At 63.9% G+C, this 112,737-nt stretch carries 107 protein-coding genes and 2 pseudogenes (2 of these 109 cut by a window edge); 65 read left to right on the top strand and 44 right to left on the bottom strand.

Translation table 11 applies throughout. The annotated features are described in order from the left end of the window. A protein-coding gene (ltrA, locus tag ACVJGD_RS04275) for a group II intron reverse transcriptase/maturase (protein WP_456632680.1) crosses the window boundary here: on the top strand, positions 1-710 show its 3' portion. It extends 784 nt beyond the left edge of the window; the window shows 710 of its 1,494 coding nt (coding positions 785-1,494); its start codon lies off the left edge, out of view; the stop codon is at positions 708-710. A gap of 140 nt (positions 711-850) precedes the next feature. Here the strand turns inward: ltrA and ACVJGD_RS04280 are convergent, their stop codons facing one another. The 4 genes from ACVJGD_RS04280 to ACVJGD_RS04295 form a co-directional block, all read right to left on the bottom strand. Further along, positions 851-2,134 (bottom strand): IS701 family transposase, encoded by a 1,284-nt coding sequence (locus ACVJGD_RS04280; RefSeq protein ID WP_456633191.1) that lies wholly within the window; start codon positions 2,132-2,134, stop codon positions 851-853. 82 nt (positions 2,135-2,216) lie between these two features. Continuing rightward, entirely contained in the window at positions 2,217-3,512 is a 1,296-nt protein-coding gene (locus ACVJGD_RS04285; RefSeq protein WP_456633192.1) for an MFS transporter, read from the bottom strand. A gap of 118 nt (positions 3,513-3,630) precedes the next feature. Continuing rightward, the gene (locus ACVJGD_RS04290; protein ID WP_456633193.1) at positions 3,631-4,827 is read right to left on the bottom strand and encodes an acetyl-CoA C-acyltransferase; all 1,197 of its coding nucleotides are present in this window, start codon (positions 4,825-4,827) and stop codon (positions 3,631-3,633) included. Positions 4,828-5,076: 249 nt separating this feature from the next. Beyond that, positions 5,077-5,847, bottom strand: coding sequence for an enoyl-CoA hydratase (locus tag ACVJGD_RS04295; RefSeq protein ID WP_456633194.1), 771 nt, complete (start codon positions 5,845-5,847; stop codon positions 5,077-5,079). 224 nt (positions 5,848-6,071) lie between these two features. On the opposite strand from ACVJGD_RS04295, the gene ACVJGD_RS04300 reads away from it, so the two are divergent. Further along, positions 6,072-6,689: a TetR/AcrR family transcriptional regulator gene (locus ACVJGD_RS04300; protein WP_456633195.1), complete on the top strand. Its 618-nt coding sequence runs from the start codon at positions 6,072-6,074 to the stop codon at positions 6,687-6,689. Between the two features lie 80 nt (positions 6,690-6,769). On the opposite strand, the gene ACVJGD_RS04305 is transcribed toward ACVJGD_RS04300, so the two are convergent. Beyond that, complete coding sequence (locus ACVJGD_RS04305) at positions 6,770-7,696, bottom strand: LysR family transcriptional regulator (RefSeq protein WP_456633196.1); 927 nt, start codon at positions 7,694-7,696, stop codon at positions 6,770-6,772. A 176-nt stretch (positions 7,697-7,872) separates the two neighbouring features. On the opposite strand from ACVJGD_RS04305, the gene ACVJGD_RS04310 reads away from it, so the two are divergent. The 9 genes and pseudogenes from ACVJGD_RS04310 to ACVJGD_RS04350 all read left to right on the top strand — a co-directional run bounded on the left by ACVJGD_RS04310 (position 7,873) and on the right by ACVJGD_RS04350 (position 17,568). Next, a complete protein-coding gene (locus tag ACVJGD_RS04310; protein WP_456633197.1) occupies positions 7,873-9,369 on the top strand; it encodes a CoA-acylating methylmalonate-semialdehyde dehydrogenase in 1,497 nt (498 codons plus the stop codon). A gap of 118 nt (positions 9,370-9,487) precedes the next feature. Then, entirely contained in the window at positions 9,488-10,633 is a 1,146-nt protein-coding gene (locus ACVJGD_RS04315; protein ID WP_456633198.1) for an isobutyryl-CoA dehydrogenase, read from the top strand. Next, on the top strand, positions 10,630-11,706 hold the full coding sequence (locus ACVJGD_RS04320; RefSeq protein WP_456633199.1) for an enoyl-CoA hydratase/isomerase family protein: 1,077 nt from the start codon (positions 10,630-10,632) through the stop codon (positions 11,704-11,706). The genes ACVJGD_RS04315 and ACVJGD_RS04320 overlap by 4 nt, the downstream gene beginning before the upstream one ends. A 30-nt stretch (positions 11,707-11,736) precedes the next feature. After that, on the top strand, positions 11,737-12,624 hold the full coding sequence (gene mmsB, locus ACVJGD_RS04325; RefSeq protein ID WP_456633200.1) for a 3-hydroxyisobutyrate dehydrogenase: 888 nt from the start codon (positions 11,737-11,739) through the stop codon (positions 12,622-12,624). Positions 12,625-12,674: 50 nt separating this feature from the next. Continuing rightward, positions 12,675-14,408: an AMP-binding protein gene (locus ACVJGD_RS04330; RefSeq protein ID WP_456633201.1), complete on the top strand. Its 1,734-nt coding sequence runs from the start codon at positions 12,675-12,677 to the stop codon at positions 14,406-14,408. A 3-nt stretch (positions 14,409-14,411) separates the two neighbouring features. Beyond that, on the top strand, positions 14,412-14,888 hold the full coding sequence (locus ACVJGD_RS04335) for a MaoC family dehydratase (protein ID WP_456633202.1): 477 nt from the start codon (positions 14,412-14,414) through the stop codon (positions 14,886-14,888). Positions 14,889-15,006: 118 nt separating this feature from the next. After that, the gene (locus ACVJGD_RS04340; protein WP_456633203.1) at positions 15,007-15,924 is read left to right on the top strand and encodes an SDR family NAD(P)-dependent oxidoreductase; all 918 of its coding nucleotides are present in this window, start codon (positions 15,007-15,009) and stop codon (positions 15,922-15,924) included. A gap of 2 nt (positions 15,925-15,926) precedes the next feature. Continuing rightward, positions 15,927-17,142 (top strand): annotated as a pseudogene (locus ACVJGD_RS04345) (NAD(P)/FAD-dependent oxidoreductase). Positions 17,143-17,349: 207 nt separating this feature from the next. Continuing rightward, a complete protein-coding gene (locus ACVJGD_RS04350; RefSeq protein WP_456633204.1) occupies positions 17,350-17,568 on the top strand; it encodes a hypothetical protein in 219 nt (72 codons plus the stop codon). Positions 17,569-17,817: 249 nt separating this feature from the next. Here ACVJGD_RS04350 and ACVJGD_RS04355 read toward each other — a convergent pair whose 3' ends face one another. The 3 genes from ACVJGD_RS04355 to ACVJGD_RS04365 form a co-directional block, all read right to left on the bottom strand. Next, positions 17,818-18,900: a D-TA family PLP-dependent enzyme gene (locus tag ACVJGD_RS04355; RefSeq protein ID WP_456633205.1), complete on the bottom strand. Its 1,083-nt coding sequence runs from the start codon at positions 18,898-18,900 to the stop codon at positions 17,818-17,820. A 134-nt stretch (positions 18,901-19,034) separates the two neighbouring features. Beyond that, positions 19,035-20,846, bottom strand: a complete 1,812-nt coding sequence (locus ACVJGD_RS04360; RefSeq protein ID WP_456633206.1) for an ABC-F family ATP-binding cassette domain-containing protein — start codon at positions 20,844-20,846, stop codon at positions 19,035-19,037. Next, positions 20,846-21,358 (bottom strand): YaiI/YqxD family protein, encoded by a 513-nt coding sequence (locus ACVJGD_RS04365; RefSeq protein WP_456633207.1) that lies wholly within the window; start codon positions 21,356-21,358, stop codon positions 20,846-20,848. The genes ACVJGD_RS04360 and ACVJGD_RS04365 overlap by 1 nt, the downstream gene beginning before the upstream one ends. A 116-nt stretch (positions 21,359-21,474) precedes the next feature. Here ACVJGD_RS04365 and ACVJGD_RS04370 point away from each other — a divergent pair, with 116 nt between their 5' ends. Further along, on the top strand, positions 21,475-22,272 hold the full coding sequence (locus ACVJGD_RS04370; RefSeq protein ID WP_456633208.1) for a hypothetical protein: 798 nt from the start codon (positions 21,475-21,477) through the stop codon (positions 22,270-22,272). Between the two features lie 151 nt (positions 22,273-22,423). Here the strand turns inward: ACVJGD_RS04370 and ACVJGD_RS04375 are convergent, their stop codons facing one another. Continuing rightward, the gene (locus ACVJGD_RS04375) at positions 22,424-24,799 is read right to left on the bottom strand and encodes a xanthine dehydrogenase family protein molybdopterin-binding subunit (protein WP_456633209.1); all 2,376 of its coding nucleotides are present in this window, start codon (positions 24,797-24,799) and stop codon (positions 22,424-22,426) included. 196 nt (positions 24,800-24,995) lie between these two features. On the opposite strand from ACVJGD_RS04375, the gene ACVJGD_RS04380 reads away from it, so the two are divergent. The 3 genes from ACVJGD_RS04380 (at position 24,996) to ACVJGD_RS04390 (ending at position 28,015) form a co-directional block, all read left to right on the top strand. Further along, a complete protein-coding gene (locus ACVJGD_RS04380; RefSeq protein WP_456633210.1) occupies positions 24,996-26,051 on the top strand; it encodes a Ppx/GppA phosphatase family protein in 1,056 nt (351 codons plus the stop codon). Positions 26,052-26,272: 221 nt separating this feature from the next. Then, entirely contained in the window at positions 26,273-26,968 is a 696-nt protein-coding gene (locus ACVJGD_RS04385; protein WP_456633211.1) for an RlmE family RNA methyltransferase, read from the top strand. A gap of 207 nt (positions 26,969-27,175) precedes the next feature. Then, a complete protein-coding gene (locus tag ACVJGD_RS04390) occupies positions 27,176-28,015 on the top strand; it encodes a Crp/Fnr family transcriptional regulator (protein WP_456640161.1) in 840 nt (279 codons plus the stop codon). Positions 28,016-28,050: 35 nt separating this feature from the next. On the opposite strand, the gene ACVJGD_RS04395 is transcribed toward ACVJGD_RS04390, so the two are convergent. The 5 genes from ACVJGD_RS04395 to ACVJGD_RS04415 form a co-directional block, all read right to left on the bottom strand. Next, positions 28,051-28,248, bottom strand: coding sequence for a hypothetical protein (locus ACVJGD_RS04395; protein ID WP_456640162.1), 198 nt, complete (start codon positions 28,246-28,248; stop codon positions 28,051-28,053). A 126-nt stretch (positions 28,249-28,374) separates the two neighbouring features. Next, positions 28,375-28,848 carry a phasin gene (locus tag ACVJGD_RS04400; protein WP_456633212.1) on the bottom strand — a complete coding sequence of 158 codons (474 nt, stop codon included), beginning with the start codon at positions 28,846-28,848 and terminating at the stop codon, positions 28,375-28,377. 516 nt (positions 28,849-29,364) lie between these two features. Then, entirely contained in the window at positions 29,365-31,236 is a 1,872-nt protein-coding gene (gene feoB, locus ACVJGD_RS04405; RefSeq protein WP_456633213.1) for a ferrous iron transporter B, read from the bottom strand. 19 nt (positions 31,237-31,255) lie between these two features. Continuing rightward, a complete protein-coding gene (locus ACVJGD_RS04410) occupies positions 31,256-31,531 on the bottom strand; it encodes a FeoA family protein (protein ID WP_456633214.1) in 276 nt (91 codons plus the stop codon). 93 nt (positions 31,532-31,624) lie between these two features. Next, a complete protein-coding gene (locus tag ACVJGD_RS04415) occupies positions 31,625-33,100 on the bottom strand; it encodes an MFS transporter (RefSeq protein ID WP_456633215.1) in 1,476 nt (491 codons plus the stop codon). Positions 33,101-33,284: 184 nt separating this feature from the next. Between ACVJGD_RS04415 and ACVJGD_RS04420 the strand changes: the two genes are divergently transcribed. The 5 genes from ACVJGD_RS04420 to ACVJGD_RS04440 all read left to right on the top strand — a co-directional run bounded on the left by ACVJGD_RS04420 (position 33,285) and on the right by ACVJGD_RS04440 (position 37,456). After that, the gene (locus ACVJGD_RS04420) at positions 33,285-33,527 is read left to right on the top strand and encodes a type II toxin-antitoxin system RelE family toxin (RefSeq protein ID WP_456633216.1); all 243 of its coding nucleotides are present in this window, start codon (positions 33,285-33,287) and stop codon (positions 33,525-33,527) included. 8 nt (positions 33,528-33,535) lie between these two features. Then, complete coding sequence (locus ACVJGD_RS04425) at positions 33,536-33,946, top strand: helix-turn-helix transcriptional regulator (RefSeq protein ID WP_456633217.1); 411 nt, start codon at positions 33,536-33,538, stop codon at positions 33,944-33,946. 303 nt (positions 33,947-34,249) lie between these two features. After that, positions 34,250-35,746, top strand: coding sequence for an IMP dehydrogenase (gene guaB, locus ACVJGD_RS04430; RefSeq protein ID WP_456633218.1), 1,497 nt, complete (start codon positions 34,250-34,252; stop codon positions 35,744-35,746). A gap of 129 nt (positions 35,747-35,875) precedes the next feature. Next, positions 35,876-36,898 (top strand): NADP-dependent oxidoreductase, encoded by a 1,023-nt coding sequence (locus ACVJGD_RS04435; RefSeq protein ID WP_456633219.1) that lies wholly within the window; start codon positions 35,876-35,878, stop codon positions 36,896-36,898. 243 nt (positions 36,899-37,141) lie between these two features. After that, positions 37,142-37,456, top strand: a complete 315-nt coding sequence (locus ACVJGD_RS04440) for a hypothetical protein (RefSeq protein WP_456633220.1) — start codon at positions 37,142-37,144, stop codon at positions 37,454-37,456. Here the strand turns inward: ACVJGD_RS04440 and ACVJGD_RS04445 are convergent. Continuing rightward, positions 37,416-38,255, bottom strand: coding sequence for a metallophosphoesterase family protein (locus tag ACVJGD_RS04445; RefSeq protein ID WP_456633221.1), 840 nt, complete (start codon positions 38,253-38,255; stop codon positions 37,416-37,418). The two genes, ACVJGD_RS04440 and ACVJGD_RS04445, sit on opposite strands and share 41 nt — an antisense overlap. Before the next feature lie 122 nt (positions 38,256-38,377). Between ACVJGD_RS04445 and ACVJGD_RS04450 the strand changes: the two genes are divergently transcribed. Both ACVJGD_RS04450 and guaA read left to right on the top strand, forming a co-directional pair. Then, positions 38,378-39,676 (top strand): RsmB/NOP family class I SAM-dependent RNA methyltransferase, encoded by a 1,299-nt coding sequence (locus tag ACVJGD_RS04450; RefSeq protein ID WP_456633222.1) that lies wholly within the window; start codon positions 38,378-38,380, stop codon positions 39,674-39,676. 232 nt (positions 39,677-39,908) lie between these two features. Next, a complete protein-coding gene (guaA, locus tag ACVJGD_RS04455; protein ID WP_456633223.1) occupies positions 39,909-41,507 on the top strand; it encodes a glutamine-hydrolyzing GMP synthase in 1,599 nt (532 codons plus the stop codon). A gap of 147 nt (positions 41,508-41,654) precedes the next feature. Here the strand turns inward: guaA and ACVJGD_RS04460 are convergent, their stop codons facing one another. Beyond that, the gene (locus ACVJGD_RS04460; protein WP_456633224.1) at positions 41,655-42,254 is read right to left on the bottom strand and encodes an NADPH-dependent F420 reductase; all 600 of its coding nucleotides are present in this window, start codon (positions 42,252-42,254) and stop codon (positions 41,655-41,657) included. Between the two features lie 16 nt (positions 42,255-42,270). Then, complete coding sequence (locus tag ACVJGD_RS04465) at positions 42,271-43,005, bottom strand: SDR family NAD(P)-dependent oxidoreductase (RefSeq protein ID WP_456633225.1); 735 nt, start codon at positions 43,003-43,005, stop codon at positions 42,271-42,273. A gap of 288 nt (positions 43,006-43,293) precedes the next feature. Between ACVJGD_RS04465 and ACVJGD_RS04470 the strand changes: the two genes are divergently transcribed. Both ACVJGD_RS04470 and ACVJGD_RS04475 read left to right on the top strand, forming a co-directional pair. Next, positions 43,294-44,190, top strand: coding sequence for a LysR family transcriptional regulator (locus tag ACVJGD_RS04470; RefSeq protein ID WP_456633226.1), 897 nt, complete (start codon positions 43,294-43,296; stop codon positions 44,188-44,190). A gap of 345 nt (positions 44,191-44,535) precedes the next feature. Then, on the top strand, positions 44,536-44,904 hold the full coding sequence (locus ACVJGD_RS04475) for a YciI family protein (protein ID WP_456640163.1): 369 nt from the start codon (positions 44,536-44,538) through the stop codon (positions 44,902-44,904). 119 nt (positions 44,905-45,023) lie between these two features. Here the strand turns inward: ACVJGD_RS04475 and ACVJGD_RS04480 are convergent, their stop codons facing one another. Both ACVJGD_RS04480 and ACVJGD_RS04485 read right to left on the bottom strand, forming a co-directional pair. Continuing rightward, on the bottom strand, positions 45,024-45,374 hold the full coding sequence (locus ACVJGD_RS04480) for a DUF3237 family protein (protein ID WP_456633227.1): 351 nt from the start codon (positions 45,372-45,374) through the stop codon (positions 45,024-45,026). A gap of 698 nt (positions 45,375-46,072) precedes the next feature. Next, a complete protein-coding gene (locus ACVJGD_RS04485) occupies positions 46,073-46,837 on the bottom strand; it encodes a DUF3313 domain-containing protein (RefSeq protein ID WP_456633228.1) in 765 nt (254 codons plus the stop codon). A gap of 170 nt (positions 46,838-47,007) precedes the next feature. On the opposite strand from ACVJGD_RS04485, the gene ACVJGD_RS04490 reads away from it, so the two are divergent. The 4 genes from ACVJGD_RS04490 (at position 47,008) to ACVJGD_RS04505 (ending at position 50,160) form a co-directional block, all read left to right on the top strand. Next, positions 47,008-47,583: a TetR/AcrR family transcriptional regulator gene (locus ACVJGD_RS04490; protein WP_456633229.1), complete on the top strand. Its 576-nt coding sequence runs from the start codon at positions 47,008-47,010 to the stop codon at positions 47,581-47,583. Positions 47,584-47,631: 48 nt separating this feature from the next. Beyond that, positions 47,632-48,096 carry an RrF2 family transcriptional regulator gene (locus ACVJGD_RS04495; protein ID WP_456633230.1) on the top strand — a complete coding sequence of 155 codons (465 nt, stop codon included), beginning with the start codon at positions 47,632-47,634 and terminating at the stop codon, positions 48,094-48,096. Beyond that, the gene (locus tag ACVJGD_RS04500; RefSeq protein ID WP_456633231.1) at positions 48,086-48,787 is read left to right on the top strand and encodes a class I SAM-dependent methyltransferase; all 702 of its coding nucleotides are present in this window, start codon (positions 48,086-48,088) and stop codon (positions 48,785-48,787) included. Before ACVJGD_RS04495 ends, ACVJGD_RS04500 begins: the two co-directional genes overlap by 11 nt. 152 nt (positions 48,788-48,939) lie before the next feature. Next, positions 48,940-50,160, top strand: coding sequence for an MFS transporter (locus tag ACVJGD_RS04505; RefSeq protein ID WP_456633232.1), 1,221 nt, complete (start codon positions 48,940-48,942; stop codon positions 50,158-50,160). Positions 50,161-50,186: 26 nt separating this feature from the next. On the opposite strand, the gene ACVJGD_RS04510 is transcribed toward ACVJGD_RS04505, so the two are convergent. Further along, the gene (locus ACVJGD_RS04510) at positions 50,187-50,648 is read right to left on the bottom strand and encodes a GbsR/MarR family transcriptional regulator (protein WP_456633233.1); all 462 of its coding nucleotides are present in this window, start codon (positions 50,646-50,648) and stop codon (positions 50,187-50,189) included. 124 nt (positions 50,649-50,772) lie between these two features. Here ACVJGD_RS04510 and ACVJGD_RS04515 point away from each other — a divergent pair, with 124 nt between their 5' ends. From ACVJGD_RS04515 to ACVJGD_RS04530, 4 genes are all read left to right on the top strand, one after another. Continuing rightward, the gene (locus tag ACVJGD_RS04515) at positions 50,773-51,438 is read left to right on the top strand and encodes a methyltransferase family protein (RefSeq protein ID WP_456633234.1); all 666 of its coding nucleotides are present in this window, start codon (positions 50,773-50,775) and stop codon (positions 51,436-51,438) included. A gap of 14 nt (positions 51,439-51,452) precedes the next feature. Then, positions 51,453-52,319 carry an SAM-dependent methyltransferase gene (locus ACVJGD_RS04520; RefSeq protein WP_456633235.1) on the top strand — a complete coding sequence of 289 codons (867 nt, stop codon included), beginning with the start codon at positions 51,453-51,455 and terminating at the stop codon, positions 52,317-52,319. Positions 52,320-52,419: 100 nt separating this feature from the next. Then, positions 52,420-52,770 carry a Lin0512 family protein gene (locus ACVJGD_RS04525; protein ID WP_456633236.1) on the top strand — a complete coding sequence of 117 codons (351 nt, stop codon included), beginning with the start codon at positions 52,420-52,422 and terminating at the stop codon, positions 52,768-52,770. 276 nt (positions 52,771-53,046) lie between these two features. Next, entirely contained in the window at positions 53,047-56,382 is a 3,336-nt protein-coding gene (locus ACVJGD_RS04530) for a DEAD/DEAH box helicase (RefSeq protein WP_456633237.1), read from the top strand. Positions 56,383-56,415: 33 nt separating this feature from the next. On the opposite strand, the gene ACVJGD_RS04535 is transcribed toward ACVJGD_RS04530, so the two are convergent. Further along, positions 56,416-57,207: an NAD(P)H-dependent oxidoreductase gene (locus ACVJGD_RS04535; protein ID WP_456633238.1), complete on the bottom strand. Its 792-nt coding sequence runs from the start codon at positions 57,205-57,207 to the stop codon at positions 56,416-56,418. A gap of 91 nt (positions 57,208-57,298) precedes the next feature. Here ACVJGD_RS04535 and ACVJGD_RS04540 point away from each other — a divergent pair. Then, positions 57,299-58,256: pseudogene (locus tag ACVJGD_RS04540) on the top strand (LysR family transcriptional regulator). Here ACVJGD_RS04540 and ACVJGD_RS04545 read toward each other — a convergent pair. Both ACVJGD_RS04545 and ACVJGD_RS04550 read right to left on the bottom strand, forming a co-directional pair. Beyond that, positions 58,221-59,726: an FAD-binding protein gene (locus ACVJGD_RS04545; RefSeq protein WP_456633239.1), complete on the bottom strand. Its 1,506-nt coding sequence runs from the start codon at positions 59,724-59,726 to the stop codon at positions 58,221-58,223. The pseudogene ACVJGD_RS04540 and the gene ACVJGD_RS04545 overlap by 36 nt on opposite strands. A 138-nt stretch (positions 59,727-59,864) precedes the next feature. After that, positions 59,865-60,752 carry a LysR family transcriptional regulator gene (locus ACVJGD_RS04550; protein ID WP_456633240.1) on the bottom strand — a complete coding sequence of 296 codons (888 nt, stop codon included), beginning with the start codon at positions 60,750-60,752 and terminating at the stop codon, positions 59,865-59,867. A 147-nt stretch (positions 60,753-60,899) separates the two neighbouring features. Between ACVJGD_RS04550 and ACVJGD_RS04555 the strand changes: the two genes are divergently transcribed. Further along, on the top strand, positions 60,900-61,565 hold the full coding sequence (locus ACVJGD_RS04555) for a DUF429 domain-containing protein (protein WP_456640164.1): 666 nt from the start codon (positions 60,900-60,902) through the stop codon (positions 61,563-61,565). Positions 61,566-61,598: 33 nt separating this feature from the next. On the opposite strand, the gene ACVJGD_RS04560 is transcribed toward ACVJGD_RS04555, so the two are convergent. Genes ACVJGD_RS04560 through ACVJGD_RS04570 form a run of 3 tightly spaced genes read right to left on the bottom strand, consistent with a single transcriptional unit; the run spans position 61,599 to position 62,971 of the window. Continuing rightward, positions 61,599-61,769 (bottom strand): hypothetical protein, encoded by a 171-nt coding sequence (locus ACVJGD_RS04560; RefSeq protein ID WP_456633241.1) that lies wholly within the window; start codon positions 61,767-61,769, stop codon positions 61,599-61,601. Between the two features lie 12 nt (positions 61,770-61,781). After that, positions 61,782-62,174, bottom strand: coding sequence for a hypothetical protein (locus tag ACVJGD_RS04565; protein ID WP_456633242.1), 393 nt, complete (start codon positions 62,172-62,174; stop codon positions 61,782-61,784). Positions 62,175-62,179: 5 nt separating this feature from the next. Further along, positions 62,180-62,971: a sterol desaturase family protein gene (locus ACVJGD_RS04570; RefSeq protein WP_456633243.1), complete on the bottom strand. Its 792-nt coding sequence runs from the start codon at positions 62,969-62,971 to the stop codon at positions 62,180-62,182. A gap of 171 nt (positions 62,972-63,142) precedes the next feature. On the opposite strand from ACVJGD_RS04570, the gene ACVJGD_RS04575 reads away from it, so the two are divergent. Both ACVJGD_RS04575 and ACVJGD_RS04580 read left to right on the top strand, forming a co-directional pair. Continuing rightward, positions 63,143-63,466 carry a DUF6166 domain-containing protein gene (locus ACVJGD_RS04575; protein WP_456633244.1) on the top strand — a complete coding sequence of 108 codons (324 nt, stop codon included), beginning with the start codon at positions 63,143-63,145 and terminating at the stop codon, positions 63,464-63,466. Between the two features lie 26 nt (positions 63,467-63,492). Beyond that, positions 63,493-64,602 carry a Zn-dependent alcohol dehydrogenase gene (locus tag ACVJGD_RS04580; protein ID WP_456633245.1) on the top strand — a complete coding sequence of 370 codons (1,110 nt, stop codon included), beginning with the start codon at positions 63,493-63,495 and terminating at the stop codon, positions 64,600-64,602. Here the strand turns inward: ACVJGD_RS04580 and ACVJGD_RS04585 are convergent, their stop codons facing one another. The 3 genes from ACVJGD_RS04585 to ACVJGD_RS04595 all read right to left on the bottom strand — a co-directional run bounded on the left by ACVJGD_RS04585 (position 64,603) and on the right by ACVJGD_RS04595 (position 68,108). After that, positions 64,603-65,358 carry a GntR family transcriptional regulator gene (locus ACVJGD_RS04585; RefSeq protein ID WP_456633246.1) on the bottom strand — a complete coding sequence of 252 codons (756 nt, stop codon included), beginning with the start codon at positions 65,356-65,358 and terminating at the stop codon, positions 64,603-64,605. 100 nt (positions 65,359-65,458) lie between these two features. Then, a complete protein-coding gene (locus tag ACVJGD_RS04590) occupies positions 65,459-66,865 on the bottom strand; it encodes an MFS transporter (RefSeq protein ID WP_456633247.1) in 1,407 nt (468 codons plus the stop codon). A gap of 373 nt (positions 66,866-67,238) precedes the next feature. Beyond that, entirely contained in the window at positions 67,239-68,108 is an 870-nt protein-coding gene (locus ACVJGD_RS04595; protein ID WP_456633248.1) for an SDR family oxidoreductase, read from the bottom strand. Positions 68,109-68,330: 222 nt separating this feature from the next. Between ACVJGD_RS04595 and ACVJGD_RS04600 the strand changes: the two genes are divergently transcribed. From ACVJGD_RS04600 to ACVJGD_RS04620, 5 genes are all read left to right on the top strand, one after another. Further along, positions 68,331-69,653 carry a dicarboxylate/amino acid:cation symporter gene (locus tag ACVJGD_RS04600; protein ID WP_456633249.1) on the top strand — a complete coding sequence of 441 codons (1,323 nt, stop codon included), beginning with the start codon at positions 68,331-68,333 and terminating at the stop codon, positions 69,651-69,653. A 182-nt stretch (positions 69,654-69,835) separates the two neighbouring features. Further along, complete coding sequence (locus ACVJGD_RS04605; RefSeq protein WP_456633250.1) at positions 69,836-70,159, top strand: ArsR/SmtB family transcription factor; 324 nt, start codon at positions 69,836-69,838, stop codon at positions 70,157-70,159. Next, positions 70,156-70,587, top strand: coding sequence for an SRPBCC family protein (locus ACVJGD_RS04610; RefSeq protein WP_456633251.1), 432 nt, complete (start codon positions 70,156-70,158; stop codon positions 70,585-70,587). Before ACVJGD_RS04605 ends, ACVJGD_RS04610 begins: the two co-directional genes overlap by 4 nt. Before the next feature lie 18 nt (positions 70,588-70,605). Beyond that, complete coding sequence (locus ACVJGD_RS04615; RefSeq protein WP_456633252.1) at positions 70,606-71,085, top strand: DUF1801 domain-containing protein; 480 nt, start codon at positions 70,606-70,608, stop codon at positions 71,083-71,085. 21 nt (positions 71,086-71,106) lie between these two features. Next, positions 71,107-71,532, top strand: coding sequence for a DUF1801 domain-containing protein (locus ACVJGD_RS04620; RefSeq protein ID WP_456633253.1), 426 nt, complete (start codon positions 71,107-71,109; stop codon positions 71,530-71,532). 22 nt (positions 71,533-71,554) lie between these two features. Here the strand turns inward: ACVJGD_RS04620 and ACVJGD_RS04625 are convergent, their stop codons facing one another. After that, complete coding sequence (locus ACVJGD_RS04625) at positions 71,555-73,096, bottom strand: winged helix-turn-helix domain-containing tetratricopeptide repeat protein (protein WP_456633254.1); 1,542 nt, start codon at positions 73,094-73,096, stop codon at positions 71,555-71,557. Between the two features lie 158 nt (positions 73,097-73,254). On the opposite strand from ACVJGD_RS04625, the gene ACVJGD_RS04630 reads away from it, so the two are divergent. The 6 genes from ACVJGD_RS04630 to ACVJGD_RS04655 all read left to right on the top strand — a co-directional run bounded on the left by ACVJGD_RS04630 (position 73,255) and on the right by ACVJGD_RS04655 (position 77,185). Then, positions 73,255-74,301, top strand: coding sequence for an alpha/beta fold hydrolase (locus ACVJGD_RS04630; protein WP_456633255.1), 1,047 nt, complete (start codon positions 73,255-73,257; stop codon positions 74,299-74,301). 27 nt (positions 74,302-74,328) lie between these two features. Continuing rightward, positions 74,329-74,832 (top strand): cytochrome P460 family protein, encoded by a 504-nt coding sequence (locus ACVJGD_RS04635; protein ID WP_456633256.1) that lies wholly within the window; start codon positions 74,329-74,331, stop codon positions 74,830-74,832. 247 nt (positions 74,833-75,079) lie between these two features. Then, a complete protein-coding gene (locus ACVJGD_RS04640) occupies positions 75,080-75,451 on the top strand; it encodes an ArsC family reductase (RefSeq protein WP_456633257.1) in 372 nt (123 codons plus the stop codon). Between the two features lie 79 nt (positions 75,452-75,530). Next, complete coding sequence (locus tag ACVJGD_RS04645) at positions 75,531-76,220, top strand: RNA polymerase sigma factor (RefSeq protein ID WP_456633258.1); 690 nt, start codon at positions 75,531-75,533, stop codon at positions 76,218-76,220. A gap of 94 nt (positions 76,221-76,314) precedes the next feature. Further along, a complete protein-coding gene (locus tag ACVJGD_RS04650) occupies positions 76,315-76,833 on the top strand; it encodes a DUF4142 domain-containing protein (protein ID WP_456633259.1) in 519 nt (172 codons plus the stop codon). Positions 76,834-76,858: 25 nt separating this feature from the next. Beyond that, complete coding sequence (locus ACVJGD_RS04655) at positions 76,859-77,185, top strand: cupredoxin domain-containing protein (RefSeq protein ID WP_456633260.1); 327 nt, start codon at positions 76,859-76,861, stop codon at positions 77,183-77,185. 65 nt (positions 77,186-77,250) lie between these two features. On the opposite strand, the gene ACVJGD_RS04660 is transcribed toward ACVJGD_RS04655, so the two are convergent. Beyond that, on the bottom strand, positions 77,251-77,853 hold the full coding sequence (locus ACVJGD_RS04660) for a hypothetical protein (protein ID WP_456633261.1): 603 nt from the start codon (positions 77,851-77,853) through the stop codon (positions 77,251-77,253). A gap of 336 nt (positions 77,854-78,189) precedes the next feature. On the opposite strand from ACVJGD_RS04660, the gene ACVJGD_RS04665 reads away from it, so the two are divergent. The 7 genes from ACVJGD_RS04665 (at position 78,190) to ACVJGD_RS04695 (ending at position 84,836) form a co-directional block, all read left to right on the top strand. After that, positions 78,190-78,945 (top strand): ABC transporter ATP-binding protein, encoded by a 756-nt coding sequence (locus ACVJGD_RS04665; RefSeq protein WP_456633262.1) that lies wholly within the window; start codon positions 78,190-78,192, stop codon positions 78,943-78,945. Between the two features lie 7 nt (positions 78,946-78,952). Further along, positions 78,953-79,684 (top strand): ABC transporter ATP-binding protein, encoded by a 732-nt coding sequence (locus tag ACVJGD_RS04670; protein WP_456640165.1) that lies wholly within the window; start codon positions 78,953-78,955, stop codon positions 79,682-79,684. A gap of 40 nt (positions 79,685-79,724) precedes the next feature. Next, positions 79,725-80,945, top strand: a complete 1,221-nt coding sequence (locus ACVJGD_RS04675; protein ID WP_456633263.1) for an ABC transporter substrate-binding protein — start codon at positions 79,725-79,727, stop codon at positions 80,943-80,945. Positions 80,946-81,013: 68 nt separating this feature from the next. Beyond that, positions 81,014-81,877, top strand: coding sequence for a branched-chain amino acid ABC transporter permease (locus ACVJGD_RS04680; RefSeq protein ID WP_456633264.1), 864 nt, complete (start codon positions 81,014-81,016; stop codon positions 81,875-81,877). A 1-nt stretch (position 81,878) separates the two neighbouring features. After that, the gene (locus tag ACVJGD_RS04685) at positions 81,879-82,847 is read left to right on the top strand and encodes a branched-chain amino acid ABC transporter permease (RefSeq protein WP_456633265.1); all 969 of its coding nucleotides are present in this window, start codon (positions 81,879-81,881) and stop codon (positions 82,845-82,847) included. Between the two features lie 244 nt (positions 82,848-83,091). Next, the gene (locus ACVJGD_RS04690; protein WP_456640166.1) at positions 83,092-83,736 is read left to right on the top strand and encodes a DUF47 domain-containing protein; all 645 of its coding nucleotides are present in this window, start codon (positions 83,092-83,094) and stop codon (positions 83,734-83,736) included. Between the two features lie 95 nt (positions 83,737-83,831). Then, positions 83,832-84,836: an anion permease gene (locus ACVJGD_RS04695; protein WP_456633266.1), complete on the top strand. Its 1,005-nt coding sequence runs from the start codon at positions 83,832-83,834 to the stop codon at positions 84,834-84,836. A 6-nt stretch (positions 84,837-84,842) separates the two neighbouring features. Here ACVJGD_RS04695 and sugE read toward each other — a convergent pair whose 3' ends face one another. After that, positions 84,843-85,157 carry a quaternary ammonium compound efflux SMR transporter SugE gene (gene sugE, locus ACVJGD_RS04700; RefSeq protein ID WP_456633267.1) on the bottom strand — a complete coding sequence of 105 codons (315 nt, stop codon included), beginning with the start codon at positions 85,155-85,157 and terminating at the stop codon, positions 84,843-84,845. Positions 85,158-85,312: 155 nt separating this feature from the next. On the opposite strand from sugE, the gene ACVJGD_RS04705 reads away from it, so the two are divergent. From ACVJGD_RS04705 to ACVJGD_RS04730, 6 genes are all read left to right on the top strand, one after another. Then, complete coding sequence (locus ACVJGD_RS04705; RefSeq protein WP_456633268.1) at positions 85,313-86,932, top strand: peptide chain release factor 3; 1,620 nt, start codon at positions 85,313-85,315, stop codon at positions 86,930-86,932. A gap of 226 nt (positions 86,933-87,158) precedes the next feature. Next, positions 87,159-87,761 (top strand): hypothetical protein, encoded by a 603-nt coding sequence (locus ACVJGD_RS04710; RefSeq protein ID WP_456633269.1) that lies wholly within the window; start codon positions 87,159-87,161, stop codon positions 87,759-87,761. Between the two features lie 278 nt (positions 87,762-88,039). Beyond that, positions 88,040-88,624, top strand: coding sequence for an NnrU family protein (locus ACVJGD_RS04715; RefSeq protein WP_456633270.1), 585 nt, complete (start codon positions 88,040-88,042; stop codon positions 88,622-88,624). Between the two features lies 1 nt (position 88,625). Continuing rightward, positions 88,626-89,447, top strand: a complete 822-nt coding sequence (panB, locus tag ACVJGD_RS04720; protein ID WP_456633271.1) for a 3-methyl-2-oxobutanoate hydroxymethyltransferase — start codon at positions 88,626-88,628, stop codon at positions 89,445-89,447. Positions 89,448-89,624: 177 nt separating this feature from the next. Further along, positions 89,625-91,232 (top strand): class I adenylate-forming enzyme family protein, encoded by a 1,608-nt coding sequence (locus ACVJGD_RS04725; protein ID WP_456633272.1) that lies wholly within the window; start codon positions 89,625-89,627, stop codon positions 91,230-91,232. Positions 91,233-93,052: 1,820 nt separating this feature from the next. Further along, positions 93,053-94,402 (top strand): FAD-dependent oxidoreductase, encoded by a 1,350-nt coding sequence (locus ACVJGD_RS04730; RefSeq protein WP_456633273.1) that lies wholly within the window; start codon positions 93,053-93,055, stop codon positions 94,400-94,402. Positions 94,403-94,485: 83 nt separating this feature from the next. On the opposite strand, the gene ACVJGD_RS04735 is transcribed toward ACVJGD_RS04730, so the two are convergent. Beyond that, positions 94,486-94,878, bottom strand: coding sequence for an ester cyclase (locus tag ACVJGD_RS04735; RefSeq protein WP_456640167.1), 393 nt, complete (start codon positions 94,876-94,878; stop codon positions 94,486-94,488). A gap of 227 nt (positions 94,879-95,105) precedes the next feature. On the opposite strand from ACVJGD_RS04735, the gene ACVJGD_RS04740 reads away from it, so the two are divergent. The 4 genes from ACVJGD_RS04740 to ACVJGD_RS04755 are packed head-to-tail and all read left to right on the top strand — an operon-like array spanning position 95,106 to position 99,066. Further along, complete coding sequence (locus tag ACVJGD_RS04740) at positions 95,106-95,759, top strand: tetratricopeptide repeat protein (protein ID WP_456633274.1); 654 nt, start codon at positions 95,106-95,108, stop codon at positions 95,757-95,759. A 33-nt stretch (positions 95,760-95,792) separates the two neighbouring features. Then, positions 95,793-96,377 carry a hypothetical protein gene (locus ACVJGD_RS04745; RefSeq protein WP_456633275.1) on the top strand — a complete coding sequence of 195 codons (585 nt, stop codon included), beginning with the start codon at positions 95,793-95,795 and terminating at the stop codon, positions 96,375-96,377. A 53-nt stretch (positions 96,378-96,430) separates the two neighbouring features. Further along, on the top strand, positions 96,431-97,810 hold the full coding sequence (gene der, locus ACVJGD_RS04750) for a ribosome biogenesis GTPase Der (RefSeq protein ID WP_456633276.1): 1,380 nt from the start codon (positions 96,431-96,433) through the stop codon (positions 97,808-97,810). After that, on the top strand, positions 97,807-99,066 hold the full coding sequence (locus ACVJGD_RS04755; RefSeq protein ID WP_456633277.1) for a TCR/Tet family MFS transporter: 1,260 nt from the start codon (positions 97,807-97,809) through the stop codon (positions 99,064-99,066). The genes der and ACVJGD_RS04755 overlap by 4 nt, the downstream gene beginning before the upstream one ends. A 103-nt stretch (positions 99,067-99,169) precedes the next feature. Here the strand turns inward: ACVJGD_RS04755 and ACVJGD_RS04760 are convergent, their stop codons facing one another. The 10 genes from ACVJGD_RS04760 to ACVJGD_RS04805 form a co-directional block, all read right to left on the bottom strand. Beyond that, complete coding sequence (locus tag ACVJGD_RS04760) at positions 99,170-100,408, bottom strand: ABC transporter substrate-binding protein (protein WP_456633278.1); 1,239 nt, start codon at positions 100,406-100,408, stop codon at positions 99,170-99,172. Positions 100,409-100,525: 117 nt separating this feature from the next. Next, positions 100,526-101,650, bottom strand: a complete 1,125-nt coding sequence (locus ACVJGD_RS04765) for a hypothetical protein (RefSeq protein WP_456633279.1) — start codon at positions 101,648-101,650, stop codon at positions 100,526-100,528. 174 nt (positions 101,651-101,824) lie between these two features. Next, positions 101,825-102,565, bottom strand: a complete 741-nt coding sequence (locus ACVJGD_RS04770; RefSeq protein WP_456633280.1) for an SDR family NAD(P)-dependent oxidoreductase — start codon at positions 102,563-102,565, stop codon at positions 101,825-101,827. Positions 102,566-102,725: 160 nt separating this feature from the next. Continuing rightward, positions 102,726-104,237 carry an amidophosphoribosyltransferase gene (purF, locus tag ACVJGD_RS04775; protein ID WP_456640168.1) on the bottom strand — a complete coding sequence of 504 codons (1,512 nt, stop codon included), beginning with the start codon at positions 104,235-104,237 and terminating at the stop codon, positions 102,726-102,728. Positions 104,238-104,299: 62 nt separating this feature from the next. Next, positions 104,300-104,929, bottom strand: coding sequence for a CvpA family protein (locus ACVJGD_RS04780; protein WP_027579562.1), 630 nt, complete (start codon positions 104,927-104,929; stop codon positions 104,300-104,302). A gap of 175 nt (positions 104,930-105,104) precedes the next feature. Further along, complete coding sequence (gene radA, locus ACVJGD_RS04785) at positions 105,105-106,562, bottom strand: DNA repair protein RadA (protein WP_456633281.1); 1,458 nt, start codon at positions 106,560-106,562, stop codon at positions 105,105-105,107. A 132-nt stretch (positions 106,563-106,694) separates the two neighbouring features. Continuing rightward, positions 106,695-107,420, bottom strand: a complete 726-nt coding sequence (locus ACVJGD_RS04790) for a sulfite exporter TauE/SafE family protein (protein ID WP_456633282.1) — start codon at positions 107,418-107,420, stop codon at positions 106,695-106,697. 984 nt (positions 107,421-108,404) lie between these two features. After that, the gene (locus ACVJGD_RS04795) at positions 108,405-109,175 is read right to left on the bottom strand and encodes an exodeoxyribonuclease III (protein WP_456633283.1); all 771 of its coding nucleotides are present in this window, start codon (positions 109,173-109,175) and stop codon (positions 108,405-108,407) included. Positions 109,176-109,208: 33 nt separating this feature from the next. Then, complete coding sequence (gene alr / locus ACVJGD_RS04800) at positions 109,209-110,441, bottom strand: alanine racemase (RefSeq protein ID WP_456633284.1); 1,233 nt, start codon at positions 110,439-110,441, stop codon at positions 109,209-109,211. 42 nt (positions 110,442-110,483) lie between these two features. Continuing rightward, complete coding sequence (locus ACVJGD_RS04805; protein ID WP_456633285.1) at positions 110,484-111,983, bottom strand: replicative DNA helicase; 1,500 nt, start codon at positions 111,981-111,983, stop codon at positions 110,484-110,486. A gap of 570 nt (positions 111,984-112,553) precedes the next feature. On the opposite strand from ACVJGD_RS04805, the gene ACVJGD_RS04810 reads away from it, so the two are divergent. Then, positions 112,554-112,703, top strand: coding sequence for a hypothetical protein (locus ACVJGD_RS04810; RefSeq protein WP_456633286.1), 150 nt, complete (start codon positions 112,554-112,556; stop codon positions 112,701-112,703). Positions 112,704-112,705: 2 nt separating this feature from the next. On the opposite strand, the gene ACVJGD_RS04815 is transcribed toward ACVJGD_RS04810, so the two are convergent. Beyond that, positions 112,706-112,737 carry the end of a class I SAM-dependent methyltransferase gene (locus ACVJGD_RS04815; protein ID WP_456633287.1) on the bottom strand. The gene runs 1,219 nt beyond the window's last position, so the window shows 32 of its 1,251 coding nt (coding positions 1,220-1,251); its start codon lies beyond the right edge, outside the window; it ends in the stop codon at positions 112,706-112,708.

Raw genomic sequence — 112,737 nt, forward strand, 5'->3', positions numbered from 1 at the left:
ATTTTGTGTTCGATCTCTGGGCCGAGCGCTGGCGACGGCGCGACGCTACGGGCGATATGATCATCGTGCGCTTCGCCGACGACATCGTCGTCGGCTTCGAACATGAGGACGACGCCCGTCGCTTCTGGGATGCAATGCGAACGCGACTGCAGGAGTTCGCACTGTCGCTCCATCCGGAAAAGACCCGCCTGATCGAGTTTGGCCGCCGTGCTGCGGCCAACCGCGAACGGCGCGGGCTCGGCAAACCGGAAACCTTCAATTTCCTCGGGTTCAGCTTCATCTGCGGCACATCGCGCCGAGGCGGCTTCCTGCTCAAGCGGAAGTCGCGGCGCGACCGCATACAAGCGAAACTCAGCGAGATTAAGGATGAGATGCGACGACGGCGGCATCAGCCGATCCCCGACCAAGGGAAATGGCTGAGGCAAGTCGTCATCGGCTTCTTCGCCTACCATGCCGTGCCGACGAATGGGCGCGTACTGGAGGCTTTCCGCTACCACGTCATCGACCTATGGCGGCGCTCGCTGAGGCGACGCAGCCAGAAGGACCATCTGACCTGGGCGCGGATCACGAAGCTGTCGAACGATTGGCTCCCGAAAGCAAGGATCCTTCACCCTTGGCCAGAACAGCGCTTCGCCGTCAAACACCCGAGGTGGGAGCCGGATGCGGGAAAGCTGCATGTCCGGATCTGTCCGGGGGGCGCTCAGCAATGAGCGTCCCTACCGGGATCATGATTTTTCTGCGCGTGCGTGATGCGGCGAGGGCGCCGCAACAAGGGCATCGTGTGATCGTTTTGCTGAGGGCACGGCTCAGCCGCACGCGCATGGTTGCAATCGAGTTCGGGACGTGGCGTTCAGGCCGCAAGGGCAGATCCTCTGGGTCGATAGTTGTCGGGTAAGGGAGGGACCTGGACTGGCGAGGCGGAACGAGGTCCTGAGGGGGGAATCGTCGCCTGTTCGGCGATGAGGAAGCCGTAGGCCGCGATACACAGGGTTGCGTGATGATGGAAGCCACGCCAGCCGCGCCCTTCGTAGTGACCGAGTCCGACCTCCTGCTTGAGCTCCTGATAGTCGCGCTCGATGCGCCAGCGCAGCTTGGCCAGATCGACGAGCTGCGTGAAGCTGACGTTCTCCGGCAGCGTGGAGAGCCAGTATTTGGTCGGCTCGGCTTCGCCCTCCGGCCATTCGATCAACAGCCACTCAGGCGACAGCTTCTCGGGGATCAGCTTGTTGTACCCGACGCGGACACGCACACGGGCGAAGCGCGAGGATAGCTGGTCGGCCGAGCCTTCCCGCCACGTCACCGTGCGCCAAGCCTGCTTCGGTAGACCGAGTGCCACTTTTTTGGCCGAGACCAGTTCGGGCTCGTCGCGGCGGCCGGTGTTGTTCATCGGCTTGTCCATCCGCCGTGGGCCGCTGCCAGGGGCCCACATCAAGATGGTCGGCACGATGCCGACCACGTAAGGCACACCCAATTCCGTCATGCCTGCACGCAGCCGCGCGTCCCTGCCGTAGGCCGCATCCATCAACGCGACGCCGCGTGGCAGGCCGCTCTCGCAGGCCCCGCGGATTTGCTCCAGCGCGATCTGCGGCTTGGTCTTGAACTTGATCTGTTTCGGCACGCCTGCCTTCTTCCGCCGGGCACGATCCTTCGTCCAGGCTTCCGGCAAGTACAGCCGATAGGCCACCGGAAGGCTGGCGGCATGATTGGCAACCGACAGCGACACCGCCACCTGGCAATTGGCCTGCTTGCCGAGCTGCCCGCAATATTGGTGGTGCACGCCGACCGAATGCTTGCCTTGCTTGGGGAACGAGGTGTCATCGATGATCCACGCCTCGATCGGTCCGCTCTTCTCGATCGCCGGCAGCACCATCTCGCGCACCTTCGCCAGCACGTCCTCATCCGACCATGCCGCGTTGGCGACAAAATGCAGCAACGACTGGTGCTGTGCCGCCGTGCGCGCTGGAGCCGTCCGCGCCGCCATCGGCTCAACGCTCTTGCGTTCCCCAGGCAGCATCAGGCCCGTGCAATAGTCGCGCAGCGGTCTCGTCCGCTCCACGTGACCGATCACGCTTCCAAGACCGGCTACATACTCCGCAAACCGCGTTTCGCTATCGCCACCCTGATCGAGATTCATCTGGCCCTCCGCGCCAAATATTGAATCTCCTCAATTACTTGATTCTCAGCCTCAATGACTGCGACCGTCTGACTCAGTACGATTAGGTCGCCGCCGCGACGGCCGCCTTCAGGGCCGGCCGCTTGATCGCCAGCGCGATCGAGGCCGCGATCAGGCAGAGTGCGCCGGCAATGAAGAAGGCGGGCAGATAGCTTGCGTACACCGTCCGTGACAGGCCAGCGCCAAAGGCGGCGGCCCCGGCGCCCAGTTGATGTCCGGCAAAGATCCAGCCGAAGACGAGATTGGCGCGCTCGGCGCCAAAACCCTGCGCGGTCAGGCGCACGGTTGGCGGCACGGTCGCGATCCAGTCGAGCCCGTAGAACATCGCGAACAGCGACAGGCCGTAGAACGAGAAGTCGGTGAACGGCAGGAAGATAAGCGACAGCCCGCGCAAGCCGTAATACCAGAACAGGAGCCAGCGGTTGTCGTAACGGTCCGACAGCCAGCCCGAGATGATGGTGCCGAAGAAATCGAAAATGCCCATCGCGGCGAGCAGGCTTGCGGCCTGCACCTGCGGAATGCCGAAATCGAGGCACATCGGGATCAGGTGCACCTGAACCAGGCCGTTGGTGGAGGCGCCGCAGATGAAGAAGGTCGCGAACAGGATCCAGAATACCGGGGACTTCGAGGCGTCGCGCAGTGTGCCAAGTGCCGCCATCATGATCGAGGCGCTGCTCGGCGGCGGGACGGGAAGGGGTTCGGTCCCTTTATCGCCGTACGGACGCAGTCCGACATCGCTCGGGCGGTCGCGCATCGCGAGCAGCACCAGGAACGCGGACACGCCGAGCATGACGCAGACCAGCGATAGCGCGATCCGCCAGCCAAAGCGTTCGGTGAGGCTCGCCAGCAGGGGCAGGAACACCAATTGCCCTGTAGCGACGCTCGCGGTCATGATGCCGATGACGAGGCCGCGCTGCGCGACGAACCAGCGCGCAGCGATCGTTGCGCCCAGCACGAGTGCCGTCATGCCGGTGCCGATCCCGATCACGACACCCCACAGCAGCACCAACTGCCAGAGCTGTGTCATCGCCAGTGAGGCAAGCAGGCCGGAGACCACGATGAGTTGGGCCGCCAGCGTCACATTGCGCAATCCGTAGCGATTCATCAGCGCCGCGGCGAATGGCGCCATCAATCCGAACAGGATGAAGCGGATCGAGAGCGCGGAGGAAATCTCCGCCGTGCTCCAGCCGAATTCCTTCTGCAGCGGCACGATGAAGACACCGGGCGCGCCGACGGTGCCGGCAGCGATCAGCGCGGTTAGGAAGGTGACGCCGACCATCACCCAGCCATAATGGATATTGCGGCGGCCGAGGGCGGCCGCCAGCCAATTCGAGATCATGCAGCCTCGGAAAATTCTACCTGGAAGTCATGCGTAGTTGCTGACTGCCGCATCTAGCACGAGGGCTCCATGACATAAATGCCATAGTTCCCTCATTTTAGGACGTCAGCGCGAAGCGCTAATGCGCGACGCGCTCGATCGCGATCGCGGTAGCCTCGCCGCCGCCGATGCAGAGTGCGGCGACGCCACGCTTCAGGTTCTGTGCTTCGAGGGCGTGCAGCAGCGTCACGATCAGCCTCGCGCCCGTCGCGCCGATCGGATGACCGAGCGCGCAGGCGCCCCCATTGATGTTGAGTTTTTCTCTGTCGATGCCGAGGTCGCGCTGCGCGGCCATCGCCACCACCGCGAAGGCCTCATTGATCTCGAACAGGTCGACATCGCCGACGCTCCAGCCGACCTTGTCGAGCAATTTGCGGATCGCCGGGATCGGCGCCGTGGTGAACCATTGCGGCTCCTGGCTGTGGGTGGCATGGCCTTTGATCTCCGCCAGCACCGGCAGGCCGTCGCGATCGGCCAGCGAACGTTTGGCGAGAATCAGCGCCGCGGCGCCGTCGGCATTGGCGGAGGAGGCGGCCGGCGTGATGGTGCCGTTGGCACGGAACGCCGGCTTCAGGCCGGGGATCTTGGCGGGATCCACTTTGAGCGGATGCTCGTCATTGGCGATCACGCGCGGGCCGGCTTTTTCCGTGATCGTGATCGGCGAGATCTCGGCCCTGAACGCGCCGCCCTCGACCGCCTTGCGCGCCCGCGTCAGCGTTTCCATCGCGTAGGTGTCCTGGTCCTTGCGGGTGAATTGATAGGCCTCCGCGGTGGCCTCGCCGAAATCGCCCATCGAGCGCCCGGTCTCGTAGGCGTCCTCCAGGCCGTCCATCATCATGTGGTCGATGATGCGATCGTGGCCGGCGCGATAGCCGCTACGCGCCTTCGCAAGCAGATAAGGCGCATTGCTCATGCTCTCCATGCCGCCGGACACCACGATCTCGGCCGAGCCGGCCTTGATGATGTCGTGGCCGAGCATCGTCGCCTTCATGCCGGAACCGCAGACCTTGTTGACGGTGGTGGCCCCGGTCGCGTCGGGCAGTCTGGCGCCGCGCGCGGCCTGGCGGGCAGGGGCTTGGCCCTGGCCGGCCGGCAGCACGTTGCCCATGAACACTTCGTCGACGCGCTCGGGTGCGAGCTTTGCCCGCTCCAGCGCCGCGCCGATCACATGGGAACCGAGCTTGTGGGCGCTGAACGGCGTCAATTCGCCCAAGAAACGGCCCAGCGGCGTGCGGGCGGCGGAAAGGATGACGACGGGATCGGAGGCATTGGCCATGGCGGGCTCCCTGGTATCGGAGGATTCTTGTCACATGACGACAATCATATGATGCGCCGCAAAAATTGCAACGCCCGCCCGCATGACAAATTATCGTGCTGCATCCCCACCGCTGTCATCATCCGCGAAGGCGGATGATCCAGTACTCACAAAACAACGTTTGGCGGTTACTGGATGCCCCGCCGGAGCCTGTCATCGGGCTCGCCGAAGGCGAGACCCGGTGGCGGGGCATGACGGCGTCTTTTCCGGCTACCTCTTCCGCTGCAAAAACCCCTGCATCAGCCGCTGCGGCTCGCCTGTCAGGAACGATCTTCCGAACACGCCGACGCTCAAATTGACCGACTCCGTCAGCGGCAGTTCTTCCCATTGGCGCAGCAAGTCCTTCTGGATGCGCAGCGCCTCGGGGCCGCATTCAAGCAGCGCCGTCACGGTGTGTTCGACCGCAGCGTCAAGCTCGCCTTCCTTCGCGATCTTGTCGACCAGGCCCCAGGCGAGCGCGGTGGGTGCGTCGATGTTCTCCGCCGTCATCACCAGCCAGCGCGCGCGGCTCCAGCCGATCAGCCGCGGCAGCAGCGCGGCATGGATCACCGAGGGGATGCCGACGCGCACCTCGGGCATGCCGAACCTGGCGTCGTGCGCCGCGATCCGGAAATCGCAGGCCGCCGCCACTTCCAGCCCGCCGCCGAGACACCAGCCGGGCATGCGTGCGATGACCGGCGCCGGGAACCGGCGCACGGCCTCGCAGAGGTCGCGCAGCCGCGTGATGAAGGCTTCTGCCGATTTTTGCTCGAGCGTCGCCATCTCCTTGATATCGGCGCCGCCGATCATGCTCTTCTGGCTCTGGCCGGCCAGGATCACTGCGCGGATGTCGCGGTTGCCGGCAAGCTTTTCGAACCCTTCCCGGACGCCATCGGTGACGGCCGAGCTCAGGATGTTCAGCGAGCCGGCGTTGCAGATGGTGAGGCGGACCACGCCGCGGGAATCGCGGTCGACGCCGCAATGGGGATTGAGCATTTCCATGGGATCATCTCGGAGCAGGGGAATACTTAAGCCACTTCCCGGACAATGGCGGCGCTTGTCAAGTCGCCGCGCAGCCGCTGTTGCGATGCAGCAGTGCGTGCAGTGGAATGATCATCATCATTCGAGAGGAGTTGATGATCGGAAGTGATGCAAGTCCGAAATAGATGCAGCTTTTTTCGCAGGCAGATGTTATTATATGACTGGAAACATCCAATGAGACACCCATGCGTTATTCGAAAGAGCACAAGGCGGAGACCCACGATCGGATCGTGAAGCAGGCCTCGGTCAGGCTGCGCGAGCGCGGCGCCCATGGCATCGGCGTCGCTGACCTGATGAAGGAGGTCGGACTGACCCATGGCGGCTTTTACGCCCATTTCGATTCCCGCGAGGCCCTGGTGATCGAGGCGTTCAACTACGCGATGGACCGCGGCAACGAGCGCTGGCGCAAGATCGCCGAGGACACGCCGCCGGAGAAGCGGCTGGCGACCATCATCGACTCCTATCTGACGCCCGCACACCGTGACGATCCCGGCCGCGGCTGCGCGGTTCCCTCGCTCGGCGCCGAGATCGCGCGCGAAAGCCCGAAGACCCGCAAGGCTTTCGCCGCCAAGCTGGAGCGGATGATCGACATGTTGGCCGACCAGATTCTGGACGTGCCGCCCAAGACCGCGCGCAAGCAGGCGATGGCTGCGCTCGCGACCATGATGGGAACCGTCGTGATGTCCCGTATCGCCGGCAACGGCGAGTTCTCCGACGAGATCCTCGCCGCCGGCCGCGACGCTGTATTGTCTCGTGCCGCCGCGAAGCCGGCCGTGAAGAAGCCCCGCGCAAAGGCGCACTGACCGGTAGGGTGGGCAAAGCGCAGCGCGCCCACCATCCACGTTCGGTGCAAGAAAGGTGGACACGCTGCGCTTTGCCCACCCTACAAATCGCTGCGTTCGCTTCCATTGAACAGCGCGCGCTCGTCCTCCACCGTCTCGTAGATATAATCCGCCACCGCGCGGATGCGGGCGAGGTCCTTGCTGTCGGCGTGCATCAACAGCCAGAAGGTGCGCGATATCCGCACTTCCTCCGGCAGCACGGCAGACAACTCCGGATGCGCCGTCGCCATGAAATGCGGCAGCACCGCAATGCCGTAGCCGGCGATGGTCGCGTTGAGCTGCGCGATCAGATTGGCGCTGCGGAATTTGGCGGAGATTTTTGGCGAGACCTGCGGCAGATAGTCGAGCTCGGGCGTGAACAGGAGTTCCTCGATATAGCCGACGAAGCGGTGCTTTGGCAGGTCGCCGCGCGAGGTGATCCTCGGCGCGCGATCGAGATAGGAGGGCGCCGCGTAGAGGCCGAGGCTGTAGTCGAGCAATTTGCGGCCGACGATGCGGCCTTCCTTCGGCATCGACAGGCTGATCGCGATATCGGCCTCGCGCTTCGACAGGCTGAACAATCGCGCGGTTGCCACCAGTTGCAGATCGACATCGGGGTACCGCTCGGTGAACCTCACCAGGCGCGAGGCCAGGAAGTGGCTGCCGAAACCGTCGGGCGCGCCGATCCGCACCGTGCCGGTCAGATGCGCGCGCGAGCCGCCGACCGCCTCCTGGTTGGCGACGATGGTCGATTCCATCGCCTCCGCGCTGTCGGCGACGCGCTGGCCAGCTTCGGTGAGGAGGTAGCCGGTCTTGCGGCGATCGAACAGCTTCGCCGAAAGGTGATGCTCCAGCCGGTCGACACGGCGGATCACTGTGGCATGATCGACGCCGAGTTGTTTTGCCGCAGCTGACACCGATCCGCCGCGCACGATGGCGAGCACGAAGCGAAAATCGTCCCAGTCGATCGCGCCGCCTTGATCCAGCATTTCCGCACATCTATGGTGCAATTTATCGGACTTGAATCCCATAAAATGCGGGTCAATAGGGTTTGTAAAGCGAGCTATAGCGTTTTCGAGCGAAGTGGATACCGGTTCGCGTGAAGAAAACGCGTCGAAACTAAAGGTGCGGATCAGGCGTCCGGCCGGGACGAAGGGAGGTTTTCATGCGCTCTATCGGACATTTCATCGGTGGCAAGGAGGTCAAGGGCACTTCGGGCAGGACGGCCGACGTCTTCGAGCCGATGACCGGCGATGTGCAGGCCAAGGTGGCGCTCGCCTCGAAAGCCGAGCTGCGCGCCGCGGTCGAGAATGCCAAGGCGGCGCAGCCGGAATGGGCGGCGACCAACCCGCAGCGCCGCGCCCGCGTGATGATGAAGTTCCTGGAACTGGTGCAGCGCGACTACGACAAGCTCGCCGAGCTGCTCGCCCGCGAGCACGGCAAGACCGTTCCCGACGCCAAGGGCGACATCCAGCGCGGGCTGGAAGTGGTCGAGTTCGCCTGCGGCATCCCGCATCTGATGAAGGGCGAATACACCGAAGGCGCCGGCCCGGGCATCGACATCTATTCGCTGCGCCAGCCGCTCGGCGTCGTTGCCGGCATCACGCCGTTCAATTTCCCGGCGATGATCCCGATGTGGAAGTTCGCGCCGGCGATCGCCTGCGGCAACGCGTTCATCCTCAAGCCGTCCGAGCGCGATCCCGGCGTGCCGATGCGGCTTGCGGAACTGATGATCGAGGCCGGCCTGCCGCCGGGCATCCTCAACGTCGTCAACGGCGACAAGGAGGCCGTCGACGCCATCCTTGACGATCCCGATATCAAGGCGATCGGCTTCGTCGGCTCCTCGCCGATCGCGCAATATATCTACGAGCGCGCCGCCGCGACCGGCAAGCGCTGCCAGTGCTTCGGCGGCGCCAAGAACCACGCCATCGTGATGCCCGACGCCGACATGGACCAGGCAGTCGACGCGCTGATCGGCGCCGGCTACGGCTCGGCCGGCGAGCGCTGCATGGCGGTCTCGGTCGCCGTTCCCGTCGGCAGGACCACCGCCGACCGCCTGATGGAAAAGCTGATCCCGCGCGTGGAGAGCTTGAAGATCGGCACCTCGATCGATCCGTCCGCCGACTACGGTCCGCTGGTGACGCGCGAGGCGGTCGAGAAGGTGAAGGGCTACATCGACATCGGCATCAAGGAAGGCGCGACGCTCGCGGTCGACGGCCGCGGCTTCAAGATGCAGGGCTACGAGAAAGGCTTCTATCTCGGCGGCTCGCTGTTCGACAACGTCACCAAGGACATGCGGATCTACAAGGAAGAGATCTTCGGCCCGGTGCTGTCGGTGGTGCGCGCGCATGACTACAACGAAGCGCTGGCACTGCCGTCTGACCATGACTACGGCAATGGCGTCGCCATCTTCACCCGCGACGGCGATGCGGCGCGCGATTTCGCCGCCAAGGTGAATGTCGGCATGGTCGGCATCAACGTGCCGATCCCGGTGCCGATCGCCTATTACACCTTCGGCGGCTGGAAGAAGTCCGGCTTCGGCGATCTCAACCAGCACGGTCCGGATTCGATCCGCTTCTACACCAAGACCAAGACGGTGACCTCGCGCTGGCCGTCCGGCGTCAAGGAAGGCGCGGAGTTCTCGATCCCGACGATGAAGTGATGGTGTAGCCCAGGCCGTCATTGCGAGCGCAGCGAAGCAATCCATATTGCCGCGAAAGGAAGCATGGATTGCTTCGTCGCTTTGCTCCTCGCAATGACGACAAGAATGAGCAGCCCGAATGCAGTTCGCTCTCAACGAGGACCAGATCGCCGTCAGAGACATGGCGCGGGCGTTTGCGGCGGAGAAGATCGCGCCGCATGCGCTGCGCTGGGACGAGGAGAAGCATTTTCCGGTCGATGTGATGCGCGAGGCGGCAAGCCTCGGCATGGGCGGCATCTACATCAAGGACGATGTCGGCGGCTCCGCGATGACGCGGTTCGACGCGGCGCTGATCTTCGAGGCGCTCGCGACCGGCTGTCCGACGACGTCGGCCTTCATCTCCATCCACAACATGGCGTCCTGGATGATCGATGCCTTCGGCAACGACGTCCAGCGCGGCAAATGGCTGCCGAAACTCTGCACCATGGAGCTGTTGGCAAGCTATTGCCTGACCGAGCCCGGCTCCGGCTCGGATGCCGCTGCGCTGCGCACTCGCGCGGTGCGCGATGGCGATCATTACGTGCTGAACGGCCAGAAGCAGTTCATCTCGGGCGCCGGCGGAGGCGACCTCTATGTCGTGATGGTCCGCACCGGCGGCGACGGCCCCGGCGGCATCTCGACATTGGTGATTCCCGCCGATACGCCGGGCCTCTCGCTCGGCGCCAATGAGCGCAAGATGGGCTGGAACGCGCAGCCGACGCGCGCCGTGATCTTCGAGAATGCGCGTGTGCCGGTCGAGAACCGGCTCGGCGAGGAAGGCATCGGCTTCAAGATCGCGATGGCCGGGCTCGACGGCGGCCGGCTCAACATCGCAGCCTGCTCGCTCGGCGGCGCGCAAAGCGCGCTCGAGAAGGCGCTGGCCTACATGAAGGACCGCAAAGCGTTCGGAAAGCGGCTCGACGAATTCCAGGCGCTGCAGTTCCGCGTCGCCGACATGGCGACCGAGCTCGAGGCCGCTCGCACCTTCCTGTGGCGCGCCGCCGCGGCGCTCGACCGCAAGGATCCCGAGGCGACCAAGCTTTGCGCGATGGCAAAGCGCTTCGGCACCGATGTCGGTTTCGAAGTCGCCAACCAGGCGCTGCAACTCCACGGCGGCTACGGCTACCTCAGCGAATACGGCGTCGAGAAGATCGTGCGCGATTTGCGCGTGCACCAGATTCTCGAAGGGACCAACGAGATCATGCGGCTGATCGTGGCGCGGAAGATGATCGAGGGGGCGCGATGAACGCTGCTGTACAGGGTGAGGGCGATCTGATCGTTCGCCGCGAGGGAGCGGCGGGCGTGATCCGCCTCAACCGTCCCAAGGCGATCAACGCAATGACGCTGGAGATGTCTGAGGGCATCGACGCGGCGCTGGACCGGTTCGAGGCCGATCCTGCTGTTGCCGTAGTGCTGCTGGAAGGCGCCGGCGAGCGTGGCCTCTGCGCCGGCGGCGACATCCGCGGGCTCTATGAGAGCTCCAAGGCGGGAGGCGACCTCGGCAAGCGGTTCTGGCGCCAGGAATACGTCATGAACGCGCGGATCGCGAAATATCCGAAGCCCTATGTGGCGTTCATGGATGGGCTCGTCATGGGCGGCGGCGTCGGCCTGTCCGGGCACAGCTCGCACCGTGTCGTCACCGAGCGCACGAAACTGGCGATGCCCGAAGTCGGCCTCGGCTTTTTTCCCGACGTCGGCGGCACCTGGCTGTTGTCGCGCTCGCCAGGCGAACTCGGCGCCTATTTTGGCCTGACCGGGCAGACCATGAACGGGCCGGATGCGATCTATGCGAAGTTTGCCGACGCAGTGGTGCCGTCTTCGAAATTGCCTGAATTGCGCGAAGCGCTGACGAAGGTCGGCGCCGGCGTGACGCACGCCGAGGTCAGGAAGCTGATCAATGGGTTTGCGACCGGCGAGACGTCGGGCCCTGTTGCGGCGCTGCAGCCCAAGATTGATTCCTGGTTCGCGCAAGACCGCATGGAAGACATCATCGCATCGCTGCAGCGCGACGGCTCGGAATTCGCGCTGTCGACCCTGAAGGTGCTGAACGAGAAATCCCCGCGCGGCATGGTGGTCACGCTGAAGCTGTTGCGGCTTGGGCGCACGTCATTATCGCTCGAGGAATGCCTGGTGCGGGAATATCGCGCCGCGCTCGCCGTGTTCGCCAGCGACGATTTCCGCGAGGGCGTGCGCGCGGCCGTGATCGACAAGGACCGCAATCCGAAATGGTCGCCGCCGCGGGTCGAGGACGTGACGTCGGAAATGCTGGCGCCATACTTCGCCGAGATTGGCGCCGACGAGCTGACATTCGACAAATAGAAGAGAAGACAGGACGGGGAGGAAATCGAGATGGCAACGATCGCATTCATTGGTCTCGGCAACATGGGCGGCCCGATGACGGCCAATCTGGTGAAGGCCGGCCACAAGGTGACTGCCTTCGACCTGGTGGAGGCGTCGCGCAATCAGGCCAAGAGCGACGGCGCTGCGATTGCGGAAAGCGGCGCTGCCGCGGCGAAGGGCGCCGAAATCGTCATCACCATGCTGCCGGCCGGCAAGCATGTGCTGTCGGTGTGGAACGAAGTTCTGCCTGCGATGACCAAGGGCGCGCTCATCATCGACAGCTCGACCATTGATGTCGAAAGCGCGCGAGAGGCGCATGCGCTTGCGGCCAAGCACGGCGTCCTGTCGGTGGATGCGCCGGTCTCCGGCGGCACTGGCGGCGCCAAGGCGGCGACGCTCACCTTCATGTGCGGCGGCGAGGAGAAGGCGTTCGCGGCGGCCAAGCCCGTGCTGGAGAACATGGGCAAGAAGATCGTGCATTGCGGCGGCGCCGGCGCAGGGCAGGCGGCCAAGATCTGCAACAACATGATCCTCGGCATTTCCATGATCGGAGTCGGCGAGGCCTTCGTGCTGGCCGAGAAGCTCGGGCTGTCGCATCAGGCGCTGTTCGACGTCGCCTCGACCTCATCAGGCCAGTGTTGGTCGCTGACGGCCTATTGCCCGGTGCCGGGTCCGGTTCCGACCTCGCCGGCCAATAACGGCTACAAGCCCGGCTTCGCAGCGAACCTGATGGTGAAGGATCTCACGCTGGCGCAGAGCGCCGCCAACGCAGCCGGCGCGGTCACACCACTCGGCAAGCACGCGCAGGAAATTTACCAAGCGTTCGATGCGGCCGGTCATGGCGGGGTCGACTTTTCCGGAATTATCCAGCACGTTAGGGCACTCGCCGGAAAATAACGGTCGCTAATTTCCCTTAGCGGCTGATAAGGCGCGGAGGGAATGACCTGATGACCACCTTTCAGGAAGCGCGCGCGTTTCTGCTTCAACACCGGACGGACTACGAGACTGCTGTAAAGGGATTCCGTTGGCCTGATCCGGTGCCCTTCAACTGGGCGCTGGACTGGTTCGATGCGGAGCTCGCGCAAAACTCTGATAGTCGCGATCGCGCGGCGCTGTGGATCGTCGATGCCGGCAGCGACCGCGAGACGAAGCTCTCGTTCGCCACACTGTCGCGCCGCTCCAACCAGGTTGCGAATTTCCTGCGTGCGCAGGGATTGAAGCGCGGCGATCACCTGCTGCTTCTGCTTGGCAATGTCGTGCCGCTCTGGGAGACCATGCTGGCCGCGATGAAGCTCGGCGTCGTCGTGATCCCGGCGACTACGCTGCTGACGTCAGACGAATTGCGCGACCGGCTCGACCGCGGCAAGGCGAGGGCGGTGGTCGCAACGCAGGATCAGGTCGGAAAGTTTGCCGGTCTCGGCAGCGGAAAGCTCGTGCGCATCGTGGTCGGTGCGACCTCGCAGCAGGACGGCTGGCTGCCCTTCGAGCAGGCGGCGGACGCGTCCGAGACCTTCACGCCTGACGGTCCAACCAAGGCCGACGACCCGATGCTGCTCTATTTCACCTCGGGCACGACGGCAAAGCCGAAACTGGTGCGGCACAGTCAGCGCAGCTATCCGGTCGGTCACCTCTCGACCATGTACTGGATCGGCCTGCAGCCGGGCGACGTGCATCTCAACATCTCCTCGCCCGGCTGGGCCAAGCACGCCTGGAGCTGCTTCTTCGCGCCGTGGAATGCCGGCGCCACCGTGTTCGTGGTCAACCAGCCGCGCTTCGACGCCAAGTCGCTGCTCGCCACCATCGGCCGCTGCGGCGTCACCACGCTGTGCGCGCCGCCGACGGTGTGGCGCCTGTTCATCCAGGAGAAGCTGTCGAGCTTCAAGGTGTCGCTCCGCGAGGTCTGCGGCGCCGGCGAGCCGCTCAACCCTGAAGTGATCGACCAGGTTCAATCGGCCTGGGGCCTGACCATCCGCGACGGCTATGGCCAGACCGAGACCGCAGCCCTTGCCGGCAACTCACCGGGCCAGAAGGTCAAGATCGGCTCGATGGGCCGCCCGCTGCCCGGCTATCGTGTCGAGATCACCGATCTCGACGGTAACCCGACCCGGGAAGGCGAGGTTACGCTGGTACTCGGCGCCGACCGCCCCGCCGGCCTGATGCAGGGCTATCAGGGCGATGACGGCAGGCTCTCCGGCGCCGACGGTGCGATCTATCGCAGCGGCGACGTCGTGTTCAGCGACGAGGAGGGCTATCTGACTTTCGTCGGCCGCACCGACGACGTGTTCAAGTCATCCGATTACCGCATCAGCCCGTTCGAACTGGAGAGCGTGCTGCTCGAGCATGAGGCGGTCGCGGAAGCTGCGGTCGTCCCGAGTCCCGATCCGATCCGGCTGGCGATTCCGAAGGCCTATGTGCTACTGGCCTCAGGCGTCGAGCGCACGCCGGAAACGGCGCTGTCGATCTTCCGGCATCTGCATACCCGTCTCGCGCCGTTCAAGCGCATCCGCAAGATCGAGCTTGTCACCGAGCTGCCGAAGACGATCTCCGGAAAAATCCGCCGGGTGCAGTTGCGCCGGCTCGAACATGAGGATAATCGCGAGGATAGTTTGCGCGGTGTCGAGTTCCGCGAGGAAGAATTCCCGGAGCTGCAGAAGGTGCGCGCGACCGGATCGGAGAATTAGTCAATGAATGAAGTCTGGACGAAGCCGCCGGTGTCGCTGGAGACTTATCAGGGCATGGTCGGCAAGGAGATCGGCGTGTCCGCCTGGCACCTGATCGATCAGAAGCGGATCGACACCTATGCCGACGTGATCGAGGATCACCAGTTCATCCATGTCGATCCCGAGCGCGCCAAGGAGACCGCATTCGGCACCACGATCGCCCATGGCTTCCTGACGATGTCGCTGCTCAGCATCATGTCCTACCAGGTGATGCCGGTCATCGAGGGCACGACGATGGGCGTCAATTACGGCTTCGACAAGCTGCGCTTCATCTCGCCGGTGCGCTCCGGCAAACGCGTCCGCGGCCGCTTCGTGCTTGCCGAGGCCAAGCTGCGCAAGCCGACCGAGCTGGCCTCGCGCACCAATGTCACCGTCGAGATCGAGGGTGAGGAGAAGCCGGCGCTGGTTGCCGACTGGCTCGGCCTCATCTACTTCGCCTGAGCCGTTCTCCCGAACGTCATTGTCGGGCTTGACCCGGCCATCCATCGCTGCTCAAAACGCTCTGATTTTGATGGATGCCCGGGTCACGCCCGGGCATGACAAACCGGGAACACACTTCATGACAATCAGGTTTGACGGACGCGTCGCCATCGTCACCGGCGCGGGCAATGGTCTGGGACGGGCGCATGCGCTGGGCCTCGCGAGCCGCGGCGCCAAGGTCGTGGTCAACGATTTCGGCGGCGCGCGCGACGGCACCGGCGCCTCGCTGTCGCCCGCGGAGACCGTGGTCGAGGAGATCCGGAAAGCCGGCGGCACCGCGATGGCCGATGGTGCCGACGTCTCCAATTTCGAGCAGGTCACCGCGATGGTCGAGCGCGCGACGAAGGAGTGGGGCAGCGTCGACTTGCTCTGCGCCAACGCCGGCATCCTGCGCGACAAGTCGTTCGGCAAGCTCGAAGTCGAAGATTTCCAGAAGGTGCTGGACGTCCATCTCGTCGGCACCTTCTATTGCTGCAAGGCGGTGTGGGCCGGCATGCGCGACCGCAACTACGGCCGCATCGTGCTGACGACCTCGTCCTCCGGCCTCTACGGCAATTTCGGCCAGGCCAATTACGGCGCGGCCAAAGCCGGCATGGTTGGGCTCATGAACGTGCTTGCCGAGGAGGGCCGCAAGAACGACATCCGTGTCAACACGATCTCGCCGACGGCCGCGACCCGCATGACCGAGGAACTGCTGCCGCCACAGGCGCTCGCGCTGATGAAGCCGGAAGCGATCACGCCGGCGGTGGAATACATGCTGAGCGAGGACGCGCCGACCCGCACCATCATGGGCGCCGGCGCCGGCTCGTTTGCGGTGATCAAGGTCCTGGAGACCGAAGGCATCAACCTGCCGCCCTCCGAATGGACGCCCGACGCCATCGCCGCGCATTTCGCTGAGATCAGCGACATGTCGAAGGCCAGGGCGTTGCAGGGCGCCTTCGAGCAGACGCAGAAATATGTCGCGCAAGCCGCGGCAAGAGCAGGGATCAAGCTCTGACGATGCCCGCCGCCGTCATCGGCGCCGGCCCCGCCGGCCTGATGGCGGCCGAGGTGCTGGCGCAGGCCGGCGCGCAGGTCACGATCTACGACGCGATGCCGTCGGTGGGACGCAAATTCCTGATGGCCGGCCGCGGCGGCCTCAATCTCACCCACAGCGAGCCGCTGCCAAAATTCCTCGCGCGCTACCGCGAGGCGATGCCGCGTCTCAAGGCAACTATCGAAGCGTTCCCGCCGCAAGCGTTGCGCGACTGGAGCGAGGCGTTGGGCCAGCCGACCTTTGTCGGCTCCAGCGGCCGGGTGTTCCCGAACGCATTCAAGGCCTCGCCGCTGTTGCGGGCCTGGCTGCGCCGGCTCGACGGCGGCGGCGTGCGGCTGCTGCTGCGGCATCGCTGGACCGGATGGGACAATGACGGCCGCCTCTCGTTTCAAACACCGGAAGGACAGCGCGCGGTCAAAGCTCGCGCCACCATCCTGGCGCTCGGCGGCGCGAGCTGGCCGCGGCTCGGATCCGATGGCTCATGGGTGGATGTGCTTGCGGCGAGAGGCGTGAGGATATCGCCGCTGCGGCCGGCCAATTCCGGCTTCACCGTCGCCTGGTCGGATATCTTCAGCAATCGCTTCGAGGGCCAGCCGCTCAAAGGTGTCGCGCTGAGCTTCGGCGGACAGCAAGTGCGCGGCGAAGCGATCGTTACCCGCACCGGCATCGAGGGCGGCGCCATCTATGCGCTGTCGGCCGATCTGCGCGAGGCGATCCTCCGCGACGGCAATGCAACCCTCCATATCGCATTGCGGCCCGATCTCGGAATCGATGAACTCATCACGAAGCTATCGGCGCCGAAAGGCAAACAGTCGTTCTCGAACTTCCTGCGCAAGGCGGCAAACCTCGCGCCGGTCGCCATCGGCCTGTTGCAGGGAGGTGGCAAAAGCCTCAGGCCTGTCTCTGCCGTCGCAGTCTCCCGCCGATCTCGCTCGCCTCATCAACGCCGCGCCGGTTCGTCTCACCGGCGTCGCGCCGATGGCCCGCGCGATCTCCACTGCCGGCGGTATCGCATTCGACGAGCTCGACGACAATTTCATGCTCCGCCGCCTGCCCGGAATCTTCGCCGCCGGCGAGATGCTCGACTGGGAGGCCCCAACGGGCGGCTATCTCTTGCAAGCGTCGTTTGCGACCGGTGCCGCCGCGGGGAAGGGCGCGCTGAAATGGCTCGATGCGTAGGGTGGGGCGAAGCGAAGCGTGCCCACCTTCTCCGGCACCGATCGTGAAGGGTGGGCACGCTACGACGTCTAAATTTTTTGCGCAGTGCGGCACAAGTTTGGGCTGCCATCAGGCCGACGGTTGTGCTCTCCTTGGCTCCGCGACCTCTCGCTGATCATTTCAGTCTCCAGGCCCAGGGTCGGCTCGAAAGGGAGAACTGCCCCGGCCTTGATCCCCACCATGGCGGCGGGGCACGAACGCGCCGATCGCCTTGTTCATGAGTTGTGCTGGAGTGGCACCATGGTGCAGAACTTCGTAGCCGGATTGGTGGTGGTGGCTTTGATTGTCATGGGCGTGCTTGCCTACGCCCAGAAACATGAAGGGTGCTTGCATGGGCGCTCGCTGCAAACCTTCAAGCCCTGCGGATCCGTCAGCGCTGAAATGTAGCGCTGGCCGCGGCGTTTTCGCGCGCCGAGATCAAAGGCATCACCGTCAAAAACGACGTTGTCGTCACAAGAGGCCGTGCTGAACGTACCGGCTGCAGTGTGTGCCCCGGCGCGATCGTGGGGATCAACGCCGGGGCGTTGCTCCTCCCGTCCGACCGTTGGGCTGGGGGCTGAGGCGATCAGCGAGAGTCGCATTCAGAAGGAAAGCACAGGTGCCGGCGCCAGTCAGGTGCACTTTGTGCCTGTACAATCATCTTAGTTTCCCGCGCGCCGCGACCGGCAGCGTGCCCAAAATCTCCTCGCCGCCGCGCACCATCACCACCTCGTCCATCATGTTGACGACGACGCAGACGTGATTGGGCACGATGCGGACGACATCGCCGACATTGGGCCGCGTGTTGCTGCGGGAGAGATCGAGGAAGCCGTGCTCCTCGGCAAAGCGCGCGATCCTGGCCTCGGGATGTTCGAGGATCAGCCCATGGCCTTCGAGCCCGCCGGTATCCGTCGTCAGCGTCTTTGAGCCGGCATCGAGGATGCCGCGGTCCGTAGCGGCGCGGCTCACCACCGTCGAATAGATGTGCAGCGCGCAGTCGTCCCAGGTTGCGACGCCGGCGGCGACCTGCATGCGGTCGTTGTAGATATAGGTGCCGAAGCGGTGCTCGGTCGCGCCCTTCAGCTTGCCGAGATTCTTCAGGTTCGGCGTGCCGCCGGTGGACACGATGGCGGCGTCAAGGCCGTGAGCGCGCACGCCGGCCAGCGCCTCGTCGAAGAATTTCTGTGCGTCGGTCCAGCCGGTCTCGGTCGGATACAGCATGAAGCCCGCGAACTGCAGCCCCTTGCTATCAGCGATCTCGCGCGCCAACGCCACCGCTTCAGCCGGCGTCTCGACGCCGGCGCGCTTTCGTCCGGTGTCGCATTCGACCACGACGGATAGCGTCCGGCCGGACACAGCCGCCGCCTTCGGCAGGTCGGCGACAACAACCGAATTGTCGGCCGCCACGGTGACGTTTGCTTTCCCCTGCAGCGCGCCCAGCCGCGCCATCTTCTCGTCGCCGAGCAGGTTGTAGCTGATCAGGATGTCGTTGATCCCGGCATCCGCCATGATCTCGGCTTCGCCGAGCTTCTGGCAGGTGATGCCCCTGGCGCCGGCCGCGATCTGCATCTGCGCCAGCATCGGGTTCTTGTGCGTCTTTATGTGCGGTCGATGCGCGACGCCAGCGGCATCGCATGCGGCCTGGATGCGCGCGATGTTGCGCTCGACGCGGTCCATGTCGATCACGGCGCAGGGCGTGCCGTATTCGCGGGCGATTTTTGCGGCGAGGGGAGTGGTCATGCGAACTCCTGACTTTCACCTCCCCCTGAAAGGGGGAGGTCGGCGCGAAGCGCCGGGTGGGGGTCAACTGGTGCGGCGGAGATCGTGGCAGACCCCCATCCCGACCTTCCCCCTTGCAGGGGGAAGGAGAACAATCACGCCTGTTCAATTTCTTCGCGGAGCACTTCGAGCTCGAGCCAGCGGTCTTCGGCGGCGGAAAGCTCCTCCTGTGCCTTGGCGATCGCGGCGGAGGCGTCGTCGAATGTCTTGCGATCCTTCGCGTAGAGATTCGGATCGTCAAGCAGCTTCTGCTGCTTCGCGATCTCCGCGTGCAATTTCTCGATCGTCTTCGGCAGCGTCTCCAGCGCGTGCTTTTCGTTGAAACTCAGTCGCCGTTTTGGTGGAGCGGTCGGCGCAGCAGGTTTCGCTTCCTTCATTTCTTCGACAACCGGGGCCTTTACCGCCTCGCGCGTCAAATCCGCGCCGCGCTGCGCCAGCATGTCGGTGTAGCCGCCGGCATATTCGATCCAGCTTCCGTTGCCCTCCGGCACGATCACCGAGGTGACCACGCGATCGAGGAAATCGCGGTCATGGCTGATCAGGATCACCGTGCCCTCGTAATCGCCAAGCATCTCCTCGAGTACGTCGAGGGTATCGAGATCGAGGTCGTTGGTGGGCTCGTCCAGCACCAAAAGGTTCGAGGGCTTGGCCAGCGCGCGCGCCAGCATCAGCCGGCCGCGCTCGCCGCCGGACAGCACTTCCAGCGGCGTGCGGATCTGCTCCTGCGAGAACAGGAAGTCCTTCATGTAGCTGACGACATGCTTTGGCTTGCCGCCGACCATCACATGGTCGCCGCGGCCGCCGGTCAGGGCTTCCGACAGCGTGGATTTCGGGTCGAGGCTTTCGCGGTGCTGGTCCAGCGTCGCCATCTCCAGGTTGACGCCGAGCCGCACGCTGCCGGCATCGGGCGGCTCTGCACCGGTCAACAGGTTGACCAGCGTGGTCTTGCCGGCGCCGTTCGGGCCGACCACACCGACGCGGTCGCCGCGCTGGATGCGGGTCGAGAAATCCTCGACGATTTTGCGCTCGCCGAACGTCTTGGCGATGTTCTTCGCCTCGATCACCAGCCGTCCGGATTTTTCCGCCTCAGCCGCCGCGAGATTGGCGCTGCCCGCGGTGCCGCGATAATTCCGCCGCTGCGCGCGCAGCGTATGCAGATTGGCGAGCCGCTTGACGTTGCGCTTGCGGCGGCCGGAGACGCCGTAGCGCAGCCAGTGCTCTTCGTTGACGATCTTGCGGTCGAGCTTGTGCTGCTCGCGCTCTTCCTCCGCCAGCACCTCGTCGCGCCAGCCCTCGAACGCGCCGAAGCCGCGATCGATCTGCCGGATCTGCCCGCGGTCGAGCCAGGCCGTCGCGCGCGACAGATTGGTGAGGAAGCGGCGGTCGTGGCTGATCAGCACCAGCGCGCTGCGCCGTCCCTGCAATTCGCCTTCCAGCCATTCGATGGTCGGCAGATCGAGATGGTTGGTCGGTTCGTCCAGCAAGAGGATGTCGGGCGAGGGCGCCAGCACCCGCGCCAGCGCCGCGCGGCGCGCTTCGCCGCCGGAGAGATGCGCGGGATCTTCATCGCCGTGCAGCCCGAGCTGCTCCAGCAGATAGCGCGCCTGATAGTGATCATCGCCGGGGCCGAGACCTGCCTCGACATAGGCAAGCGTGGTGGCGTGAGCGCCAAAATCGGGCTCCTGCGGGAGATAGCGGATGGTCGCGCCCGGCTGCACGAAGCGGCTGCCGGAGTCCGCCTCGACCAGGCCGGCCGCGATCTTCAAGAGCGTCGATTTGCCGGAGCCGTTACGCCCGATCAGGCAGACGCGCTCTTCGGCCGACACTGACAGTTCGACTCCCGTCAGCAGCGGCGTGCCGCCGAAAGTGAGCTTGATATCCTTGAGCTGGATCAGCGGTGGCGCCATCAGCCTTGTCCGGTTGCAGGTTGTTCAGCGCGGCGGCGCCGGATGCGGCGGATGGCGGTGTCGAGCGCCGAGAGGAATGCGGAGCGGTCGCGCGGCGCGAACGATCGTGGCCCGCCGGTGATCTCGCCTGACGAGCGCAGGTCGGTCATCAGATTGCGCATCGCCAGCGTCATGCCGATCGATTGCTCCGTGAACGGCTTGCCGTTCGGAGCAATCACGTCCGCGCCGGCCTTCACGCAGCGGCTCGCCAGCGGAATATCGGCGGTGATGACGATATCGCCGTCCCCGGCGCGCTCGGCGATCCAATTGTCCGCGGCGTCCATGCCGGAACCGGCGGCGACGCGTTCGATCAGCGGGTCCTGCGGCACGCGGATGAAATTGCCCGCGACCACGCTGACGGCAAGGCCATGCCGGAGCGCGACGCGATAGACCTCATCCTTCACCGGACAGGCGTCGGCATCGACATAGATGCGGGTGGGGTTTTCAGTTGGCATCACGGCTTGGCGGTTCATTCGTCGGCCGCATGTAACCCATCGGGCGGAAAATTGCGAGGCCGCACGCAGGCTTGCCACGGACGGTTGATTGCGTACGATCCCGTCAGAAAACAAACCGAAAAAAGGGGAACCCCATGAACGATCCGCAAACCTACCGCGTCTCGGCCTACAACACCTCGAAAGAGTCCGAGAACAAGATCCATGACGACACGGTAGCGCAGCGGTACGGCTTCTCGGGTGGGCTGGTCCCCGGCGTCGACGTCATGGCCTACATGATGCACCTGCCGGTTGCGAATTGGGGCCGTGATTTCCTCGCGCGCGGCCTGATCGACGCGCGTTTCGTCAAGCCGGTCTATGACGGCGAACAGGCCGAGGTGAGGGGCGAGGCGCGCGACGGCGCGCTGGCAATCGAAGTCTTCAGCCGCGGACAGCTTTGTGCCACCGGCAGCGCGTCGTTGCCGACTGCAGCACCCGCCGTTTCGATCAAGGACTATACCGAGGTTGCCGCAGTTGCCGAGCGCAAGCCCGTGAGCGCGTCGTCCTACGAGGTCGGCAAATGGCTCGGCACCCGGCCATACGCCTGGGCCGGCGACGCCGCAACGGGATATCTCGCCGACATCAGGGAGATGGACACGATCTACACGCGCGAAAATCTCGGCCATCCCGGCATGCTGCAGAAGGTGATGAACAAGCTTCTGGTCGACAACGCCATCCTCGGCCCCTGGATTCACGTCGGCAGCCGCATGCAGCTTCTCTCGGCGGCGAAGACCGGCGACGAGCTGACGGCTCGCGCGCGCGTCACCGCCAATTACGACAAGAAGGGCCACCGCTTCGTCGAACTCGACGCCCTCGTCGTCGCCAACGGCACCACGCCGCTGGCGCATTGCTGGCACATCGCGATCTACCAGCCGCGCGAGCAAGTGGCGGCGTGATTTCTCCGCGAGCACCATACTCCACCGTCATACCCCGCGAAGGCGGGGTATCCAGTACACGGCGGTCGCTCAGTGAATCTCAGGCGTCTCTGGAATACTGGATCGCCCGCCTTCGCGGGCGATGACAGCGTTCGTGTAGGCGCGAGCACCGTCAGGCCGCCTTCGCCTTCTTCGCGTCCTCGATCGCGCGCCAGATCTTTTCCGACGTCAGCGGCATGTTGATGTGCTTGATGCCGTAGTCCGAGAGCGCATCGACCACCGCATTCACCACCGTCGCAAGGCTGCCGGCGCAGCCAGCTTCACCGCAGCCCTTGGTGCCGAGCGGATTGGTCTTCGCCGGTGAAGGGTGATCGCCGACCGCCATGGTCGGAATGTCCTCGGCGCGCGGCAGCGCATAGTCCATGAACGAGCCGGTGATCGGCTGGCCAGAGGCATCGTAATTGACCTCTTCCATCAGCGCCTGGCCGATGCCCTGCGCGACGCCGCCGTGCAATTGTCCCGCGACGATCATCGGATTGACGATGGTGCCGAAGTCGTTGACGCCGGTGTAGCGCACGATCCTGATAACGCCCGTGTCCGGATCGATCTCGACCTCCGCGACATGGCAGCCGTTGGGGAAGGTCGACGGCGTCTCCTTGGTGGCGTGGTCGACGTCGAGCGTGTCAGGCCCGCCCTCGGCAATCTGGCCCTCACGCATGCGCTGGGCGAGCTCCATGATACCGATCGAGCGGTCGGTGCCGGCGATGGTGAAGCGGCCGCCGGCGAATTCGATATCGGCTTCGGACGCCTCCAGTAGATGCCCGGCGGCCTTCTTGCCCTTCTCGACCACGAGCGCCGAGGCCTCGACGATGGCCTGGCCGGTCGCGGTGATCGAGCGCGAGCCGCCGGTGCCATTGCCGAACCGCACGAGGTCGCTGTCGCCTTGCTCCAGCTTGATCTTGTCGAAGGGGACGCCGAGCTGATCGGACAGCACCTGCGCGAATGGCGTTGCGTGGCCCTGGCCGTAGTCGAGCGTACCGGTGGTGAGCGTCACCGATCCATCCGGATCGAAGGTGATCTTGCCGAGCTCGCCGCTCGGCGGCGCCGTGACTTCCAGGTAGGAGCCGACCGCGATGCCGCGCAATTTGCCGTTCTTCTTGCTCTCCCGCTTGCGCTTGCCGAAATTCTCGTAGTCGGAGATTTCCAGCGCCTTCTCGAACACACCCTGGAAATCGCCGCTGTCATAGGTGACGCCGGACGCGGCCGGGAAGGGCAGTTGTGACGGTTTGATGAAATTGCGCTTGCGCAAGGTCAGCCGGTTGATGCCCATCTCGTCGGCGGCCTTATCGATCAGCCGTTCCATGTAGTAATTGGCCTCGGGCCGGCCGGCGCCGCGATAGGCGCCCATCAGCGTGGTGTTGGTCAGCACCGTCTTGATGTCGACGCCAAGCAGCGGCGTGCGATAGACGCTTGCGAGATTCTTGCCGGTGTTGAGCGACAGCGGCCCCGGCGCGACGCCGGTGATGTAGGCGCCGAGATTGCCATAGCCGGACAGCCGCACCGCCAGGAACTTGCCGTCGGCGTCGAGCGCCAGCTCGGCATGGATGAGCTGGGCGCGGCCCTGGCTGTCGGAGAGGAAGCTGGTCGAGCGCTCATCGGTCCATTTCACCGGACGCCCGAGCTGCTTCGCCGCATGCGCAATGCAGGTATATTCGGGATAGCTGAGGTTCTTCATGCCGAAGGAGCCGCCGACATTGGCGGTCAGGATGCGCACCTTCTCCGGCGGCACGTTGAGGATCTTTGCCAACGTCGCCTTGTTGCCGGAGACTCCTTGCGTCGGCACCTGCAGCGTATAGCGTTCGGTTGTCTTGTCGTAGACCGCGAGCGCCACGCGCGGCTCCATCGAGACCACGGCGACCCGGGTATTGACGATATCGAGCTTCGTCACATGCGCGGCGCCGGCGAAGGCCGCATTGATCTTCTCGGTGTCGCCATAGTGGTAGTCGAGCGCGACATTGTTCGGGATGTGGTCGTAGAGCTGCGGCGCGCCGGGCTTGGCGGCCTCGGCGGCATCCGTTACCGCCGGCAGCGATTCGATATCGACCTCGACAGCTTCGGCCGCGTCGCGCGCCTGCGCCGCCGTCTCCGCCACCACGAACGCGACGGGATCGCCGACGAAGCGGACCCTGTCGGTCGGCAGCGGCATGCGGTTGGTCTGCAGCAGCGGCGAGCCGTCCCGGCTCTTCAGCGGCATGCCGCAGGTGAAGGGATTGTAGTTGGCGGCGGCGAGATCAGTCCCGGTCCACACCCCGAGCACGCCCGGCATCGCGCGGGCGGCCGAGGCGTCGATCCCCTTGATGACGCCGTGGGCGTGGGAAGAGCGCACCATCCAGCAATAGGCCTGGCCGGGCAGGGAGAAATCGTCGGTGTATTTACCCTTGCCGCGCACCAGCGTGTCGTCCTCCTTGCGGCGGACCGGCTGTCCGACGCCGTATTTTTGCAGTGCGATAGCGTTTTCGAGAGTGGCGGGAGACGTGTGATCTTGCATCGGAAATACCTGAAATGCCGCGATTTGGAGCAATTTCGCGGGGTTTCGACCAGATAACGTAGGGTGACGTAAGCGACAACGCCCGATTAGGCATGTCGCGTGTGATGATTTGTTGCGTAGGCCTTTGGCGCTGCTAAAGTTTCCGTGAACGGAAATTCTTCGGCAGGCCGGGGCGCCTCGCGGAAAGACAGTGTTGATGAAGGATGACACGCGGCCTTGCGTCGGCCTTTCGGCCCGCGAGAGCCCGCCGGGGTTGATTACGGCGGCCGTCGAAAGCGGCGTCTACGCCGCGCTCGACCTTGGCACCAACAACTGCCGGCTCCTGATCGCCTGTCCCACCGGGGACGGGTTCCGCGTCGTCGACTCGTTTTCGCGAATCATCCGGCTCGGCGAAGGTATTTCCGCGACCGGTTCCATCAGCGACGCGGCGATCGAGCGCGCGATCGCGGCGCTTTCGATCTGCAGCGACAAGATCCGCTATCGCAAGGCGAGGCGCCTGCGGCTGATCGCGACCGAGGCTTGCCGCGCCGCCGCCAATGCCGACAGTTTCCGCGCCCGCGTCGCCGCCGAGACCGGCATCAAGCTCGAGGTGATCGACCGCGAGACCGAGGCGACACTGGCCGTGATCGGCTGTTCGCCGCTGCTCGACCGAAGGGGCCGCGGCGCGATCCTGTTCGACATCGGCGGCGGCTCGACCGAGTTGGTGCGGATCGAGCGCGATCCGGCGAGGCCGGATGCCTCGCCACGCATCAAGGCCTGGATGTCGATCCCGTTCGGCGTCGTCAGCCTTGCCGAGCAATTCGGCGGGCGCGATGTCACAAAAGAGTTGTATGCGCGGATGGTCGCCGAGGTCGCGCAATATGTCGCTCCGTTCGCGGCCGAGCACGGCACCGATCTGCGCGACATGCACATGCTCGGAACGTCAGGCACGGTGACGACGCTAGCCGGCGTGTTCCTCAACCTGCCGCGCTACGATCGCCGCCGCATCGACGGCATCTGGATGAACGACGCCGACGTCACCGCGACGATCCAGAAGCTGCTTGGCATGAGTTATCAGGAGCGCGTCAACAACGGCTGCATCAGCATCGAGCGCGCCGATCTCGTGCTCGCCGGCTGCGCCATCCTCGATGCCGTCAGGAACGCATTCCCGCTGCCGCGGCTGCGCGTCGCCGACCGCGGCCTGCGCGAAGGCATGCTGGTCGAGATGATGCGCGAGGACGGCGCGCTGAAGGCGTGCCTGCACGTGCCGTAGCGAGATCGAGACGGATGAGATTTGATCGAATTGCATCCACGACGGCGCTGCGCTCCCTCTCCCGCTTGCGGGAGAGGGCTGGGGTCTCCGCATTGGGATTCCCCAAGAGGAGAGAACCCTCACCCGGCGCTGCGCGCCGACCTCCCCCGCTTGCGGGGGAGGTAAGGGAGTTCGCGGCCCGACCGACTCAACCAAACGACATCACACTTTAGAGACGCGCGATGGCGAAAGATTCGACCGGCCGGCTGCACGTCACGGTGAAGAGCGGCGGCAAGCGGAAATTGTCCTCAAAGCTCTGGCTGGAGCGCCAGCTCAACGATCCCTATGTCGCGAAGGCCAAGGCGCAGGGCTACCGCTCGCGCGCGGCCTTCAAGCTGGTCGAGATCGACGACAAATATCGCCTGCTCAAGCCGGGCATGACCGTGGTCGATCTCGGCGCTGCGCCCGGCGGCTGGAGCCAGGTCGCGGCCAAGCGCGTCGGCGCCGTCGATGGCAAGGGCAGGGTGATCGCGATCGACCTGTTGGAAATGGGCGAGATCCCCGGCGTCACCTTCGCGCAGCTCGATTTCCTCGACAATGACGCGCCGGAAAAACTGATCGCGATGATGGGCGGCCGCGCCGACATCGTGATGTCCGACATGGCCGCCAACACCACCGGTCACCGCAAGACCGACCAACTCCGCATCGTCGGCCTGGTCGAGACCGCCGCAGCCTTTGCCTGCGACGTGCTCAGTCCCGGCGGAGCGTTTTTGGCCAAGGTGTTTCAGAGCGGCGCCGATGCGGAGCTGCTCGCGCAATTGAAGCGCGATTTCTCGACCGTGCGCCACGTGAAGCCCGCCGCCAGCCGGCAGGATTCCTCCGAACGTTACGTGCTGGCGACGGGCTTTCGGCGGCAACCCGATCGACTCGAGGCGTAACCCGTACGGTCGACAGGCGAGCGCTTGGTGCGGTTGCAACTCGACCGGAAAGGGGTGCACAGGCCAAAGTCTACCGTTGGAACTTTTTCCCGGGCGGCGCATTTTATCCTTCCGGCGCGGTCCATTAGCTGCGCGTGCGACCTGTCGCGAAGGCAGGGCATTTCTGCGGCGCGTCGCGCCTCCGTCTGGGGAAGGAGCTTTCCCGTGATGGGGCACAGGCCGAGAGTTGGTAATCGACTGTTAGCGGCGTTGCCGACAGCAGACCTCGACTTGCTTACGCCTCACTTTCGCAACGTATCGCTTGAGCGCGACGCCGTGTTGGTGCGGTCGGGTGATCTGATTGAACAGATCTATTTCCCCCGCAGCGGGTTGATCGCGTTCATCATGGACATGCCGAACGGACAAACGGTTGCCACCGCGGTGGTCGGCAATGAGGGAGCCGCGGGCGTTCTATTAGCGCTAGGTCCCGTCTACTCTCCGATGACCGCCGTTGTTCGCGTCGCCGGGAGCGCCTTGCAGATTTCTCCGGCGCGATTTCAGGCTGCGCTCAGCCGCAGCAGCGCCCTCAAAGACGCGGTTAATACTCACACTAGGGCGATGCTGATACAATTCCAGCACGTCGCGGCTTGCAATGCGCTGCATTCGGTCGAAGCCCGCATGGCGCGCTGGTTGCTTGAGATCCATGATCGCGCCCACGGCGACGTGTTGCCGCTGACGCAAGAGACGCTCTCCGAATTGCTAGGAGTACGACGAACGACCGTCACACACGTGGTGAGCAAGCTCCGCGCGTCCGGTGCTATCCGATTCAATCGGCGGAGTTCGATCGAGATCGACAGGCCGCGGCTCGAAGCTGCGGCATGTGAGTGTTATCAGCTCATGCGCGGCAGAATCGACCGCATCGTTTCATCCGAAGAGAGGCCGCGCAATCACGCCTCACGCGCGCATGAGTTCGCCCGCGCGCGCGATCCCCTGTTGGCCAAGATACATGAAGTGCAGCCGGGCACCCGACCCCACGGAGCGAGCAGCCAGCGGGCAAAAAGTCATTGACCGGGGCGCCGCGAGGCCTCACGGGCGTCGTGCGCTCAACACCTCATGTGCGTAATCTCGCCCGGCTCATACACCCAGGCTTCCCGGGCAAACCATTCGTGATTGGCTTCGCAGATCGAGCAGTAGGTGCGCGCGAAGAACACCGTACTGCATCGAAACTGCTCGCGGTCCGCTTTCATGCCCGTCGGGATCGCGCGTCCCGTTTGAGGGCATCTGATCATGACAACACCCACCTTGGTCCTCCTCGACGTTCGGCTTTGTTGTGCCAGCAGCATGTCCGTCCGCCATCGGCTGGACTGCACCTCTTCTTGTGGGAGGCGCTTGTTCCAGCCGATCCCGGCGGGCGGCGAAAGTCCAATTTAGGGAGTTGTCGTCAGGGCCTTGGCCAGGCGCTTCTTGAGCGGCTCGGCGGTTTCGCTCGCGACCCTCTGGGCGAGTTCCCAAAGCTCCTTGTTCTGCACCGATGTGACTTCGAAGTTCTTGCGGCCTTGGGTTGCCGACAACTGGATGACCTCCGATAGTGACTTCGTGCCCGCGATATGGGTGAGAAAATCGAAGGCGGAACTGGCGTTGACGCTCGAGATTTCGATCATCTTGGCGCCGTAGTCAGCGGCGCCCTTGGCGCCCGTCGTATAGGCCTCCCGGAGAATGTCGGCGATCTCTCCTGAGACTGTCTTCATCTTCTCGCAGTTTTCCTTCGCCCGCACCGCGCTTTGCTCGGCGATCCCACGAAAGATCTCCGGCACCGCGAAAAGCGACAGGTCAAAGCCGCGCTTCTGGTCAGCATCGACTTTCGGATTGGCATTCACTTCGTTCACATTGGCATCATTCACGGGTCTTGATCCTTTCAAACGAAACTGAAATCAACCGCAGTCCAATTTTCGTCCCGAAGCTTCCATGCTGCATCGCAAGGACAGCGCCCAGAACGTTTCCTCCCATTGTCGGGCACTGTCGCGGATAGCCGCCCGCACCCATTGATGTCTTATGGCTGACCGGCGACGGCGCTTCTGTTCGCTTTCCGACTTTCAAATCGGGTTATTTGAAAATCTTATCGAGCCGCGTCACACGTCACACGGGCTCGTGCTCCGTCGAGATGCGCCCGGCGACGGCCGCAGCGGGGGCAAATCCATGCGCGGACAGCCGTGAAAGGGGCGTCATTATCCGCGGGGCGGGGTGAAAATCGTCAAATCCTACGGAAAGCCGGCGAGGGTGACGCTGCGCGCCTCACGCATCACCCTGAAGGAAATCACGAAGCGATCGTCTCGAAGGGCGAGGCCCGGCGGGGCCTCATCCTTCGAGACGCGGCGAAGACGCCGCTCCTCAGGATGAGGGTCTAACAGCGATGCGAACTAACCAGCCCCGAGTGCGAGCGCGATATTATACGTCGCAAGGCTCGCCAGATAGGCGAGCGCCAGCATGTAGAAGAACGTAACCGCCATCCATCGCCAGCCTCCGGTCTCGCGGCGGATCACCGCGAGCGTTGAGGCACATTGCGGGGCGAAGATGTACCAGACGAGCAGGGACAAAGCGGTGGCGAGGCTCCATTTGGTGGCGAGCACATGGCCGATCTGGTCGGCCGCTTCCTTGCCGCCTTCGATCGCGTAGACGGTGCCCAGCGCTGCCACCGCGACCTCGCGCGCGGCCATGCCGGGGATCAGCGCCACAGCGATCTGCCAGTTGAATCCGAGTGGTGCCAGCAGCGGTTCGAGCGCCTTGCCGATGATCGCGGCGAGGCTGTAGTTGATGGCGGGTCCTTCGGCGCCGGCCGGCGCGGTCGGGAACGACGCCAGGAACCAGATCAGCACCATCATCGAGAAGATCGTCGTGCCGGCCCGCTGCAGGAACATCTTCGCCCGCGTGTAGATGCCGATGGCGATGCTCTTCAGCCGCGGCAATTTATAGTCGGGTAATTCCAGCATGAACGGCGCAGGGGCGTAATCGCGCAGCATGAAGAATTTGACCAGGAACGAGACGCCGAGTGCGCTGGTGATGCCGGCCGCATAGAGGCCGAACAGGACGAGGCCGCGCAGGTTGAACCAGCCCCAGACATCGCGGTCCGGAATGAAGGCCGAGATGATCAGCGTGTACACGGGAATTCGTGCCGAGCAGGTCATCAGCGGCGCGATCAGGATCGTGGTCAGGCGGTCGCGCCGGTTGTCGATCACCCGCGTCGCCATGATGCCGGGGATCGCACAGGCGAAGCTCGACAGGAGCGGGATGAAGGCGCGGCCGTGCAGGCCGGCGCCGCCCATGATGCGGTCCATCAGGAACGCCGCACGCGCCATGTAGCCGAAATCTTCCAGAAGCAGGATGAACAGGAAGATGATGATGATCTGCGGCAGGAACACGATGACGCTGCCGACGCCGGAAATGACGCCGTTCTGCAGGAAGCTCTGCAGCAGTCCCTCCGGCAGCGTGTCATGCACGAACTGACCGAGCGCGTCGAAGCCGGAGGACAACAGCTCCATCAGCGGCTGTGCCCAGGCGAACACGGCCTGGAACATCAGGAACAGGATCAGCGCGAGGATGAAAAGTCCCGCCACCGGATGCAGCACCACGGAGTCGATCCGGGCGGTCCAGGTGTCAGGCTTGGCCGGCAGTGTGACGGCGGAGGCGATGATGCGGTCGGCCTCGCGCTGGGTGGCGCGCAACTGGGAGGCGGTGAGGGGCTGCCAGCGATTCGGCCCGGCGGGTGTCTGCTCCTGCGCCGCGATCTCGTCGGTTCGGCGCAACAGTTCGGCGATCCCGCCCTTGCGAACCGCGATCGATGTCACGACGGGCATGCCGAGTGCCTCGGATAGTTTCGGCACATCCACGTTCACACCACGGCGGGCTGCAATGTCGAACATGTTGAGCACCAGCATCATCGGCCGGCCGGTGTTCTTGAGCTCGAGCAGGAGACGGATGGTCAACCGCAGATTGGTCGCGTCCGCGACGCACAGGATGAGATCGGGCGCGGCCTCGCCCGCGGTGCGGCCCAGCACCATGTCGCGGGTGATTTCCTCGTCCGGGCTGCGTCCGCGCAGCGAATAGGTGCCGGGCAGGTCCACCACCGAAACCTGCCGTCCGGCGGGGGTGACGAAAAACCCCTCCTTGCGCTCGACGGTCACGCCCGGATAGTTCGCGACCTTCTGGCGGCTGCCCGTCAGCGCATTGAAAAGCGAGGTCTTGCCGCTGTTGGGCGTGCCAACCAGCGCGAGATGCAGGAGTGGGGCTTCCATCGCGTTACCGCTCGCTCCATCAGGCGACGATGATCGCCATGGCCTCGCGCCGGCGCAGGGCGATCGTGACATTCTCGACCCTGACCGCGATCGGGTCGCGTCCAACGATTCCCTCGTGCAGCACCTCGACCCGGGCGCCCTCGACGAAACCGAGTTCGATCAGCCGGCTCTCAAGTTCGTGGCCGCCAAGCGCAGAAGCCGCGTCAGCCACGGCCAGATGCTGGATCACGCCCGAATATCCCCGCTTGGCCAATCCCAATGGTTGAGATGCTCGAATATCGGTTTGCTCGCTCATCGCCCGTCTTTTCCAGCCGGGCGCGAAAGGGTCAAGCGCTGCGACCAACACGAAGCTGGGATTTAGAACGATTACAAGTTGGCGGCGCGGGCGCTATCCCAATCGCTGGTCGCGCGCATCCTGCGTGCCTTCCGTTGCGGCCTTGACGGCGGCGGAGGCCGCGCCCTTGCGGCTGGAGATCTCGACCGCCTTGCGGCCGGAGATTTCGTGGCCGGCATCATCTGGCATCTGCCAGAAGAACCAGGCGGAGGCCGCGGAGATGACCGCGACCACCAGGAAGGCCGGCGCGAACACGGTCGCGCTCAACTCGCTCGCACCGTGCACCCACATCGTCGTTTCCACCGAGAACGCGCCGACCGCGACGCCGGCGGAGATCGCAAGCTGCTGGTTGACGCTGACCAGCGTGGTGGCCCGGCTCATCTGCGCCGGCTCGACCTCGGCATAGGCGACCGTGTTGATCGCGGTAAACTGCAGCGAACGGAAGAAGCCGCCGACCACCAGGATGATCATGATCAGCAGCAGCGGGGTCGCCGCCGTGAACAGCGCGCACGCGGCAAGGAAGAGCGAGCTCACCACAGCATTGACCGTCATCAGGTTGCGGAATCCGAAGCTGCGGATGATGCGCGCGGCGAGCGTCTTCATGCCCATGGCGCCGACGGCGGACGCGAAGGTGACGAGGCCCGACTGGAACGGCGACAGCCCGAAGCCGACCTGCATCAACAGAGGCAGCAGGAACGGCAGGGCGCCGATACCGAGGCGGAACATGAATCCGCCGATGATGCTGGCGCGCAGCGTCGCCAGATGCAGCATGGAGAAATCCAGCACCGGCGATCCGGTCCGCCTGGCGTGGATGACGTAAAGCGTCATCGAGATCGAGCCGACCGCGATCAGCGCGGCGACCACCGTCCATGGCAGGAGGTTGAGGCCGGCGACCGAAAGCCCGAAGGCGATGCCGGCAAGGCCGATGCCGGCAAGCACCATGCCATAGAGATCGAACGGCTCCGGATTCTCGCTCTTGATCGGGTCGATGTATTTCAACGCCATGAAGATGCCGAGGATCCCGATCGGGATGTTGATCAGGAAGATCCAGTGCCACGAGAAATAGGTGGTGATGAAGCCGCCGAGCGGCGGCCCGATCACGGGGCCGATCAGCGCCGGCACCGTCACCCACGCCATTGCGTTGACCAGCGCGCTCTTGTCGATCGAGCGCAACAGCACCAGCCGCCCGACCGGCGTCATCATCGCTCCGCCGAGACCCTGCAGGATGCGCGCGAACACGAAATCGGTGACCGAGGACGACAGTGCGCAGCCGATCGATCCCAAGATAAATACGCCGACCGCCCCCGCAAACACCAGCCGCGCGCCGAACCGGTCGGCGGTCCAGCCGCTCGCCGGAATGAAGACCGCAAGCGACAACAGATAGGAGGTGATCGCGAGCTTCAGCGTCAGCGGACTGGTGCCAATATCGGCCGCGATCGCCGGCAGCGAGGTCGCGATAACCGTCGAATCCATGTTCTCCATGAACAGGGCGGTGGCGACGATCAGCGGGATCAGGCGTTGCTTGTCCATCGGTATCGGAGAACAGGAAGGGCAAGGGGCGGGACGCGGTGCGGCTTAGCACCGCGTTGCGAACGAGGCTATTGCAGAGTGTCCGCGAAAGCTAAATCCTGTGTAACGTTCAGTTCCCGCCGTGCACTATATCGCATTATGCGATGATGCTTGTCGAACGAATCGCGTTGTGCGATAATGGGCCGTGAAAGAGATTGAGTTCACCTCCGCTGCTGTCCGCCAATGGCGCAAACTCAGCGCTGCCACACGGGCCCAGATCGATCTCAAGCTAAAGACATTTGCAGAAACAGGTACTGGTGATGTGAAAGCGCTCAAGGGCGTATCAGGCATGCGGTTACGTTCGGGTGACTGGCGCGTCCTGTTCACGGTGAAGGGTAACACCATCACGGTTCACGCCGTGGGGCACCGCCGCGAGATTTATGATTGAGGGACGCCATGGCAAAAGCCGGCACAGCAAAAAGCAATGTCCAGTTTATCCGTACGCCCGGCGGTGACGATCTCGCCGTGCTGCCGCGCAACGAATACGATCGACTGGTCGCCTTGGCTGCTGAGGCGCAAGAGGATGCCGGCGCGAGCCGGATCGTGCGCAATTCCATGCGTGCCCTGAAGGAGGGGCGGGAAGTCGTGCTGCCCAAGGCCGTCGCCGATCGTCTGGCGAACGGCGATAATGTAGTGCGCGTCATCCGCGAGTGGCGCGGTATGATTCAGGGCGAACTGGCTGCCGCGGTCGGGATCAGCCAGAACTACCTGTCCGAGATCGAGACGGGCCGCCGCAAGGGGCCTGCCGAGTTGCAGAAGAAATTCGCCCGCGCATTGGCCGTGCCGGTCGACCTGTTAATCGAGTAGGGCGGCGGGCTCCAAGCGCCGCCACGACCGGATCCGGCTATTGTTCCCGGCGCAAAACCACCTAAATCCCTAGCCTGACGCGGGTATTCAGGCCGAAGGCAAGCGGCGGCGCGGTTGCCGGCAGGCGCCGAAAAAGCCTGTGCATGGCTGGCAAACACTTTGATTCGTCATGGCGCCATGCTATCGACCGGCGTCAACCCCACCGATGGGCTCCGATTCGACGGCGATGCGGCAGGCAGCGCCGGGAGGCGGCGCTCGTCCTTTTACGTTATCGCGGCGGATCGCCGCCGAAAGGAGTTGGCAATGGCGACGGTACAGGCATCCCCGGCGATCCGTGAGGCCTTCACGTTTGACGACGTGCTGCTGAAGCCGGGCCTCTCGGACGTACTTCCTTCCGAAGTCGACATCCGCTCCCACGTCACCCGCCTCATCCCGCTCAATATCCCGATCATCGCCTCTGCGATGGACACCGTCACCGAGGCGCGCATGGCGATCGCAATGGCGCAGTCCGGCGGGGTCGGCGTCATCCACCGCAATTTCGACCCCGAGGGCCAGGCCGCGCAGGTGCGGCAGGTGAAGAAGTTCGAATCCGGCATGGTGGTGAACCCGCTCACCATCGAGCCCGACGCGACGCTCGCGGACGCGCTGACGTTGATGAAGGACCACGGCATATCAGGCATTCCCGTGGTCACCGGTGGCGCCAAGAACGTGCCCGGCAAGCTGGTCGGCATTCTCACCAACCGCGACGTGCGCTTTGCCACCGATCCCAGGCAGAAGGTCTCGGAGCTCATGACGCACGAAAACCTCGTCACCGTGCGCGAGGGCGTCGGCCAGGACGAGGCCAAGCGGATGCTGCACAAGCACCGCATCGAGAAGCTCCTGGTCGTCGACGATCAATATCGCTGCGTCGGCCTGATCACCGTGAAGGATATCGAGAAGGCGGTTGCGCATCCGCTGGCCTCGAAAGACGCGCAGGGCCGCCTGCGCGTCGCCGCGGCGACCACTGTCGGCGAGGGCGGCTTCGAGCGTACCGAGCGTCTCATCGATGCAGGCGTCGACCTTATCGTCGTGGACACCGCGCACGGTCATTCCTCGCGCGTGCTGGAAGCCGTCAACCGCATCAAGCGCCTCTCCAACGCGGTGCAGGTGATCGCAGGCAATATTGCGACCCGGGACGGCGCGCAGGCGCTGATCGATGCCGGTGCTGATTCGATCAAGGTCGGCATCGGTCCGGGCTCGATCTGCACCACCCGCATCGTTGCGGGCGTCGGCGTCCCGCAGCTCACCGCGATCATGGATGCGGTCGAAGCGGCGAAGAAGGCCAATGTGCCCGTGATCGCCGACGGCGGCATCAAATATTCCGGCGATCTCGCCAAGGCGCTCGCCGCCGGCGCCGACATCGCGATGGTCGGCTCGCTGCTCGCCGGCACCGACGAGACTCCCGGCGAAGTCTTCCTGTGGCAGGGCCGCTCCTACAAGGCCTATCGCGGCATGGGCTCGGTCGGCGCGATGGCGCGCGGCTCGGCCGACCGCTATTTCCAGCAGGACATCAAGGATACGCTCAAGCTCGTGCCTGAAGGCATCGAGGGGCAGGTGCCCTACAAGGGCCCGGTCGCCAATGTGATGCATCAGCTCGCCGGCGGCCTGCGCGCCGCAATGGGCTATGTCGGCGCCAGGAACATCGCCGAATTCCACAACAAAGCGGAGTTCATCCGCATCACCGGTGCGGGCTTGCGCGAGAGCCACGTCCACGACGTCACCATCACCCGCGAATCCCCGAACTATCCCGGCGGGGCGTAAGAGAATTTTCCTCCTCCGGTCGTCATTGCGAGGAGCGACAGCGACGAAGCAATCCATTCCTCCGCTTGCGGAACTGTGGATTGCTTCGCTACGCTCGCAATGACGAACTGAATATCAGGAGGAAACAATATGCCCCAGGGCAAGCGCATCGTTCTCGCCTCGCGTCCCGTTGGCGAGCCCAAACCATCTGACTTCCGCCTCGAGGAATATGCCGTGCCGGAGCCGGGCGCGGACCAGGTCCTCTTGCGCACCATCTGGCTGTCGCTCGATCCCTATATGCGCGGGCGCATGAGCGATGGCCCGTCCTATGCGCAGCCGGTGCCGGTCGGCGGCGTGATGGAAGCCGGCACCGTGACCGAGGTGATCGCCTCCAACAATCCCGGCTTTGCCAAGGGCGATATCGTGCTGTCGCGCGCCGGCTGGCAGACGCACGCGCTGTCCGACGGCAAGGGCCTCTCCAAGATCGATCCGAAGCTCGCGCCGATCTCGACGGCGGTCGGCGTGCTCGGCATGCCCGGCATGACCGCCTACACGGGGCTCCTCGATATCGGCAAGCCGCAACCCGGCGAAACTGTTGTCGTGGCCGCAGCGTCAGGCGCGGTCGGTTCGGCGGTGGGGCAGATCGCAAGGATCAAGGGCGCCCGCGCGATCGGCATCGCCGGCGGCAAGGACAAATGCGACTTCGTGAAGAACGAGCTCGGCTTCGACGATTGCCTCGATCATCGCGATCCCAACCTCGCGGCCAGGTTGAAGGAGGCCTGCCCGAAGGGCATCGACGTCTACTTTGAGAATGTCGGCGGCGCCGTGTTCGATGCGGTTTTCCCGCTGTTGAACCCGTTCGCGCGCGTGCCGGTCTGCGGATTGATCGCGCACTACAACGATACCGAGAGCAAGCCGCCAAAGTGGGCGGGCGCGATGATGCGCGCAATTTTGACCAAGCGCCTGACCTTCCGCGGCTTCATCGTCAGCGATTTCGCCGCCCGTCACGGCGATTTCCTGCGCGACATGTCGGGATGGGTGCGCGAGGGCAAGGTCAAGTACAAGGAGTTCGTCACCGAGGGTCTCGAGAGCGCGCCCGAGGCGTTCATGGGCCTCTTGAAGGGCGCGAATTTCGGCAAGCAGCTCGTGCGCGTCGGGCCGGATAAGACGTGAACCGCGGTGCCGTCCTACGGCTGCTGACGGGCTGATGCCCGTCACGGGTTCTCCCGACAAACATTTGGAAAGCAACGCCGTCCGCCGCACCAACGCGGCGGACTTTTTTGTGCCCGCAGGCTTCGGGCAGGGGCCGCCGTACCCGAAAGGTCACACCGTTAACCAAATGACTCCTATGAGCCCCGCGTTTGCTTGACTGTGCATGCAACACATTGAATTAATACATTATTTTCAGGTGTAGCCATGTTTGAAATCGGTATTTTCTGTGTCATTTTGCTGGCAGCCGGCTATGGGGTGACCATGTGGGTCATCGGCCGCCGCGCTGATGTTTTGCACGGCAGGTTCGTCGAGGGCGAACCCGAGTCGGAACCGTTTGGAATAGGACCGCTGGTGCCGCCACCCGCGCCACGCGCCAACGCGGAATCCTTGCAGGCGCTGCTCACCGTGATCCAGCAGGATCTGAAGGACAGTCGTCCAGCAGATTCTGAAGGACACGGCGCAGATTTGGCTCGTCGGCCTAACCCGCCGTCATCTCTGCGAGCAGCGCGTCGAGGCTGACGTCGACCTGGCCTTTCGTCCTGACGTGGCGGACCTCGAAGCTGTCGGGCCGGAAGCGGTATTCGACAATTCCGGTTTCCTTGATCCCGATCACGTCCTGCTTGTCGTCGGGAATGACGAAGCCGGCCGACGGCGCCCAGACATGGCGGACGCGCCCAAAAGTGAGATCGCGCCGCTGATGCACATGGCCGCTGCCGACCAGGCGCCAGTCGACTGCGCCGAACATCTCGATCAGGCGGCGGCGCGCCGGCTGCGGGACATAGCGGATCGCGGTCTCCGCGAGCTCGGGGTCGTCGGGTACATTCAGGAACAGCGGCTTGTGCAGGAACAGCGCCACCGGCTTGCCGTTGACGTTGGCAAGCTCTGAAGCGAGCCAGTCGAACTGCTCGGCTTCGCTATCTAGCCCCGTATTCATGATCAGCGAATTGAGCCCGATGAAGCACCAGCCGGCCGCCGTGAAGCACCAGCGGTCTTCGCCGACGATGGTGCGGAACGCGTCGCGATGCTCTTCCGTCGCGGGCTGCGTCGGCGGCGTGCCGACCGCGGTCGGGTTGTCGCCGATGTCGTGATTGCCGGGCAGATAGCGGCAATCGACCGGCAACGCCGCGTGCAGCGATTTCGCAAATTCGAGATCGCCGCGGCTGTTCGGCCCATCGAAGGCGACGTCGCCGCTGTTGAGCACGAGGTCGGGCCGCGTCGCGTCGATATGCTCGGCGATCGCCTCAAAATTCGCGGTCAGCATCGGCCGGCTGCGGGCGAGGTGGGTATCGGAGATCTGGGTCAGGCGAAATTCGGACATGTGAAATTCCCTTTGGAACCATGTTAGATCGGCTGGAAGTCGGAATGATGACGCCATTACATCACATTGTCAGCGACGCCAGCCGCCGCTATTAGCTCTCGCTCCTGATCCGAAAGCTCCTGATGACCCCCGCCGCGCGTCTCTCCGCCGCCATTGAATTGATCGACACCATCGACGCGCAGCGCGTGCCGGCGGCGAAAGCCCTGAAGGAGTGGGGCACCGCGCACCGCTACGCCGGCTCCGGCGACCGCGCCGCGATCTCTGGCCTGATCTGGGACGTGCTGCGCCGGCAGTCTTCCAGCGCTTACCTGATGGATGACGACAGCGCCCGCGCCCGCGTGCTCGGCATGCTCCATCTCGAGCGCGGCATGGACGTCGATGCGATCGCCGCCCTCTGCGACGGCGGCCGCTTCGCACAATCGCCGCTCACCGATGCGGAGCGCACCGCGCTCGCCTCGCGGTCGCTGCAAGGCGCGCCAGCGCATATCGCCGGCGATTATCCGGAATGGCTCGATCCCTATCTGGCAAAGGTTTTCGGCGACGACCGCGTGGCGGAAGCGACCGCGATGGCGAGCCGCGCGCCGCTCGATCTGCGCGTCAATACGCTGAAGACCAGCCGCGACAAGATGCTGCCGCGGCTGAAGCATCTCGGCGCGAAGGAAACGCCGTGGTCGCCGCTGGGTCTGCGCATCGAGCTCGGCGCCGACGCCCGCAACGTCGGCATCCATGCCGAGGAGGATTTCGTCAAGGGCGGCATCGAGGTGCAGGACGAAGGCTCGCAGCTCGCCGCGCTGTTCTCCGCCGCCAAACCCGGCGAGCAGGTGATCGATCTCTGCGCCGGCGCCGGCGGCAAGACGCTGGCGCTGGCGGCGATGATGCAGGGCAAGGGGCGGCTGATCGCGACCGACCGCGACAAGCGCCAGCTCGCGCCGATCCACGAGCGGCTGTCGCGCGCCGGCGTGCACAATTGCGAGGTCCGCACGCCCAGGGGCGACAGCGATCCGCTCTCGGATATCAAGGGCTCCGCCGACCTCGTCGTGATCGATGCGCCTTGCACGGGCACCGGCACCTGGCGCCGCAACCCGGACGCCAAGTGGCGCATGCGCCCCGGCGCGCTGGAGGTGCGGCTGAAGGACCAGGCCGACGTGCTCGACCGCGCAGCGTCCCTGGTGAAGCCGGGCGGGCGGATCGCCTACATCACCTGCTCGGTGCTGCCGGCCGAGAACGGCGAGCAGGTCAGCGCTTTCATCGCCCGCCATCCGGAGTTCTCGGCTATCCCGCCGGAACAGACCGCCAGCGTCCTCTGGGACAAGGCGGAAGCCTTCGCCGCCGCCGCGCTGCAGTCCCCCGAGGGCTGGCTGATGACCCCCCGCCGCACCGGAACCGACGGCTTCTTCGTCTCGATTTTGAAGCGAGGGTAGGGTTCTCGACCTCTCCCGCTTGCGGGAGAGGTCGGCGCGCCAGCGCCGGGTGAGGGCTCTCTCCGCACGGAAAGTCCCATCGTGGAAGCACCCTCACCCCAGCCCTCTCCCGCAAGCGGGAGAGGGAGCGCAGCAATCCTGCCGGCAAAACCCCGTGGATGGCCGCATCCCGCGCGCACCCGCCGCCCCCGGGAGGGTTGCGAGCCAGCCCCCCGTCGCGTATCTGCTGTCCATGACAGCCGCCAAGCCCGAACGCTCGCCGTCGACGCCCTCCGTGGCCTCGGCGCATGACAAGATTCTGATTGTCGATTTCGGCAGTCAGGTGACGCAACTGATCGCCCGCCGCGTCCGCGAGGAGGGCGTCTATTCCGAGATCGTGCCGTTCCAGAAGGCGGAGGCCGCCTTCAAGGAGATGAAGCCCAAGGCGGTGATCCTCTCCGGCGGCCCGGAATCGGTCCATGAGGAGGGCTCGCCCCGCGCGCCGCAGGCGATCTTCGACTCCGGCGTTCCCGTGCTCGGCATCTGCTACGGCCAGATGACCATGGCCGCCCAGCTCGGCGGCGAGGTCGAGGGCGGGCATCATCGTGAATTCGGCCGCGCCGATCTGGAAGTGAAGACCGCGAGCAAATTGTTCGACGACATCTGGTCGATGGGCGAGCGCCACCAGGTCTGGATGAGCCATGGCGACCGCATCACGAAGATGCCTCCGGGCTTCACCGTGGCCGGCATCTCGGCCAACGCGCCGTTCGCGGTGATCCAGGACGAGAAGCGGAAATATTATGGCCTGATGTTCCACCCCGAAGTGGTGCACACGCCCGACGGCGCAAAGCTCCTGCGCAATTTCGTCCGCAAGGTCGCAGGCCTGACCGGCGACTGGACCATGCGCGCCTTCCGCGACGAGGCGATCGAGAAAATCCGCGCCCAGGTCGGCAGTCGCAGGGTGATCTGCGGCCTCTCCGGCGGCGTCGATTCCGCGGTCGCCGCCGTCTTGATCCATGAAGCGATCGGCGACCAGCTCACCTGCGTCTTCGTCGACCACGGCCTGCTACGGCTGAACGAGGCCGAGACCGTCGTCGACCTGTTCCGCCATCACTACAACATCCCGCTGGTTCACGTTGATGCGTCGAAGCAATTCCTCGGCGAGCTAGCCGGCGTCACCGACCCCGAGCAGAAGCGCAAAACCATCGGCCGCCTCTTCATCGACGTCTTCGAGCAGGAGGCCAAAAAGATCGGCGGCGCCGAATTTTTGGCGCAGGGCACGCTCTATCCCGACGTGATCGAAAGCGTCTCCTTCACCGGCGGCCCGTCGGTGACGATCAAATCGCACCACAATGTCGGCGGCCTGCCCGAACGCATGAACATGAAGCTGGTCGAGCCCTTGCGCGAACTGTTCAAGGACGAGGTCCGCGTGCTCGGCCGCGAGCTCGGCCTCCCCGAAGCCTTCGTCGGCCGCCACCCGTTCCCAGGCCCCGGCCTCGCCATCCGCTGCCCCGGCGACATCACGAAAGAAAAGCTCGACATCCTCCGCCAGGCCGACGCCGTCTACATCGACCAGATCCGCAAAGCCGGCCTCTACGATGCGATCTGGCAGGCCTTCGCCGTGCTGCTGCCGGTGAAGACGGTCGGCGTCATGGGCGACGGCCGGACGTATGAATACGTGGTGGGCCTGCGCGCGGTGACCTCGACCGACGGCATGACGGCGGACTTCTACCAGTTCGACATGTCGTTCCTGGGCGCGACCGCGACGCGGATCATCAACGAGGTGAAGGGCGTGAATCGCGTGGTGTATGACGTGACGAGCAAGCCGCCGGGGACGATTGAGTGGGAGTGAGGGGGAGTACCGTGGAGTAGTATCGGATAGTAGAGGACACTCGGGCGAATCCCAAGCTATCGATAAAAGTCGATAGATTCTAAGCGACGCTCAGATCTGCCGCTCCGTCGGGCGTCTCCCGCTCTTCGAATGGCGCCGATACGCCGATTACTGCTCCTTCTTGAACAAATCCTGGAAGATGAGCTGGCCCCAAACGCGGCCGCGTGCGTGCACCAGCGCGCCACCCTCGTTGAGCTTTCCCAGCTTTACGGGTGCGAAGCCGAGTTGTTTGGCCAAAGCCATCACGGGAGCGACCGCGTCCTCGTCGTCACCAGACAGAAAGACGACCCTGTGGCCGCCTTCGACGATCGGATCGGCAGCCAGCGTGGCCGCAATCAGATGATTGAAGCCTTTCACGAGCTTGGCGCCGGTGAACGCCTTCGCGACGAAGGCGGAGGACGGGAGACCGTCCAGTTCCTCAGGAGGAAGCTGCGCGTTCATCGCGTCGATGACCGTCTTGCCTTTCCAGCTCGGCAGGGCCTTTGCAACCTCGCGATGCTCCCCGAACGGGACGGCCAAGATGATTGTGTCGGCCTCAAGTGCTTCCCGCAGCGACTTGGCGACGACCGTGGGTCCAATCGCCCGGGCCTGCGGCGCCAACGCCTCGGGCGGCCGGCGGCTCGCGACGGTCACGTCGAGGTTCTTGCGGGCGAAGGCGTGGGCGAGGGCCTGGCCTATCTTGCCGAACCCTATAATTGCGTAGCTCATAACGCTTCTCCGGTTTTCAGATGGCCGAGAAGCCGCCGTCGACAGACAACTCCAGCCCATTCACGAAGCTGGAATCGTCAGACGCAAGAAACAGCGCGGCCGCCGCAATTTCGTCAGGACGACCCATCTTTCCTCGCGGGATCAGGGATTCGAACATCCGCTTCGCCTCCTCGGTGAGAACTTGGTCCTGCATCGGTGTGGCGATCGGCCCAGGGTGCAGCACGTTCACCCGGATATTCCTGCCCTTCAGTTCGTTGAGCCATCCGCGTGCGAATGCATGCAGCGCCGCCTTGCTCGCCGCATACACGCTATAACCAGGAAAACCTTTGATCGAAGCAACGGACCCGGTCATGAAGATCGATCCGCCATCGTTGAACAGCGGCAACGCCTTTTGCACCGTAAACAGCGTGCCCCGCACATTCAGGCCGAACGTCGAGTCGAAATGCTCCTCGGTAATTTCGCCCAGTGGGAGGGCTTCGCCCGTGCCGGCGCTCGCGTACAGGACATCGATCTTGCCCTTTTCCCGCCTGACTGTGTCGAACAGGCGGTCGAGGTCGTCGAGATTGGCTGCGTCGCCGCGCACGCCGGTCACGTTCCGGCCGATCAGCTTGACGGCCTCGTCGAGCACCTCGTGTCTCCGGCCCGTGATGAAAACATAGGCGCCTTCTTCAACGAACCGCTTGGCGCTCGCCAGCGCCATGCCGCTCGATCCACCCGTGATGACTGCAACCTTACCCTCGAGCTTTCTCATGACTTTCCTTCAGACTCCGTCTTTGGCTGATCGGGGAGGTTCCCCGAGAACTCCGAAATGGTTCTGCCGGTGTCAGGTGTTGAGTGCGGAAGCGCGCACATCGGTGGTGCGAAATCGATCCGACTGGACGACTGACGCTAGGCGCGATCGGTGCGCGCCGTTCGGAATTGGCCGTGCTCGTCGCCATAGGCAGTGATCCCCCGACCGTGCTACCCCACGTTCGAGAGGATGTTCGATGGTGTTGGGCACGGACTTTCGAAGGCAAACCCCGCGGTGCAGGATTGCACCATGATCGACTGGGATGACGTTCGCTACTTTCTGGCCGTCGCGCGCGAAGGCTCGGTGCGGGCCGCCGCCGAGCGCCTCGGGGTGAACCACTCGACCGTGCTGCGACGCATCGCCCAGCTCGAGGAACACCTCGGGGCGCACATGTTCGAGAAGCTGCCTTCGGGCTATCGCCTGACGGCTGCTGGCGAGGAAGTCGTCGAGCTCGCGCACCAGATGGAAGCGTCGTCGCACTTGCTGGAGACGCGCGTCTTCGGGCGCGACCAGAGCGCGAGCGGGCTTCTGCGGGTGACGCTGCCGCCGTTCCTCGCGGCACACCTGCTCATGCCGGACTTCGCCGATTTCGCGCGCATGCATCCGGACATCGAGATGGAAATCCTGTCGTCCGGCGAGCCGGCCAATCTGACCAACCGAGAGGCCGATGTCGCGATCCGCATCGTCTCCGACCGCAAGACCCTGCCGCTCAATCTTCACGGCCTGAAGGGGCCGGAGCTGTTCGGCGGCGTCTACATGTCCCGCGATCGACTAGCCGCGTGGCGTGCGGGCGCGTCTGATCCCATCCGGTGGATCGTCATAAACAATCATGGACTCCCGGACTGGGCCCGCGAGGGAGAGCTTCGCACCACGGGGGTTCCGTTCAGGACCCCAGACGCCGAGGCGCAGATCGTTGCAGCACAGCAAGGGATCGGGATGACGAAACTGCCGTGCTTTGTCGGAGATGCCGACCCCCTACTGGTGAGGGTGCCGGGCACTGACCTGCACATGTACGGAACGCTCTGGCTTCTCACCCAGGGGGAGACACGTAAGACGAAGCGCGTGCGGCTCTTCACTGAGTTCGTATCCCGCAGGCTCGCCGCGTACGCTCCGCTTCTCGCGGGGCTGTCCATATCGCGCGACTGACGCGCGGCAGGTCGCCGGCATGCGCGTCTGACGGTTCGGGCGACGGGAGTTTTCAAGGCAGAGAACCTTTTGCAACGACAAATCACCTCATTAGGCACGATGCGAACAATCGAGTGGGAGTGACCGGATACACTCGGCGGCAATAGACTGGCGTGCGAAATTGGCTGGGTCCGCTTTGCGCCCGATCTCGGTCATCGCGCCATCGAGATTCCTGACCTGGAAGTGGCCATTCGCGCCCTGCGCCTCAACCGTCAAAAAATCTGCAGGACGATGTCGGCCTCCGAAAATCCCGTTCGTCGTTCCGATGCCAAGCCGATGAGGCCGGCTCAGATGAGGAGACAGACGATGCGTGTGATGGTGCTCGTGAAAGCTACTGAAGACAGCGAAAAGGGCTTTTTCGCCACGCCCGAGACGACTGAGATGCTCGAGGCGATGGGCAGGTTCAACGATGAGCTGCGCAATGCCGGCATCCTGCGCTTAGCCGACGGCCTCAAGCCTTCCTCACACGGCAAGCGCATTGCGTTCGATGGTCCCGGCCGTACGGTCATCGACGGGCCTTTCGCCGCAACCCGCGAACTGGTCGCCGGCTTCTGGCTCTGGGACGTCAGGGACATGGACGAGGCGATCGCCTGGGTGAAGCGCTGCCCCAATCCGATGCCGGGACCGAGCGAGATCGAAATCCGGCCGCTATACGAAATGGCTGATTTGCGATGAGACGCTGTCGCCGGAGGTCACGGAAATCACAAGCGAAGGCGCAGGAATCAGGTGACGCGGTGGATGCGGTACTCGATCTGGTCGTTTCCGGCAAGGCGGCCCTCGGCCACAAACAGGTGCTAGTTGAGCCACGCGTATTTCGGCGCGCCGGTATCGAAGCGCATCGCCATGCGCATGTAGTGGTCCTCAAAGCGCGTGGTGCCGCCCGCCTCGGCGGCCTTGGTGAATGCGTCATTCATCTGCACGAGGCCGGTGTAGTGCAGCAGAATAACCGCATCGTCGTCTGTGATGAATTGAACGCGGACGTTGGGTCGGCCGAAGCCATCCGCGCCCGGCCGGTACCAATCTCCGCGTGAGGAGCGAAGCGACGAAGCAATCCATGTCTCCACAAGCGGCGCTATAGATTGCTTCGCTTTGCTTGCAATGACGATGTGGCCATTTTGGGTGCGACAAATCAACCCGACGGGCAAATCACCAAAAGTCTGTCGACCCCTCGCGCGAAAAATATTCCGCTTCCGTCGTCGGGCAAATCAGTGATTTAACTCCGCGCGTCTCACGGCGGATGAGGGGCGGCTCGCGATCGTCACGAACGTTGCGGTGAGATGCGGTGGACGCGAATGTCACGACTGACGAGCGTGGCACTCATGGACGGCGAAGTCGTGTGGTTCTGGCGCCCCGACGCTGGCGCTAAGTTTTTTGCGTGAGCAAATTCACGCGAGAGATGACGGTGGCAAGAAAGCCCGGTCACCGGGGAGAGCACGAAGTAAGCCGTAAAACCATCGCGCAGGGAAAGCCGGAGTGTTTTCGGTTGAACCTGTGGTCCTACCCCCGTGCTTTTTGTTGCACGGGGCCCACGGGTGCAACCGGCACCCGGCTTTCCCTGCGCCCTCTGATATCGAGGAGGGTGAAACGAGACGCAAACCTCGGGCGGAGTACGCCGCGAGAATGTAGACTCATACCCCTCGCCATACTCTACCGTCATGCCACGCGAAGGCGGGGCATCCAGTATCCGGCGGCCTCTCGGTATAAGCTCAAACGCCTCTGGAATACTGGATCGTCCGCCTTCGCGGACGATGACAGCGGAGAGCTGTTTGACAATTGCAATCAGAACACGACGATGTCGTCCCAGCCTTGCTATCCACGTCAAGTTCTCGACGTTGCCTGCATCTCAATCGCGCGCAACCTGCGGAGTCTTGTCGGTCCACTCCGGCGGCGCGCCGAACTTGCCGGCGACAAGCCCGGCGAGGCCAGGCGCGCGGCCAAAATTGTCGCACGTCGCATATTTCGGTGCGCCACCCAGCCACGACTGTACGCGCTGACCGGAAGGCAGCGAGATATCCAGGGCCCCCGGCTCCTTGCCGGTGGCGAGCATCTGCGAGAACTCGTTGCCGAACTTGGTTGCCAAGCCATAGGCGTCACCGACTTCGGAAACGCGAGGGTTGTCCATGATCGAATTCGCACCGCGGGCCCATACCATCGCAGCGCGCTGCACGCCGCTCCTGTCGATGGCTTCTGCCTCGACGGCAAGGCCACCCAGGCCAATGGGAAGACGCGGAACGCTGACCGGCAAGGCTGCGCCGGTGCCCAAGGTCACCGCGGTCGACACGCCGGCTGCAGCCTTGTCGGTCGGCAACACGTCGGTGACGACGGTTCGAACGGTCAGGTCGGCAGGTTCACGTGGCGAGACGATCTGAAACTTGTCGCTCAGTGCGACACAAACCTCGCGATCGAGCGCGTTTGCGACCAGCGCGCGATCCTGCTCCGTCTTCACCTGCGCCAACGCGCTATGGGCAAACGTTGTCGGAACGATGCGTACGGTTTTCACTGACGCCAAGGCATTGGCATCGACGTAATTTCTCGACTTCGAGAGCATGCCCTTCTGCTCTCCGAGATTGTTGTACGTGGCGAGGGTGCCCGCCGTTTTCGAAGGCATGGAAGCGCATCCGGCTGTCACCAGACTTACTGGTAGAGACACGATTCGCAGCCACGAACGGGGCGTTCTTGTCACGGCGCGGCTCCGGGCATAAGATGCATTGATGCATCTAGTCGTATCCGCAACGTGAAGTCAAGATGCATCAATGCATCTTATCTGGAGTGAGCAATATGGGCGAGCGGCGTCGCGGTGCGGAGTTGGAGGAGGCAATCCTGGAGGCCGCGTGGCTCGAACTGGCTGAGCGCGGTTATGCGGGGCTGACGATGGAGGCGGTCGCGGAAAGAGCGGGGACGAGCCGTCCCGTGCTTGCGCGCCGATGGGACGGGAAGGCGCCGCTCGCCATCGCGGCCATTCGGCGGCAAATGGCGAAGCACCCGCTGGAGGTGCCGGATCGGGGCGATCTGCGAACGGAGCTGCTGGAGTTTCTCAAGCGGGCGGCTGAGCGCGCCGCCGGAATGGCGGCGGCCTTCACCCTGTTTTCGCATAATTATTTCTCGGAGAGCCGGTCGACACCGAAGGATCTGCACGCCGCCCTCGTCGAAGGTGGAGCACGACCTCTCTCGGCGATTCTGGAACGCGCCGTGAAGCGCGGTGAGATCGATGCAGCAAAGCTCTCGCCTCCGGTGGCTTCTCTGCTCGGCGATCTGTTTCGGTACCACGTCATCATGAACTTTTCGGCGCCGCCGCCTGCTTTGCGGAAAGCCTGGGTCGACACCGTGTTCCTGCCGCTCGTTCGGGCGCGGTAGGCGAGGCGGTCGTTGACCATTGTTCGATCATGTACTATTTGAAGTTACATGAGACGGGATAGTCGATTGTCGGGGGTGCTTCACGTGCTGCTGCACATGGCCGAGCATGGCGGTCCGGTGACATCAGAAGTGCTGGCGAAAGCGATGTGCACCAATCCGGTCGTGATCCGGCGGATCATGGCGGGGCTGCGCGACTGCGGCTACGTCCGGTCCGAAAAGGGCCATGGCGGCGGATGGGTGCTCGCGCGGAATCTCGAAGAGGTGACGTTGCGCGATGTCTATGACGCGCTGGGCTGTCCGTCGTTGTTTGCGATGGGCAATCGCACCGATGCGCCCGGCTGCCTCGTCGAACAGGCTGTCAATAAAGCCCTCGACAGGGCGTTTCACGATGCGGAGGCGCTCCTGCTCGCGCGTCTCGGCGAAGTTTCGCTCGCTATGCTGAGCGCGGACTTCCATGCGCGCCTTGCGGCCCGCAGGGGCTCGCGCCGAACGGAGATCGATCATGTCCACTGAAGCCGGCGCCAGTTATTTTCTGAGCGCCTTCTCCGATCCGCAGAAGGTGGCGCAATACGCCGATGGCCCGCGACGCTTCGTGCCGGGTTTCGCCGATCTTCACCGCATGACCGGCATCCTCTTGGCGGAGCGCGCGCCACGCGACGCAAAGGTGCTCGTGCTGGGGGCGGGCGGGGGCCTGGAATTGCAGGCGCTTGCGGAAGCCTATCCAGACTGGCGCTTCGTCGGCGTCGATCCGTCCGAGCAGATGCTCGACCTGGCCGCACGCAGGCTCGGCCCACTCGGTGCGCGCGTCGAACTCGTGCACGGCTATATCGAGGATGCGCCGGCTGGCCCGTTCGACGCGGCGACCTGCCTGCTGACGTTGCACTTCCTGGATCCCGTGGAGCGGCGGCGGACGGCGCACGACATTCGGCGCCGGCTCAAGCCGGGAGCCGCTTTCGTGGCCGCCCATAGCAGCTTCCCGCAAGCGAGCGAGGAGCGCGCGCTTTGGCTGTCGCGCTACGCAGCCTTCGCGGTCGCGTCAGGCGCCGATCCGGAACAGGCGAACAACGCCCGGGCCGCGGTCGATGCCAGCCTGAACATGCTGAGCCCGGCGCAGGACGAAGCGATCCTTCGCGAGTCCGGCTTTGCCGACGCGAGCCTGTTCTTCGCAGCGTTCACCTGGCGCGGATGGGTTGCGTACGCCTGAGACGGGCTACTGGTGTTGGCGGTGAAATGGATCCGGGGCTCGATGCTGACGCATCGCCTCAAGAGGGTTCGCAAAAAAGTGAGCCCCTGCATGTCGTCTTTGGCGCCTCGCATTCGTCTTGGAGCCAGAGAGAGCTGCAGTGGAGACAGGGAATGAAGGATGCTCACTATCGCTGGGTGATTGTCGGGGCCGGCGGGCTTCTGGGGTGCGTTGCGATCGGCGGGATGTTCTCGCTGCCGGTTTTTCTGCTGCCGATCACGCGGGACACCGGCTGGTCGGTCACCGGCGTGTCCAGCGCCATGACCATCGGGTTCCTCGCGATGGCGTTCACGAGCATGATCTGGGGAACCTTGTCTGATCGGCTTGGGCCGCTGCCGGTGGTGCTGACGGGCTCGATCGTCCTTGCGGCAAGCCTGGGGCTGGCCAGCCTTGCTCCATCGCTGGTCGCGTTTCAATTCATCTTCGGTCTGATGGTGGGCGGCACGGCCGCCGCGATCTTCGCGCCGATGATGGCCTGCGTCACCGGCTGGTTCGATACCCATCGCAGCCTTGCCGTGTCGCTGGTTTCGGCAGGAATGGGGATGGCGCCCATGACCATGTCGCCGCTCGCGGCCTGGCTCGTCTCGATCCATGACTGGAGAACCTCGCTTCAGATTCTTGCCGTCGTCGTCGCCTGCATCATGATTCCCGTATCGTTGCTGGTGCGCCGCGCACCGGCGCTCGAACGCGAACATGCCCCTGCCTCCGGCGAGGGCGAGCCGCAGCCGGTGATGTCGCTCGCTCAAGCGCTGCGCTCGCCGCAGTTTATCGTCCTGCTCGCGACGAATTTCTTCTGTTGCGCCACCCATTCAGGGCCAATCATCCATACCGTGAGCTATGCGATCAGCTGCGGGATACCGATGATCGCGGCTGTCACGATCTACAGCGTGGAGGGTTTGGCGGGGATGGGTGGACGTATCGCGTTCGGCCTGCTCGGCGACCGCTTTGGCGCCAAGCGCGTGCTGGTCTTGGGACTGTTCGCCCAGGCCTTCGGCGCGCTCGCCTACGCCTTCGTGCGCGAACTCTCGGCGTTCTACGCCGTGGCGGCGGTGTTCGGCTTCATCTATGCCGGCACCATGCCGCTCTATGCCGTGCTTGCGCGCGAGAACTTTCCGTTGCGGATGATGGGCACCGTGATCGGCGGAACAGCCATGGCCGGCAGCCTGGGGATGGCGACCGGTCCGGTGGCCGGAGGTTTGATATACGACACCTTCGCCAGTTACGCCTGGCTTTACATCGGCTCCTGGGCCGTTGGACTCGGTGCCTTCCTGATCGCGTTGACGTTCAGGCCGTTTCCAAGCGCCAAGCCGCAGCCGGCGCCAGTGCCGGCGTGAGGAGGGCTTGCCAATGCGTTGGCGATCTACCGCGTCTTCCTTGCGCGCCAGCGCTTCAGTGCAGCCTCCATCGATTGACGGATCGTCATGTGGAACTCGGTCATCTCTTCCATGCGACTGCGCGTCTTGCCGCGGGCAGCGATGCCCGCGCCCTGCTTCAAGAGTTCGGCGAGCGCATCGAGCAGGCGGTTCTGCTCGGTCAGCATGCCCTCGTAATTGTCGGACACTTCATAGAGCACGCGTTTGCTGCCGCGCTCGCCGTGGCGGCGCGCCAGCGTGTATTTCTCCAAGAGCCGGGCGGCGACGCTGGCGGTGCTCTTGCTCATCTCGAGATCGGCCGCCATGCGGTCGAGGCTGACCGGCTCCGGGAACAGAAGCAGGTAGCCATAGAGACGGGCGGCCGCCTGCGGAACACCCCAGGGCATCAGCAGCCGCGCCACGTCTTCGATGAAGCGCCGTTCGGCAGTGGTCGGACCTTTGTTTGACATATTCGACATTTCCCGAATATACTGAATATCGTGGATTTGTCCACAACGGGGCGACAGAGCGGAGAGTTGCCATGGCCGCCACGCCTGAGTCTCGAGCCCGGACCCCTGTCGGGAGCATGTCACGGTGAAAGTCACACTTCAGATCGTGGTCTGGACCGCGGTCATGGCCGCGATGATCCTGTGGCCGGCCGGCACCCTGGCTTATCCAGGGGGCTGGGCCTTCATCGGCATGTTCGCTGTCGGCGGGCTTGCGATCACCCTGTGGCTCGCAAAACACAATCCGCGCCTGTTGCGCGAGCGCATGAGTTCACCGGTGCAGCGTGATCAAAAGCCATGGGACCGGATCTGGCTGACGCTCTTCATCCTGCTGTGCTGCGCCTGGATGATGTTCATGGCGTGGGATGCCGCGCGCACGGGATTTGCCGCGATGCCGGCCTGGCTTCAGGCGGTCGGCGGCATCTTCATCGGGTTCTATCTACTTGGCGTGTGGTGGACGTTCCGGGAAAACACCTTTGCCGCTCCTGTGGTGAAGATCCAGGAGGACCAGCGGGTGATCGATACCGGGCCGTACGCCATCGTCCGGCACCCGATGTATACGAGTGCCTTGCTCTTCATTGTCGGCCTGCCGCTGCTGCTCGGCTCCTGGATCGGCCTTGCGATGTCGGTGGTGTTCATTCTCGGCATCGCATGGCGGACGCTGCACGAGGAGGGCGCATTAAGGGCGGAGCTGAAAGGTTACGACGAGTATGCCGCGCGCGTGCGCTATCGGTTCATTCCCTCGGTCTGGTAGCGTCGGCGAGCACGATGGCGCAAGCAGCCGCGAAGACCGGGGCAGGGCCGACCGTCATGGTCGCCATCGAACAGTGGTTTCCAGGCCGTCAGCGCATCCTGATCGATGATCTCGCCTCGTCGATCCTGCCCTTCGGTGCGAGAGCCTTCGTGCACGCGACGCGGCCGTCCCCGATCCGGAACTGGCTGGTGCGCTCAACCGAACGTGCCTTCCCCGGCCTATGGAGCGGCATCATGTGCCGCAAGCGGTTCATCGATGATGCGCTCCTCGCCGCATCGCCGGAGATTGCCGCCATCGTCAATCTCGGCGCGGGTTTTGATACGCGCGCCTATCGGCTGCAATCGCTGGCTGCGATCCCCGTGTGGGAAGTCGACCAGCCCGCCAATATCAGATCCAAGCAGGCCGGCCTCCGGCGGCGATTTGGCGACGTCCCGCCGCACGTCACCCTCGTGCCGATCGATTTCGACCATGAAGCACTGGAGCCCGCGTTGGCGTCGCGCGGCTATGCACGGACCATGCGGACTTTTTTCATCTGGGAGGCGGTGACCCAGTATCTGAGCGAGGCGGGTATCAGGAGCACGCTCGAGTTCCTGGCCGCGGCCGCGCCGGGCAGCCGCCTCGCGTTCACCTATGTGCAGAAGGACTTCATCGATGGCCGGAATCTCCACGATCAGCCGCGTCTCTATGAGCGCTATGTGAAGCAGAAGATCTGGTTGTTCGGCCTCGATCCCCGAGATGTCGCTGGCTTCCTCGATCGGTACGGCTGGCGCGTGACGGCGCATGTCGGCTGCAACGATCTGGCGGAGCGCTTCGTGAAGCCCACGGGCCGGCACCTGCTCTCGTCGTCGCTCGAAAGAATTGTGTGCGCGGAAAAGCTGTAAGCTCGAGGAATAGAACTTGTTTGTCAGCCCGTGTTCATAAGGTAATGTGCTTCGACAAGATTTGGGCTTGTTCTCGTAATCAGGGCTGACAGGAAATCCAATGGCACGCGTTCGCTGTATCACCGAGATGGGCATGGGCGTCGATGTTCACGGCAAGGATGCCACCAAGGCGGCGCGGCGCGCGGTCTCGGATGCCATCCGTCATTCGAGCCTTGGTTTCTTCCGTATGCTCGACAAGACCGCCAACGACATGTTCGTCGATGTCACCATCGGCGTGCCGAACCCCGATGCGGTGGACACCGCCGTTGTCGCGAAGGAACTGCCTTACGGCACCGTGACCGTCACCGCGGTCAAGGGCGGGCTCGAGATTCCGGCCGAGCAGGGCAGCGATGCCATCATCATCGCCAACGCCGCCGTCATCGTCAGCCTCGACGACGGCAAGCCCGGCTAGGCGTCTCGTGCCTCGTCGTTAGGCTTGCCAATCTGTTTTCGCTGCCAAGCTCGAAGTGGTGCGATCGGCAATGCCGCTGAAGATGCCGGGCAGTTCGACTCACCAAGATTTCTGTTGAAAACGAACGCATAATTCGATGGAACGGCGCGACAGTTCCCGACTGCGCCCCGAGAAATTTGCGCTGCAGGTTTCGCACATTACTATGCCGCCCAACTGTTCGAGCGGGCGTGATCGCCAGGCATCACCGGCCCGCCTCGTTATCTCGGATCACAGCATATGTCCGCCATCGAGGATTTTGGTCGCGCGCTCTCGGATCTCGTGAAGCAGAAGGATATCTACTCCTTCTTCAGCCGCTCAGCGTTCGACAAGGGGCACCGCTATCACGCCCAGGGGCGCGTCACAGGATTGGAGATCAGCGACGATCTCATGCACGTTCGCGCCAGGGTGCGTGGAGAGGCGTCGGCTCCCTATCGTGTCGATATCGAACTGGAGTTCAGCCACGGCCGCCTTGCCGACCTCGACGGCACATGCAGTTGTCCGATGGCGGTCAACTGCAAGCATGTCGTGGCGACGATGCTCCAGGCCCTGAGCGGAAAACAGCCGCCCGTCAGGGCGGTGCCGCCGGACGAGCGGGCGCCTGCGGCATCGATGCCGGTTCTGCCTTACGACGTGATCGCTTGGCTCGACACTGTCGGTACGGCGGCGAGGCGCGGCGATGACTACCCCGCAGATGTGCCGCAACGGTTGCTCTATTGCCTGCAATCCGCCCAAGACGGTACGCGAATGCCGTTTCTGGCGGTATCGTTGCTCTCGCTCCGATTGCTCAAGGATGGAAAGTTCGGAGGGAGCATTGCGCGTCCAAACGTGTTCGATTTTTCGCCCGAACGTGCGCCAAAATATTACCGCGATAGCGACATCGATATCATGGGCGAGCTCTCGAAACGGTCAGGCGGGTATGGCTATAACGGCTCTCGGACGCGATCCCATGAACTCGTGCAGCGGATCGTCGCGACCGGACGCGCGTTCTGGCGCGATCACAAGGGACCGCCGCTACAGTGGGGAGAGCAGCGCGCGGGATGGATCGAGTGGCGTCAGGTTGGCAAGCAGGGAGTTTCTCCGGTACTGACTGTGCCGGGAGCGATCGCGCTGAATGCAGAGCCGCCGGTTTATGTCGACGAGGGCGCTGGCGTGATCGGCCGGGTCGAAGTGAGCCTGCCCCCTCGGCTCGCCTATCAGCTCTTGTCGGCGCCCGCTATCCCGCGTGCGCAGGTCGCGGAAGTGGCGCGTCGGCTCGGCGAGAGGCTGCCAGAGCTTCATCCCGGCCTGCTGCCGGGAACGCCGGCGGCTGCGGTGAAGATCGAGAGTGATCCGATTCCGATCCTGCGGCTCAAGCGCGGACGCGAAGGCTCCAACGCATACTACTATCAGGACAGGGCCGACCGGGTCGGCGTGGCCCATCTCAGTTTTCGCTACGGTCCGGTCGAGATCGAGCCTTCGGAAAGGGGAAGCCCGCTCGAAGCCTTTCAAGCCGGCGAAGTCTACACGATCACGCGGCGGCGATCGAACGAGAAAGGCGCGCGCAAGCGGCTATTGGAATTCGATTTTCGTGAAGCGAGGTTGAGGCACCCGTTTCTCGATGCCGGCCACGCCTACGACCTGACGCTGGGGGAATCTCACGCCTGGCTCGATTTTCTCGAGTTCGGCGTTCCCGAACTGCGCGCAGAAGGCTTCGACGTCCTGGTCGACGACGATTTTCCGTACCGGTTGGCGCCGTCCTCGGGCGCCTTCGATGCAGAGCTGGAATCCAGCGGCATCGACTGGTTCGAACTGGCGCTTGGCGTCGAGATCGACGGCGAGCGGCGCGACCTGGCGCCGATCCTGGCCGCGCTGGTCGCGACACCGGATTTCACACCCGACCGGATCAAGCAACTCGCCGAGGAGGGGGATCATTTCTATCTGCCGCTTGCCGACGGCCGCCATCTGTCGCTGGCCGCGGATCGTTTCCTTCCGCTGGTGCTGGCGCTCCATAGCCTCCGGCTGAGCGGGATATTCGGAGATACCTCCGAAAAGATCAGACTTTCTCGCGCTGACGTCCTGCCGCTGCTGGCACATGAAAGCCACGAGTTTGTTTTCCGCGGTGCCGACAATCTTCGTCGCCTTGCCAACCTGCTTCAAGGCCGCGAATTGTCGAATCCGGCCTTGCCTTCGAATTTTCGCGCAGAGCTCCGGCCGTACCAGGCACAGGGGGTGAACTGGCTCGATCTGCTGCGCGAGAGTGGCCTCGGCGGCGTGCTCGCCGACGACATGGGGCTCGGCAAGACGGTCCAGATCCTGGCGCTGTTGTCGCTGGAGAAGGCGCGGGGTCATCTTGACGAGCCCGCCCTTGTCGTCGCTCCGACCAGCCTGATGACCAACTGGTTCAGCGAAGCGCAGAAGTTCGCGCCGGATCTGAAAGTCCTCGTGCTGCATGGTTCTGATCGCAAGCAGAACTTCGGCGCCATCGCCGAGCATGATCTGGTCCTGACCACCTATCCGCTGATCGCGCGGGATCACGAAGTCCTATTGTCCCGCGAATGGCACATGGCGGTGCTGGACGAAGCGCAGACGATCAAGAATCCGAATGCCGCGACCACTCGCTGGCTCCGCGGCATCAAGGCGCAGCATCGCTTCTGCCTGACGGGCACGCCGGTGGAAAATCATCTGGGCGAGCTCTGGTCGATCATGAGCTTTGCCAATCCGGGCTATCTCGGTGACAAGACCGACTTCGGCCGTCGCTGGCGCATACCGATCGAGAAGCGCAGCGATACAGGGCGAGCGGTGGCGTTGGCGCAACGTGTGAAACCGTTCCTGCTGCGCCGGACCAAGGCGGAGGTGGTAACCGAGCTCCCGGCCAAGAGCGAGATAGTCGAGCGCATCATCTTGGAAGGCAGCCAGCGTGACCTCTACGATTCCATTCGCCTGTCGATGTCCGACAAGGTCCGCAAGGCGATCCAGGAGCGTGGCCTGGCCAAGAGTCACATCGTCGTTCTCGAAGCGCTGCTCAGGCTGCGCCAGGCCTGCTGCGATCCGGCGCTGCTGAAGCTCGACGATCGCGTCGTGCGGCGCTCAGCCAAGCTTGACCGGCTGATGGAGATGGTCACGGAGCTCTTGAGCGAAGGCCGGAAGATCATCGTGTTCTCGCAGTTCACCTCGATGATCGACCTGATCAAGGTCAGGTTCGATGCGGAGCACATCCGCTACAGCGTCCTGACTGGGGAAACCACCAACCGCAAGCACGCGATCGAGGGTTTTCAGAATGGCGATAGCGATGTCTTCCTGATCAGCTTGAAGGCCGGCGGTGTCGGGCTCAACCTGACGGCGGCCGACACGGTGATCATCTTCGATCCCTGGTGGAATCCGGCAGTAGAGGAACAGGCGATCGACCGCGCCCATCGCATCGGCCAGGACAAGCCGGTCTTCGTCTATCGCCTGGTGGCATCGGGTACGATCGAGGAGAAGATGGACGAGCTGAAGGCGCGGAAGCGCGCCTTGGCCGACAGCCTGTTCGATCAGGAGGGACGCATCGGTTCGGCGCTCACCGAAGAGGACGTGCGCGCGCTGTTTGAGGAATAACCAGGCGCAACCAGGATCGGCGTCCGTCCGCCGTTATTGCGACTTGCCGTCGACGTGCAGCGCAAATCCGCTCGTGTCAGACTCACCTAACCCGGGCCGGAGGAGCAGGCTCGGGAGCAGATAGTCGCCGCCGTTCTGCTGTCGATACGGAATCGGCGGCGTGGTTGCCAGCGTCTGCATCCGCATCCGCAGGCGATCGGCGATCAGATCGAAGCCTTTCTCGTCGAGACGGTCGACCCGGTAGGCCACGAACGGTGGCAGCACGTCGTAGCCGGGGTAATAGAGGATGCCGTGATTGATCGGGAACAGGAGGTCGTCGATCGGGCCATTGATGCCGCGAGGCGCGTAGTGCTCCTCCCAGCCGCCGGTGGTCACGATCAGCATCGCACGCTTGCCGGCGAACGTGCCTTCACCGAAGCGGTCGCCCCAGTGCCTGTCGCTGTGCTCGCCGACGCCATAGGCAAAACCATAAGCGTAGACCCGGTCGACCCAGCCTTTCAGGATCGCAGGCATCGTGTACCACCACAGCGGAAACTGCAGGATCAGGACGTCGGCCCATAACAGTTTCTCCTGTTCGGCCTTGACGTCATCGGTCAGCGTGCCCGCCGCGAAGGCTTCGCCGGAGGCCGCACCGGCCTTAAGGCGCGCGTCCTTTGCGAGCGCAGGGAAGTCGGCACGATCGATCTCCGATTTCCAGCCCTGCGCATAGAGGTCCGATATCAGCACGTCATGGCCCTGGGCTTTCAGCTCGGCGACGGCGACATCGCGCAGTGCGCGGTTGAGCGAACGCGGTTCGGGGTGGGCGAAAACAAGCAGCACGTTCATCGGTCGATAATCCCTGCGGAAACTGACCCTCAGCTAGACGATTGCGCGCTGATCCACTACATCTCCGCAATGCATACGATTGTGCCGAATAATGGATAAGTCTGATATCACGCTGGAGCGGATGCGGAGCTTCGTCCGCGTCGCCGAGCGCGGCAGCCTGTCGGCGGTGGCGCGCGAGCTCGGTGTCGGCCAATCCACCATTACGCGTCACCTGCGCGAGCTTGAGGAGGCCGTCGGCGTGCCCTTGCTGTCGCGCACCACGCGGCGCGTCACCATGACGGACGAGGGCCGCCGCTATTACGCCAACTGCGTCCAGATCCTGCGGCTGGTGGAGCAGGCCCGCGACGAGGCGCGCGGCACCCGCGGCCAGCCGGCCGGCACGATCCGGATTTCCTGCACGGCGGCGATCGGCGTGCTGCACGTCAGCCGATTGATCTTCGCGTTTCAGGACCGCTATCCCGACATCGCGATCGACCTCAGCTTGACCGACGAGCGCGTCGACCTCGTCCGCGAAGGCGTCGACATCGCATTGCGGCTTGGACCGCTGACCGACAGCTCGATGAAACTTCGCCCGCTCGGCCAATCCCGGCGTCTGCTCGTGGCCGCGCCCGCTTATCTCGCCGCGCAGGGGTACGCCGTTCGTGCCCAAGGATCTCGCGCGGCACGAGGGCATCCGGATGTCGAACATCGCAGGCAGCGACATGCTGGATCTGGAGGGGCCGCGCGGCGAGCGCCATGCGGTGCCGTTCGGCGGACGGCTTCGCGTCGATCACGGCCTTGCCGCGCGCGAGGCAATGGTCGCCGGTCGCGGCATCGCGCCCGCGCATCGATGGCTGGTGGACGATCTCTTGAAAGCCGGGCGGCTGACGGCGATCCTGCCGCGCTATTCGCCGTTACCCGTGCCGCTGAACATGCTGATCGTGCCGGAGCGCGCGGGCATCGCGCGCGTCAGGCTCCTGATCGATTTTCTCGCCAGCGAGATCGGCTCGATCCCGGGCATTGAATCGCCGCGTTCACGCGGCGGAAAACGGCCCAAGCAGAAAGGCTGACACCGTGGCTGCGAATCGATCACGCCTGGCCCTGGAACAAATTGTAGCCGGGCGTGAGCAGATTGTGCGGATCGTAGCGCCGCCTGGCCTGGCGTCGCGCAGCAGCGGCCATCTCGGGCCGAAATGCTCGCGCCAATCGTCTGGCGACATCGGAAAGGCGCTGACTGGATAGAGGACACCGCCTGCCTTGCGAATACGATCATAGAGTGCGCGGTTCGCCGCAACCATCCGCGCGACTGACGCGGTGCCGGTGTCGGACGGGATGCGGACCACGTTGAACGGAAACACGACGCTTTCGTCCGGCAACCGCACCAGCGGGGCGCGAAACGCCTCCGTTTGCATCGGGTAATAGGTGATCCGTCCGAATGGCCCGACATCCGCGTTGCTCAGTTCGCCCATGATCTCGCGCGCCACCTGTTCGGCATTGCTGCCGCGCAGGAACGTGAACAGCCAGGGCTGCGCAATGGACCACTGGCCTTTCGACCTCAATAGGCTCTCGAATTTGGCGAAAACGAGCGCGTCATCGCGATAGGCGAGGTCGGTGATAACAGCCTTGCTGCGGTCATCGGCGAGGTCCACCAGCGCAGTGCCGTCATCGGGCGCGGCGTCGCGGTTGTAGAAGATCGCGCCATCGAGCTGGTAGCGCCAGCCGCCGCTGCCATCGGGCAGGATCGCGCCCTGCAATTGGTCGAAACGTCCCGCCGCCAACACGCGCCGCTGATCCGCGGTCAGTGACGCCAGATCGCGATAAAAGAGCTGATAGCGGCGGACCCGTTCGGGCGCGCGGACCAGGCGCAAGCTGGCGCGGGTGATGATGCCGCATTGGCCGAGCCCGGCCCTGACGGCATCGAACAGATCCGGATTCTCGGTCGGCGAACAGGTCAGCTCGCGGCCGTCACCCGTCACGACACTCAGTTCGAGCACATGGTCGGCCTGCATACCGTGTCGCGACGAGGTCCCGCCGATGCCGCCAATCGCGATCGTGCCGCCGACGGACAGGCCGAGATAATTGGTCAGCACCGGCGGAGTGAGCCCCCGCGCCAGTGTCGCATCGAGCACGCTTTGCCACGCCGCCCCGGCTTCGACCACGATGCGATCAGTCTCGACCTCGCCGATGCGATTGAAACCGCGCATGTCGACGATGATGCCATCAGTCAGCGAACGGCCATAGGTCGAATGGCCCTGGCCGCGCGCTGCAACCTTCAATCCTCGCTCGGATGCCCACCGCATCAAGGTTGCGATGTCATCGCTCTCGGCTGGCTTCAACACCGCGCGCGGCTCTTTGCGAACGATCCGGCCGAAATCATCCGCTGCCGCGGCGCGAACGGCCTTGTCATGACTGAGCTCGCCCTTGAGCTGCGGTCCGTCGTTCGAATTGGCTTGTGCTGGTGTGTTCATGTGAGTACCGGAAGCGAATGCCGCGGTGAGGCCAAAACCTGCACGCAGCAGGGTGCGTCTGTCGGGGGACATGACGTGCTCCTCGATTTGAAAGGCCTGGCAAGGGCGAATTCAGCGCTGAGCCGCCCGTAAGTTGAGTTCGCAGAGCGTCGGAAACAATCGACGCCGAGCGGAATAGACTTTTCCGAAAATCGAGAAAATCAGGCCGCGTTAGAGGCGCTCGCGCTTCAGTCGCTCCACGAGCAGGTCGGCGAACAGCCGCGTCTTCGCCGGCGGCATGCCGCTCGGCGGAAACACCGCCTGGATCGGAATCCGCGGGGCCTCGAACTCTTCGAGCAGGATCTCCAGCGCACCGCGATCGAACGGTTCGGCGATCTGCCAGAACGGGCCGTAGCCGATGCCAAGGCCATGGCAGGCGGCGGCATGGGCGGCCGCGACGTTGTCGGTGCGGAAGCAACCGCCCACACGCACATTCCTGATGCGGCCGCGTACCTGGAACCGCCACGCTTCCATCTCGCCTTCGCTCGCGCCGTGCAGGATGCATTGGTGGCGCGCGAGGTCGTCGGGATGGCGCGGGCGGCCATGGCGATCGAGATAGCCGGGCGCGGCGTAGACTACCGTGCGAAGCTCTCCGAGACGTCGTGCCTTCAGAGAGGAGTCCGGCAGATCCCTTATCCTGATCGCAAGATCGAACCCGCCGCCGACGACATCGATCGGGCGGTCGGACCCCTGCAAGTCGGCCTTGATGCGCGGATAACGCGCGATGAAGTCGGCAAGCGCGGGAGCGACAAAGGTCGAGCCGAACAGGATCGGCGCGGTGACGCGGAGCAGCCCCGACGGCTCGGCTCGCCGGCTCGCCGCTTCCAGGCGCGCCTCGTTGATTTCGGAGAACGCCGGTTTGACGCGCCGATAAAACGCAAGGCCTGCTTCGGTGGCGAAGGATTTCCGCGTGGTGCGCCTGACAAGTTCGACCCCGACATTACGTTCCAGCGCCAGCAGCGAACGATTGACGGCCTGCACGGAACGGCCGAGCCGGCGCGCCGCCGCCGTCTGGCTGCCGGTCTCGATAACAGCCAGAAAGGCTTCGATTTCTTTCATCGATCCGCCTCCGCATTTTCTCGAAATGCGAGAGGATAGTGCTGATATCGAAGGATGATCGCAAGGGAATGGTGCTTCGAGGTGGCGACTGCGTTGCTGGCCGAGCAAGGCTCTGCATCGTATGATGTGAAGAAACAAGGAGCGGACGTGTCCTGCTATCTCGGTCTCGATGGCTTTCGCGGCGGCTGGGTGGTGGCCTGGATCGACGAGGCGGGCAACCACGGCTTCGATTATTCGCCGTACCTCGATCGGGTTGTTGCGGCTACGCACAAGCGCGCCATGATCGATATGCCGATCGGCCTCAAGATGAAGGGGCACCGGACATGCGACCTGCGTGCCCGGGAGCTGGTCGGCGCTTCCGTGTTTCTCGGCGCGCGGCGCAATCTTTGGGAGTTTCCGGACCAGGCTTCGGCAAACCGGTACTATTGGCAGCACGAAGGTCCGGGTATGGGCGTGTCCTGCCAGCTCTGGAACATCAGGGACAAGATCAGGGAGGTCGACGATTTCATCACGCCGGAGCGTCAGGCGACTATCGGCGAGGCACATCCGGAACTGATCTTCCGAAATCTCGGCAAGCAAATCCGCCTGGAAGGCAAGAAGTCCGAACAAGGGCGCGAGCAGCGTCTGAAATTGTTGGCCGATCGGGGTTTCGTCAAACTCTCACGCTGGCTGGCGCAACGTCGCGGCACCGGGATCGGACGTGACGATTTGATCGATGCCTGTGCCTGCGCTGTGGCGGCGCGAGACAGCAATGCGCGTCTTGGCGGCGATGAGATCGACCTTCGCGGTTTGCGGATGGAGATCAACTACTAAAACATCAAGCCTGTTCTGTAGGCGTGGGCGCTCTCACTTCCGCGTCACTTCCGGGAAGATCCACATCGCGATCACCATGAACGGAGCGAGCACCAGGATCGCGATCTTCGGGCCGTGCTGCCCGATCGAGTCCTGGTAGAAATAGGCCGCGCAAGCGACGAGCAGCACGATGATCGAGAGGGCTGTCTTGATCGGGAAGGGCATCGGCACACTCCTCTATGAGGCGGTAATTCCCTGCAGCGGGGAGAGCAGCAGTGCGAGCGCTGCGATCTGGATAAGGCCAAGGACGGCAAGCCCGCTGCGACTGTCGCGCCACGCGGTGGGAATGACCTGAAACACGGCGGGAATGAAAAGGAAGATCAGGCCGCCAAACACCACGACGGAGGTCCAGCGCAGCATCTGGTGCGCAAACGAGGCCACACCCGCCAGCAGGATCACCAGCAGCGCGAGATTGACGAGGACGAGTGCCCCGCCGGACGCGCCCGCGATCGATTGCGGCCTGGCGTGGGGCGGAAACATGCCGACCAGCGTGAAGAAGCTCAGGCAGCATGCCGCGAAGGCCGCCATGAATAGCGGCAACGCGAGGCCGTTCGGCTCGATGCCGGCCATGGCTGTCACTCCGCCGGCACGGAGCTGACGGCCGGATCGATCCGCGGCGTGCGCGCGGTCTTGCGCATGTTGCGCTTGACGAAGCGCGTATCGTAGCCGTTGAAGAGATGACCGAGCAGGCCCCGGTCCAGGTCCGATGTGCCGAACAGCCAGTCCATGACCGGGAAGGTGAGGTTCATGTTGCGCTCCATCATGATCGATTGATCGTGATGAGCGGTGTGGTGACGGCGGATCGTGTTCACCATCGGCACGTTGCGGACGAACCAGTTCTCCTCGACATGGCAGCAGAAATGCATGAACTCGTAGATCAGGTACATTGACGTCGTCGTCGCGATCAGAAGCCATCCGACATTGGCCGAGATGATCGTGCCGGCCACGATCGCGAGCGGGATCGACATCAAGGTGAAGGTCGCGAGCGCGTAGGGCGGGAAGAAGGTCACGCGCCAGTCATGGTGATCGGCGAAGCGCATCTCCTGATCGGTGAAGAACTGGTGATGCATCAAGGTGTGGCGGTTGTAGATCGCGCGGAACGCCTTGATCTGCGAGGGGCGGTGCATCACGTAGCGGTGGATCCACCACTCGAAGAAATTCGCACCGAGAAAAGTCACGGGGACGATGAGCAATTCCCACGCGCGCAGGTCGCGAACATTGGCGAGATAGATATAGAGCGCGGTAAAACCGATCGCGTAGATGATGAAGACATGCAGCCAGCCATTGTACCAGCCGGCGACCCGCTCCCGGTAGGTTTCACGGTAGCGGCGCTGGCGATCCGACATGGCGGTTGATGCGAGTTCCATGGCTGACCTCCCGATGTCGAACTGAGATGACATTCGATTTTGCGCGTGATATATCACTAATCTATCAATGCTGCAAGATGGCGGTTAACGCCTGGGGCATGATCCGGAGAACTGGAAACCGGTTTTCCGGAAAGATCATGTTAAACTCCGAGGTGTCGGGAGGAACCACGCATGAAAAGCTTTTGCGGAGACCGCACCATCGACGGAGTCGTGGTCACGGTGGATGGCCGGCCGCTCGATCAGCGCCTCGACCTGCACCGCTACACCGCGAACGGTTTTGAATGGAGCTATGAGGGGGAAGAGCCGCGACAGCTCTCGCTGGCGATCCTTGCCGAGCACTTGAACGACGCCGCCGCGGCAAAAGCGCTGGTCGAGCCGTTCATGAAGGCGGTGGTCGCCAATTTCGGCAATGAGTGGGAAATGAGCTCGGCCGACATCGACGCGGCGCTGGCGGCGTTGCGGAAAGATCAGGCTGCTGTTCGGGCGGCATCCTGAAACAGGGCAGGGCGGGAGATCTGGACGTGGGGCTCAAATACAAGGCGGCGGTCCTGCACGCGCCGAAGTCGCCGCTTGTCATCGAGACAGTCGAGGCCGGCGAACTCGCGCCCGAGGACGTCCTGGTCCGCATCAAGGCGGTGGGGCTTTGCCATACCGACCTCGAGGTGATCGAAGGCAGCCTGCGCAATCCGATGCCGATCCTGCTCGGCCATGAAGCGTCCGGCATCGTCGAGCAGGTCGGGGCGAACGCGCGTGGCGTTGCCGTCGGCGACCACGTCGTGCTCTCCTGGAATCCGCATTGCGGGCATTGCTTCTATTGCGATCGCGATCTGCCGATCCTCTGCGAATCCTATTTGGGACAGGCACCGCTCGCGGTGCAATTCGACGGACGCAGCCGTATCAGGCTGGGCGACGGGCGCGAGCTCAAGCATCTGATGTATCTCGGCGCCCTTGCTGAATACCGCATCGTGCCGGCGCAGCAGGCGATCGTGGTGCCGAGGGAGCTTCCCTTCGATCAAGCCTGCCTGATCGGTTGCGGCGTCATGACCGGCGTGGGTGCCGCGCTCAACGTCGCGTCCATCCATTACGGCGACAGCGCGATGGTGATCGGATGCGGCGCGGTGGGTCTTGCAGCCGTGCAGGGCGCGCGCATGGCCGGTGCCGGCGTCGTCATTGCCGTCGATCTCGACGACAAGAAGCTTGATCTGGCAAGACATCTCGGGGCGACGCACGCGATCAATGCCGCCAGAGAGGACGTCATCGATCTCTCGCGTCAATTGACCGGCGGTCGCGGCGTTGATGTCGTTCTGGAATCGGCCGGCAGTGCACGCGCCTTTCGGATGACGAGCGAGGTGGTGAGGCCGGGCGGCGAGATCATCTGGCTCGGCAAGGTCGATGTCACGCAGGACGTCGCGTTCCGCTGGGGTTCGTTGATGCAGGAAAAGCGCATCCGCCGCTCCAGCTATGGCGGCGCCCGGCCGCTGCGCGACTTTCCGATGCTGGCGCAGGCCGCGCTCGACGGCCGGCTCAAGCTGGATCAACTGATCACCGCCCGCATCTCGCTCGAACAGGTCAACGAGGGTTTCGAGGCGCTCCGACGCGGCGCGGCGATCCGCAGCGTCGTTATGTTGTGATCAAGTTTCAATCGTCTTGCGGGTGAAGCTTTCGATGTAGTCGAGCAGGCGATCGGACGCTTTCGCCGCTTCTTCCGGATCGCGCGCGGCAATCCGCTCGGCGACGTCGGCATGCAGGCGCGCCGACAGCGGCAGGTCGCCGACTTCCCGATAGTGCTGATACCAGAAGCGTCGCGACAGGCCGTGCATCAGGCCCATGGCGCGGGAGGCGAACTCGTTTCTCGCGGCCTGGCTGACCAGTTCGTTGAAGGCGCGATCGAGCCGCATGAAGGTCATGTCGTCGGCTTCATCGGAGGCGCGGCGCATGTCCCTGGCGATGGTCGTGAATTGAGCGATTTCCTCCGGTGTCGCGCGCTCCGCAGCAGCGCGGGCCATCAGCCGCTCGAGCTCGCGCCGCACTTCGAGCAGACGCATCTGCGTCCTGAGGTTGATCTGCGACACCAGGATGCCCCGTCGCGGCAGGATGACGACGAGGCCGTCGCGGGCCAGGCGCTGCAGCGCCTCCCGGATCGGGGTGCGACCGATGCCCAGTTTCGCCGCCAGCGACTGTTCCGACAGGATGGTCTCGGGCGGCAAGGCGAGGGTGACGATCAACTCCTCGAGTTGCCGGTAGGCGCGGTCGGTCAGCGTCTCCTGATCGCGCTCGTCGCGTTCGAGGTCGACGCTGCGCGGCACGTCGCGCGAGCCCGGCTCGCTCTTCCTGGACCTGGCGGTCCTGGTGGTGCGGGCTCGTCCGGTTCGCCTGTCCGCGGCCATCTGCGGTGATTCTCCCTCTGCTCGTCACAACGATATTTCACGCGTGACGACGAGGGTCAATCGGGCGTCCACGCGGCCTGCTCAGCCGCGATGCTCTCGATCAATGCGAGATGCTTTCGAGCGTTCGACCTTTGGTTTCCTCGCCCAGCGTGAACACGACAAGGGCCGCAAGAGCAAAGGCGCCGGCACCCAGCGCGAATACACCGGACTGTCCGGCGACCGGCAGGATGAAGCCGATCAGCGAGGGACCGATCAGGGAGCCGATGCGCCCGACCGCCGACGCAAAGCCGGTACCCGTCGCACGCACATGGGTGGGATAGAGTTCCGGCGTGTAGGCGTAGAGCGCCGACCACATCCCGAACGCGCAGAACTGCATGCAGAGACCTGCGACGATCAGTTGGGTCTGGCTGGTTGCTCCACCGTAGAAATAGCAGGCGACGGCGGCGCCGAGCAGTGCGCCGATCAGCGTCGGCTTCCGTCCCAGTCTTTCGATCAGCCATGCCGCGGTGAGGAAGCCCGGAATGCCCGCCAGCGAGATCAGGATCGTGTAGAAGACCGACTTGGTCACCGGAAAACCCTTGGCCTGCAGCAGGGCGCCAAGCCACGTCGTCAGGCCGTAGAAGCCGAGCAGGGCGAAGAACCAGAGGCTCCACAGCATCACCGTTCGCCGCGCATAGCCCGGTGCGAACAGCGTGGAGAGGCCGCGCGTCCTCTGCACCTCGACGAATTGCGGCTCAGGTGCCGGCAGCGCGGCGCCGTTGAGCCGCTGCGAGACCCTTGCCTCGATCTCCGACATCACCCGGTCGGCGCCGGCGGCATCGCCGTGGGCGGCAAGCCAGCGCGGCGATTCCGGCACGTAGCGGCGCACGATCAGCACGAAGATCGCCGGAATGCCCTGCAGGATGAATACCCATCGCCAATCGGCGAACGAGAGCACGACATAGCACAACAGGCCGGAGGCGATGAATCCGAGCGGCCAGAACCCTTCGAGCAAGGCGATGTAGCGGCCGCGTTGCTTGGCGGGAATGATCTCCGAGACCATCGATTGCGCGACGGGGAACTCCATGCCCATGCCGAATCCGAGCAGGACGCGGGCGGCGGCCAGCGTTTCCACCGAAGGCGCAAGTCCGCACAGGATGCTGCCGAGGCCCCAGAAGATCATGCTGACCTGGAACACGCGCGTGCGGCCGAAACGATCGGCCAGCATGCCCGCCGACGCCGCGCCGATGAACATGCCGAGGAAGCTCATGCTCGAAAGCAGGCCGGCTTCCGCCGTCGAAAGGCCGAAGCTCTGCTTGATCGGGCCCAGCACGAAGGTGAGCGCCCCAAGGTCCATGCTGTCAAAGAACCAGGCGGTGGCGATGATGGCGAAGATTCCGCGCTGGTAGGAGGTGAGCGGCAACCGCTCGAGGCGGGCAGCAATCGCGGATGTCTGTGCGGTCGATGTCGCGGCCTCAGAGAGCGGTCGCGCGAGACCGATGGAGCCGCCCGTCGTCAAGCTACTCATGTTCGTCCTCCCCAAGATGATTTTATGTTTTTTGTATATATCTGACATATTACTGATATCCGTGCGACGTGCAACGGGGCATTTTGCGGGATTTGAGGGGGCTCACGGGAGCTCACCCCGTCATTGCGAGCGAAGCGAAGCAATCCATGGCTTCCGCGCGCGTGGAGAGATGGATTGCTTCGCTGCGCTCGCAATGACGGTTGAGAGAGCGGCGCACTCAGGTCTATCCCCTCAGCCTGAGGAGGCCGCGCAGCGGCCGTCTCGAAGGCCGAGGCCACCAGCGGGGCCTCATCCTTCGAGACGCTTGCTACGCAAGCTCCTCAGGATGAGGGTCTGACAGCGCTTGACCTGGGACTAGCGAGGGACTCGCGACTCACTCCTCGCCGCGAAAATACGCCGGCTTCCCGGTCGTCCATGTCTCACCCCAGAGCTGGCCGCCGCCGTCGACCGTCAGCGTCTCGCCGGTGATGAATTTGCCCGAAGGGGCGGCGAGATAGGCGCAGGCTTCCGCGATGTCCCAGGGCGAGCCGGCGCGCATCATCGGGTTGGAGCGCGGATAGGCGGCGCGCGCTTGTTCGCTATAGACGTTCCAGCCCTCGGTCTCGATCGCGCCGGGCGCGACGCAATTGACGCGGATGTTCAGCGGCGCCCATTCGACGGCGACCGCGCGCGACAGGCCGATCACGCCGGAGCGCGCGGCGATCGAGTGTGCGATGCCATGAAGCCCGTGCGTGGTGACGACCACGATGTTGACGATGCTGCCGCGCGCCTTCCGGTCGCGCCAGTGCCGGGCGGCAGCCTGCATCATGTACCAGGTGCCGTTGAGGTTGGTGTTGATGACGGCGTTCCAGCCCTTGATCGAAAAGTCGATCGCGGCTTGTGGAAACTGCCCGCCGGCGCTGTTGACGAGACAATCGACGCGACCATGCGCGGCCCATACCTCGTCGAAGAGCGCAGCGACCGCGTCCGGCTCCCTGATGTCGGCAACATGTGCGGACGCTTTCAGACGACGGTCGGCCAGTTGCACAGCGAGCGCGTCGAGCCTTTCCTTGTTGCGGCCGACGAGAGCGACATGCGCGCCGAGCCGAGCGAACAGGAAGGCGATAGCGCGCCCGATGCCGCCGGCACCGCCGGAGATCACCACGACATGGTCCCGCAACGCATCGGCTGCAAACACGGTCGGATGTCGCGCGAGCTCGTCGTCGCTCGGGCCGGCTATTACGGAGGTTTGCTTGTTATCCATCTGCCAGGACCCTCGTCACACCAAGCCCAACCGTACACCAGAGCATGATCCGGAAAAGTGAGCATCGGGTTTTCTGGAAAGATTACGCTCACGCAACATGCTACGGTAGCAGGGCTAGGGTCGACTATTCCGCAAAGCACCATGAACGGGAACGTGCATTGTTCGCGGCGCCACCTCATTCCATGATGGCGCCACCCTGATCCCTCCATCCGCAGAGTCCCCATGACAGCAGAAGCGATCCGCCCCGCCGCCCATCATCAGCCCTGGTACAAGGTCCTCTACATCCAGGTCCTGATCGCGATCGCGCTTGGCATCCTGCTCGGCCATTTCTATCCCACTCTCGGCAAGGAGATGAAGCCGCTCGGCGACGGCTTCATCGCGCTGATCAAGATGATGATCGCGCCGGTGATCTTCTGCACCGTGGTGCACGGCATCTCCTCGATGGGCGACCTCAAGCGCGTCGGCCGCGTCGGCCTGAAGGCGTTGATCTATTTCGAGACCGTCTCCACGGTGGCGCTGGCGGTCGGCCTGATCGTCGGCAGGACCCTGCAGCCCGGCAGCGGCTTCAACATCGACGCAGGCTCGATCGATCCCAATTCGGTCGCGACCTATGTGACCAAAGCGAAAGAGGAGGGGATCGTCGCCCATCTGATGGCGATCATTCCCGATAGCTTCTTCGGCGCGCTGGCGCGCGGCGACCTCCTGCAGGTTCTCCTGATCTCGATTCTGTCCGGCTTTGCCATCGCGTTCATGGGCAGGGCGGGCGAGCCGATTGCATACGCGATCGACCAGGCCGCCAAAGTTTTCTTCGGCGTGATCCGCATCATCGTGCGCGTCGCGCCGCTCGGTGCGTTCGGCGCGATGGCGTTCACCGTCGGCGCCTACGGGCTCGGCTCGCTGTGGAATCTCGCGGCGCTGATCGGCACCTTCTATTTGACCAGTGCGCTGTTCATCCTGATCGTGCTCGGCTCGATCGCCCGGCTCGCGGGATTCTCGATCATCCGCTTCATCGGCTACATCAAGGACGAGCTGTTGATCGTGCTCGGCACCTCGTCGTCGGAGACGGTGCTGCCGCAGATGATCCAGAAGATGGAGCATCTCGGCGCCTCGCGCTCGGTGGTCGGCCTCGTCATCCCGACCGGCTACAGCTTCAATCTCGACGGCACCAACATCTACATGACGCTGGCGACGCTGTTCCTGGCACAGGCCACCAACACGCCTCTGACGATCTGGCAGGAGCTCGGCATTCTGGGCATCGCCATGATCACCTCGAAGGGGGCATCGGGCGTCACGGGGGCTGGGTTCATCACGCTGGCGGCGACGCTGTCCATCGTGCCTGACATCCCGATCCAGTCGCTCGCCATCCTCGTCGGCATCGACAAGTTCATGAGCGAATGCCGCGCGCTCACCAACCTGATCGGCAACGGCGTCGCCTGTGTCGTCATCAGTCTTTCGGAGGGCGAACTCGACAAGGCGAAGCTGCACGAGACCATGGCAAACCCTCTCGAACTCGGCGAGGCGCTCGAGCCGGGCGGAGGCTCTTGAGGCGACGCCGCAGCCACGTCCGGTCGAGCGACATACATAACTAACGGGATATGCAGGGAGTGGCGCTCCGCGCGACCGGCTGCTCGGACCGTCATCATCCTGCCGTCCGCCATTTGTCCGCTTGACGGACGCATATCTCGCTGGTTATACATCAATCAATAGCCAGCGGGTTATCGATCTCAATGCCGAACGTTCACGATGAGCTCTTCAGGGCGCTTGCCGATCCAACCCGGCGGGCCATCTTCGAGCGATTGTGCCGCGACGGAGAGCAGACGGTCGGGGCACTGACGGCTCTGGCCGGGGTCTCGCAACCGGCCGTCTCCAAGCATCTTGGCGTTCTGAAGCTGGCCGGGCTCGTACGCGACCGCCACGAAGGGCGCCAGACGCACTACAGCGCGCAGCTCGGCGCGTTGGCTCCGCTGATCGACTGGACCAGCCAAATGGCCGGCTTCTGGCAAAGCCGGTTCGACCACCTCGAGGATCTGCTGAAAAGGATGGACCAATGACCAACACTGCGACCGAAACGCGCTCCGTCGTTGTCGAACGTGAGATACCTCATCCGCCGGAAAAAATCTGGCGCGCGCTCACCCAACCGCACCTGATCGAGGAGTGGCTCATGAAGAACGACTTCAAGGCTGTCGTAGGTCACCGTTTCAATCTTCGCGGCGAATGGGGCGGCGTGCTGGACTGCGAGGTCCTCGCGATCGAGCCGAACAAGGCGCTGTCCTACACTTGGAATTTTGCGCACGACGATGCAGCCTTCAATCTGAAGAGCGTGGTGACCTTCACGCTCACGCCAACGAGCACGGGGACCCATTTGCGCATGGAGCAGTCAGGCTTCCGGCCGGATCAGAAGCAGGCCTATGGTGGCGCCCACGCCGGCTGGCAGCAATTCTTTGCGAATCTGGAACAGGTCTTGGCGCGGACAGATTGAGGTCTGCAGGTGAACGCAATGGCCAACAAGACGTCCTTAAAGTCAACGAAGGCCGCGAAGAAGGCGGCCGCCAAGCGGGTTGCGGCGAAAACGGCCAAGCCGACCCTCCTCTCAGGCGGCAACCCTCAGATCGTGAAGGGGGACGGCGACGCCCCCGTGCAGGCCTACATCGCGGCCATGCCGGGCTGGAAAAGCAACGTCGGACGACGCCTCGATGCGCTGATCGTGCGTACCGTCCCCGGCGTGCGCAAGGCAGTCAAATGGAACTCGCCGCTCTACGGCGTCGAGGGCGAGGGCTGGTTCCTCGGCGTCCATTGCTTCACGAAGTACGTCAAGGTTGCTTTCTTCCGCGGGAGGTCGCTGCGTCCTGTTCCGCCCGGCGAGTCCAAGAGCAAGGATACGCGCTACCTCGACATTCACGAGGACGACGAACTTGATGAAGCTCAGTTCGCCGCCTGGGTGAAGCAAGCCAGCGAATTGCCTGGCGAACGAATGTGAGCGGCCGGTGTGAGCACAACCATGAAGAACGCGACGACAACCATGAAGACGCGCGGCTCGAAGGAAGGAGACTCTCCCTCTCGCCTGATAGACGCAAGAATCAAGGAGCTGGGCGATTGGCGGAGCGAGACGCTCTCTCGGCTCCGAAATCTCATCAAGCAGGCCGACCCTGAAGTGGTCGAGGAGTGGAAGTGGAGAGGGGTTCCGGTGTGGGAGCACGGTGGAATCATCTGCACTGGCGAGACCTACAAGAGTGTCGTGAAGATGACCTTCGCCAAGGGTGCTTCATTGGAGGACCCTTCAGGCCTGTTCAACTCCAGCCTCGAAGGCAACACCAGGCGTGCGATCGATTTCCATGAGGGCGACAAGATCGATGAAGCGGCGTTGAAGGCGCTCATCCGCGCCGCCGTGGCATTGAACCGCTCTAAGAAAGCAAAGAGCGCTTGAGGCGTGTAACAGCGAAGACGAGTCATTCCGGCACGCCGGCCGCGCGCAGCGCTTCGGCATAGGTCCGCGCCATGGGCTCGACCGGGAAGGGAATTCGCGCCAGGAAGCCCCTGATCGAAAAGTCCGGCTCGACCTTCAGCAATTCGCGTGCGACCTGCGCCGCGCGGTCGCGCTCGCCGGTCTTCACCAGCGCGACGGTGAGGACGCGCAGCGCCACCGCGAAGCGGCGGTTCTGCGCCAGCGCCTTCTCCGCCCAGACAATCGCCTCAGCGAAATTCTCGTCCATGACGGCGCAGATGGCGAGCGCTCCGGAGGCGAACCAGCCGCGCGGGTCGCGCGGATTGAGCCGCTGCGCCCGCTCGATCATGGTGCGGCCGGCGCCCTGATTGCCGCGCATCGCCTCGATCCAGCCGCCGAGTGTCAGCGCCATCGCCGAGTTCGGATTGATCGCAAGCGAGCGGCTGAACAATTCGCGCGCCGGCTCGATTTCATCGGCCATGTTCCAGATCGCGAATGCCGCCATCCACAGCACCTGCGCATCGTTCGGCGCGAGCTCGACCGCGCGCCAGGCCTGCGCGACGGCCTTGCTGCGATAGTCCTCGTCCGGCCCGATCCAGCCCTGGAAATGGCGCAGCGCATGGCAATAGGCGGAAGCCGCCATCGCCGGCGCGTAGGCGGGATCGATCGCCAGCGCCTGGTCGAGGCAACGGATCGCCGCCGCAATACTCTCGGCGGTGAACTCGTAACGCAGACTGTAGGCGCGCAGCAGCAGGTCGTAGGCGTCGAGCTGGCTCGGCGGAGAGGACCGGCGGCGCTCGGCTTCGGCGAGATGCAGCGTCGGCTCGATCGCGGCCACCACGCTTTCGGTGATGCGGTCCTGCAGGTCGAAGACCTCGCTCGCGTCACCGTCGAAGCGGTCGACCCAGAGATGGGCGGCTGAGGTCGCATCGATGAGCTGGCCGCTGATCCGCAACCGATCGCCGCCGCGGCGAACGCTGCCTTCCAGCACATAGCCGACGCCGAGCTCGCGGCCGACCTGGCGGATATCGACCGCCTTGCCCTTGTAGGTGAAGGAGGAGTTTCGCGCGATCACGGAGAGTCCGCTGCAGCGCGACAGCGCCGTGATGATGTCCTCGGCGACCCCGTCGGCAAAATACTCCTGCTCGGGATCGCCGCTCATATTGGTGAACGGCAGCACCGCGATCGACGGGCCTTCGAAGGCGGCAACGGGCAGACTCGTGCTTTCATCGGCCGCTTGCTCGCGGACCTCGCCGACGAAACGAATGCCCTTGCGCGGGAGCGTACGGATCAACCGCTGCTCGTCGCCATTGTCGCCGATCGCCGCGCGTGCGGCGTTCAGCCGGCTGCTCAGCGTCGCTTCCGAGACGATGCGCCCGCGCCAGACGGCTGCCAACAGGTCGTCGCGGCTGACGACACGGTCGCGTGATCGGATCAGGAATTCGAGAAGATCGAACACCTGCGGCTCGACGGCGACGAGGCCGTCGCCCCGGCGCAACTCGCGGCGCTCGGTATCCAGAACGAAGTCGTTGAAATGATAGAGCAAATTCGCGGGTCCGCCGGGCTGTGCCAATAGTCGCCGCGAACCTAGCACAAGGCATCTCGCGCAAAAATCAAAGCCGTCTGAAGGATAAATCCAACTAATCTCCAAGCGGCCATAGCCGGGAGGGGGCAATAGGTCGCCAGTACGAACCGGAGATCCCCATGTCCCACGATATCAATCAGAGCCGCCGCCGCTTCTTCGGCGTTGCCGCCGGAACCTTCGCCGCCGCCCAGTTCGGCCTGATCGGACCGACCCATGCGCAGGGCGCCAAGAAGGCGACGCTGCCCGCTGTGCGGCCGGGCGCGAATACGTCGTTCGGCCCGTTGAAACAGATCGACGCCGGCCTCCTCAATGTCGGTTATGCCGAGGCAGGACCCGCGACTGGTCCGGCGGTGATCCTCCTGCACGGCTGGCCCTACGACATCTACAGCTATGCCGACGTCGCGCCGCAACTGGCGTCCGCCGGCTATCGCGTGATCATCCCTTACCTGCGCGGTTATGGCACCACGCATTTCCTCTCTGACGCGACGTTGCGAAACGGCGAGCCGGCGGCGCTCGCGATCGACATCGTCGCATTGATGGATGCGCTGAAGATCGAGAAGGCGACGCTTGCCGGCTACGACTGGGGCGCCCGCACGGCGAACGTCATCGCCGCGCTGTGGCCGGAGCGCTGCAGGGCGATGGTCTCCGTCAGCGGCTACCTGATCGGCAGCCAGGCGGCCGGCAAGATGCCGCTGCCGCCGAAGGCCGAGCTGCAGTGGTGGTATCAGTTCTATTTCGCCACCGAGCGCGGCCAGCAAGGCTATGACAAGTACCGGCACGACTTCGCCCGGCTGATCTGGCAGCTCGCTTCGCCGAAGTGGAATTTTGATGACGCAACGTTCGAGCGCAGTGCGAGCGCCTTCGACAATCCCGATCACGTCCGCATCGTCATCCATAACTATCGCTGGCGGCTAGGGCTGGCCGAAGGCGAAGCCAAATACGACGATCTGGAGAAGAAGCTCGCGACATTCCCTGTTATCACCGTGCCGACCATCACCATGGAGGGCGACGCCAACGGCGCGCCGCATCCCGAACCGAGCGCCTACGCCAAGAAATTCTCCGGCAAGTACGAGCACCGTCTCATCACCGGCGGCATCGGCCACAATCTGCCGCAGGAGGCCCCGCAGGCCTTTGCGCAGGCCGTGATCGATGTCGACAACGGCTGATCGAACAGAAGCACGGGTATCAAACTGATGCGACAGAATCTGAAATGGGCCCTCGCGGCCCTGATGGTGACGTGCGCTGCAACTGCCGCGCCGTTCGCCGCGAGCCTTGCCGACGATGGAGCGTCGCCGATCTTCGGCGTCAAGATTCCCGAAGGCTATCGCGACTGGAAGCTGATCGCCGTCGGGCAGGAGGTCGCCCTCGAAGAACTCCGGGGCGTCCTTGGCAATGCCACGGCGATCAAGGCCAGTCAGAGCGGCACGCTGCCGTTTCCGGACGGCACCGTCTTCGTCAAGCTCGCCTGGAAGCATGTTCCGGTCGAAGGTCTCGATGGCGCCTTTATCACCGGCTCTCCCACCACCGTTCAGGTCATGGTCAAGGACTCCGCCAAATACGCCACGACCGGCGGCTGGGGCTTTGGTCGGTTCATCGATGGCAAGCCGGTTGACGAGGCCCAGCACAGGACCTGCTTCGCCTGCCACGAAGCCCACGCGAAAGATCACGATTTCGTCTTCACCCGATACGGACGCTGAGGACGCCGCCGCGAGAATGCGAACGCACACCCACACTCCGCCGTCATGCTCCGCGAATGCGGGGCATCCAGTATCCCGCGGCTTCTCGGCTCAAGCACTGCCGCCTCGGAATACTGGATCGTCCGCCGTCGCGGACGATGACAGCGGAGAAGCCATTTACTTCCAAGGAATTCACAGGAGGCGTGATGCCTAATCTGGCGCAACAGCCGTTGCGAAGCTAGTTTCTCGCGGCAACGCATGCGAGGAAATGGCTGTGAGCATCACCATCTACGGCATCAAGAACTGCGACACCATGAAGAAGGCGCGCGCCTGGCTCGACGGCCATGGCGTCGCCTATGATTTCCACGACTACAAGGCGGCCGGCATCGCCAAGGACAAGCTCAAGCAATGGAGCGACGAGGTCGGCTGGGAAACGCTGCTCAACCGCGCCGGCACCACCTTCAAGAAATTGCCCGACGCCGACAAGGAAGGCCTGAATGAGCGTAAAGCGCTGGCGCTGATGGCGGCGCAGCCGTCGATGATCAAGCGGCCGGTGCTCGATCTCGGCGGCAAACTCCTGGTTGGCTTCAAGGAAGACATCTACGCCAAGGAAGTGAAATCGCGCGGCCGCAAGGGCTAGGGCGCAGGTCGATTTCCGGGAACCTCCGCGCCTCAGCCGCATCTAACTCTTGTATCTGCTAGATAAGGCCGAGAACGCCATGCAAGGGGCTTCCACATCCAAAACCGCGCCGGCTGCGGCCGGCGACGCCGAACTGGTCAAGCGCGCATTGGCCCGCGACGAGGCAGCCGTTCGCGCCATCATCAAGGCCAACAACCGCCGACTTTATCGGCTGGCGCGCGGCATCCTGTGCAACGACAGCGAGGCCGAGGACGTCGTGCAGGAAACCTATGTCCGGGCCTTCACGCATCTTGTCGATTTCCGCGGCGAGTCCAGCCTTTCAACCTGGCTGTCGCGGATCGCGATCAACGAGGCACTCGGACGGCTACGCCGGGAGCGGCCCGGCGTTGAGATTTCGTCACTGCCGCAAGGCGCGCTGGAAGCCCAAATCATCCAGTTTCCCCTGATGTCCACTGCAGACGATCCCGAAAAATCCATGGCCCAGCGCGAAATCCACAGAGTTGTCGAGGCCGCGATCGACGAACTGCCGGAGCCATTTCGCCTCGTCTTCATCACGCGCGTAATCGAGGGCATGAATGTCGATGAGACGGCTGAACTTCTTGACCTGAAGCCCGAGACAGTGAAGACGCGGCTGCACCGCGCCCGCGCCATGCTGCGCGACAATGTCGAGAAGAAGATTGGTCCGGTCATCATGGAGGTGTTCCCGTTCGCCGGCCGCCGCTGCGACCGGCTGACCGAAGCGGTGCTGAAACGGCTCGACCACATCTGAAGAATTCCGGGAACCTCGACCCGCCGATCGCCATCCAACTCCTGTGCAAACGAGATGCGCCGTCGGGAACCCGCGGCGCCACAGGAGGTCAATCATGTCAGCTCAATTGGCAGCGGCGGTCGCCGCGGTGATGTTGTTAAGCAGCCCAGCGCTTGCCGAGAGCAAGCTCACCGATCCACAGATCGCCCACATCGCGTACACCGCCGGCAATATCGATATCGCGGCGGCCAAGCAGGCGCTGACGAAGGCCAGCAACAAGGACGTCAAGGCGTTCGCGGAAGACATGATGCGCGACCATGAGGCCGTGAACAAACAGGCGCTCGACCTCGTCAAGAAACTCAACGTCACGCCCGAAGATAACGACACCAGCAAAACGTTGTCGAAGCAGGCGTCCGACAAACTCGCCGAGCTCGGTAAGCTCAAGGGCGCCGCCTTCGACAAGGCCTATGTCGCCAACGAGGTCGCCTATCACAAGACCGTCAACAGCGCGCTGGAAACGAAGCTGATCCCCTCGGCCAGCAACGCCGAGCTGAAGGGCCTGCTGCAGACCGGCCTGAAGATGTTTCAGGGCCACGAGCAGCATGCCGAGCATGTCGCCGCAGGCTTGAAGTAATCAGTCTGGAGTAGAGGGACTCTCCATGCAGCCCAGGCGCCTTCGTCTGATTGCCGGCGTGCTTTCCCTTGGGGCAATGGCTGTCCCGGCACATGCGGCGACGATCACGATCGTGATGGAGAATCTGGTGATCTCGCCGGCCGAGGCTACGGCCAAGGTCGGCGACACCATCGCATGGGTGAACAAGGACGTGATCGCGCACACCGCAACCGCGCAGAACGGCGATTTCGACGTGATGATGCCGCCGAATAAGACGGTGACTTACGTCCTGAAGAAGGCCGGCACCGTCGACTATTACTGCCGCTTCCATCCCAACATGAAGGCGATGCTCAAGATTGATGGTGAGCCGTGATATCGTCGGAGGAGCGGTGGCTTTAGCCCACCGAGGGGGCGGCGCTCCTGAATTCCATGGACGGGCTATTCGAATTCGAGCACGTCGGGGGCTGCGATGCGGCTGGGGATGCGATGGAAGAGATCGCGATCGATGACCGCGCGCAGCTTTGGCGCCGGCAGCTTGTCGGCGCCGCGCATCAGGTTCTTGATTTCGAAATGGCCGTCCTCGCAGATCGTTTTCAACGAGGCGATGATGCAGGTGACCTGGCCATCCTCGCCGAACGGCAGAAGCAGCCGCTCATAGGCCACCAGCCGTCCATCGACGTCGTCGATATCGGCGATCGTGTAGACCGGCAGGCTGCGCGCGATGCACGCGTAGTAGACCGGCATCACGATCGGCGCGAGGTGCGGGCCCAGATAGTCGTCGAGAGCGCGGCCCTTTCCGGTGTGGCCGTAGGCGTGCGCCATCCGAGTGCCCTCGCTCCGGATCGTCAATCGCGGCGGCTGACGTTCGGCCTCGACCGTATAGTGGACGAGGTCGAGCCTCTCATCATCCAGTCGCTCCGGCTCGTACTCATCGACGCGCGGCGTCGATTGGCCACGGGCATACAGCCTGAGCCAGGCGTTCAGCAGATCGCGCTGCCGGATCGATTTCACGATCGATGAATTGGCGCTCTCAAATTCCAAGGTCGAAAATCCGTCCCAGGACCAATGGCCAGAGCATCGGCCTGACGCGGAAATATTCTATGAAGGCTTGGCTGCACGGCAAAATACCGTTAATGGCGGCTTTCCGACGCGACAAATCGGGTGCGCCTGCAATTCGACTATCGGAGAACACGGAACCGATGAGGGGTGCGTCCTCGGAGCCCAGCTTTCCGCCTTGCCTAACCCATGCAGCATCGGCATATTCCGCCGCCGGGGGCGGCGGTCCGGGACGGGTTTCCGGGGTCGCGGAAAACCAGCCGGATCAGGAAAAAACTTGGCCACGCGTGCAGTCGCGGTGAGGCCGACGGGGGAAATTGTTTGGCCGACGAGTTCATTCTCGAGACCCACGGATTGACCAAGGAATTCGCGGGATTCTTCGCCGTTCGCGACGTTGCGTTGAAAGTGCGTCGCGGCAGCATCCATGCGTTGATCGGGCCCAACGGGGCCGGCAAGACGACGTGCTTCAACCTCCTGACAAAATTCCTAAAGCCGTCGGCGGGCCGGATTACATATAAGGGACAGGACATCACCGCGGTGCCGCCGGCCGATGTCGCGCGTCTCGGATTGGTGCGCTCGTTTCAGATCTCGGCGGTTTTTCCGCATCTGACCGCGCTGGAGAATGTTCGCGTCGCTTTGCAGCGCCAGCACGGCAATTCCTTCGATTTCTGGCGCTCCAAAAGCGTGCTCGACCGTTATAACGCCCGCGCGCTCGAGTTGCTCGACGATGTCGGCTTGAGCGAGTTCGCCAACACTCCCGCCGTCGAGATGCCCTATGGCCGCAAGCGCGCCCTTGAGATTGCAACGACGATCGCGCTCGACCCGGAGATGATGCTGCTGGACGAGCCGATGGCCGGGATGGGCCATGAGGACATCGACAAGATCGCCGCGTTGATCAAGCGTATCTCCGCGAAATACACCATCCTGATGGTCGAACATAACCTCTCGGTGGTGGCAAACCTCTCCGACATCATCACCGTGTTGACGCGAGGGCAGGTGCTCGCGGAAGGCCACTATGCCGACCTCTCCAAGGACGAGCGCGTGAAGGAAGCCTATCTGGGAGCCGGTCATGCCTGAGCTGAAAATGGCCGAAGCCGCGGCCGCAAAGCCTGCGGATGCGAAGGTGTTGGCCGTGCAGGACCTCCAGGCCTGGTATGGTGAATCCCACATCCTTCATGGCATCAATTTTCATGTGGGTGCCGGCGAGGTGGTCACGCTGCTCGGACGCAACGGCGCCGGCAAGACCACCACGCTGAAATCGGTGATGGGAATCATCGGCAAGCGCTCCGGTTCGATCCGTTTCGAGAATCAGGAGATCATCCGCGCGTCCTCGGACAGGATCGCGCGGATGGGCATCGCTTTCTGCCCGGAGGAGCGCGGCATTTTCGCAAGCCTGGACGTGCGCGAAAACCTGCTGCTGCCGCCGACGGTACGGCCGGGAGGCCTGTCGCTCGACCAGATCTTCGATCTGTTTCCGAACCTGAAGGAGCGCCTCACCAGCCAGGGCACCAAGCTGTCGGGCGGCGAGCAGCAGATGCTCGCGATCGCGCGCATCCTGCGCACCGGCGCGCGTTTCCTGATGCTGGATGAACCGACCGAGGGGCTCGCGCCGGTCATCATCCAGCAGATCGGCCACACCATCGCGCGGCTCAAATCGGAGGGCTTTACCATTCTGCTGGTCGAGCAGAATTTCCGTTTCGCTTCGACGGTCGCTGACCGCTACTACATTGTCGAGCACGGCAAGGTGATCGACGGTTTTGCCAATTCGGAGCTCTCCGCCAATATGGACAAGCTCCATACTTATCTCGGCGTCTGACATTGCCGACATCAAGAAAAGCAAAAAGGACGACAAGCATATGAAGAACAGGATTTCGGCGCTGCTGCTCGGCACCGCCCTGACGTTTGCCACGGCCGGCCTTGCGCTTGCCCAGGACAAGACCGCCAAGATCGGCGCGCTCTCCGACCAGTCCGGGCTTTATTCCGATCTCGGCGGGCCCGGCTCGACGCTCGCGGCGCAGATGGCGGTCGAGGATTCCGGACTGCTCGCCAAGGGCTGGAAGATCGACGTCATCTCCGGCGACCACCAGAACAAGCCCGACATCGGCTCGACCATCGCGCGGCAGTGGTTCGACGTCGACAAGGTCGACGTCATCGTCGACGTGCCGAATTCCGGCGTGGCGCTCGCCGTCAACAACATCGTCAAGGAGAAGAACGGCGTCTACATCAACTCGGGCGCGGCGACCTCGGATCTGACCAACGCCCAGTGCACGCCGAACACGGTGCATTGGACCTACGACACCTACATGCTGGCGCATTCCACCGGGCAGGCGCTGGTGAAGTCCGGCGGCGATACCTGGTTCTTCCTCACCGCCGACTACGCCTTCGGCGCCGCGCTGGAGCGCGACACCACGGCCGTCATCACCGCCAATGGCGGCAAGGTGCTCGGCAGCGTCAAGCATCCGCTCAATACCTCGGATTTCTCGTCCTTCCTGCTGCAGGCGCAATCGTCCAAGGCGAAGATCATCGGCCTTGCGAATGCGGGCGGCGACACCACCAATTCGATCAAGCAGGCCGCTGAATTCGGCATCGTCTCCGGCGGCCAGAAGCTCGCGGCGCTGCTGTTGTTCCTCACCGACGTCAAGGCGATGGGGCTCGATGTCGCGCAGGGCCTGAACTTCACCGAGACCTTCTACTGGGACATGAACGACCAGACGCGGGCGTTCTCCAAGCGGTTCTCGGAGCGGTCGAAGGGCCACGCCATGCCGTCCATGGTGCAGGCCGGCGTCTATGCGGGTCTCCGTCACTATTTCAAGGCGCTCGAAGCGCTCGGCGGCAATCCGCATGACGGCGCCAAGATCGTGGAGAAGATGAAGTCGATCCCGACCGAGGATGATCTGTTCGGCAAGGGCGAGATCCAGCCGAACGGTCGCGCCATCCATCCGGCGTACCTGTTCGAGGTGAAGAAGCCCTCGGAATCCAAGGGGCCGTGGGATTTCTACAAGCTGGTCGCCACCGTTCCGGCCGACCAGGCGTTCACGCCGCTTTCCGAAAGCAAGTGCGCGCTGCTCAAGAAGTAACTATCATCGCCCGCCGGCGGTGAAGCCGGCGGGCTCCATTCGGGGGGAAGGGGGCGAAGGCCAAAGCGATGCAGGCTCTCTACGCACAGCTACTGGTGGGACTGATCAACGGCTCGTTTTACGCGCTGCTCAGCCTGGGGCTTGCCGTGATCTTCGGCATGCTCAACATCATCAATTTCGCCCATGGCGCGCTCTACATGATGGGCGCCTTCTGCGCCTATTTCCTGCTCAACATCGCCGGCATCGGCTATTGGTGGGCACTGATCATCGCGCCCATTGTGGTCGGCATTTTCGGCATGTTCCTGGAACGGACCATGCTGCAATGGTTGTCCGGGCTCGACCACGTCTACGGCCTGCTTTTGACCTTCGGCATCGCGCTGATCATCCAGGGCGTCTTCCAGAACTATTTCGGCTCCTCCGGCCTGCCATACCAGATACCTGACGCGCTCCGCGGCGGCATGAATCTCGGCTTCATGTTCTTGCCCATCTATCGCGGCTGGGTGGTCGTGTTCTCGCTGGTGATATGCATAGCCACCTGGTTCCTGATCGAGAAGACGCAGCTTGGCGCCTACCTGCGCGCCGCGACGGAAAATCCGACGCTGGTGCGCGCCTTCGGCATCAACGTGCCCAGGATGATCACGCTGACCTACGGCCTCGGCGTCGGGCTTGCGGCGCTCGCGGGTGTGCTGTCGGCACCGATCAACCAGGTGCGGCCGCTGATGGGCGCCGACCTCATCATCGTCGTGTTCGCGGTGGTGGTGATCGGCGGCATGGGATCGATCATGGGATCGATCATCACCGGTTTTGCGCTCGGCGTGATCGAGGGTCTGACCAAGTATTTCTACCCCGAGGCTTCCAACACCGTCGTGTTCGTCCTGATGGTGCTGGTCCTGCTTGTGAAGCCGACGGGACTGACCGGACGGGCGGCCTGATATGTCAGCACTCACCGACGACACCCTGCCGATCACGCCGCGCGCGATGCGCGACGAGATGGTCGCCTTTGGCCTGATGGCGGTGCTGCTGGCCATCGTGCCGCTCACCGGCATCTATCCGTTCTTCGTGATGCAGGCGCTGTGCTTTGCGCTGCTCGCCTGCGCTTTCAACCTGCTGGTTGGCTATGGCGGCCTGCTGTCGTTCGGCCACGCGATGTTCTTAGGGACAGCCGGCTACGTCTCGGCGCATGCGCTGAAGGTGTGGGCGCTGCCGCCGGAGCTCGGCATCATCATCGGCACGGCCGCGGCCTGCGGGCTTGCCGTCATCACCGGTTACGTCTCGATCCGCCGGCAGGGCATCTACTTCTCGATGATCACGCTGGCGCTGTCCCAGCTCCTCTACTTCATCTACCTGCAGGCGCCGTTCACCCACGGCGAGGACGGCATCCAGGGCATTCCGCAGGGCCACCTGTTCGGCATCTTCGACCTGTCCAAGCCGACGGTGCTCTACTATGTCGTGCTCGCCGGCTTCCTTGGCGGCTTCCTGCTGATCTACCGCACCATCAACTCGCCGTTCGGCGAGGTGCTGAAATCGATCCGCGAGAACGAGCCGCGCGCGATCTCGCTCGGCTACAAGACCGATCACTACAAGCTGCTGGCCTTCATCCTGTCAGGCACGCTCGCGGGCTTCGCCGGCTCGCTCAAGGTGTTCGTGGCCCAGAACGCCTCGCTGACCGACGTGCACTGGTCGATGTCGGGCGAGATCGTGCTGATGACGCTGGTCGGCGGCCTCGGCACCATTTTCGGTCCCGTGGTCGGCGCCTTCATCATCATTGCCATGCAGCAGTATCTGGCCGGTTACGGCCAGTGGGTGACCGTGATCCAGGGCGTCATCTTCGTCGCCTGCGTGCTGACCTTCCGCCGTGGCATCATCGGCGAGATCGCGCGTTTGCTCAGGCGGTCGCTGTAGGGGCAGGTCCTCGTAGCCCGGGCCCGGGTGGAGCGGACCGCGTAACCCGGGAGGTCTGCATCCGCGTTTGCCGGTGGCCCCGGGTTACGCGGGCGCTCCACCCGCGCTACGGCATTGTTACCGACAAAGCGGTGGATGACCTGGTTCCGCTGGCGGAGCGCTGGCCACTCCTGCACAGAATGTTCTATGACAGTTTTGTGACAGGTCGCGGGGCGGTTGCTCCGGAACGATGGATTTTGCCCCTATGCTGCGCTGGTTTCGAGCCTTTTTGCCCAAGGAGGAGCGGTTTTTCGACCTGTTCGGCCGGCATGCCAAGACCGCCGTCCAGTGCGCGATGGCGTTGCAGGATGTGCTGAAGGGTGGGGACGAGACGCCGGTGCACTGCCAGCGCGTCAACCAGTTCGAGAACGACGCCGACAATATCACCCGCGAGGTCCTGACTGCGGTCCGCCGCACCTTCATCACCCCGTTCGACCGCGGCGACATCACGAACCTCATCACTTCCATGGACGACGCCGTCGACCAGATGCAGCAGACCGCCAAGGCTGTGGTGCTGTTCGAGGTACGCGCGTTCGAGCCGCCGATGCGCGAGATGGGCACCCTGATCGTGGAATGCGCCAATCTGGTCGGGCGCGCGCTGCCGCTCTTGCAGTCGATCGGCAACAACGTTTCGATGCTGACGCAGATCACGGAGGAACTGACCAAGCTCGAGGGCCGGGTCGACGATCTCCACGATATCGGGCTGAAGGAGCTTTACCTCAAGCACCGCGACGCCAACACGATGGATTTCATCGTCGGCGCCGAGATCTACGATCACCTCGAAAAGGTCGCCGACCGCTTCGACGACGTCGCCAACGAGATCAACTCGATCGTGATCGAGCAAGTCTGAGCATGATCCGGAAAAGTGGAAACCGGTTTTCCCCGCGACAAACGCGCAGCGTTTGCGCGCAGATCATGCTCGAGCAAATGAAGCAGGGCGGTTAAGTGGACGCCACGCTTGGTCTTCCGGTCCTGGTGATCCTGATCGCGGTCGCCCTGCTGTTCGATTTCCTGAACGGCCTGCACGACGCCGCGAATTCGATCGCGACCATCGTCTCGACCCGCGTGCTGCGGCCGCATTACGCGGTGTTCTGGGCGGCGTTCTTCAACTTCATCGCTTTCATGGTGTTCGGCCTGCACGTCGCCAACACCATCGGCACCGGGATCATCGAGCCCGAGGTCGTCGATGCCACCGTGATCTTCGCTGCGCTGGTCGGTGCCATCGTCTGGAACGTGATCACCTGGGCGCTCGGCATCCCGTCGTCGAGCTCGCATGCGCTGATCGGCGGCCTGGTCGGCGGCGGCATGGCGAAGGCGGGAATTTCAGCGGCGGTGTGGAGCGGCCTTTCCAAGACGCTGCTGGCGATCGTGCTGTCGCCCCTGGTCGGCTTCCTGCTGGCGCTGGTGCTGGTCGCGATCGTGTCCTGGCTGTCGGTGCGCTCGACGCCGTTCGCGGTCGACCGCGCCTTCCGCATCCTGCAATTCGCCTCCGCCTCGCTCTATTCGCTCGGCCATGGCGGCAATGACGCGCAGAAGACCATGGGCATCATCGGCGTGCTGCTCTATTCGCAAGGCCATCTCGGCGAGGAGTTTCACATTCCGTTCTGGGTTGTGCTGGCCTGCCAGGCGGCGATGGCGCTGGGCACCCTGATGGGTGGCTGGCGCATCGTGCGCACCATGGGCCTGCGCATCACCAAGCTGACGCCGATGCAGGGCTTTTGCGCGGAGACCGGCGGAGCGGCGACCCTGTTCATGGCGACCTTCCTCGGTGTTCCCGTTTCCACCACCCACACCATCACCGGCGCCATCGTCGGCGTCGGTGCGGCGCGCCGGGTCTCGGCGGTGCGCTGGAACGTCGCAAGCTCGATCGTCTATGCCTGGATCATCACCATCCCGGCCGCCGCCGCCGTTGCGGCAGCAACCTATTGGGCGGTGCTGGTGCTGCGCTGAGAGACCTTAGGTCACCAGCTTGAGCCCGATAATGCCCGCGACGATCAGCCCGATGCTCGAGAGCCGGAGCGCGGTGGCCGGCTCGCCGAACAGGGCGATGCCGAGCATTGCCGTTCCCACCGCCCCGATGCCGGTCCACACCGCATAGGCGGTTCCGATCGGCAGCGTCTTCAGCGCGAGCCCGAGCAGGACGATGCTGCCGAGCATGCTCAGAAGCGTCAGCACCGATGGAACGAGCCTCGTGAAACCTTCGGTATATTTGAGCCCGATCGCCCAACCGACCTCCATCAGACCGGCGATGAGCAGGATAGTCCAGGCCATGACGACCCTCCTGATAAGGCAGGGTCGTCCCCGCGGCTGATGTCGTGAACAGGAAGGTCGTCCTTCCCGGCCGTCGATATGGGGCTGGCCTTCGCGTTCCGCAATCACCATATAGGCTTGATTGACACTGGTTTCCCTGCCAAACGCTCCCCGCCATGTCCGACGTTGCCCTGACAGCCGAATCGCCGTCCCGTTCCCCGCTTGCCGATGAAGTGGCGCGGCGGCGCACCTTTGCGATCATCTCCCACCCGGACGCCGGCAAGACCACGCTGACGGAAAAGCTGCTGCTGTTCGGCGGCGCCATCAATCTCGCCGGCCAGGTCAAGGCCAAGGGCGAACGGCGGAACACGCGTTCCGACTGGATGAAGATCGAGCGCGAGCGCGGCATCTCGGTGGTCACCTCGGTGATGACCTTCGAGTTCCAGGATCACGTGTTCAACCTTCTGGACACGCCGGGCCACGAGGACTTTTCGGAAGACACCTATCGTACGCTGACCGCGGTCGACTCCGCGGTCATGGTGATTGACGCCGCCAAGGGCATCGAAGCGCGCACGCGAAAACTGTTCGAGGTATGCCGCCTGCGCGACATCCCGATCATCACCTTCATCAACAAGATGGACCGCGAGAGCCGCGACACTTTCGATCTGCTGGACGAGATCGAAAAAACGCTGGCGCTCGACACCACGCCGATGACCTGGCCGGTCGGTCGCGGCCGCGATTTCATGGGCACCTATGATGTCAGGAACGGCGGCGTGCGCCTGCTCGAAGGCGGCGGCGCCAAGACCGGGCAGGCCGAGCAGATCGATATCGCCGATCTCGCAAGCCGCAATCCCAATCTCGACGTCGCCGAGATCAAGGACGAACTCGCGCTGGTGTCGGAGGCCTGCAAACCGTTCGAGCTCGATGCGTTCCGCGAGGGTCACCTGACGCCGGTCTATTTCGGCAGCGCGCTGCGCAATTTCGGCGTCGGAGATCTCCTGGAAGGGCTCGGGCAATTCGCGCCGGCGCCGCGCGCGCAGGATTCCGATCTGCGCAAGGTCGAGGCTTCAGAGCCGCGCATGAGCGCCTTCGTGTTCAAGATCCAGGCCAACATGGATCCGAACCACCGCGACCGCATCGCCTTCGCGCGGCTGTGCTCGGGCAAGCTCAGCCGCGGCATGAAGGCCAAGCTGGTGCGCACCGGCAAGAACATGAGCCTGTCGAGCCCGCAATTCTTCTTCGCGCAGGACCGTTCGGTGGCGGACGAAGCCTTCGCGGGCGACGTCGTCGGCATTCCCAATCACGGCACGCTGCGGATCGGCGATACGCTCACCGAAGGCGAGGAGTTGACCTTCGTCGGCGTGCCGAGCTTCGCGCCGGAAATCGTCCGCCGCGTGCGGCTGACGGACGCGATGAAGGCGAAGAAGCTGAAGGAAGCCTTGCAGCAGATGTCGGAGGAGGGCGTCGTGCAGGTGTTCCGCCCGCGCGACGGCGCTCCGGCCCTGGTCGGTGTGGTCGGCCCGCTGCAGCTCGACGTGTTGAAGGCGCGGCTGGACGCGGAATATTCGCTGCCGGTGGAATTCGAGGTGTCGGAATTCCAGCTCGCGCGCTGGATCTCCTCCGACGACCGCAAGAAGCTCGATGCGTTCATCGCTTCGAACAGTTCCGGCATCGCCGACGATGTCGACGGCGATCCCGTGTTCATGGCCAGGAACGAGTTCTACCTCGGCTACACCCAGGAGCGCGCGGAAGGCATCACCTTCTCCAACGTCAAGGACGTCAAGCGGAAGGGGTAGCATCGTGTGCTGAGGCCGTCGTCCCCCGCGAAGGCGGGGGACCCAGTACGCCGCAGCCTCTCGGTGAAACACGACCGTCTCTGGAATACTGGATCGCCCGATCAAGTCGGGCGACGACAGCGGTATATGTGGAACCACGAACGCAAGGAAGTGAACGCACGCCAGCTTGATGGCGCTCGTTGCGGCCCTCATTTTCGAGGAGGCGGCATCCAAAAGGGCTTGCATCATGCTGCGACGCGTCGTGATCTGCCTCGTATTCATCGTGCTCGGAATTTCCGCAGGCCGCGCCGCGGAGCGGCAGCAGACCAATCCGGTGCCGTTCGCGCATACGCCCTGCAGCGTGCTGGACGAGGGTCCCTGCACGCCATCCTATTGCAGCGTATTCAACCATGGGCCGTGCATCCCCGAGATGGACTATCCCTATGGCGAGAACCTGCAGGTCACGGTCCTGACGGTGCCGCCACAGGACCAGGCGGCGAAATACAAGAAGCCCGATCACGATCTCGATACCATCGGCGATCTCTTCGCCGCGCTTCGCTCCTGCTGGACCCCGCCGCCGGCCGACGACGCGCGCGAGGGCATGCAGATGTCGGTCCGTTTCAGCTTCAAACGATCAGGCGAAATGATCGCGACGCCCCGCATGACCTTTGCCACTGCTGGCGTCCCGGCGGATACCCGCACTACCTACCTGAACGCGATCGATACATCGTTGAAGGCCTGCCTGCCGCTCAAATTCAGCAGCGGCCTCGGCGGGGCGCTCGCCGGCCGCCCGATCGCAATCCGCTATGTCGACAATCGCGAATTGGGCAAGCAGGCGGAGAAGCCGTAGCTCCCGCGCGGTGGCATTCCGGGGCGCGGACAAATCCGAACTGCATCCGTGGAGGACACTACGCTCTCTCTCCCGCTTGCGGGGGAGGGCTGGGGTGGGGGGTGTCTCCGCGGAACGACTCTTCGTGTGGAGAAAGCCCCCACCCGGCGCTACGCGCCGACCTCCCCCGCAAGCGGGAGAGGTGAAGTGAACTCGCGGGCGTGCCGCCTGACGCATTGCGCAACCGGCCCCCAAAATGATAGGCGAAGCCCAAAGGCAGGCGCCGAGGGAGGGACATCGTGGGACTGCTGGTGATGATCCTGGGGTTGGTCCTGTTCTTTGGTGTCCACACGCTTACGACCCAGCGCGACCTGCGCGCGCGGATCATCGATGCCGTGGGCGAGGGCGGCTACAAGATCGCCTATTCCCTGGTCTCCGCGGTCGGGCTCGCGCTGATCATCTGGGGATTTGCCCGTTACCGCGCGACGGGCTGGATCGACGTCTGGTATCCGCCGACATTCCTGAAGCACATCACCATCGCGCTGATGCTGCCGGCCGTGATCCTGGTGGTGGCGTCCTACATCCGCGGCCGCATCTACACGACGCTGAAACATCCGATGCTTGCCGGCATCAAATTATGGGCGGCGGCGCATCTGCTCGCCAATGGCGATCTCGGCTCGATCATCCTGTTCGGCTCGTTCCTCGCCTGGGCGGTGTTTGACCGCATCTCGCTGAAACATCGCGCCGATGCCGGCGGCCCGCCGATCCCAATCGGCGGTCCCGGCAACGATGCAATCGCGGTCGCGGTCGGCGTCATCGCTTACGTGGCGCTCGCATTCGCATTCCATCCCGTCGTGATCGGCGTCCCCGTCGTTGGAGCTTAAAATGTCCGTACAATCAGCCATCAAGCGCAAGACCGCACCCGATATCCGCGCCCGCAAGAACGGCGAGCCGATCGTGATGCTGACGTCGTATCACGCGCATACCGCGGCGCTGGTCGACCGCTACTGCGACGTCATCCTGGTCGGCGATTCCCTCGGCAACGTCATGCATGGGCTGGAGACCACGGTGCCGGTCACGCTGGACATGATGATTCTGCAGGGACGGGCGGTGATGCGCGGCTCTGAGCGCGCGCTTGTTGTGGTGGACATGCCCTTCGGCTCCTATGAGGCGTCAAAGGAGCAAGCGTTTCATTCCGCGGTGCGGATTTTGAAGGAGACCGAGTGCGGCGCGGTCAAGCTCGAAGGCGGCGCCCGCATGGCCGAGACGGTGGCGTTCCTGAGCGAGCGCGGCATTCCCGTGATGGGCCATATCGGGCTGACGCCACAATCGATCAACACGCTCGGCTCGTTCCGCGCGCAGGGGCGTGACGAGAAAGGCTGGGCGCCGATCGAGAACGACGCCAAAGCGATCGCCGAAGCCGGCGCCTTCTCGGTCGTGATCGAGGCGGTGGCCGAGCCGCTGGCGCGCAAGATCACGCAAGCGATCGCCATTCCCACCATCGGCATCGGCGCAAGCGCCGCCTGCGATGGCCAGGTGCTGGTGCTCGAGGACATGCTCGGGCTGTCGCCGCGCACGCCGAAATTCGTCCGCCGCTACGGCAATCTCGGCCCCTCGATCGAAGCCGCCATCGAGGGCTACGCCGCCGACGTCCGCGCCCGCAATTTCCCCGGACCCGAGCATGTCTACGACATGAAGAAGAGCTAGGGCATGACGAAATCAGGTCGAATTGCATCCACAATCGACGCTGCGCTCCCTCTCCCGCTTGCGGGGGAGGGCTGGGGTGGGGGTATCTCCGCGATGGGACTGTTCGTGGGGAGAGAGCCCTCACCCGCTGCGCTCTTCGAGCGCATCGACCTCCCCCGCAAGCGGGGGAGGTGAAGTATGGACTGGTCAGGGCATCCGATTCCGGACATGCGCCTCGAAGCGCGCTTCGGCGACCGCGTCGTGCCGGTGTTTTGCGAGCGGCCGAAGAGCATCTGGGCGATGATATCGGAGGCTGCCGCCAACAACCCTGACGGCGAGGCGCTGATCTGCGGCGACAGGCGGATGAGCTGGCGCGAGGTCGTGCGGCAATCCGCGCAGGTCGCGGCCGGACTAGAGAAGCTCGGCTTGCGCGCCGGCGACCGTGTCGCGGTGCTGCTCGGCAACCGCATCGAGTTCGTGCTGACGATGTTCGCAGCCGCGCATGCAGGGCTCGTCACCGTGCTGCTCTCGACGCGGCAGCAGAAGCCTGAGATCGCCTATGTCCTCGGCGACTGCGGCGCCAAGCTCCTGATCCACGAGGCGACGCTGGCCGAACGCGTGCCTGACGCGGCCGACGTGCCCGAACTGAAGCATCGGATTTCGGTCAGCGACGACGGCGCATCGCGATTCGCCGCGCTGCTCGACAACGCGCCATCAGAGGCGCCCGCGTTGGTCGGCGAAGAGGATACGGCGATGATCCTCTACACGTCAGGCACTACCGGGAAGCCGAAAGGCGCGATGCTCGCGAATTGCAACGTCATCCATTCCTCGATGGTGTTCGTGTCCACCTTGAAACTCACGGCGGCGGATCGTTCGATCGCGGCGGTGCCGCTGGCGCATGTCACCGGCGCGGTCGCCAATATCACGACCATGGCGTGCTGCGGCGGCGCGCTGATCATCATGCCCGAATTCAAGGCGGCGGAATATCTGAAGGTCGCTTCCCGCGAGCGCGTCACCTACACGGTGATGGTGCCGGCAATGTACAATCTCTGCCTGCTGCAGCCGGATTTCGACAGCTACGATCTCTCGAGCTGGCGCATCGGCGGTTTCGGCGGCGCCCCGATGCCGGTCGCGACGATCGAGCGATTGGATGCGAAGATACCCGGACTGAAGCTCGCGAATTGCTACGGCGCCACCGAGACCACGTCGCCCTCGACGCTGATGCCCGGCGAACTGACCGCCGCGCATATCGACAGCGTCGGCCTGCCGTGCCCCGGTGCCGAGATCATCGTGATGGATGGCAATCACCGCGAACTGCCGCGCGGCGAGATCGGCGAGATCTGGATCCGCAGCGGCTCGGTCATCAAGGGCTACTGGAATAATCCGAAGGCGACCGCGGAGAGCTTCACCGCCGGTTTCTGGCATTCCGGCGATCTCGGTTCGATCGACGAGCGCGATTTCGTCCGCGTGTTCGACCGCCAGAAGGACATGATCAACCGCGGCGGCCTGAAGATCTATTCCGCCGAGGTCGAGTCGGTGCTCGCTGGCCATCCTGCCGTCGTCGAAAGCGCGATCATCGCAAAGCCCTGTCCGGTGCTGGGCGAACGCGTGCATGCGGTGATCGTGACCCGCGACGAGGTCGGCGCCGAAACATTGCGCGCCTGGTGCGCCGAGCGACTGTCCGACTACAAGGTGCCGGAGACGATGGCGATCACGCGCGACCCGCTGCCGCGCAATGCCAACGGCAAGGTGATCAAGCGGCAGTTGCGCGAGGCATTTGCGGCGAGCCTGACGGCGCCGGCGTGAGGCGGGCGAGGGAGGCGGCCTACGATGGTGCGCTCGCGGAATTCAGATGCCGGCCGAAGGTGTCATTGCGGTTGCGCTACTGCCTCGAACAGGCTTTTATGGGCTATACGCCTTGCCTGCCGTCCGAAGTCCGATTAGCTGGGCGGTGGGGTCGAGGCAAGTGCGCCCGGCGCGACCGTTATTTAATTACTCTACAGGACCGACGGCATTTCCCGTCACTTTCGAGGTCCAATCGAATTTCTTGAGCGAGTGCGATGTCAAACGCCATGCAGCATATCGTCGACGTCTACGTGCGGCTGAACAACCGTGAGGGACTCTAGGGCGTCCTGTTCGCTTGAACGCTGACAATGGACCAGAGATTGCGGCAGCGGCCGCTTAACGACTGACAGCCAGGATTCAATTCGACACCATGGAAGAGTGCGATCTTCTCATTGCGCTGCTCCGCATAAGCCATGACTTGGCAACTCGTCACGGGCAGGTCGTCCGCCTCAGGGCCGAACTAGACCGACTGTCTCGGCTGACCACACTGCCGGCAATCGAGATGTCAGAAGCGATTTCCCGCCCTCGGAGAGCGGACGAACGCGACTTCGCGACCGCAACCGATCTCCTCGCAACATTTCGCCCGCGCGTGGACGGGGTACGGAAGCGGCGCATCAAGTGATATCGGCCAGAGCATGATCCGGAGCAGTGTGAAGCAGTTTTCCCTCGCGACAAACGCAAAGCGTTTGCGCTGAAGCGCGATGATGATTCATCTTCGTCTCATCGGGCTTTAGCTCCGGCGCAAATCGGGGGTTTACGCCCGGGCGTCGCCCCGGCCATCGGGCTGAGGGGCGAGCGCTCAGCCACTAATCAATCAAGGGTTGTGTTGCTTTGCAATATCGCGGCTGCATGGCGGATTTAATATTTACATTATTATGCTGATTTAATATTGCCATTATTATCACCTAATGTTAATGATTTAATAAAATCGCGGGCGAGGAGATTGATACTCATGCTTTGGATGTCTTGGACGAAATTCACACGCCTTTGGTCTCTCAAAAGCGTTCTTGGCGGACTAGCTGTGTTAGGGATCGCGACCACCGGTTACGTCGTCCACGGAGGTGGCGGCCCTACCAATTCGACCGGCGGTGGCGGCCAAGGCGCTCCTGGTGGCATCCATGGCGCTCCGGGACCTGTCGCTGGCGCTGGACTTCCTCTTGCTCTTATTGCAGTCGGGTATGGCGTCTATCGTCTCGTAAGGCGCCGTCACAAATCGCACTGACAACTCCATCGCCCGCTGGAACACGGCTGACCTAAGGGCAAAGGGCCGGGCACATGGCGTGACCATCCCACGCCGTGTGAGAGAAGCGGACGCTCTGCCTTTCGCGACAGGCGTGGCCCTTCAGTCTGCGGAATTCCAAGTGGAGCGCCCGTTCACGCCTTGAAGGCCTCGGAATTCACGTTAAATATGCCGCGGGGGGTATCCTGAAATGGAGCCCACTTAATGACGCCACGTTTTGTTTTCTTCGCCTTTTTCACAGCATTCATTTTGGCAGCGACTTTTGCGGCGATCACAACGGCCAGGCAGATCCATAGCTATCAGGCCACTATAGCGGGACGGGCAATCTGAGCCCGGATGGGGGACTCGACTGGTACGACGACGCATTCGGTCGCGGGGAGCGCACCGTGGCCCGGTCGAGCTGAGGAACGCCCTCATGCAGCTCGTCGCCCACCTTGTTTACGCCGTTTGTTACTGACGTAACCATTCCGCCAACTCTCCAAATCGCGCTGTAACCTGCAACTGGTGCTCTCCGCATAACGAATCCAGTGGAGCGCACAACATGAACAATCTCGTCGGACGACGTGCGGTCGTGATCGGCAGTGGCATCGCAGGCTTGTCAGCAGCGGCTGTATTGGCGGACCATTTCGAACAGGTCGACATACTCGAGCGCGACAAGATCGCAGCCTCTGTCCAATCGCGGCCGGGCACGCCGCAGGATCGGCATCCGCATGGGCTCCTCGTCGGCGGTCTCAAGGCGCTCGATGAAATTCTTCCGGGCTTCGAACAGAACCTCGCCGCAGCAGGGGCGGTCCCTGTCAACATAGCGGAGGAATTCCGCGTTGAGCGCGCAGATGTCGGCGCATTGCCGTGCCGCGATTTTGGCCTGTCAATTCTCTGTGCGAGCCGGCCACTTATCGAGTCAGTACTACAGAACCGGGTGCTGGCGATGGCCAACGTTTCGCTACGGTCGGAATGCCGAGTAGGTAAGGTTCTTGAGAGCAACGGCGTTGTCCGCGGCGTGCAATTCGACACAGGTCCGACAAGATCGCAGATCCTGGAGAGCGATCTTGTGGTCGATGCATCCGGTCGCGGCGCTCTGACATTGTCGCTGCTGGACGCACTTGGCTGGGCTCGGCCGGAGGTCAGTGAGGTCAGCCTCGAGATCGGCTATTCAACCATGATTGTGCGCTTTGCCCCGCATGATCTGCCGCAATGGAAGATCGTGTTGACGGAGACCAATCCGCCTTACTCTGCGCTGAAAGGCGTGTTCGTGCCCTTGGAAGGCGACCGCTGGTACATCACGATCGCGGACCGCGCGGCTGTACCGCGGCTGCAGACCTGGAGCGATTTCATCAATGCCGTCTCCGAACTGAAGATGCAGACCTTATCCGAGGTCCTTAGTCATGCTCAGCCGATTGAGCCGGTCAGGCACTTCGGTTTCTCGGCGAACCGGTGGCACCATTTCGAACAGCTTGATCAGTTGCCGCGCGGCGTCCTGCCGATTGGGGATGCGCTTTGTCGCTTCAATCCGACCTATGGACAGGGCATGTCATCGGCCGCCATGCAGGCGCGGTTGCTGCGGGCCGCTTTGAAAAGTGCGGCGCTGGAGGGCGACCCGATTGCGGCGGTGCAGGCGGCCTTCATGAGCAGTGTGCAGTCCGTTGTTCAACAACCGTGGAATATGTCCACCGGTGTCGATCTCGCTTTTCCCGAGGCGCGAGGCGAGCGGCCAGAGAATTTCGAGGAGAACCGTCGGTTCCAGGCAAAGCTGCTCCGCGCGGCCGTCGCGGATCCGATCGTTCATCGGGCTTTGATCGAAGTCGGTCAGCTTTTGCAGCCTCAAGCGATTCTCCGAGAGCCGCACATTCAGGAAAGGATCGAGGCTGGGTCAGCCGAAGTGATGGCATGACGCAGCACTTGAGTTGGCTGAGGGGCGCGCGTCATGAAGATGGCGCCGATACAACAAGCGGCGGTTGCGATGTTCTCGTCAGGCTAGCGTCGAAGCTGGGCCTCGATGGCCGGCTTGTCGATCACCGACCAGACCTGCACGATCTTGTCTTCACGGAATTCATAAATCACGTTTTCGGCGAACGAGACCCGTTTCCCGTCGATCTTGAGACCGAGAAACTCTCCCTTCGGCGTGCAGTCAAAGAACAGACGGCTCGACACGTAAGGCGGATCGGAGATCAAAAGCTGGATATTGAAGGCGAGGTCCGGGATCTGGCGAAAGTCATTTTCCAGCATCTCGCGATAACCCGACAGTCCGATCCGCCGACCGTTGTGGCGTACGTCGTCGTCAACGAACCGTCCCAGGTGCGTCCAGTCCTGTCCGTTCAAGCAGGTGATGTAGTCTCGATAGATCTCGGAGAGACGCTGCGGTGTCACGACAGACTTTCCTTCTGCCGCAGGTATCTGGGAAGCAATCGGTTCCTGCGCTATCCCCGACACGGGGCGTGAGAAGAGCAGGCAGCCTTCCACCGTTAACGCTTTGATCCGCCTCGCTTTGCCTTGCCACCGCCATATCATTAAGGTAACGCCGCCGCGATGTGGGGATCGGGCGCGTCTGGCGCCTTGGCATTTTGCTTCGCCCTCCGGGGATGGGATAGCCTTAAGTGTCTGAATTATTTAGTGAAGTCGACGAGGAACTGCGTCGCGAGCAGCTCAAGAAGCTGTGGGACAAGTATTCGCTTCTGATCATTGCGGTCGCGATCCTGATCGTCGCCGGCGTGGGCGGCTGGCGCGGCTACGAATACCTCCAGGGCCAGAAGGCGGCCGAGGCGGGGGCTGCCTTCGACCGGGCCGTCGAGCTTTCCGAGCAGAACAAGCACGCCGAGGCGGAGGCCGCTTTCGCCGACCTGGCCGCGAAGGCGCCGGCCGGCTACCGCGTGCTGGCGCGGCTGCGTCTGGCGGCCGAGGTCGCGACCCGCGACCCGCAGGCGGCCGCGAAGATGTATGACGAGATCACCGCCGACCGCAGCGTCGGTACTGCGGAGCAGGATCTGGCGCGAATCCGCGCCGCGCAGTTGCTGCTGGAAGGCACGACCTACCAGAACATGCTGCAGCGGCTTGAGCCCGCCACGGCGGCGAACTCGACCTTCCGTCACACGGCGCGCGAATTGCTGGCATTGTCGGCCTACCGCGCCAATGACGCGGCCGCCGCGCGGCAGTGGCTCGACCTGATCGCAAACGACGCCGAGACGCCGCCGAGCCTGCGCTCGCGCGCCGAGGCGTTGCAGGCCCTGCTGCCGCCGGTCGCCAAGAGCTGATTGAGAGCTAACGAGTTGAGTGAGGGATCGCCCATGCGCCGCTCGCAACGTCTGATCGCAGCCGCCGTCGCCATTGCGCTTTGCAGCGTGCTGGCCGGCTGCGGAGGCGGCGGCCTGTCCAATTTCGATCCGTCGGACCTGCTCGATTTCCTTGACACCAAGAAGAAGCTGCCAGGCGAGCGCAAGCCCGTGTTCCCCGATGGCGTGCCCGGCCTGGAGCAGGGCGTGCCGAAGGAACTATACAAGGGGTCGCAGCAGCAGATCGATGAGCAGAATGCGCAGGCGGCCGCCGCTGCTGCTCCGCCGCCGGAGCCTCCGCCGGAGCAGGCGAAGTCGAAGCGATCGGCCAAGGGCAGGGCGGCTGCAGCCAGCACGGCGCCTGCCGCCGAGCCGGCCGCTGCCGATCCCAACGCCGCGCCGTCCGAGGAGGGCGCGCCCGCAACTCTGCCGCCGGAGCCGAAGGCAAAGAAGATGGCGCGCAAGCGCACCACCGCGCCGCCGCCTGATCAGACGGCCCAGCCGGCTGCGCAACCGGCACCTGCACAGCCCACACAGCCCACACAGCAATCCGCCGCGCCATTCCCGGCCCCGCTGCCGAGCGGCAGCTTTACGCGCTAGTTCCTGCTAGACTTCACCGACACGCATTTCCGCGAACAGCGCTTTGATGATCCATGTCCCTCACGATCGCCATCATCGGCCGGCCCAATGTCGGAAAATCGACGCTGTTCAACCGCCTGGTCGGGCAGAAGCTCGCACTGGTCGATGACGAGCCCGGCGTAACCCGCGACCGCCGCGAAGGGCAGGCGCGGCTCGGCGATCTCGAATTCACGATCATCGATACCGCCGGCCTCGACGAGGGCGCCAAGGGCTCGCTGACCGCGCGCATGCAGGAGCAGACGGAGACGGCGATCGGCCTTGCGGACGCGCTGATGTTCGTGATCGACGCGCGGGTGGGGCTGACGCCGACCGACGGCGCCTTCGCCGATTTCGCCCGCCGCGCCGACAAGCCGGTGGTGCTGGTCGCCAACAAGGCCGAGGGCAAGCATGGCGAGCTCGGCGCGATGGAATCCTACGCGCTGGGCCTGGGCGATCCGGTCCAGATTTCCGCCGAGCACGGCGAGGGCATGGGCGAACTTTATGACGCGCTAAGCGCGCTGATGCCGGCGCCTGCCGAAGATGAAAGCGTCGACGACGACGCGCCTGAAACCGAGGAGGACATCGGCAGGCGCCCGATCCGCGTCGCCATTGTCGGCCGCCCCAATGCCGGCAAGTCGACGCTGATCAATCATCTCGTCGGCGAGGAGCGGCTCCTGACCAGCCCGGAAGCCGGCACCACGCGCGATTCCATCGCGGTTGAGATCAACTGGCAGGGCCGCGACTTCCGCCTGTTCGACACCGCGGGCTTGCGGCGGCGCTCGCGGATCGAGGAGAAGCTGGAGAAGCTGTCGGTCGCCGACGCGCTGCGCGCGGTGCGCTTTGCCGAAGTCGTCGTGCTGATGATGGACGCACAGAACAAGTTCGAGGAGCAGGACCTGCGCATCGCCGATCTGGTCGAGCGCGAGGGCCGCGCGATCGTTCTTGCAGTCAACAAATGGGACCTGGTCGAGCGCAAGCCGAACCTGATCTCGGCGTTGCGTGCGGACGCCGATCATTGGCTGCCGCAGGTGAAGGGCGCGCCTGTTGTCGCAGTCTCCGGGCTGACGGGGGAGGGCGTCGATCGCCTGATGAAGGCGATCGAGGAGGCCTACGCCACCTGGAACAAGCGCGTCTCTACCGCCGCGCTCAATCGCTGGTTCGAGCAGGCGATCGCGGCCAATCCGCCGCCCGCCGTCTCCGGCCGCAGATTGAAGCTGAACTACATCACCCAGAACAAGGCGCGGCCGCCGAGCTTCGTGCTGTTCTGCTCGCGCGCCGACGCCGTGCCGCAATCCTATCTGCGCTATCTCACCAACTCGCTGCGCGAGACTTTCGATCTGCCGGGCACGCCGGTGCGCATCACGCTGCGCGAAAAGGCCAATCCCTTCGCCCACAAGCGCAAGCGGTTGTCATGAGCGAAGAGGCGGCCGCCATCGTCGACACGCCACCGAGGCGAAGCGGCGCCGCGATTTTCATCTTCGGCACCGTCCTGCTCGACATGCTGGCGCTCGGTGTCGTCATTCCGATCCTGCCGAAATTGATCGAGGGCTTCGTCGACAACGACACCGCGAGCGCGGCGCGGATCTTCGGCCTGTTCGGCACCGCCTGGGCGCTGATGCAGTTGTTCTTCTCGCCGATCCTCGGCGGTTTGTCCGACAGGTTCGGGCGGCGTCCGGTGGTGCTATTGTCGAACTTTGGTCTCGCCGCGGACTATGTGCTGATGGCGCTGGCGCCGTCGCTGGTCTGGCTGTTCGTCGGCCGCCTGATTTCGGGCATCACCTCGGCGAGCGTCTCGACCGCCTTTGCCTATATCACCGACGTCACCGCGCCGGAGCAGCGCGCCACCATGTTCGGCAAGATCGGCGTCGCCTTCGGTGCCGGTTTCATCCTGGGGCCGGCACTTGGTGGATTGCTCGGCGGCATCGATCCGCGATTGCCGTTCTGGGTCGCGGCGGGCCTGAGTTTTGCCAATGGACTCTATGGGCTCTTGATCCTGCCGGAGTCGCTGCCGCGAGAGCGTCGTTCGCCGTTTCGCTGGCAGAACGCCAATCCGATCGGCGCGCTGCACCTGCTCGGCTCAAACCGCGTGCTCGGTGGCCTGTCGCTGGCGAATTTCTTCGCGCAGCTCGCGCATGTCGTGCTGCCATCGACCTACGTGCTCTATGCGACCTATCGCTACGGCTGGGACACCGCGACCGTCGGCGCGACGCTGGCGCTGGTCGGCCTCTGCCAGATGATCGTGCAGGGCGCGGCGATCGGACCGATCGTTAGCCGCTTCGGCGAGCAGCGTGCGCTGTTGTTCGGGCTTGCCTGCGGCGCCGTCGGCTTCCTGATTTTCGCGAGCGCGCCGACCGGGACATTGTCCTGGTTCGGCATCCCCGTGATGGCGCTGTGGGGAGTCGCGGGCGCAGCGATCCAGGCGTTGATGACGCAGCTCGTCGCGCCCGATCAGCAGGGCCAGCTCCAGGGCGCCACCAACAGCGTGCAGAGCGCGTCCCAGCTCGTGGGACCGTTCTTGTTCACGTTGACGTTCGCCCATTTCATCGGCGCGAGCGCGCCGTTCAAACTGCCGGGCGCACCGTTCTTCCTCGCAGCAGCGCTGTTGCTGCTGGCGCTGTTCGTCGCGGCGTGGACGCTGGCGAGAAAAGCGCAAGCTTCGTCGACTGCGTAGGGTGGGCAAAGGCGCACTTTGCGCCGTGCCCACCACTTCTTGCACGCACAAGAATGGTGGGCACGCTTCGCTTTGCCCACCCTACAGGCGGCGCATCACGCCATTACTTCTTCACCAGCGGGCATTCGCTGGCTTCCAGCGGCTTGGCCGCGTCTTCCGGCGCGATGGTGGCGATCAGCTTGTAATAGTCCCACGGATATTTGGACTCTTCCGGCTTCTTCACCTCGAACAGATAGGCCGGGATGATGCGGCGGCCGTCGGCGCGCAGCGGGCCCTTGCCGAACAGGGGATCGTCGGTCGGCAGTTCCTTCATCTTGGCGACGGTCTTGGCGCCGTCATGCGTGTTGCCGCCCATCGCTTCCAGCGCCTTGAGGTAATGCAGCACGGCGGCGTAATTGCCCGCGACGGTCATCGACGGCATCATGCCCTTCGGCGAGACCTTGGCAAAACGCTTCGACCATTCGCGGGTCTTGTCGTTCAAATCCCAGTAGAAGGATTCCGTGAACGTCAGGCCCTGCGCGGTCTTCAGGCCGAGCGAGTGCACGTCGGTGATGAAGAGCAGCAGTGCTGCGAGCTTCTGGCCACCGGAGACGATGCCGAATTCCGCCGCCTGCTTGATTGAGTTGGTGGTGTCGCCGCCGGCATTCGCGAGGCCCACCACCTTCGCCTTCGAGGACTGCGCCTGCAACAGGAAGGAGGAGAAGTCGGACGTGTTGAGCGGATGCTTGACGCCGCCCAGCGCCTTGCCGCCATTGGCGACGACCACCGCGGTGGTGTCGCGCTCCAGCGCATGGCCGAAGGCGTAGTCCGCGGTCAGGAAAAACCAGCTATCGCCGCCGGCCTTGGTCAGCGCCTTGCCGGTGCCGTTGGCGAGCATGTAGGTGTCGTAGGTGTAGGAGATCGTGTTCGGCGTGCAGGCCTTGCCGGTGAGATCGGCGGTGGCAGCACCCGAGTTGAGGTGCACCGCGTTCTTCTCCTTGACGAGGTTGGCGACCGCGAGCGCAACGCCCGAGTTCGGGGTATCGACGATGACGTCGACCTTCTCGTTGTCGATCCACTGCCGGGCGATGTTGACGCCGACATCAGGCTTGTTCTGGTGATCGCCGCTCAGCACCTCGATCTTCCAGCCCTTGGCGCGCAGGCCGGAATCCTCGACCGCGAGGTTGACCGCGGCGACCGAATTGGCGCCGCCGATGTCGGCGTAAAGGCTCGACATGTCGTTCAAGACGCCAATCTTGACGGTTTTGTCCTGAGCCTTGTCTTGGGCGAAGGCCGGGGTCGCAAGACCCAATCCGGCACAGGCGAATAGCGCGGCGTAGCGCCGCGCGCGCGTCGTTTTCATGTGTTCCCTCCTGTTAATGCCGGCATGGCCCTCTTTTTGGGGCCTTTCGCCAGCGGCGCGATCGATGGGACGATCTCAGGTTCCGCTTATCCTGTCTCGCGCGTTCCGGCAATGCGCTTATCGTAGCGCATCGGAGGTCAGTCTGAATTTCTGGATGCGCTTGGCGTTGTCGACCTCGGCGGTATAGACGTTGCCCTTGGCGTCGACGGCCATGGCGTGAACCCAGTGGAATTGCCCGGCATTGCGGCCGCTGCGGCCGAAACTGCCGACAACGGTGCCATCGTCGCGCCTGACGATCCGGATCTCGTTGTTCTCGCCATCGGCGCTCAAGAGATAGGTTTGTTTCGGATCGGGCCAGAGCGCGATGTCCCACACCGCGCCGTTGCCCAGCGTATTTTTTTCAAAGAACCACTCTTTGACGAAGGTCCCATCCTTCTTGAATACCTGAATACGGTTGTTGATGCGGTCGCAGACATAGACCAGCCCGTCATTGGCGAGCTTCACGCAATGCACGGGATTGCCGAATTGTTGGGCAACCGGCGCCTTGGGATCGTAGGCGGCCTGCTTGTCGTCACTCGGCGGATTGCCGTAGGCGCCCCAGTGCCGCTTGTAGGCGCCGGTGGTGGCGTCGAACACGATCACGCGGTGGTTGCCATAGCCGTCGGCGACGTAGATCTCGTTGGCCTCCTTGTCGATCGCGGTCTCCGCGGGCTTGCCGAGCTGGGTGGTGTCGCTTGAGCCCTTGCTCGGCGCGATCTTGCCGATCTGGGAGACGAACTTGCCGTCGAGCGTGAATTTCAGGATCGCGTTGTCATTGTCGGCATTGCCGCCGACCCAGACGAAGCCGCGCTCGTCGACCTCGATGCCGTGCTCGCGGCCGACCCATTCGTAGCCTTCGCCGGGCCCGCCCCAGGCGCGCAACAGATTGCCGTCGGCGTCGAACTCGAGCACCGGCGGCGCCGGCACGCAGCATTTGGAGCGCGGCGGATTGAGCGTTGCGCCTTTCTCGTCATCGGTCAGCGAGCGCGGGCGATGGATCACCCAGATATGGCCCTGCCAGTCGACGGTGATGCCGCCGACCTGCCCGAGGATCCAGTTGTTCGGCAGCGGCTTTGGCCAGGCCGCATCGACAGCGAAGGTCGGAATGTCGCCGGCATGTGATGGCGCCGACAGGCAGAAGCAGACGATACAGCTTAAGATGAATACGAAAAGGGTGCGCGCGCGATTGAGCCTCGCCGTCATGATTGCCTCCCTGATTTTTTGTTGGCGGGTTTTGCCCGCTCAGGTAGCAGTCAATCGCGCCGAGGAGGTTGAGTCAATCGCTCGTCATTGCGAGGAGCGTAGCGACGAAGCAATCCATGGCTCCACAAGTGGTGAGATGGATTGCTTCGCTTACGCTCGCAATGACGGAAGAAATCACGCCGGCGGATGAAAGCTCATCAGCTTGCGCGTCGGGTAGTCGTAGAACTTGCCGGTCTCGTTCCACTCCGGCGTGCACATCGGCACGATGAATTCCGCCGCCTGCTCGGGCGTGTCGAGATCCATCGGGTCCTCGCCGGGAAACACCGCGGCGCGCATGCGGGTGCGGATCGGGCCCGGGCTGAACAGGTTGATACGCAGCTTTGTGCTCGCGGTCTCATTGGCCCAGACGCGCACCAGCGTTTCCAGCGCGGCTTTCGACGCCGCATAAGGGCCGAGATAGGCGAGCGCCTTGTTCGCCGCGCCCGAGGTGATGAACACCGCGCGTCCGGCGTCGGACACTTTCAAGAGCGGCTCCATGCAGCGGATGAGCTGGAAGTTCGCGGTCACGTTGACCGCCATCACGTCGTTCCAGGATTTCAGGTCGATATGGCCGAGCGGAGAGGAGGGACCGGCGACGCCGGCATTGCCGACGAGGATGTCGAGCTTGCCGTGGCGCTCATGCAGCGCGGCACCTAAGCGGGCGATGCCGTCGGAATCGGTGAGGCTCAGCGGCACCAGCGTCGCGCTGCCGCCGCTTTGCCGGATCTCGTCGTCGAGTTCCTCCAGCCCGCCTTGCGTCCGCGCCACCGCAACGATGTGCGCGCCGGCCTTGGCCAGCGCGAGCGCGGTGGCATAGCCGATGCCGCGCGAGGCGCCGGTAACGAGGGCGATGCGGGAGGCGAGGGGTTTTGTCATCGAGTAAGTCTCTTCGCCGTCGTCCCTGCGAAAGCAGGGACCCATACTCCGCGGCGGTTATGATGTGCGAAACTGTTTGTAACTGGTCGCGCCCAAAAACGGGGGCCGGTGGTTATGGGACCCTGCTTTCGCAGGGACGACACCGTTCGTTGTGTTGTTCTCAGCTCGCTTCCGCCAGCAGCGAGAGCTGCCGCGGCTGCGGCTCGGCTTCGCTGTGGTCCGTGAGGTGCGTCGGATAGGCGCCCGTAAAACAATGGTCGGCGAATTTCGGGTTGGCGGGATCGCGGCCGGCGGGATAGCCCATGGCGCGGTACATGCCGTCGATCGACAGGAAGGCGAGCGAGTCAGCGCCGATGATCTCGCGCATCTCTTCCAGCGTGTGCGTTGCCGCGAGCAGGCCGCCGCGGTCGGGCAGGTCGATGCCGTAATAATCAGGATAGAGGATCGGCGGGGAGGCGAGGCGGAAGTGCACCTCGCGGGCGCCGGCGTCGCGCATCATGCGAACGATCTTCTTCGAGGTGGTGCCGCGCACCAGCGAGTCGTCGATCAGGATGATGCGCTTGCCTTCGATCGCTGCGCGGTTGGCCGAATGCTTCATGCGCACGCCGAGCTCGCGCACGCTCTGGGTCGGCTGGATGAAGGTGCGGCCGACATAGTGGTTGCGGATGATGCCAAGCTCGAACGGCACGCCGGAATACTGGCTGTAGCCGACCGCGGCGGGCACGCCGGAGTCCGGCACCGGCACCACGACGTCGACATCCGGATGGCTCTCGCGCGCGAGCTGCGCGCCGAACGCCTTGCGGACTTCATAGACCGAACGGCCGCCGACGATGGAGTCGGGCCGCGAGAAATAGATGTATTCGAAGATGCAGGGCCGCGGTGGTTTCGGCGGGAACGGCTTGTGGCTGTGCGCGCCGTTCTCGTCGAACACGATGATCTCGCCGGGCTCGATGTCGCGGACATATTTGGCGCCGATCATGTCGAGTGCGCAGGTCTCCGAGGTCAGGATCGGCCGGCCGTCGAGGTCGCCGAGCACGAGCGGCCGGATGCCGAGCGGATCGCGCGCGCCGACCAGCTTCTTGTTGGTCAGCGCGACCAGCGAGTAGGCGCCTTCGATCGCGCGCAGCGCTTCGATGAAGCGGTCGATGAAATGGCTGCGCTTGGACTGCGCCACCAGATGCAGGATCACCTCGGTGTCGGTGGTCGACTGCATCATGGCGCCGTTCTTGACGAGCTCGCGGCGCAGCGACAGCCCGTTGGTGAGGTTGCCATTGTGGCCGACCGCAAAGCCGCCGGCGTTGAGCTCGGCGAACAGCGGCTGCACGTTGCGCAGGATGGTGGCGCCGGTGGTGGAATAGCGGACATGGCCGACCGCGACTGTGCCGGGCAGGCGCTCGATCACTTCGCGGCGGGAGAAGGTGTCGCCGACCAGGCCGAGCCGGCGCTCGGAGTGGAAGCGGCTGCCGTCGAAGGTGACGATGCCGCAAGCTTCCTGGCCGCGATGCTGGAGAGCGTGCAATCCGAGCGCCGCGATGGCGGCGGCTTCAGGGTGGCCGAAAATGCCGAACACGCCGCACTCCTCGCGTAGCGTGTCGCCTTCGAGATCATCCTGCAATTCGATAGGCCCGGAATTCGGGTCAAGTTGCTCGGCGTGATCGGAAGGAGGTTGCATCGCGTTCATCGCCTTTCTTTGTGGCCTGCGCTGGATGTAGCCCAACAGGCCTAAGTCAAGGTTTAACGGCCCGCAGGTTTTTCGATCAGCTTTTTAAGGCTGTCGCGGGCAGGTTTACTATAGCCATCGCCCGACGCCGGCGCAGCGGGTTCGGCGTCAGTCTGGTCGTCTTCCGGCTTGTTTTTCTTGAACCGCTTTAAGATGGTGTTCTCGGGGTCGTCAGGCAAGAGCGACATCAGCCAATCCCCGGTTCCTTGCAGCACCACGCGGGACTTTGCCCCCGTCACCCAGTCCGGCCGCTGCTTGTCAGGAACCAGCCAGCTAAAGAACAGGAAGGCGACGACCACGATCAGGAGCCCGCGCGCCAGCCCGAACAGGAAGCCGAGCGTCCGGTCGAGCGCGCCGATGCGCGAATCCAGGATCATGTCGGAGATCCGCACCGTGATGATGGACACCACGATCAGGGTACCGATGAAGGTGCCGGCAACGACGACGACGGCGGCGACCGTGTCGTTGTTGAAGTAAGTTTTGGCGGTCGGCAACAGCTTCGAGAAAGCATAGAGCGTGACCAGCGCCGCCGCACCCCAGGCGGCGATCGACAGGATCTCCCGCATGAAGCCGCGCACCATCGCGAGCAGGCCCGAGATCAGCATCACCGCGAGCAGGACGAGATCGAGGATCGTTATCGGCATCGGCTGGTCAGGTCCGCTCGTTCTTCTTGTAGGCTCTGCAGGGCTCGGCCGCCCGCGAATCGGCGTTTCGGTTCCGTCGTAGCTGACGGGGTTATGGCGCCTCCGGCAAGGCTGGAAAGCACCTGTCCCGCGCGGCGCGATGTATAGCGGCGAGGGCGGTTGAGGTCACCCTGCTTTAGCCCTTCTCGCGACGGAATCGGGCCGGTGTGGCATTTTTCTCAACGGGTTCGGCGTCCCGCTGGGTCTGGTGGTTGCCCCTAGGCGTGCCGCGTGCGGCGATTTCGGCAACCAGCGTGGTCAGCCCGCCGACGCTGTTCAGGGCAAGTCCGGCATCGCCGACATCGCCGCGGGCCGATTCGGGCAGTACGGCGCGGCCGAAGCCGAGTTTGGCCGCTTCTTTCAGCCTGGCCGAGGTCTGCGCCACCGGCCGGACCGCGCCGGACAGCGAAATCTCGCCGAAATAGACCGCATCCGTCGGCAGGGGAGCGTTGACGAGCGAGGACACCAGCGCCGCAGCCGCGGCAAGGTCGGCGGCGGGTTCCTGGATGCGGAGGCCCCCCGCGACGTTCAGGTAGACATCGTGGCCGGAGAGCTTCACGCCGCAATGGGCCTCCAGCACCGCCAGGACCATCGACAGCCGGCTCGGGTCCCAGCCGACCACCGCGCGGCGGGGGGTGCCGAGCGAGGTGGGCGCCACCAATGCCTGCAATTCCACCAGCACCGGGCGGGTGCCCTCGATGCCGGCAAACACGGCCGTGCCGGGACTGCCGAGATCGCGCTCGGACAGGAACAATTCGGAGGGGTTGGAGACCTCACGCAGGCCGAGCCCGGTCATCTCGAACACCCCGATCTCGTCGGTCGGGCCGAAGCGGTTCTTGACCGCGCGCAGGATGCGGAACTGCTGCGAGCCTTCGCCCTCGAACGACAGCACCGCGTCGACCATGTGCTCGACCACGCGGGGGCCTGCGATCTGGCCATCCTTGGTGACATGCCCGACCAGGATGATGGCCGCACCGGTCTTCTTGGCGAAGCGTATCAGCGCCTGCGCCGAGGCGCGGACCTGGGTGACCGTCCCCGGCGCGGATTCCACCGTGTCGGTCCACATGGTCTGAATCGAGTCGATCACGATCAGGCGCGGCACGGCGCCTTCGGACAGCGTCGAGACGATATCCTCGACGGACGTTTCAGAAGCGAGCTGCACCGGCGCATTCGCAAGGCCCAGCCGCTCGGCGCGCAGCCGCACCTGCGCCACCGCCTCTTCGCCAGAGATGTAGACCGCGCGGTGCCCGGCGCGCGCCAGCATGCTGGTCGCCTGCGTCAGCAGCGTCGACTTGCCGATGCCGGGATCGCCGCCGACCAGCAGCACCGACCCGCGCACGAAGCCGCCGCCGGTGACGCGGTCAAGCTCGGTCATCCCGGAAGAGAGACGGGGCGCGTCGTGGCTCTTGCCGGAGAGCGACTCCAGCGCAAACGTCCGCCCCTTGCGCTTGGAGCGGATCGACACCGGCACGTTGCCGGTCGCGTCCTCCTCGGCGAGCGTGTTCCACTCGCCGCAGGCGTCGCACTTCCCCTGCCAGCGATTATACGCCGCGCCGCAATTCTGGCAGACAAAGGAGAGGGTGCTTTTGGCCATCTGAATGCTTGAGTCGCTGCTTTGCGTATCGTGCATAGCACGGTTAAGCCTGACGGCACGAACCCTCAATCATTGGCGGCTTTGGCGCGAGATTGCTTGTGATGGCGCTGGCGGATTGCTGGGGCGGTAGCTCTAGTGAGTTGCGGCCGACCACAGCAGCGACGCGCCGGCCGCAAGCATGATGCCATCCATCACGAGGCGGAACACGTCAGGTTCAAGCCGCAAGACGAAACGCTTTGCCACGAAGGCGCCCGCCATCAGCGAGGAGCCGGCGATCAGGCCTTTGAGCGCGACGTCGGGCGTCAGCGCGCCGAAGCGTTCGAACGTCACCGATTTGCTCAAATAAAGGCCGAGCGAGCTTGCGGCCTCGGTGGCGAGGAATGCGCCCTTGGTGAGGCCGTAGAACAGGAATAGCGGCACGCTCAAAGGTCCGGTCGAGACCACGATGCCCGTGAGATAGCCGATGATGGCACCGCCCAGCGCGAGGTGCCACAACTGCGCCTTCAGTTGATGCCGCGCCAGCCAGTGCCGCACCGGCACCATCGCAATCAGGAACAGGCCGATCGCGATATCGACCGCGCGAGAGGGCAGCGCCAGCAGCGTGCGCGCGCCGAGCGCCGCGGCCGGGATGCCGGTGATGGAGTAGGCGGCGCAGGCCCGCCAATCGACCTGACGCCACCAGGCCAGGATGCGCGAAAGGTTCGCCATCACCGCGGCCACCGCCATGATCGGCACCGCCTGCTTCGGCCCGAACTGATAGATCAGCACCGGCATCAGCATGATCGACGATCCCGTGCCGACGATGCCCGAAAGGGTGCCGGCAATCAGGCCGACGATGAGGACGAAGAGATAGCCCACGAGATGGTGTCCGCGACTCGTTCAGGGGGAAGAGAGCCTACCAATTTTCGTAGTTGGCGCGAGCCCCGAACGACATGCTCCTCGTCCCGAGGAGCCGCGCAAGCGGCGTCTCGAGGGATGGGCCGCGGGCGAGATCGGGGCCTCATGGGTTCGAGACGCGCTACGCGCTCCTCACCATGAGGGTCTGATGGCGCGTGCGCAGCGAGACGAATTTCGTCAGCGATCTTGACGTGATTTGCCCCGTCCAGTCCTCGCGCGAAAAAAAGCATTTCGCTTTCGCCGTCGGGCAAATCAGCACTATTAATCCGCGCGTCTCACCCGAAAGAGGGGCGGGTCGCGATCGTCACGAACGTTGCGGTGAGATGCGGTGGACGCGGGTGTTGCGACTGACGAGCGTGACATCAGCGGACGGCGAAGTCGTGTGGTTCTGGCGCCCCGACGCTGGCGCTAAGTTCGCGGAGATGATCTGCGGGCGACGGTGGCAAGAAAGCCCGGTCACCGGGAAGAGCACGAAGTAAGCCGTAAAACCATCGCGCAGGGAAAGCCGGAGCTGCTCCGGTTGACCTGTGGTCCTACCCCCGTGCTTTTTGTTGCACGGGGCCCATGGGTGCAACCGGCACCCGGCTTTCCCTGCGCCCTCTGATATCGAGGAGGGTGGAAAGTAGCGCAAAGCTCGGACGCAAAGGCGCCGCGAGAATGCGAACTCACATCCCCTCACCACACTCCATCGTCATGCCCGCGAAGGCGGGCATCCAGTATCCGGCGGCCTCTCGGTTCAAGCACCTGCCGTCTCTGGAATACTGGATCGTCCGCCTTCGCGGACGATGACAGCGGAGAACTGTTTGACATTTGAATCAGAACTCGCGCCGTCATTGCGAGGAGCGCAAGCGACGAAGCAATCCATGCTTCGACAAGTCGCGCCATGGATTGCTTCGCTCCGCTCGCAATGACGACACCGTGATTGATGGCAGCCAACGGTGGCAATCACCGCAGCACGATCCACGCCGGCGCGTGGTCGCTTGCGCCTTCCTCACCGCGAATGTCGCGGTCGACGCCGGCCTTCGTCAGACTCGGTGCGAGCACAGGACTGAGCAAGAGATGATCGAGTCTCAGCCCCGCATCGCGCGGCCAGCGGTTGCGCTTGTAGTCCCAGAAGGTGAACATCGGCTGTGCCGGATGCAGCGCGCGGATTGCGTCGCACCAGCCCTGGTCGACGAGCGCCTTGAAGGCGGCACGGCTCTTCGGCTGGATCAATGCATCCTTGTCCCACGAGCGCGTCGGATAGATGTCGAGCCCGGTCGGCGCGACGTTGTAGTCGCCGGCGAGCACGACCGGGATATCCTCTTTCAGGAACTTGGCGGCATGCGCGCGCAGCCGCCTGAACCAGGCGAGCTTGTAGTCGAATTTCGGCCCCGGCTGCGGATTGCCGTTCGGCAGATAGAGGCTGGTGACGATGATACCCTTGACGGCGGCCTCGATATAGCGTGCCTCGTTGTCGGTGCGGTCGCCGGGCAGGGCGGTGCGGATCAATACCGGCTCGGCTTTTCGCGCGAGGATCGCAACGCCGTTCCAGGTCTTCTGCCCGTGCCACACCGCGCCATAACCAGCCTTCTCGATCGCGGGAAACGGAAATTCGGCGTCGGTCGCCTTCAGTTCCTGCAGGCTGACGACATCGGGTTTTGCCGCGCGCAGCCAGCGCAGCAGGTTCGGCAGGCGGCGGTTGATGTTGTTGATGTTGAAGGTCGCGATCTTCATGCGTCGAGACGACCGCGATCCATCCTAACCCGATCAGGTCGGAGTGTTGCCGGAATCGGCAGGCGGTGGCGGCGGCTCCTCCGTGGCGTTGCCGCCCTTGTAGATGCGCGCATAACGCGGACCAAGGCTGGTCAGCACCTCGTAGCCGATGGTGCCGAAATGATGCGCTGTTTCGTCGACCGTGATGCCCTCGCCGATGAGGGTGACCATGTGACCGCGCCGCACGGCATTCTTGTCGAGTTCGGTGATGTCGACGGCAATCAGGTCCATGGAGATGCGGCCGGCGATCGGACAGCGCTTGCCGGCGACCACCACGTCGGCGCCGCGGGTGCCATCGTTCGAGCTGGCAGCACGGAAATAGCCGTCGGCATAGCCGACCGAGATAACCGCCAATCGCGTCGGCCGCCGCGCGGTCCAGGTGCCGCCATAGCCGACGGTCTCGCCGCGATCGACGGTGCGGATCTGCACGATCCGGGCCTTGAGATCGACCACCGGCCGCATCGGGTTGTCGGCCTCGGGCGTCGGGTTGACGCCGTAGAGCGCGGCTCCCGGCCGCACCAGATCGAACTGGAATTGGGGGCCAAGGAAAATGCCGGAGGAATTCGCGAGCGATGCTGGCACGCCGGTGAACAGGCTCGCGATCTCGCGGAAGGTCGTGAGCTGCCTGGCGTTGATCGGATTGTGGAGCTGCTCGGCCGCGACGAGGTGGCTCATCACCAGCGTGATGCCATGATCGCCGGCATTGATGCGCGGGATGATGCCTTGCGCTTCGCTCAGCGTAAGGCCGAGCCGGTTCATGCCGGTGTCGATGTGGACAGCAGCGCCGCCCGACCAGCCCGAGCGGCGGCAGAACACGTCCCATTCGGCGAGTTCGTTGAGGTCGCCGATCACGGGCTGGCAGTCGAGCTTGGCGTAGCTGTCGCCGGTGTTCTGGAAGAAGCCGCCGAGCGCATAGATGGTCGCGGATGGCACCGCCTCGCGGACGGCGCGCGCCTCTTCGATATTGGCGACAAAGAAGGTCTTGCAGCCGGCGTTGGCCAGTGCCCGCGAAACCTGTGCAGCGCCGCAGCCATAGCCGTCGGCCTTGACGACTGCGCCGCATTCGGCCGGAACCGCGGTCTTCTCGAGCTTGCGCCAGTTGGCGATGATGGCGTCGAGATCGACGGTCAGGATGCCCGTAGCGGTCGGAGGCACCGCGAGCTCGTTTGCGTCGGACGAGAGTGGCGAGCCCTGCGGGAGCGATTTCGGATCGGAGGCGACGTTCATGGAGCCGTTTTACGCGGGGCGCCGCATCGGTTCAACCGCACATCAATAGGACCGATCCGGCAACTGACCGTCATGGGCGAGATCGCCGAACCGCGTCACGCTGGCTTCGAAGTGCAGTTCGACGGTACCGGTCGGGCCGTGGCGCTGCTTGCCGATGATGACTTCGGCCTTGCCGTGAGCGAGGTCCATATCAAGCTGCCACTTCTCGTATTCCGGCGTGCCCGCGCGCGGTTCCTTATTGGCGAGGTAATATTCCTCACGATAGACGAACATCACGACGTCGGCGTCCTGCTCGATCGAACCGGACTCGCGCAGGTCGGAGAGTTGCGGACGCTTGTCGTCGCGGTTTTCCACCTGGCGCGAGAGCTGCGACAATGCGATCACTGGAACGTTCAATTCCTTCGCCAGCGCCTTCAGGCTGGTCGTGATCTCCGTGATTTCCTGGACGCGGTTGTCGGTGCCGCGCTTGCCCGATCCCTGCAGGAGCTGGATGTAGTCGATAACGATGAGGTCGAGACCCTTCTGCCGCTTCAGCCGCCGCGCCCGCGCGGTGAGCTGCGAGATCGACAGGCCGCCGGTTTCGTCGACGTAGAAGGGCAGGGACTGCAGCTCGATCGAGCATTCGCGGATCTTCTCGAAATCCATCTCGGTGATGCCGCCGCGGCGGATGTGGCTCGAGGGAATGCCAGTGCGCTCGGCGAGGATACGGGTGGCGAGCTGCTCGCCCGACATTTCGCAGGAGAAGAAGCCGACCGCGCCGCCGTGGATCGCCTTGATGGTGCCGTCGGCCTGCACCTCGCCCTCATAGGCCTTGGCGATGTTGTAGGCGATGTTGGTTGCGAGCGAAGTCTTGCCCATGCCGGGGCGGCCGGCGACGATGATGAGGTCCGACGGCTGCAGGCCGCCCATCTTGGCGTCGAGGTCGCGCAGGCCGGTTGAGACGCCCGACAGCTTGCCGTCGCGCTGGAACGCTTTCGCGGCCATGTCGACCGCAACCGTCAGCGCCTGGGCGAAACGCTGGAAGCCGCCGTCATAGCGACCGGTCTCGGCAAGCTCGTAGAGCTGGCGCTCGGCATCCTCGATCTGGGCGCGCGGTGCGAAATCCACCGGCGCCTCATAGGCGACATTGACCATGTCCTCGCCGATCCGGATCAGGTCGCGCCGCAACGACAGGTCATAGACGGTCCGTCCATAGTCCTGGGCGTTGATGATCGTGGTCGCTTCGGCCGCGAGACGGGCGAGGTATTGGGCAACCGTCATGCCGCCAATGTCGGTGTCCGCCGGCAGGAAGGTCTTCAGCGTTACGGGGGTAGCGACCTTGCCCATGCGGATCAGGCTACCGGCGGTCTCATAGATCGTCTGGTGGAGCGGCTCGAAGAAGTGCTTCGGCTCGAGGAAATCCGAGACGCGGTAGAAGGCATCGTTGTTGACCAGGATCGCGCCGAGCAGGCCCTGTTCCGCCTCGATATTGTGCGGTGCGCTGCGATAGGCCGGGGTTCCCGGCTCAGGCGCGAGCTTCAGGACATTCGAATCAGTTGCCATGGACGGAATTATTCTTCGGATTTCGCCGTTATTGGGATTGCCGGAGCAGGGGCGGCGATAAAGCGCCACCGCCATCGGAAGCGGAAGTGCCCATGCGCCTTATTCACGATTCACACAAGCGAAGTGTGAATCACGCAGTAAGGCGGCATGACGCTTGACGGATTTCAGGATCGAGGCGGCGAGTCGGGGAACGTTTTGTCGGACAGGCTGAACCTAATTCCGCCTGGACGCACCAACGTCCAAGGGAACGGCGCGTGTTCGGCCGGCTATCTCAGGTGAGGATGAGATAAGCGAACGCAACCAAAGCGGCGACGATGCCCACGGCGATCAGGGCGTAGTCCGTTTTGAGGTCGCGCGGCGCGGATCGAACAAGGATCTGTAGGTCTCGTGGGACATGGCGGTGGTCTACGCCCGAACCGCCCGCTGGCCCTGTGAACCAGATCACATGCGAACGATTTTTATTGCGGCAGGGTAGGCGGGAACGGACCGAAGGGTTTCGGGTTAGTTAAAGCGATGAGCCAGCGATTTCATATCCGGCAATCGGAACAGGGCGACCGGCGATGGTTGTCGATGCTGATCGACGCCATGGAAGAGGCATCGCGCCCGGAAATCCGCAATGTTCCCTGCGAAAAGCACCTGCTCGCTGCCGTGGAAGCGCGGCTCGCGCGTCCGGCCGCAGCCTATCCCTGTTACGGCTCGGCGCTCAGCTTCCGCAACTGAGCCTATTCGCCCGCCAATTGCAGCCGCGGCCGCG

Source organism: Bradyrhizobium sp. USDA 10063 (genome assembly GCF_054063735.1).

What these genes read in the sequence shown, in the direction of transcription:
- ACVJGD_RS04280 (WP_456633191.1), bottom strand. Translation starts at nt 2,134, where the DNA reads ATGAATCTCGATCAGGGTGGCGATAGCGAAACGCGGTTTGCGGAGTAT.
- ACVJGD_RS04285 (WP_456633192.1), bottom strand. Translation starts at nt 3,512, where the DNA reads ATGATCTCGAATTGGCTGGCGGCCGCCCTCGGCCGCCGCAATATCCAT.
- ACVJGD_RS04290 (WP_456633193.1), bottom strand. Translation starts at nt 4,827, where the DNA reads ATGGCCAATGCCTCCGATCCCGTCGTCATCCTTTCCGCCGCCCGCACG.
- ACVJGD_RS04295 (WP_456633194.1), bottom strand. Translation starts at nt 5,847, where the DNA reads ATGGAAATGCTCAATCCCCATTGCGGCGTCGACCGCGATTCCCGCGGC.
- ACVJGD_RS04300 (WP_456633195.1), top strand. Translation starts at nt 6,072, where the DNA reads ATGCGTTATTCGAAAGAGCACAAGGCGGAGACCCACGATCGGATCGTG.
- ACVJGD_RS04305 (WP_456633196.1), bottom strand. Translation starts at nt 7,696, where the DNA reads ATGCTGGATCAAGGCGGCGCGATCGACTGGGACGATTTTCGCTTCGTG.
- ACVJGD_RS04310 (WP_456633197.1), top strand. Translation starts at nt 7,873, where the DNA reads ATGCGCTCTATCGGACATTTCATCGGTGGCAAGGAGGTCAAGGGCACT.
- ACVJGD_RS04315 (WP_456633198.1), top strand. Translation starts at nt 9,488, where the DNA reads ATGCAGTTCGCTCTCAACGAGGACCAGATCGCCGTCAGAGACATGGCG.
- ACVJGD_RS04320 (WP_456633199.1), top strand. Translation starts at nt 10,630, where the DNA reads ATGAACGCTGCTGTACAGGGTGAGGGCGATCTGATCGTTCGCCGCGAG.
- mmsB (WP_456633200.1), top strand. Translation starts at nt 11,737, where the DNA reads ATGGCAACGATCGCATTCATTGGTCTCGGCAACATGGGCGGCCCGATG.
- ACVJGD_RS04330 (WP_456633201.1), top strand. Translation starts at nt 12,675, where the DNA reads ATGACCACCTTTCAGGAAGCGCGCGCGTTTCTGCTTCAACACCGGACG.
- ACVJGD_RS04335 (WP_456633202.1), top strand. Translation starts at nt 14,412, where the DNA reads ATGAATGAAGTCTGGACGAAGCCGCCGGTGTCGCTGGAGACTTATCAG.
- ACVJGD_RS04340 (WP_456633203.1), top strand. Translation starts at nt 15,007, where the DNA reads ATGACAATCAGGTTTGACGGACGCGTCGCCATCGTCACCGGCGCGGGC.
- ACVJGD_RS04355 (WP_456633205.1), bottom strand. Translation starts at nt 18,900, where the DNA reads ATGACCACTCCCCTCGCCGCAAAAATCGCCCGCGAATACGGCACGCCC.
- ACVJGD_RS04360 (WP_456633206.1), bottom strand. Translation starts at nt 20,846, where the DNA reads ATGGCGCCACCGCTGATCCAGCTCAAGGATATCAAGCTCACTTTCGGC.
- ACVJGD_RS04365 (WP_456633207.1), bottom strand. Translation starts at nt 21,358, where the DNA reads ATGAACCGCCAAGCCGTGATGCCAACTGAAAACCCCACCCGCATCTAT.
- ACVJGD_RS04370 (WP_456633208.1), top strand. Translation starts at nt 21,475, where the DNA reads ATGAACGATCCGCAAACCTACCGCGTCTCGGCCTACAACACCTCGAAA.
- ACVJGD_RS04375 (WP_456633209.1), bottom strand. Translation starts at nt 24,799, where the DNA reads ATGCAAGATCACACGTCTCCCGCCACTCTCGAAAACGCTATCGCACTG.
- ACVJGD_RS04380 (WP_456633210.1), top strand. Translation starts at nt 24,996, where the DNA reads ATGAAGGATGACACGCGGCCTTGCGTCGGCCTTTCGGCCCGCGAGAGC.
- ACVJGD_RS04385 (WP_456633211.1), top strand. Translation starts at nt 26,273, where the DNA reads ATGGCGAAAGATTCGACCGGCCGGCTGCACGTCACGGTGAAGAGCGGC.
- ACVJGD_RS04390 (WP_456640161.1), top strand. Translation starts at nt 27,176, where the DNA reads ATGGGGCACAGGCCGAGAGTTGGTAATCGACTGTTAGCGGCGTTGCCG.
- feoB (WP_456633213.1), bottom strand. Translation starts at nt 31,236, where the DNA reads ATGGAAGCCCCACTCCTGCATCTCGCGCTGGTTGGCACGCCCAACAGC.
- ACVJGD_RS04410 (WP_456633214.1), bottom strand. Translation starts at nt 31,531, where the DNA reads ATGAGCGAGCAAACCGATATTCGAGCATCTCAACCATTGGGATTGGCC.
- ACVJGD_RS04415 (WP_456633215.1), bottom strand. Translation starts at nt 33,100, where the DNA reads ATGGACAAGCAACGCCTGATCCCGCTGATCGTCGCCACCGCCCTGTTC.
- ACVJGD_RS04425 (WP_456633217.1), top strand. Translation starts at nt 33,536, where the DNA reads ATGGCAAAAGCCGGCACAGCAAAAAGCAATGTCCAGTTTATCCGTACG.
- guaB (WP_456633218.1), top strand. Translation starts at nt 34,250, where the DNA reads ATGGCGACGGTACAGGCATCCCCGGCGATCCGTGAGGCCTTCACGTTT.
- ACVJGD_RS04435 (WP_456633219.1), top strand. Translation starts at nt 35,876, where the DNA reads ATGCCCCAGGGCAAGCGCATCGTTCTCGCCTCGCGTCCCGTTGGCGAG.
- ACVJGD_RS04440 (WP_456633220.1), top strand. Translation starts at nt 37,142, where the DNA reads ATGTTTGAAATCGGTATTTTCTGTGTCATTTTGCTGGCAGCCGGCTAT.
- ACVJGD_RS04445 (WP_456633221.1), bottom strand. Translation starts at nt 38,255, where the DNA reads ATGTCCGAATTTCGCCTGACCCAGATCTCCGATACCCACCTCGCCCGC.
- ACVJGD_RS04450 (WP_456633222.1), top strand. Translation starts at nt 38,378, where the DNA reads ATGACCCCCGCCGCGCGTCTCTCCGCCGCCATTGAATTGATCGACACC.
- guaA (WP_456633223.1), top strand. Translation starts at nt 39,909, where the DNA reads ATGACAGCCGCCAAGCCCGAACGCTCGCCGTCGACGCCCTCCGTGGCC.
- ACVJGD_RS04460 (WP_456633224.1), bottom strand. Translation starts at nt 42,254, where the DNA reads ATGAGCTACGCAATTATAGGGTTCGGCAAGATAGGCCAGGCCCTCGCC.
- ACVJGD_RS04465 (WP_456633225.1), bottom strand. Translation starts at nt 43,005, where the DNA reads ATGAGAAAGCTCGAGGGTAAGGTTGCAGTCATCACGGGTGGATCGAGC.
- ACVJGD_RS04470 (WP_456633226.1), top strand. Translation starts at nt 43,294, where the DNA reads ATGATCGACTGGGATGACGTTCGCTACTTTCTGGCCGTCGCGCGCGAA.
- ACVJGD_RS04475 (WP_456640163.1), top strand. Translation starts at nt 44,536, where the DNA reads ATGCGTGTGATGGTGCTCGTGAAAGCTACTGAAGACAGCGAAAAGGGC.
- ACVJGD_RS04485 (WP_456633228.1), bottom strand. Translation starts at nt 46,837, where the DNA reads ATGCCTTCGAAAACGGCGGGCACCCTCGCCACGTACAACAATCTCGGA.
- ACVJGD_RS04490 (WP_456633229.1), top strand. Translation starts at nt 47,008, where the DNA reads ATGGGCGAGCGGCGTCGCGGTGCGGAGTTGGAGGAGGCAATCCTGGAG.
- ACVJGD_RS04495 (WP_456633230.1), top strand. Translation starts at nt 47,632, where the DNA reads ATGAGACGGGATAGTCGATTGTCGGGGGTGCTTCACGTGCTGCTGCAC.
- ACVJGD_RS04500 (WP_456633231.1), top strand. Translation starts at nt 48,086, where the DNA reads ATGTCCACTGAAGCCGGCGCCAGTTATTTTCTGAGCGCCTTCTCCGAT.
- ACVJGD_RS04505 (WP_456633232.1), top strand. Translation starts at nt 48,940, where the DNA reads ATGAAGGATGCTCACTATCGCTGGGTGATTGTCGGGGCCGGCGGGCTT.
- ACVJGD_RS04510 (WP_456633233.1), bottom strand. Translation starts at nt 50,648, where the DNA reads ATGTCAAACAAAGGTCCGACCACTGCCGAACGGCGCTTCATCGAAGAC.
- ACVJGD_RS04520 (WP_456633235.1), top strand. Translation starts at nt 51,453, where the DNA reads ATGGCGCAAGCAGCCGCGAAGACCGGGGCAGGGCCGACCGTCATGGTC.
- ACVJGD_RS04525 (WP_456633236.1), top strand. Translation starts at nt 52,420, where the DNA reads ATGGCACGCGTTCGCTGTATCACCGAGATGGGCATGGGCGTCGATGTT.
- ACVJGD_RS04530 (WP_456633237.1), top strand. Translation starts at nt 53,047, where the DNA reads ATGTCCGCCATCGAGGATTTTGGTCGCGCGCTCTCGGATCTCGTGAAG.
- ACVJGD_RS04535 (WP_456633238.1), bottom strand. Translation starts at nt 57,207, where the DNA reads ATGAACGTGCTGCTTGTTTTCGCCCACCCCGAACCGCGTTCGCTCAAC.
- ACVJGD_RS04545 (WP_456633239.1), bottom strand. Translation starts at nt 59,726, where the DNA reads ATGTCCCCCGACAGACGCACCCTGCTGCGTGCAGGTTTTGGCCTCACC.
- ACVJGD_RS04550 (WP_456633240.1), bottom strand. Translation starts at nt 60,752, where the DNA reads ATGAAAGAAATCGAAGCCTTTCTGGCTGTTATCGAGACCGGCAGCCAG.
- ACVJGD_RS04560 (WP_456633241.1), bottom strand. Translation starts at nt 61,769, where the DNA reads ATGCCCTTCCCGATCAAGACAGCCCTCTCGATCATCGTGCTGCTCGTC.
- ACVJGD_RS04565 (WP_456633242.1), bottom strand. Translation starts at nt 62,174, where the DNA reads ATGGCCGGCATCGAGCCGAACGGCCTCGCGTTGCCGCTATTCATGGCG.
- ACVJGD_RS04570 (WP_456633243.1), bottom strand. Translation starts at nt 62,971, where the DNA reads ATGGAACTCGCATCAACCGCCATGTCGGATCGCCAGCGCCGCTACCGT.
- ACVJGD_RS04575 (WP_456633244.1), top strand. Translation starts at nt 63,143, where the DNA reads ATGAAAAGCTTTTGCGGAGACCGCACCATCGACGGAGTCGTGGTCACG.
- ACVJGD_RS04585 (WP_456633246.1), bottom strand. Translation starts at nt 65,358, where the DNA reads ATGGCCGCGGACAGGCGAACCGGACGAGCCCGCACCACCAGGACCGCC.
- ACVJGD_RS04590 (WP_456633247.1), bottom strand. Translation starts at nt 66,865, where the DNA reads ATGAGTAGCTTGACGACGGGCGGCTCCATCGGTCTCGCGCGACCGCTC.
- ACVJGD_RS04595 (WP_456633248.1), bottom strand. Translation starts at nt 68,108, where the DNA reads ATGGATAACAAGCAAACCTCCGTAATAGCCGGCCCGAGCGACGACGAG.
- ACVJGD_RS04600 (WP_456633249.1), top strand. Translation starts at nt 68,331, where the DNA reads ATGACAGCAGAAGCGATCCGCCCCGCCGCCCATCATCAGCCCTGGTAC.
- ACVJGD_RS04605 (WP_456633250.1), top strand. Translation starts at nt 69,836, where the DNA reads ATGCCGAACGTTCACGATGAGCTCTTCAGGGCGCTTGCCGATCCAACC.
- ACVJGD_RS04610 (WP_456633251.1), top strand. Translation starts at nt 70,156, where the DNA reads ATGACCAACACTGCGACCGAAACGCGCTCCGTCGTTGTCGAACGTGAG.
- ACVJGD_RS04615 (WP_456633252.1), top strand. Translation starts at nt 70,606, where the DNA reads ATGGCCAACAAGACGTCCTTAAAGTCAACGAAGGCCGCGAAGAAGGCG.
- ACVJGD_RS04620 (WP_456633253.1), top strand. Translation starts at nt 71,107, where the DNA reads ATGAAGAACGCGACGACAACCATGAAGACGCGCGGCTCGAAGGAAGGA.
- ACVJGD_RS04630 (WP_456633255.1), top strand. Translation starts at nt 73,255, where the DNA reads ATGTCCCACGATATCAATCAGAGCCGCCGCCGCTTCTTCGGCGTTGCC.
- ACVJGD_RS04635 (WP_456633256.1), top strand. Translation starts at nt 74,329, where the DNA reads ATGCGACAGAATCTGAAATGGGCCCTCGCGGCCCTGATGGTGACGTGC.
- ACVJGD_RS04640 (WP_456633257.1), top strand. Translation starts at nt 75,080, where the DNA reads ATGGCTGTGAGCATCACCATCTACGGCATCAAGAACTGCGACACCATG.
- ACVJGD_RS04645 (WP_456633258.1), top strand. Translation starts at nt 75,531, where the DNA reads ATGCAAGGGGCTTCCACATCCAAAACCGCGCCGGCTGCGGCCGGCGAC.
- ACVJGD_RS04650 (WP_456633259.1), top strand. Translation starts at nt 76,315, where the DNA reads ATGTCAGCTCAATTGGCAGCGGCGGTCGCCGCGGTGATGTTGTTAAGC.
- ACVJGD_RS04655 (WP_456633260.1), top strand. Translation starts at nt 76,859, where the DNA reads ATGCAGCCCAGGCGCCTTCGTCTGATTGCCGGCGTGCTTTCCCTTGGG.
- ACVJGD_RS04670 (WP_456640165.1), top strand. Translation starts at nt 78,953, where the DNA reads ATGGCCGAAGCCGCGGCCGCAAAGCCTGCGGATGCGAAGGTGTTGGCC.
- ACVJGD_RS04675 (WP_456633263.1), top strand. Translation starts at nt 79,725, where the DNA reads ATGAAGAACAGGATTTCGGCGCTGCTGCTCGGCACCGCCCTGACGTTT.
- ACVJGD_RS04680 (WP_456633264.1), top strand. Translation starts at nt 81,014, where the DNA reads ATGCAGGCTCTCTACGCACAGCTACTGGTGGGACTGATCAACGGCTCG.
- ACVJGD_RS04685 (WP_456633265.1), top strand. Translation starts at nt 81,879, where the DNA reads ATGTCAGCACTCACCGACGACACCCTGCCGATCACGCCGCGCGCGATG.
- ACVJGD_RS04690 (WP_456640166.1), top strand. Translation starts at nt 83,092, where the DNA reads ATGCTGCGCTGGTTTCGAGCCTTTTTGCCCAAGGAGGAGCGGTTTTTC.
- sugE (WP_456633267.1), bottom strand. Translation starts at nt 85,157, where the DNA reads ATGGCCTGGACTATCCTGCTCATCGCCGGTCTGATGGAGGTCGGTTGG.
- ACVJGD_RS04705 (WP_456633268.1), top strand. Translation starts at nt 85,313, where the DNA reads ATGTCCGACGTTGCCCTGACAGCCGAATCGCCGTCCCGTTCCCCGCTT.
- ACVJGD_RS04710 (WP_456633269.1), top strand. Translation starts at nt 87,159, where the DNA reads ATGCTGCGACGCGTCGTGATCTGCCTCGTATTCATCGTGCTCGGAATT.
- panB (WP_456633271.1), top strand. Translation starts at nt 88,626, where the DNA reads ATGTCCGTACAATCAGCCATCAAGCGCAAGACCGCACCCGATATCCGC.
- ACVJGD_RS04725 (WP_456633272.1), top strand. Translation starts at nt 89,625, where the DNA reads ATGGACTGGTCAGGGCATCCGATTCCGGACATGCGCCTCGAAGCGCGC.
- ACVJGD_RS04730 (WP_456633273.1), top strand. Translation starts at nt 93,053, where the DNA reads ATGAACAATCTCGTCGGACGACGTGCGGTCGTGATCGGCAGTGGCATC.
- ACVJGD_RS04745 (WP_456633275.1), top strand. Translation starts at nt 95,793, where the DNA reads ATGCGCCGCTCGCAACGTCTGATCGCAGCCGCCGTCGCCATTGCGCTT.
- der (WP_456633276.1), top strand. Translation starts at nt 96,431, where the DNA reads ATGTCCCTCACGATCGCCATCATCGGCCGGCCCAATGTCGGAAAATCG.
- ACVJGD_RS04755 (WP_456633277.1), top strand. Translation starts at nt 97,807, where the DNA reads ATGAGCGAAGAGGCGGCCGCCATCGTCGACACGCCACCGAGGCGAAGC.
- ACVJGD_RS04760 (WP_456633278.1), bottom strand. Translation starts at nt 100,408, where the DNA reads ATGAAAACGACGCGCGCGCGGCGCTACGCCGCGCTATTCGCCTGTGCC.
- ACVJGD_RS04765 (WP_456633279.1), bottom strand. Translation starts at nt 101,650, where the DNA reads ATGACGGCGAGGCTCAATCGCGCGCGCACCCTTTTCGTATTCATCTTA.
- ACVJGD_RS04770 (WP_456633280.1), bottom strand. Translation starts at nt 102,565, where the DNA reads ATGACAAAACCCCTCGCCTCCCGCATCGCCCTCGTTACCGGCGCCTCG.
- purF (WP_456640168.1), bottom strand. Translation starts at nt 104,237, where the DNA reads ATGCAACCTCCTTCCGATCACGCCGAGCAACTTGACCCGAATTCCGGG.
- ACVJGD_RS04780 (WP_027579562.1), bottom strand. Translation starts at nt 104,929, where the DNA reads ATGCCGATAACGATCCTCGATCTCGTCCTGCTCGCGGTGATGCTGATC.
- radA (WP_456633281.1), bottom strand. Translation starts at nt 106,562, where the DNA reads ATGGCCAAAAGCACCCTCTCCTTTGTCTGCCAGAATTGCGGCGCGGCG.
- ACVJGD_RS04795 (WP_456633283.1), bottom strand. Translation starts at nt 109,175, where the DNA reads ATGAAGATCGCGACCTTCAACATCAACAACATCAACCGCCGCCTGCCG.
- alr (WP_456633284.1), bottom strand. Translation starts at nt 110,441, where the DNA reads ATGAACGTCGCCTCCGATCCGAAATCGCTCCCGCAGGGCTCGCCACTC.
- ACVJGD_RS04805 (WP_456633285.1), bottom strand. Translation starts at nt 111,983, where the DNA reads ATGGCAACTGATTCGAATGTCCTGAAGCTCGCGCCTGAGCCGGGAACC.
- ACVJGD_RS04810 (WP_456633286.1), top strand. Translation starts at nt 112,554, where the DNA reads ATGCTGATCGACGCCATGGAAGAGGCATCGCGCCCGGAAATCCGCAAT.